This window comes from Bacillus sp. PPSBB_2 (genome assembly GCF_045291115.1).
Classification (GTDB): domain Bacteria; phylum Bacillota; class Bacilli; order Bacillales; family Bacillaceae_G; genus Bacillus_A; species Bacillus_A cereus.
The window spans coordinates 2,659,974-2,775,316 of sequence record NZ_CP147983.1; the positions used below are offsets into that span (position 1 = coordinate 2,659,974).

Sequence of the window (115,343 nt, forward strand, 5' to 3'; positions counted from 1 at the left end):
ACCAAAGCCGGCTCCGAAGAAATCAGGTCAAAATCGTCAAAGGGATAGCCGCGAAGGTTCAAGAAGTGAATCAAGACGTGATTCGAGAAATAGCTCGAGAAGTGATTCAAGAAATAGTTCTAGAAATGAAAATAACCGATCATTTAATAAACCAAGTAATAAAAAAGGTAGTACAAAGCAAGGTCAGCAAAGACGTGGTCGTTAAATAGTTATAATTGTAAAAGAGTCGCAAAATATTGTGGCTCTTTTTTTGTTTGTATACAACAAGGATGATGGCAAGAAAAAACAAAAATTTCATTCACCGTATTTGAAATTTATAAAGAAAATTTTATAGTCCAAAACCAGTAGAGCAAGGGTATTACTACCATGTCGTCATTCAAGAACAAGTGCAACTTATGCATGAAAAATATTTAAGCGGAAAAATCGAGAGAAAGCAATTTGTAACATATTCAAACGGTACGGGAATGTTATGCAGTAGCAAAAGAGAAAGGAACTTATTATGTCTACTATTTCGGCAGAACACTTTGGTTGAAAGAAAAGGTATTAAAGTGAGCGAGTATTTTCATTACACGTTCCGCAATTATCGAAAGAGAACAAGAGAAGTTTATGAAGGATTAAACTCGTATTGGTTTACGATCGTTGGAAACTGGAAAACTAATTTGTTAGTTTTGATCAATGAGGAACTCGAGAAGCACCACTGCCATCCTTATAGGGAAATTGCTTATGACGATGAAGGTAATGTAGTGATAATATGCGAAATAAGAAAAAAGGACTAGCAGTCGTACCTGCCGTCCTTTAATAGGAGAAAAAGTAATCTTGTTTAGAACTACGGATAAACAGAAAATCTGCTTGTAATTAGTTTTACCCTAAATATACGTGTCTATACAAAAAAGGGATAAGTAAAAAATACTTATCCCCGGAAGGGAAATCCCAAGCACCAAAATGGCTCGTATTGGTCTGCAGGTTCAAAAGTAGTATATGTAAAACGAAAAATCTCATACAAAAAGCAGACAACGATTTTGGTTGTCTGCCAGTGAGTTCAATGAGTTAGCTAATTGTGATAATTTGCATCCCCATTGCGAGAAGAGTGAAGCTGCTAGTTCAAACAGCTTGTTGGTATTATTTTCGATTTCTTAAAAAATATACATCAAAAGAAAGAGGTATTAGCCATGGACACGGCAGCTTGAAAGTAGTATGTATTTTTATTTGAAAAATATTCAAGGGGTGAAGAAACATGGAATGTTTAATAAAGGTGTTTGTTTTATTAATCAGTTAATTAATAAAACAAAATAGTTATTTGGGAGAAAGGGAAAATGAATATGAGATGAATTGAAGCTGTTGAAAAATTACTTGAAGTGATGAAAGAATGCTTTTGGAACGGAACATCTTTAAAGGGTGAAGCTAATGATTTTAATATTGTATCTTGGCTGATTGAAGAAGCGACGCGTAAAACAAAATAAAAATTTCATTTTGTAGCAAAGGGGAATAGATATGTGTACTTATTGGGGAAAAGTAGATAAAGAGTTCTTTAAGAGGCAAGAACCGGAACAAAATAAAAGAGCAGCTAGCAAAAGCTAACTGCTCAATACAAGGAGATACAGAGAAGACTACTTTAAATGAATGTTGGCATACAGCCCACATTCAGTATTGACCGAATATTTATTTTAAATTCAATTTATTTAAAGTAAACATCCTAACAGATAAAATGGTTGCGCCTGCTACAGAACCTAGCCAGTCTCTCCAGCCTAATGTATTTAAAGATGCATCTGTTAAATCCGTAATTAAGAAGATAGCAAACATTAATACACCAAATGCTAAGCATCCCCAAAATGTTTGCAAATATTTAATCATCTTCTTTCGGAACTTGCTCATATAAATCACCCTTATTAATAATTTATATTTTTATAAATAAATTATCGCATGTGCGAAAATTAAAAGTGCGAAATATGCAATATTACATATTGGAACTCAACAAAATACTCCATTGATAAATACATAGATTGAACGGAGGGGGAACCGTATCGTATGAATCAAATGTCATTTTTTGAAGTCATCGATGTAAAGGAGATGCGCTGACTTGTGGTGAAGGAGCTGAAAAACTACAAAGTATTGTGCGTCTGGATGAAGAATCGAGAAAAATAGGATCAAGCGGAGGGCATCGTTCTTTTAAGTGAAATTGCAATTCAAGAATTAGGTGAGTTTTGCGATAGATTCGGTAATGAATTAGTTATTCACGCTGTTAATAAAGCAATTGATGAAAATGTACCAAAGTGGAGATATATTCGCAGTATTTTAAGTAGTTGGGAAAAGGAAAAAGTAAAAACATTAAATGATGTCGCTGCTTTAGATACTCGATTTGAAATGAGTAAGAAAAATAACAAACGTACTGGTAAAGGTTATTCCAAACGAACGGAAGTTGTACCGGATTGGTTACGCAAACAAGAAGAACAAGAGCCAATACAGCAGCCACAGCAAACTCAAAGCGATGATCTTGAAGATAATAAGAGGGTGTTGCAAAACTCATAAATATCCAAAAATGAATGCATAAAAAAATCCGTTTTCCTGGAAAAATGATAGTAACCGAAACTATCTCCAGAAAGGACGGATTTACTAGTATGATAACCAAATTTGATGAAAATCAATCCATTTTACAGATTTTATTTGCATACGTAGACAGTTTAACTATTGAAGGCGTTCCGCCTGTGACAGGTCGCCCACCAATCTGTAGAAAAGCCTTACTGAAATGCTTTTTCTTGAAAACTGTATTTCAAATTGACTCTTTACGCAAATTAACACGTTTTTTGCANAACGTATTTATGAAATTGCACGAACATGTAACATCTTTGCCATGAATCCAATCAATCCTAGGAATGGTGAACAAAATAAGAGTACACATCGTCGTGTATTATCTCATTTTATACAAACTATCTTTGGTAAACAATTGATGAAAGAACGTAGGAAAATTGAACAACAGTTTAGTAAACTCAAAGATAAAGGGTTGGAACAGCCACGTTGGTATGGTCAAAATCGCTATCTATTGCATGTTCAGCTAGTTTTTTTGATTCATAACATTGCATGTTTATTTTAGTTTTGCAACACCCTCGATAATAAGAAACGTTTGGATGAGATTCTAAATAAATATAAAAATACTAAAGGAGAGTAAGGTATGAAAAACACAGGCGTTGCAAGAAAAGTGGACGAGCTAGGTGTGTAGTAATTCCAGTAGAGTTACGCAGAACTTTAGGGATTGTCGAAGGAACGACAATAGATTTTCATGTCGAGGGTGAAAACATTGTTCTAAGAAAATATGAAAACTCATGCTTTGTGACGGGTGAAGTTTCTGAAACCAACATAGAGTTGCTAGGTGGCCGAATGTTTTTAAGCAAGGAAGGGGCAATTGAATTACTGGATCTTATTCAGAAGAGTGGGATGGCACATGCCTAAGCAACTAAATATTTTCGATGTAGAGCCAGCAATTTGTGAATTCGATGTAATGAAAGCCAATATTAAGAAAGGAACTGGGCGCAATACATACGCTGATGTACGAGTCCAAGTCCCAAAGAATGCAAAGAGTACGGATGAGTTACCACGCACAACTAAGCAAGATGATCGTTATGACATCTTTGAACAATATGTAATGGCAATTTGGAGATTTCAACGGGCTGTAGATAAGTTTTTTAATTGGGATACAGCTGAAGAATTGTGTAAGGAAGCAAGGGATAAAAAAGAAATAATTCCGATAAGGGTTTATTTAGGAAGTGGCTTTAAACCTGATGTTGTTGAGTACATGAGGTAGTAAAAGTCTAGTGGTAATAAGTCAAGAGTAAAACAAGACTGATTTTTTCTAGGTGCGATTTTTTCAGCATACGGAAATAGACCCGACCAAAAATGAAATTTTTTCGGGCCGTTTCCAAGATTGCGTCAATAACAAAGTGTTATTTTTCTATCACGCTCCTTGGTGGCGTGTAGAGTTGATGGTTACGTAGTAGCGTATCCACCAGACGCACAAATTTTCTTGCGGTTAAGACGATGGCTCTTTTGTGTTGATGTTTGGGTGTTTCTTTGTATTTCTTTTGATAAAATGCTTGATATTCAGGCAAATATCTTCTTACTGAATTGGCAGCCTCAACTAAGTAATAGCGAAGATAACGATTGCCTTGTTTGGTTAAGGGCGTATTTTCAGACTGNAACAAGAATGATTCAGAGTATGCATCTATGTTTAAAACATTGAACGCTTCTGTACCATCTTATACTGGACATACAGCGACTTGGGACGCAACGACAAACAGTATTGCAAAATATAATTTCCCTGATAGTCCTGCTGAGTATTTAGATTATATTATTGCAAGTAAAGACCATGCGAACCCATCATATATAGAGAATAAGGTGTTACAGCCGAAATCTCCACAATGGACTGTTACATCATGGTTCCAAAAATATACGTATAATGATTACTCTGATCATTGTGAAGTGCACGTTATCAACTCTTTAAAGAGATTAGGTCACAAATTGGTAACGAAAATGATAAATCTTGTTCCATAAATGCAACCACTTCCGCTTGTTTTGACGGGTATAAATGACTATATGTATTTAACGTTGTTGAAACATCCGAATGTCCTAGGCGTTGGGCTACCACCAGTGGACTTACCCCTTTATTTATTAAATATGATGCATGGGAATGTCGAAATTCATGAAGTAGAATTTTGGGTATTCCAGAAGCAACAATATATTTGGCAAAACGTTTATGAAGGGTAGCTGTCGCTATACTTGTGTAAAATTCACCAAATACAATATAATCATTTTTTATCGGTGCCCTTAATGTAGCATGTTCTTTTAATGTTTTCAATAAGTCTATGACAAGAGACGGTAGCATAATAATGCGATTTGATGCTTTGGTTTTGGGTTTTGTAATTTGTCTGTTATAGTTGGTTTTATTAATATCAATCGATTTTTCTTCAAAATCAATATCTGCCCATGTTAAGGCTAGCAATTCGCCAGTTCTTGCCCCGCTATAATAAAGAGTCGTAAAAAAAGCTTGATACAGTAAATCATCTACTACATGAATGAATTGTTTAAATTCATCAAATTCCCAAAAGTTTAATCGTTTATTCAATTCTTTTTCAAAGTTGCCAGCAATTCTCGCAGGATTACTTGTGAGACCATAAAATTTTATTGCGAAATTAAAAATTGAGGACAGCACGGTATGAATCTTTTTTAAATAAACAGCTGAATACTTATGAATAATTTCATTTTGGTAGACCATGATATGTTTAGCAGTTATACTGTTAATTTTTGATTTCCCGAATTTTTCTAGTAAATGATTTTCAAGGATGGCTTTAATGGTGTTAATTGAAGACTGTTTCCTCCTCTGACAATACCAATCAAAATAACTATCCGCAACTTGAGCAAAAGTTAAACTAGAGTTCGTTTCTTTTTCAACTAACATTTTAGCTTCCGCTTCACGTGCTTCCTTTTTTGTTTTAAACCCACGACGCTTTACTTGCTTTTGAGTACCATCAAACTGACGGACTCTGACAACGAAAAAATATGTTCCACGTTCTTTATCTTTGTAGATCACCATAGGAATCCCTCCTGTATGTATAAAGATTAATGATTCAATTATTGAGTAGATTATAACTTGTTTGTTACCAAAAGAAAAGGCTCCCAAAATAAATTGAGAGCCTCTCTTTGACTTTAACCACTTTAATTTTAATAACATATTACCTACATGAAAATAAAATTGCCGTTTAAAACAGTATAGCATATTTAAATCCGAAAATACTCAAAAAATAAAATTCCCCACTAGGATTAGTGGGGAGATTGGTGAGGGACACCAATCAGGATGATACAAGTAAGGATAAAATCATAATACCATAAAAATAGGTTGACACATATTGAGAAAAATACGAATTTGTTCATTGCGATATTGTAATTATAATCGAAATTGGTTGGGTACAATCATCAGAAATTGGCTGGCTTCTGGATTTAATTTCGGTAGAATATAATAAAAATGAACCAATATTCATTAAAAATGGAAAATGTTCCAAGATATTTTTATAGAAATAGAACAAATTTCTCGAGACATATATTTATCAAGTTGTAAGGGGTTGGAAGGGAATATAGGTTCGTGATAACATTAATTTTGTATACAGTATAGGGGTTTCTGTTAGTCGATTAGACAGAATAATCATAAAAAAACAAAATAAATTCAAACATAAAAACTCGCAGAGCGTGTGTAAGAGGTGCATCCTACAAAACTTCTCACACCGTTCATCCTAGCTACCTTAGGACAAACATTTGCATCATACGAGTTCCTCGTCAGTGTAACACACACCTAGTAAATTTAGAATGTGTCCTGTATTGAGAAAATTAAAGCTGAGGGCTTTTATGTTATACTGGATGGAGGAAAGATTACTTTGAAGTCGTTACATGTTGAAGTTTGTGAATTAATTGACAGTAGACCTGAGTTAACATATGCGAGTGTTGCTGAGGCTATTGGAGTAAGTCCTCAATATATGTCTAAGTTCAAAAAAAGTGGGACCATTAGTTTTTGCGGTCTCTTGAAATTGTCGCAAGTATTAACGTTGCCTGATGAAAACTACAAAACTACCATGCGTGATTTTTGCTTGAAAGTTGATACCACTGAATTAATCAAACAAAGCTTCGAGTATGCTTCGATTATCAGGGATATGGAATTGTTAAAGCGTTTGATAGGAAAATATCGAAAAGATAAAGGGAGTATTCAGGAATTTGTGGACGTTTATGAAATACTGTATCGATATATGTTAAGAGAGATTGATGGGGAATCACTGATTAAAGAAATAAATAGCCTACGCCAACCTACGGATTGTTGTTTGAGAATATTAATTAGTATTATGAAATGTTATGGTTACTATTTTTCTAAAGAGTTCTCAATGATGATTGGACTTGGTAAAGAAGTAGAGCAGGGGCTGAAACAGTTAAGCGGTGGGCGCAAAGATTTTATCCAACATTGCTATTTTTATAAGGTATATGAGGTTTTAGCGCCTGTACATCTGCGCTCAAATAATAGGGATATGGCGAGAAAATATGCTTATATTATTAAAAATGCAAACGTTGGCCTCAAGGCTAGTTCAGATGCATCATATATAATTGGCATGTCTTATTTACTTGAAGATAAGCAGAAATGTTTATCGATGCTAAAGGAAGGTTATGATTTATCTAAAGGGATTGGTGATCAAGGCTACGAGAATGAAGCATTTTATAATATGAAAATGGTAGAAATGTATTATGCTGCGGAAACAGAAGGAATGGCTAGTGTATTGGCTGACGTTGATAAATATGCTCAAGTTTTTTATCAGAAAGACAATGAAGATTTCATTGTTTTATTTAGGGCAATGAAAGATGGATCAAATGAAAGCTTACATAAATGTCTTCAGCAATTCTTTACTCAAGGTAATTACCTTTTTTCCAGTTTAAGCGCAAGAGAATTATATAAGCGTGGGGAAGATTCTGCTATAATTAAGTGGATGATGGATTATAAACAAGAGGTTGGAGGGAATGAGTTTGAAGAAGCAAATATTGATATTTTCAGCGATGTTGACTTTAATACTGATACCATTTGTCTCTAATAAGGGATTAGAAGAAAGAAATTCATGTAAATCTGTTAATTATATGGATGTTAGGCCAGGCGGTTGAATTATAGGGAACCACTTAATGTATCTCATTAAGTGGTTTTTAATTTGTCAATATATTTTGCTGAAAAAAAACAATTTGTTTTTTGGTTAATCTGAAGATTTTTATCGGAACTAGTAATAAAATTATAGAAAAGGGGCTAATTTACAGTAGGTGTTGAGATAATCGTTTATAGAGGAGATTAGATAATATGAATAAAGTAAACGGGGAAAAAATTCAACAGGAATGGCAAAACGTAGAAGAAAAAATTAAAACGATGTTAGTACTGGAACAAATTTTTAGTGAGGATGAAGAGTTTATACATATGGTCAATAAAATTAAAACCATGATTAATACTCAATAATCATGGTTTATTTTTCGTGTATTTTAAGTAAGTCATCAATTAAATTTATAATCGTTTGCTTTGTTTCGGATGGCATATTATCAAGACGCTTCATAAGTTGGGCAGTTTCAGAATTAATCTTTTCAGTTTGAAAAGAAGGCTCGGTTTGTAAACCTAATAAATAATCTATCGATACACCTAATACGGTAGCTATTTTATAGGTATTTTCTCTCGAAGGGCTTTTTCTATTAGTTTCGTATAAGGATATTGCAGAACGATTAACATGTAAAGCGTCTGCTAACTCTTGTTGTGAGATATTTTTTTTAGTACGAATCGCTTTGATACGGTCTCCTAATGTTACCATTACTAACACCCTCCGGTTAACTGAATTAAACATTTCTATGATTATAATAACTAAAATAAGTAAATGAAGCAATGCTTTTTTAGTAAAACCATTAAAGTACATAAAAAAGGTTTGCAGAAGAAAGTATTTTGTTATATTCTGTTAACAGAAGTAACTTAGGGGGATGAAGATGAAAAAATTTAATGGTAAGAAGCTTTATTTATTAAGGAAAAATAAAGGTTTTTCACAGAGAGAATTAGGAGAGTTATTAGATTGTAGTCATTCTTTAGTTAACCTGATGGAAAATGGTAAATTGCAACCCACAACTGCGAAGTTATTGGGGATTTCAAGTATCTTTAAGGTTTCTATAGATGAGTTGTTTATTGATTTTTTTTAATTTTATAGTTAACAGAGGTAACTTAAACTATAGAATCTAGAAATTATTTTTAAAAGGAGCGATCCCCATGCATAAAAACCTATACATCGCTAGAAAAGAACAACGCATGACACAAGAGAAAGCAGCAAATTTGATTCACATTGCACCGAGAACCTATTTTGCTAAAGAACACGGTAAAAGTGATTTCACCCTAAAAGAGGCTCAAAAACTAGCAAAATACTTCAAAACAACAGTGGACGAGCTGTTTGAGAAATAGAGGGAGAGGAAACAAGTGAAAAACGGTAAACGACCAACGAAGCGAGAGAAGATACATATTAACTCGTATAAGTTAAATCCAGAAAATTGGTTGATCTATAAGAAAGCAGATGGACGGCTACATTTGGTGCATCGTCATACGAACTCAAGACGAGTTATTCCAAGTGCGTAGGGTTTGTGAAAAAGAAAAAGGACTCTAGAGGAATGCTAGAGCCGTCAACATGGAATGTGAGTATTCTACACGAATGTATTATAGCATAACTTTTCTAAACCTATATAGATAAATAATATGCAATTATGCATGAATCATAAGAAAAAGCCCTATAAAGGGCTTTCCGATAGCATCTAATGGGCGGTTAATGAAAATATGGTATCTATGCAATAGAATACAAGTTAAATGAGTGTCAAAGTATTCTATTTATTTTTAAATTATCATGAATTTTTTTAAAAAGACACTGGTAAAAGTGCCCAATTAATGTGTGCTATTGCATGTGAAGAAGAGGAGAAACCAACATGACCAAATCAGTTCTAACAAAAGACTTACAAAAGAAACAAATACTCGATGAATTCTTACAACATTGTGAAAAGAAGCAAGTTGAAGCGCTGCAAAAGAATGATCCCTATCAGTTTTGCATCTGGATCAAAGAAGCTCGATTAGCTCGAAGGGAATTGGCGGCACTCTATCGTGCAAAAGAAAAGTATGATGAGGAACGTACGCATATAAAAGGAATTGTAGCACATTTAAGAAGTAGAGGGATTGATGCTTCAGTTGTGGAGAGAACACATTTTAGTACGCTTTGTAGGAAATCAGTTACATGTGAAAAAGTCCTATAAAATAGGACTCTTTCTGTACATAAGTCATACTACTTGAATTGCATTGACCTTCATCACAGTTAGTATATCAGATATATTCTGAATTATCTTCATGTAAATGCTTCCAGAATGACGAAAAGACCTAGAATTAGGTCTGCTCATCGGCAATATCAGTCTAGAACAGTATACCTAACAGGAGTGAGTTAAGTAACCGGAATGCTCTTATAGTATAGCAAACTATGATAACTAAAAACAAGAAAGGATGGTAAAAGGAAATGACGGCACAAGAATTATTTGAAGAAAAACAACATTTAGTAATTGCAGCAATAAAGCAACAATTTGGAAGTATCTCAAGAGCTAGGCAGATTGCAAAAATGAATAATATGGAGTTGGATGATTTAATGCAAGTTGGCCATATGTATTTATGGGAGCATTGTGTGAAGTCTGATCCAGAGAGAGTAGATACATTCAATGCATACGTGATGAGAGGCATGAAATGGGCAATGAGTGATGAAATTCACTTGAAAGGAACGCCTTTTAAAATCAGCAGACGAGTGAGTTATGAGGACAGGAATAAAATGAATATTCATTCGATTGATTTGTATCGAGAGGAGGAAGCGGAAAATGGATTTTATGCCGTATCACCAATTAATGTGGAAAAAGAAGTAATGGTATCAGTAGGAATTCAGGAAGTCACACGTATATTGGAAGAAGAGGAAAAAACAATTATTATGCATGTTGGGTATGGTTTTACCGAACAGGAGATTGCTGTGAAATTAGAGATGAAAAAATCTACTGTTCATACGAAAAAGACACGTGCATTTTTAAAAATGAATCCAAATTATAAGCCAATGAAACAAAAATCCTTTTTTTCAGGTAAAAGGATGATAAAGAGAAACCACCAGTTGGGGCTGGTGATCTAATAAAAACATATGTGTTGTTCATCATAACACATGTTGCATAAGAGATGCAAAAAAGACCTGTTTTCACAGATCAAGAGAAAGGGTAATTCGTGAAAGAATACGATTTAATCATGATTGTAACAGAAAGAAATAAAAGGTTAAAAAGAAAGAATATTCAATCTATAAGGTCCAGAAATATGAAATAACTAGAGAATAAAAATATCTAGAAAGATTGTTGGTTAGAGAAGGGTGACGGGGATGAATATCAATGTGCTGAAAGTCGCAAGAATAAACCTCCAAGGAAACACCTTAGATCAGGGGTGGTTTAAGTATCTTACTTTAGAAAATGGTAAGCCCTATATGGTTGCAATTACAATACTTAGCGAGATTTTTTATTGGTATAAACCAACTGAAATAAAGGATGAAAGAACGAATGAAATCCAGTATAAACAAAAATTTAAAGCAGATAAACTGCAAAAAAGTTATCAACAATTAGCTGATTCATTTGGTTTTACCAAAAGACAAGTATTAGAGGCGTGCAAATACTTAGTGAAAAGAGAATTAATCGCCATTGAATTTCGTACGATCATAGTTAACGGAATGAGGCATAACAACGTGATGTATGTAGAACCAATCGTGGAGAGTATTGAAAAAATATCTATTTTATATCAAGACCCTATCACATCAAAAAGTGACACCCTCCCACATTATAACGAGAGAGGCTCCTGCATTAAAACGGAGGAGGCTCCCACATTGAAACGTGGGACAAATACAAAGAATACTACAGAGATTACTACAAATAAAAAGAAGTATTGTCACAAGTTTGAAACTTGCGACGTCAATGCAGCAAAATATTTGTTTGAAAAAATTAAAAGTAATAATCCGAAGCAAAAAGAACCTAATTTTGATTCTTGGTCTAATGATTTTAGATTAATGCGTGAAAAGGATCAACGTGAATTACAAGAGATAAAAGATGTGATTGATTGGTGCCAAGTAGATTTTTTTTGGCAAGGAAACATCTTATCTCCTAAAAAGCTACGTGAAAAGTTTGATCAACTAACAATCCAAATGAATGCTAGAAAAGGGGCAAAAAATCATGGAAGCGGTAGGAAGAGCGATGACGAGGATTTTGAATACATCGGCTTGTAAAGAGGGCGACGAAGGTTATACTTGTGAACACTGTAGCGCTTTTGTTAAAGCAATCGTAGTAGAAGTACCAGCATTACGAATAAAAAATAAAGTATTTCCCACGTGCGAATGTGTAGTAGAGCGTGCAGAAGCGAAAATAAGAGAGTATCAAAATTTCTCGAAGAAAAGGGAAATTGAAAAGATATTTAGCATTCATAACGTGGGAAATCGTTTTGATAAAAGTACATTCTCAGCATTTCTAGAGCGAAATGGTTCAGAGACGGCGTGCCAGTTAGCGACACAATATGTACAAGTTTTTCCAGGATGGCAAGGAGAATCACTTTGGTTATGGGGAGAACCTGGCAATGGGAAAACACATTTAGCAGCCGCCATTACAAAAACATTGACAGAGCAAGGATATATCGTCGTATTTCAAAGTGTTCCAGAATTGCTTCAACGTATCCGTAGTACGTTTAACAGTGAAAACAAGGAGAATGAAGCGCAAATCATGAGAGCACTATTAGAATGCGATTTACTTATTCTTGATGATATCGGAGCTGAGAAAGCGACGGAATGGGTGGAAGAAAAGATTTTTAATATCATCGATGGACGTTATCGAAAAGAGATGCCTACTTTGTATACAAGTAATTTAAAGCCGAAAGAAATGTTACAACAAGTGGGGAAGCGATCTTATGATCGTATGGTGGAAACGAGTTTGACAATTGAAAATAAAGCAACAAGCTATCGAAGAGAGATTGCTAAACAAAGATTACAGCGTTTCGGAGAGAGTTCTTAATATATGCCAATAGAAGAGGAGTGTAGGCTTATGACGGATTTACAGTTAGAAAACTATACAATTTCAGCTCAGCAACGAAAGTACATGAAGAATGAGCGACGTAACTTGTACATTGCTTTAGAAGAACTAGACATGCTGTGGGATGAAGATGAAGTAGTGCAAGTGAAAGAAGCATGGAACAACAATGAAAGTGTGTTCGCAATTGGCGAAAAAATGCAACGTGATCCAGATGAAGTTGCGCTACTGATTATGGATTTAGCAAGAAAAGGTGCGATTGGAAAAAGGGCGTTGGGGTTAGGGGCATGAAACAGCTAACCTTTGAAGATGTTGTAGGAAACCTGGATTATGCCGCATGCAGCACGTCTGAACAACTCCTTTCTAGTCATTTGGTTACACCAACTTACGCAGTAGAATTTTTTGACCAAGATGAAAAGCAGAAGTTACATTGGTTTGAAGTAAATACAGAGGCTGAAGCAAAAGAAGAAGCGGAAAAAACGTACGGGAGAATTCAAATCATTCAAGTATATGTGTCCAATCGAACATTGAAAGAAATTATGGAGCTAGATTAAGGTTTTTTTTCATCAAGAGAGCTCTTGTATTTCGTGTAATAGACAAACATATGCAAAGGAGAACGGATATAAATGAAAAGTGAAATAGACATGAAAACAAATGGTATCTACATTGTGGAAGATGGGAAAATCATTTTTTTTAAACCGCCAGAAAGCAGATATGGACAACAAGTTGTTCATTGGGTAGATGGAAAAGTGTCTCATACACAAACCACATCTACTGTTAAGTTTAAGCGATAAAATTTGAATTTTATATAAAAAAAGATGAATCAGCAATTGTTCTAGCTAATTCACTAGTTCTATCAATGTAAGTAATTTTTATATGTGGTTATATCAAAGTTCTAAGAGACGAGTTAAAAAGACCTCAACAAGACTACAAAGAAAAATTAATATAGAAAGAATAAGGTTTTATTAGGTTAATGCTACAACAGCAAGAGTTAAACCCCAAGTATTTAATGAATCAGAATAAGGTCCTACATGAACAGTAAGTGTACTTGTTATACCTGAAGGTGTAGTAAAAATGGCGGGTGCTGATACAGAGGTATATCCTGCAGTGTATCCTAAAGAAGTGCCTGAGCCAATGAGGGCATTATTATTCAGATACATAGTGATACCTGCGAAATTGCCTCCGGGTTGAATAATTACTTGTACTTCATAGATTGCCAAATAGGTTCTTCCACCTTCTAGCAAAACGGTTGTTGGTGGTGTGAATGAGATTGCCGTGCCATTAGAATGTACCACGGTATCTAGTGGAATTGCAGAATTTACAGAAACGATTGTTGGGGTAGTCTGAACAACGTTTAAACTGTTAGCTGTGGGAGATGGACAAGAGCAAGGACAAGGTTTGTGAATTTTTGAGTTTTTATTATGTTGATCATTCACAAAGAATCAAACTCCTTTTTGTGTATCTATTTTATTTTTAATGCATTTGTAAAGATAAACTGAATTGTGTTGGTGAGTCAGTTCTTAAAAATATTTGATATATGAGGGATCTCAAATTGCATTCAATACATATATATGAATGTTTTTTGAGAGCAGTACTGTAAATTAAAAACACAATAAAAGAGTTATTTTATACAGAAAAATAAAAGAACCCGCTGATGCTAAACGGATTCTTTTGTAACAGGAACACAAGGAACACCAGGAAGCTGGTCCAGAGCAACCCAGGTATTCACTTGGATGATATTACTATATGTAAATTGGATAAAATGGTTCATGGAAATGAAATTAAACAAAATTCTTATTTGGCATAAAAAATAGGAGTGCGTGACCAGAGCACTCCATGACGCTAACAACTATACCTATAAGAGTATATGAGTGCTGTAATTAAATATTCTTAATTCTTATTCAAACAAGAAAGAGCGCACGGAAAAGCGCTCTTTGATCAATATCTATATGAAAAAGTATCGGCAATTAAATCTTATGTATGCTTTCAGTTTATGTGCAAGTTTAAAGAAAATTTTTATTTCATAACAAGCGAAAAGGGCACGCATATAAGCATGCTCTTTGACAAGAAAGGTAGATTTCTATGAGTGGAGAGTCTCCATATAATAACTTATGCTCGTCCAGTTAAAGTGTGAAAAATTCAAATAAAATAGTTATTATATACAGAAAAAATAAAAGAACCCGTCTTTTATAAACGGATTCTTCCCTTAAGGTGTGCAAGGAATTCAAGGTAACCAGGCCAGAAAAACCTGTGAAGTTCCTTGTAATAATTAATGTATGCAGAGTAGTTAAGAAGAATGATGAAATTCTTCTTTAGCAAAAGGAAATCGTGTACAAAAAATGTACACGATTATATAGAAACTATGTCTTGTGTGCTCATTGCATTCTATGTTTATTGTATGCAACACATGACAAGTTTTTAATGAAAACATAAATGTTTGTTTGTAAAAAGTGTGACCGAAATAATATCAAAAATTTATTTTATACAACAAAGCAAGCTAGCCGAAATAGCTAACTGCCCTGTTGTACAATTTTAGAGGTTTCAATCAATACAGATATATGTTGTAACAAAAAGTTACATCTATAGTATAAACACATGTCAAAGTAATATGCATGAAAGAAAACGAAACAAAAATTTCATTTTGTTTTATTTTAAAACCAAAAAAGAGCACTTAATAAAGTGCTCTCGTGACGAGTCTCATTTTATAACGACTATTTTATAAAGAAAGGAGCTCAGAATATTATATGTTAGTCCAGTTAATTGAGTGCTTCTTACAAATAAAGAGCAGCTAGCAAAAGCTAACTACTCGTTTCTCCAAGGGGGAACAAGGAGAAAGTAACTCAATGGGTTGTCTACAGTATTGACGAAATATTGAGTTTTATTCAAGGGGGTGAGGTGGTACAGTAAAACTGGAACACAGTATAGAGATAAATTATTCTATATAAGAGGTGTTTCAGATGAAAAAACAGTATGATGAAATGTTTAAAAAACAATGTGTTGAATTGGTAATCAAAGAAGGGCGTACAATTTTCAGCATTCAAAGAGAATTTGATCTAGGACATGGGACCCTTAATTCATGGATAAAAAAATATTCTTTTCCCCTTTTAGATAATGAGGGAACCGATTTGCAAGAACTACGTTCTTTACGAAGAGAAATCCAGGCGTTAAAAAAGGAAAATGAATTTCTAAAAAAGGCGGCAACCTTCTTTGCCAGCAACCAAAATTAACACGTTTTCAGTTTATAAAACAATATAATCAAGTATTTGGAGTGCGCTGGCTTTGCCATCGATTACAAGTGTCTGTGAGTGGTTTTTATGACTATCTTCATCGTAAACCCACTGAAATTCAGAAAAAACGTAAAAAGACGGCGGCTTATATTGTCATGCAATTTAAACGTTTAAAAGGTAGAATGGGATATCGAAAACTGTACCGTTATCTTATAAATAAATGCTCTAGGGTTACCTTATCTCAAGTAAGGCAAACTTTATGTCAAGCTGGATTAAAGTCAAAAGTTATTACTTATTATAAGAAACGAAAGCAAGAACATCATACATTTCCGAATGTGTTGAAGCGATCCTTTAAACCTGGTAAGAAAGACGTTCCAACTGTTGTATGTGATATAACGGAGTTTCGTTTAATGAATGGGATGAAAGTATATTTTTGTGCCGCATTAGATATTAGCACCCGACGGGTGCTTGGCTATTCGCTGGATACTCACCAAGATACTCAATTAGTAAAAGATACAATACAACAAGTTAGAAATGTTTATGGAGGTCAAAAAAGTATCTTATTTCATAGTGATCAAGGATCACAATTTACCAGTTGTACAGTTACTGATTTTTGTAAGCAACAAAAGATTCAACAAAGCATGTCCCGCAAAGGAAACTGCTGGGATAACGCTGTGATGGAATCGTTTTTTAGCATCTTTAAACGTGAATGCTTACATGGAGAAAAACTGATTTCTCTCTCTCAAGTCAATCAGTTAGTGGCCGAATTTATTTATATGTACTATCATTCCGTTCGTCCTCACTCATCATTAAATAGAATGACCCCGTATCAATATTCAAAATCAATTGCGTAATCTATTTCATGTTCCAGTTTTTCTTGACCAGGTCAGGGAGAGAAGTAGGCCATTAACATGAAGCTGTGCCAATTCATATCCTGTAAGTACTAATTTAATGACGGAGTAGATTGAGAATGGATGATCCGATTAAGGAGATAGTTGGCGCTTGGTTTGTTGCAGTAGGGACAATTATTGCTGCGATTGGGAGTACACCTTTAAAAAAATTGAACAGCGGATTAAGAAAAGACTTGAACGTATGGGGGAATGTATTACAGGCAACGGGGAATGGTCTGGAAGCTGATGGACAAGGAGAAATATCCCTTGAATTGATTGGGAACGAAATCCAATCAATTGGTAATGTAACGGTTCTAACAGGACTCATTATAGAATTTGAAGATGAAACACAAAAAAAATTAGTGATTGCAGGAAATTGGATACAAGCATTAGGTGGTGTTACATCAATAGGTGGAGAAATAGAGGATAGTTCCAATATAGATGAATCGTATAACATTATCGGGAATTTGTTACAAGTGACTGGGAATTCATTACAGGCAATAGGTGGAATAGATGAATTGAAAGCTAGTCGGGATAAAGTAGAGGAAATTTCGGAAGGCGATGAGGAGGGTGGCCAGCTTATAGTGATTACGGGGAGTTGGGTCCAAGCGGTCGGTTCAGTAGTTTCATTAATCGGTCAAATAAGAGAAGAAATCCAAGAGATAGAGGAAAATAATTCATAGAAAACCTAATAAAATAATCCTTTTGTGAGGGAAAAGAATTTATAAAATAGGTACAATTCACATTTTAATTATTTTTGAATGTAATGGTATCAAATTAGTTAAAACGCCCGAAAATGGACAGTAAGGGTGTTTAAAGAGAAGGAGTGAAGGGTTTGAATAAGATGAAGAAAAAGAAATTAAAAAAAGCAATCGCTCGTCGTACAAAGGCTGTACAAAAAGAAGAGCAAGAAAGACTAGATAAAGCTTGGAGAAATCTTTTTATACAGCCTAGCATCATGAAATAAATATAGTCCGGCTAGAAAACTAGAGGACACCAATTTTTAGAGCAGCAATGAAGCTGTTTTAAAAAATGGTGTCCTCTTTATTTTTGAAAGGGGATGTGAGGAATGAAGGCATTAAAAGATCAACTACGCGAATGGAAAAAACAATCTAAGCAAGTGGAAAACAAACAGAAGAGAAAACGAAAAGAAAACTTAAGCACTCGTGATATTGAAGATTTAATGGGGATTCATGGGCCACGTTATGAGCGTAGACGTGGAGTTATAAGACAAAAGTAGTGTAAAAATAAAAAGGAGTGATTTTACATGACGAAACAATTATCTTTCTTACCGAAAATAGATAGAGCAGCAACACAAGAGAAAGTAGAGGGTATTCTGGAAAGTGTACGTATATATAAGCAATTTGGAATGATGCGTAAGGAAATGAAAGTCACTCCTTCTTATGAAAAGAGAGAGCATGGTCCTACACATGCAGTTGGCAAACCGTTAGAAGATGTAGCAATTTCTAATATGCAACAAAGCAAGCGTGAAGAATGGTTAGAGAAAATGGCATTTCGAGTGGAACAAGCATTAAGTCGATTCGGAAACAGTACAGCTGGAAAAAATCAGAGGGACATTATAGTTAAACGGTATTTAGAAGACGAAGATGTATGCGATTATATGGTGTATAACGAAATTGGTATGAGTGAACGTACGTATCGACGTGTAAAAGCTAGAGCGTTTTACAAACTGGCTTTTGCTCTTAGATTAGAAGTATATGAAGCTGAAGAAACTGGAGGGAATGAATCATGAATTTTGTCCAGCCCATACGTGATCCAGAGTAAATACAACAAATCAAAGAATATTTAAAAGAAAAGAATGCACGTAACTATATTTTATTTGTAATGGGAATTAATACAGGGTTACGTATCAGTGATATTTTAAAACTAAAGGTTGGAGATTTAAGAGGTAGTCATATCTCAATGCGAGAAATGAAGACAGGTAAGCAGAAACGCATACAAATAACAGCAGCACTAAAGAGAGAGCTTCGATGGTTTAATGAAAATAGAGAAGATGATGAGTACCTATTAAAAAGTAGGCAGGGAAAAAATCGTCCAATCGGCCGTAGTATGGCATATAAGATACTAAGTGGAGCGGCAGCAGAGTTCGGATTAGATGAAATAGGAACACATACGTTGAGAAAGACGTACGGGTATCATATGTACATGCAAACGAAAAACATAGCATTACTTATGGAGATATTCAATCATTCGTCAGAGAAGGTCACGTTACGTTATATAGGTGTAAACCAAGATGCAATGGATAAAGCAATGACTAGGTTTAAAATCTAATCATTGCTTTTTTCTTTATAAATCTATACAGTTACTCATAAATTTCGTACTGTGTAACTCAAAAGGGGAAGTATTATAAATTCAATGATAGCAAGGGCTGTAGCGTTTGGCTCAGTTACACACAATTAAACATATGGGTAATTGACAAGCATAAAATGATAAAATTCTGTATATTAATTAAATATATTGAACACGAGGTGATGATGGATTGGTATGCGAAGAGCTACTGTGTGAATTGGTTGAGTATAAAATGTTACAAGGCGAAAAGCCAGATCTATTAAGGATAAATCCAAATTATTATAGAATGATATTAGAGGACTTGGCTTATCCAGAGTGGTTGATTAGAAAGAAGGAAAAGATGAAAGAGCATGAGTTATTAGGGATTAGAATAGAACTTACAAATCAAATTGAAAAATTTGAAATGAGAATAGTGAAAAAAGTGGCAGAGTCGTGACCGCTTTTTGGCAGGAAATGTGCCGGTTATTTTGGGATTTTCGTGTTATATTTGTATTGTGAGAAGTGGCGGAAAAACACAACTCACTATGTTGTTTCTAAATTTCTAAACGGTTCATAATGACGGCACATAAAATCCGAAACCAGCAGATGGTACTGATTGAATGTTACCGTTGAAAAGAAAGAGCATCCTTAGGGATGTTCTTTTGTTTTTATGTAGCAAAGAGTATGCAGTATACTCTTTGCTAGTTTTCTTTCGTTAGTAACCATACCAATTACGGTGGCTTTCAAGTAAAGCATCGTGTGAAGCATCCCAATACTTCACAGAGTAAGCATAGTCGTAATTCATCATGCATTGAATACCGCTACCAGAAGCATCGTGAGGTAATCCATAATTATGGGAAATTTCATGTTGAATGGCATACGGAGTGTATAAGGTACCGAGATCGAATATGACGCTAATGCCACTTGGGGGAGCGGAAGGATACATATAAGCAATGCCACCAGCGGTAAAGCGAGTATCTTTCGTAAAACCAATTACGAAATCATAAGAGGATGTGTTTCCCCATTCAGTATTTAAATCATACAAGATAGAAGCACTATCATATCCATCGGACTTCCATGTTGTATAATTTACAACAGAAAATTGAATATTATGTTCAGTTAAAAAACTTTGGCCGGCTTTTTCAACGAGTTGTTTCGTCAGAGATTTCCAGTCTGGATGCGCAGCACGGTATTCTTCATCTGCAGCGATCAAAATTGTAACGGTGCGAGTAGGAGCTAAAGTATGAAAAAAAGAATTTGAATTTTTGATGTTTGAGGGTGAGAAGGGATGTAGAGGAGTTGTAACTTTATCTTGGTTCACCTTTGGTAAAGGATCACCAATAACCGGTAGATTGCTAGGGATGGATTGTTGATGGATATCTATTTCTTGTGCGTGTGTAGAAATAGAAGTAAAAGGTACCAGTAAAAGTGCACTACATGCTAAAGCTATAATCATGCGTTTCAGATTCAAATGTTTGTCCTCCTAATAAAATAATGTTGTTCTAAAACATTATATAGAGATTTATTTATAATGGTGATAGGACAAGCACCTTATTTAGAAAAGGATGTATAAAATGTTGAGAAGGTGAAGGGAAATGTTTTTTTTACATGAAAAGAAGCATATAGAGATGTGAAGTGTACTTGTTGAGAAATAAATTAGCACCTTACTACAGAAATGCGCCTATTGTACAATACATTTGTAAGTCAATTTATATCATGGGAGTGATGAATTTGAAACGTATGATGGGTGTAATGTCTACAGTTGTATTAATCGGAACAATGGTATTTGGTGGATCAAATGGGGTGGCACATGCAGATACTACTTCAAAACCATATTAGGTTGTAACGCCAGGCGAACATAACGAGAAGCCTGTGACAATTGGTTTTGATACGCAAAACGAGTTTGAATCTTATGTAAAGAAACATCCAGTGATACCAAACTTATCAAAAACATTCCAGTCATCAAGGATTTATTCCACTTTATATCATGATATTCATTTAAAAGGAGCACAGTTTTCAATAGATGCAAGCCGTAATCCTGTTATTATTACTAATTTTAATAGTAGCAATAATGATAAGGTTTCCTCAATACTTACACATCCGTTTGGAAATTACACAATGATTTATGAACATAATAATGCACAAGGTTATGCATTGGCTATTGTAAATAATGGGAAATATCTAAATTTGACAGATGTTAGTATGGGTGATGGAGAAAGAACATGGAATGATCAAGTATCTTCTGCTACTGTAAAAGCGAATTAATTGCATCAAAAGATGTATAAGAGCATCTGAAAGGAAAAAGCCGGACAATTTTGTTCGGTTTTTCGTATAGGAGAGAAAACAATTTAATTTTGAGGATAAGGATAAAAGTGAATGTAGTTTTGATATCAAAGAGTGATAATACATACTGGACTGTAATACTAGTAAAGAAAGGAGAGTGATCAGATGGAAAAAATATTTGCTACANAAAAAATCATTGGACAAAGTGACAAATATACTTTGTGATGGTAGATATACGGGCCCATCATTTGCACAATCGATAAAAGAAACGATTCATTGTTCAGTTGAAATTATCAAACGCTCGGAACTTCACAAGTTTGTTGTGTTACCCAAACGCTGGATCGTAGAGCGAACTTTTGCTTGGTTGGAAAATTACCGCAGACTGTGGAAAAACTGTGAACGAACACTTGAAAACAGTAGACAAAGTTGCTTATTGGCCGGTGTGGCAATTTTATTAAAAAGATTCTAGACAGGTTCTAAGGGGCACCGGAGGAGGGGGTTAACTGTCAGGTTTTTTTGCTAAATTTACGCACGTAAGGGGGGTGGTGACTGTGAAGAACAAAGCGAAAGTAAAAAGAGAACTATTAAATCGAATAGATGAAGAAAATAGCATTCAAGTTGAGAAGGTTGAGAGGTATTTAAACCTCTTAGAATTGTACTATCAATTGGATGAAGCTATTGAAGAGTTTGGAACAATGATTACTACAATTAACGGATCGCAAAAGTTCACCAAACCAAACCCAGCGATTGCGGAGAAAAATAAAATTAACAGTTCATTAATTGCATTAGGAAAGGATTTAGGATTAGATTTTAATCCTCCTAAGATTGATAATTCTAATACTGGATATAGCAAAAGTGATTTAACATGATTAAGCAAAAGTATGTGGAAGAATACATTGAGTTTTATCGATCCGGAAAGGTAAAGTTCAACAAAGAAAGAGAACTGTTAATTAATTATCTAGAAAAATACGTTTTAAACAGAGACGATTTGTATTTTGATGATGAAATGATCCAGGACTGTATCAACTTCGGTGAGAAGTGGTATTTTCCTTTGCAGCCATTTCAAAAATTCTTAATAGCATTCGTTTTTTTACTTTATAAGAAGAATGGTCGTGTATTTTATCGCAAGTTCTTGTGGATGTTAGGACGCGGTGGTGGTAAAAACGGTTTAATATCAGTTATCGCTCATTTTTTAATTAGTGAATTGCATGGGATACCTGAATATAACATATCTGTTGTTGCAAATAGTGAAGAACAAGCGAAGACAAGTCCTGATGAAGTAAAGAAAACGGTTCGCAGACATGAAACTTTAAAAAAGGCTTTTAAAGCAACTGAAACACAAACTACTTCAAGAGCTACTGCAAGTGTATTGAAGTTTAGAACATCAAACGGAGATACAAAAGATGGTTTGCGAGACGGTGCTGTTGTTTTCGATGAAATACATCGATATGAAAGCAATAAAGATGTCCGCGTCCACATCAGCGGTTTGGGGAAAAGAAAGAATCCACGCGAGTTTTATATTGGTACAGATGGGTATGTACGAGACGGTTTCTTAGATAAATTAAAAGAAAAAGCAATGAAAATTTTAAAAGGCGAAGCACGTCCAAACGCTGTCTTTCCTTTTATTTGTAAGCTTAATGATGAAAAGGAAGTTGATGATATTGATAATTGGGAATTAGCTAATCCTATGTTATCGCAGCCACTAAGCGAGTATGCTGAGGGATTACTTGAAACGATAAAGGAAGAATATGAAGATTTAGAGGATGATCCAAGTAACCGAGAAGAATTTATGACAAAGCGTATGAACTTACCAGTTACAAATCTAGAACGATCTGTTGCAAAATGGTCAGAGATTCTTGCTACAAACCGTCCGTTCCCTGATTTACATGCTCAAGAATGCATAGGAGCGTTAGACTTTGCGAGTATTCGAGATTTCGCAGCATGTGGTCTTTTATTTAGACAAAATGGTGAATATATCTTTAAAACTCATTCCTTCGTACGAAAAGAATTTGTTGATATCTATTACGGGTATTCTAAAAAAGCAGGCGAGTTCAAGAAACAAAAATTCGCTCCAATCAAAGAGTGGGAAGAGCAAGGTTTGTTAACAGTTGTGGACGAGCCTACTATTAATCCTCAACATATTGTTGATTGGTTTGTAGCAATGCGCGAGCAATATGGAATCAAAAAAATTATAGCTGATAACTTCCGTATGGAAGCAATAAGACCGCTATTAGTAGCAGAAGGGTTTGAAATAGAAGTTATACGAAACCCAAAAGCTATTCATAGTTTATTAGCTCCACGTATTGAAATGGCATTTGCAAATAAACAAATTATTTTTGAAGATAATCCGCTAATGCGTTGGTATACGCAAAATGTGTTGGTTGTTATCAAAGCTGATGGAAATAAAATATACGAAAAGAAAGAGCCCGTTCGTCGAAAAACAGATGGGTTTCAGTGTTTTGTTCATGCTCTTTATCGGGCGGATGAGATACAAGAAGCTACTGACTTTGTTATAGGCAATATTAAATTCTAATAAAGGGGGTGATAACCATTGGATGGTTAGGTACAGTATTTAAAAGAAATAAAGAATTAGAATTTATGTTGGATCTGGACATAATAACTGATACAGCAAACAGGCTTCATATGAAACGCTTGGCGATTGATACATGCGTATCATTTTTAGGAAGGACGATTAGTCAATCTGAATTTAGAGTAAGGAATGGTAAATCATTTAAGAAGGATGAGCTTTATTATCGATTAAACATAAGACCAAACAAGAATATGACCGCAAGTACCTTTTGGGAACGGTTTATTCGCAAACTTATTTATGATAATGAGTGTTTAGTTATACAAGCAGATGATGGTGATTTACTTATTGCAGATGGATTTCAACATAATGAGTACGCTGTTTTTGAAGATACTTTTACTGATGTAAGGGTTAAAGATTATACGTTTAAGAGAAGTTTTAAGCAAAGCGAAGTTATTCATTTGAAGTATCGGAATGATAAATTATCTCCACTTATTGATGGATTATTTGCAGACTACGGAGATTTATTCGGCAGGATATTAAACTCTCAAAAACGTAAAAATCAAGTTCGTGGTACGGTTGATATGGATATGATTGGTGCCAAAACTGAAGAACAAATAGCAAAGTTACAAGAGTTTATAGACAACATGTATAAGTCAATTGGTTCGAAAGATATAGCTATTGTTCCACAGCAAAAAGGTATAAATTATAACGAGATATACAATGGTGTTGCGAATGGTCCAAGTGTGGAAGAAATTAATAAAGTAACAAATGGTTTCTTAAATCAAGTAGCTATGGTAATTGGTATTCCTATAGCTTTGATATATGGAGAAATGGCTGATGTAGAAAAGCAAACGAAAAATTATATGCTTTTCACAGTACGACCATTATTAAAAAAACTATCTGATGAAGCGAATGTTAAATTCTTCGAAATGAGTGAATATCTTTTGGGACAAAAAATTGAGGTTAAGGCGGTTTCCTATCAAAGTATATTTGAGCTGGCGACAAGTATTGATAAACTCATTTCTTCAAGTGCATTTACGGGGAATGAAATTCGTTCGGAAGTAGATTATGAAGAGTCGGATGATCCAAACCTAAATATCCATCATATTACGAAGAACTATACAAAATTAAATGACTCTGAAGGGGGTGAGAATACAAATGACGGTGAAAATTGACGTGAAAGGACCAATTATTTCGAATGATGAAGCGTGGATTTATGATTGGTTTGAAATGGATGCTGTAAGCCCAGGTAAAATTGCAAAAGAACTAACTAATGCCAATGGTGATGATTTAATTGTATCGATTAACAGTCCTGGTGGTTATGTACACGAAGGGTCAGAAATTTATACAGCATTAAAAAATTATCCTGGTAACGTGGAAGTTCAAATTGTTGGTTTGGCTGCAAGTGCGGCTTCTGTTATTGCGATGGCTGGTGATAAAGTCCGAATATCACCTACAGCACAAATTATGATTCATAATGCTTCAATGTGGAATGGTGGAGATCATCGTGACATGGAAAAGGCAGCTGAAATGTTGAAAACGACAGATAGTGCAATTGTAAATGCTTATGTCATTAAAAGCGGTAAATCAGAAGAGGAACTACTTAATATGATGGCTGAAGAGACTTGGATGGGTCCGCAACAAGCATTAGAAAATAAATTTGCGGATGAAATCATGTTTATGGAGAATACAGTTAAAATGACAGCTTCAAGCGCCAGTTCTTCCATGATTCCGCAAAAAGTAATCGATGGTTTTAGAAACGGAACACTGAGAAAGGAAAGATCACAAGGAATTACAAAAGAAGATTTAAGCGCAGCTTTATCAGGATTAAAAAATGAGATTCTGAATGATTTACAACTGAATACAAATCCCAAAGGGCCTATTCAAGTTCCTGTTAAACCGAAACAGAATTTGAGTACGCTCTTTTTAAATTTAGGAGGAAAATAAAATATGGTTATTAAGTTTAATAATTTCGAAGATAAAAAACTAGCTTTTGCAAAAGCGACACAGGAAGGTACAGCAGAAGAACAAACAGCAGCGTTAAATTCCATGATTGAAGCACTTGCTACAGATGTTCGTTCAGATATTTTAAATCAAGTGAATGAATCAATGGTAGATCGTTCTATTATGCAATCTCGTGGTGCTAATGTATTAACAAGTGAAGAAATGAAGTTCTTTAATGCCGTTGTTGAAGAGGGTGGCTTTAAATCTACTGAAACTTTACCTAAAACAACACAAGAGAGAATTTTTGATGATTTAGTTCAAGGTCATCCGTTACTAGAGCATATCGGTTTAGAGAATTTAGGAGCCGTGACAGAATTTATATATGGAGATCCAGATGGTGCAGCTGTATGGGGACCGTTATTTGGTGATATTAAAGGGCAATTAAATGCTGCATTCCGAAAAGAATCAATTACTCAACTGAAATTAACAGCATTTATTCCATTAGCAAATGATATGTTGAAGCTTGGTCCAGTATGGGTGGAACGATATGTTCGTACTATGATTACAGAAGCAATGTCAGTAGGTTTAGAACGTGGTTTTGTAGCTGGTACGGGTAAAAATGAACCTATTGGATTATTAAAAGACCCTAGCGGAAGTGTCACGAATGGAGTATATCCAGATAAAAAAGTTGCTGGAACTTTAACTTTTGAGCCTGGTCGTAAAACAATTAATGAATTAAAAGGCGTGGTCAAATTATTGGCTAAAAAATTAAATCCTGATGGTAAAACCGATGCAGATCGTCCGAAAAATATTGCTGGTAAAGTAGTTATGGTAACAAACCCATTCGATACTTTTGATATTCAAGCAAATGCTACGATTCAAAATGCGGCAGGTGTATATGTAACGAGCTTACCTTTTAATCCAATCCCAACAGAATCTGTATTTGTACCTCAAGGACAAGTGGTTTTCTTTGTTAAAGGGGAATACATTGCAGCGATGGGTGGAACAGAGCCAATCAAGAAGTATGAAGAAACATTAGCTTTAGAAGATGCAACTGTTTATATTGCTAAACAATATGCTACAGGTAAACCGAAGGATAAATACACTTCACAAGTTTATACATTAAAGCTTGAAGAAGTAACCCCACCAACACAAGGGTGATGTGAATGAATACAGTAATTTCGAATGAAATATTACAGCAATTTAAAGAAAGGATGCACTTAGGGGATGAGGAAGATGATAACCTAAAGCGCATCCTTTCTACGTCTAACAAGGCATTACTTAGGGTTTGTGGGAATTATGATTTAAATAAAGATGAGGAGTTCAAAGAATTAGTCTTTGAACGTTCTCGTTATGTTTATAACGATGCATTAGAGTATTTTGACAAGAATTTTTTAAGTCAGATTAATAGTTTAGGTATCGAGAAAGCATTAGAAGAAATTAAATTGGACGGTGATTAATATGCGTCCTTTTCAGTATAAAAAACCACTGAATACAGGTGATTGTAGAAATCGAATTATCATTGAGCAACCTGAAGTAATAAAAGATGATTTGAATCAAGAAGTTGAAACAGGTAATTGGCAAGAAGTAAAAAAAGCATGGGCAATGATAAAAACGGTAAAAGGTTCGGAGTATATTGAAGCTTCGGCATCACAATCTACACGAATTTATCGGTTTGTGATGCCTTATACAGCAGGTATTACAGAATTAATGCGAATCAATATGAAAGGTCGTATCTTTGATATTATCGAACCGCCAATGAATGATGATGAAATGTATCAAACATTGACTATTATCGCAAAGGAGCATATTTGATATGAATGATTTTGCGAGCGAACTTGCTAGAGAATTACAAAGATATGCCCATGTTGTGGAAGAAGAATTGTTGACAGCGCAAGAAGAAGTTGCTGATGTTGCTGTGAATAAATTAAAACAAAACAGTCCTAAAAAAACAGGTGCTTATCGTAAAGGGTGGCGTAAGAAAAAAGAAGATAATGGTGTTGTTATTCATAATACTCAAGGGCAATTAACACATCTTTTAGAAAAAGGACATGCGAAAGTTGGCGGTGGACGTGTTCCAGGTCAAGTTCATATTCGTCCAGTTGAAGAGTATGTAATTAATGAATTACCAAGACAGATTGAAAGGGCGCTTGGATAATGACATTAGGTGAATTAACAAAAATTCTTGAAGCTACAGGATATCCTGTGGCTTATTCGCATTTCACAGCAACACCAACGAAGCCGGTCCCAGCGCCACCTTATATTTGTTTCCTTGTGGATGGATCAGCAAACCTAATGGCAGATAACAAGGTTTATCACAAAATAAATGATTTAAATATAGAGCTTTATACAACTAAAAAAGATTTAGTCGCAGAAGCAAAGCTTGAAAAGGTCCTAGACGATCACGAGATTCCTTATGACTCGTACGGGACTTTTATTGAATCTGAAAAAATGTATCAAAAAATATACGGAACGAGGTTGATATAAATGAATGAAAATAAAGTAGCTTTCGGTCTGAAAAATGTCCATTATGCACTCTATGAAATTAAAGATGGTGCAATTACATTCAGTACACCGATTCGATTACCAGGTGCGGTTGAATTAACCTTTGATCCACGAGGGGATCTAATTGAGTTCTACGCTGATGACATGCTTTATTACGCAGCAAGCAATAACCAAGGTTACGATGGAACATTGAGCATTGCTACTATCCCAGAACAATTTGCTATTGATGCGTTAGGCGAACAATTAGATGAGACAGATGGTGTATTAAATGAAGTAGCTGATGCTAAAGGGAAACCATTTGCATTACTATTTGAATTCGATGGCGATATAAACGCTACTCGACATGTTATGTATAACTGTGCAGCGAGTCGTCCAACAATTGCATCTAAAACAAAAACAAATTCAGCTGAACCAAATACAAATGAACTGAAGTTTGTTTCTAGTCCAATCGTTTTAGCTCCTGGTGGAAGACCAATGGTTAAAACAAAAACAACATCTAAAACAACTCAAGCAATTTATGGTAATTGGTACAAAGAAGTATACGTTAAAAAACCAGCAGCACCAAAAGGAGCGTAATAGTAAATGGAAAAGACAATTACAGTAGATGGCCAAGACATTCGTTTAAAAAGTACAGGAGGGACACCAGTCCGATTTAAAGCGCAATTTGGAAAGGATTATTTCGCACAACTTCTCAAGTTAGCACCACTTGGAAAAATCGATATGGAAAATCTAGACCCAAGTAAGTTAGATAGTGTGGATTTCGAAGTATTCTATAATCTTGTTTGGACTATGGCAAAAACGGCCGATCCAAAGATACCAGAGCCAATGGTCTGGCTAGATTCATTTGATGAGTTTCCAATCATCGAAATTTTAGAAGATATTCAAGATATGATAGCTTCCACAATTCAATCTAAAAAAAAGTTGTAGATAGCAATAATAATAGTCAACAAGGAGCGAATCAGGGTGATGTGTTCACCACTGAGACGTTCCTTGTTTTGTGTTATAAATGCAAACTTACAAAAGCAGATTTAGAAGATATGACAATTGGTATGTGCCTTGATTATATCGATGGATATTTAGAAATGCAGAAGCCACCGCAAGAAAAAACGCGTAAAGCAACGCAAGCAGACTTTAATAGTTTCTAAAGAAGAGAGGTGAGAAAATGGCAGGGAAAATTAAAGGAATTACGATAGAAATTGGCGGGAATACAGAGCCGTTACAAAATGCTTTAAAAGATGTAAATAAACGAAGTAATGATTTAACCAAAGAATTAAAAGATGTTGAGCGTCTTTTAAAATTCAACCCTGGTAATATCGAAGCGTTGGCTCAAAAGCAACAATTACTTACACAAGCAATTGAAAATACAACCCAAAAGCTAGATAAATTGAAAGCAGCAGAACAACAAGTGCAAGCTCAGTTTCAAAATGGAAAGATTTCTGAGGAACAATATCGTGCGTTTAGGCGTGAAATTGAATTTACAGAAGGGTCACTTAATGGTCTGAAAAATAAGCTTGGAAATATGAAAGCTGAACAAGACAACGTAGCGAGTTCAACAAGGCAATTAGAAACATTATTTAGAGCTACAGGGAAAAGTGTTGATGATTTTGCAGGAGTGTTAGGAAATCGTCTTGTGAATGCAATTAAAAGTGGTACGGCTACCAGTAGACAGTTAGATCAAGCAATTGGTCTTATTGGTCGTGAAGCATTGGGAGCAGAAGCTGATATTGAAAAGTTACAACGTGCGCTTCGTTCTGTTGATGATGGTAATTCAATACAACAAGTTCGAAATGATTTAAGGGACCTTTCACGAGAAGCTGAAAGAGCAGGTAAAAGCTTCAAAGAGTTAGATATCGGTTTAGAAAATATGTTAGGTGGAGCAATGGCGGCAGGTGGCATCTCAGGTGTAATTGAAAAAGCACTTGATGCCTCAAAATTAAAAACGAAAATTGATGTAACTTTTGAAGTCCCGGCATCATCTAAGAAATCAGTTGAACAAGCTGTTCGAGGAATCGAAGCGTATGGTGTAGATGTGGAGGAAGCTCTTGAAGGAACGCGTAGACAATGGGCTTTAAATAAAACCGTAAGCGATACAGCTAATACATCAATTGTAAAAGGTGCAGCAGCCATTACTACAGCTTATGCTGGTATTGATTTTACTGAGTTAATTCAAGAATCGAATGAAATCGGGAATGAATTAGGGATAACTAATGAAAGTGCTCTAGCATTAACAAATTCTCTTTTTAAAATGGGATTCCCACCTGAGCAATTAGATATTATCGCTGAATATGGTGGGCAATTAACACGAGCTGGTTATACAGCTGAAGAAGTACAAGCAATTATGGCAGCGGGTGTTGATACAGGAACATGGAATATTGATAATCTCTTAGATGGTTTGAAAGAGGGACGTATCAAAGCAGCCGAATTTGGGCAGGGTGTTGATAAATCAATGAAAGAAGCCTTGGAAGGTACAAAGATTTCAGTTGATCAGTTAGAAAAATGGGGGCAATCTGTAGCAAAAGGCGGTAAAGAAGGCTCAACCGCTATGACAAGTATCGCTAAAGCTTTAAATGAGGTTGAAAATGAAACAAAGCGAAATGAGATTGGTGTAAAACTTTTCGGTAGATGATAAATTGTGCCGAAGTAAAATCGCGGTATGAAGCAAGAAGGGTGAGATTCCTGACTTGAACCGAAGGTTATACGAAGTATAGTCAGGGGCAGAGCATAGAGGGTGAAAAGATATAATCCCTCCACGAGACCGCGACACTTATTAGTGAAAACGTATGCCGAACTTACAGGAAATGAACTGTAAGAAGTAGAAGGATAAAAAGCCTTTACGATAACAAAATGACAATGTTTGAAGATCAAGGACAAAATATTATAGATACATTGTTAAATGCTCAAGGTAAAGTTATAGATTTAAATGTGAGTCAAGAAGAGTTAAATGCAATGATTAAGAAAATGGATGCAAGTCCAGCTGTGAAGTTCCAAAAAGCAATGGGTGACTTAAAAATGGCACTTGAGCCACTTTTGGGTATTGTAGCTAATATTATTGGAGCTTTTGCGAGTTGGGTTTCAGCACATCCAGCATTAGCCGCAGCATTAACAACTGTTGCTGTAGCATTAGGAATATTAATTGGAGCTTGCATGGCCTTAGCCCCGGTATTTGTCACCTTATCCAGTATAGCTGGAATTGCAGGTGTAAGTATTGGGGCTGTTGCTGGTCCAGTTGCATTAGTGGTAGGTGGATTTATAGCCGCCACCGCAGCGATAGTTGGATTGGTAATCGGAATTAAAAAGTTGTGGCAAACAAATGAAGGTTTTAAAAATAGTATCACTGGCGTAATAAGTGGAATACAAAGTTTTATCGATATCTTAGTAGCGTTAGGTAAATATCTATTTTGGACAGCGGCAGATGGTGATCACTTAAATGATTGGATCACACACTTACCGAAAGGATTCCAGGATGCGGCTGAAATAATAGGACTGGCAGTAAGTAAAATACGTGAAGCATGTCTTCATCTTTTTGATGCTGTGAAAGCTGTTTTTTCAGGAGATTTTAGCCAATTAGGAGAGATTTTTAAGACAATTGGCCCTTCTATAGCGGGAGCGATTATTGGTGGGCTTCCTGGTGTTCTCATCTCGGTATCTCGTTATTTGCCAGCGATAGCAGAGTATTTGAATGCAAACTCCGGAATTATTCTTGAAACCATAACAAATATTTTTACCAATATAGCTAACTTTGTAACAACAGCATTACCGCAATTTCTTGAAGTCGGATCTCAAATGATTTCAAGTTTTGTGAATGGTTTGGTTGTAGCGGCTCCAATTATCCTTGAAGCCATTGTTGGAATCATTAATACAATTTCACAAATGATTGCAACTTATCTTCCTATGATTGTTCAAACGGGAATCCAAATTATTCAAACCTTAATTTCCGGAATTGTACAGGTTTTACCTACTCTTATCGAGACGGGACTTCAATTAATTATGACTTTAATTAATGGAATTATGCAGATGATTCCGCAATTAATACCAATAGCTGTAACGATTATAGAAACCATTATTAATGGAATTATGTCATTTTTACCACAGTTAATTGAAATAGGAATAAATTTATTAGTTTCGCTAATCACAGGTATTACACAAGCTTTACCTATGATCGGTTTAGCAATTATTACAGTCATTACAACTTTGATTGAAGCAATTACGTCAAATTTACCAATGATTATTGAAGCTGGTGTTAAAGTTTTAATTAGCTTAATAGATGGAATCATTAAAATGCTACCGCAATTAATAGATTTAGCGATAAATCTTATAACGAAAATAGCAGATACATTACTAGCAAACTTACCTAAAATAATTGAATCCGGTATAAAAATTCTAATGGCTATTATCGATGGGATTGTAAAAGTCTTACCACAGCTTATTAACGCAGCCTTAGATTTAATTGTTAAAATAGCATCCACATTAATTGCGAATTTACCAAAGATACTTGAAGCAGGTATCAAAATTTTGCTTATGTTAATTGCAGGGATTGTTCAAGTCTTACCACAGTTAATCGGGGCAGCGCTTAATCTTATTATCACTTTAGCAGGGGAATTAATTAGAAACTTACCAAAGATACTTGAAGCTGGTGTTCAATTAATTTGGGCATTAATAAAAGGTATTGTAAGCATGGTGGGACAGTTAGGTTCTACAATTGTGACTGATATTATACCGAAGATTGTTGATACTTTAAGAAAGATCGACTTATTTAAGATAGGTAAAGATATAATAAGTGGATTGATAGACGGTTTAGGAAGTATGGCTGGAAAAGTGTTAGATAAGGTAAAATCCATCGGTAGCAGTATTTTAGATGGTTTTACTGGATTCTTTGACATTCACAGTCCATCAAGATTAATGAGAGATCAAGTTGGTAAGCATATTGGAGCTGGTCTTGCGATTGGTATGGAAAACTCAATCGGCATAATAAACCGCGCATCTCAAGCAATGAGCGAAGCAGCAGTACCGACAGTTAATGTTGGCAATATAGGATTACAAGCTAACGGATTATATCAAGGTCAAGGGGTAAATGGTGAATTTGCAGTCCCAGGTGGTGGACTAGCAATTGAAGTGCCTGTAATTTTAGAAGGAAGAGAAGTTGCGCGGGGTACTTATCGATATACAACCGAGTATCAAGATAGAGAAGTAAAAAGAAACTCAGACTTTTAGGTTTGGGTTTATTTTATAAAGAAACGGGGTGTCAAAATGAGCTCTTTTACATTCAACAATCAACGAAAAGAATATATCCAAATAGAAAAAGGATGGAGTCCACCAACATGGGCACCTCTAAAACGTAATTTCTTAAAAACACCTGGATATCCAGGCGCAAGATTATTAGGAACGGATACAGATCCTCGTCCGCTTCCTGTCCCTGTAGGAATTATCGTTCCAGATGGAACGGATTTAGAAACGTTAAAAGAAGAAATAGCAGCATGGTTAATTACAGAAGAAGCAGTTGAGCTAGTATTTGATGCAACTCCTGATCGAACATATTTAGCTATAATTGATGAAGATTTTAATCCTGATGATTTCGTTACGTTAGGTAAAGGTACTTTGAAATTTATTTGTCCAATGCCTTATAAATTAGGACCTACTCGAACAGTAGATTTTCAAACAGGTGCGCTTGGGTTAACAGCAAATGTTCAAAACAAAGGAACTGTTCATTCTAATCCTATTATCGAGGTTAACATTACGAAACCAAACACTTTTTTAGATGTATGGTTCGGCGGAGTATCCTTAAGTGATCGAGATTATTTTCGTATCGGTATACCACTAAAAACTGTTGAAAAGCCTGTAGAAAGGAATCAACGTATTGTATGGGATGAAATGGCTACTACGGTCGGATGGAGTAAAGTCAGCTCAATGGAAGATGGTGAGCCAGTTGGCGAAATGAAATCAGATAAATATCAATTTTATTGTTCTGATTTTGGTACTGGAACAGGTAAAGGGTGGCATGGTGCAGCTGTTAAAAAGAGTATACCTGGTGGCCCAGTTCAAGATTTTATTATGCAAGCCTACGTTACTTGTAAGAGTAAGAAAATCAATGAAATGGGAAGAGTCGAGATAGCAATACTCGATGAAAATAGTAAGGTACTTTCAAAAATTGCTATGAACGATCTCTATTGGCAAGCCGAACAAAATTTTGGAACGATGGTTATTGGATACGATAATAAGCCAGGGAAAACAGGATTGATTTATGAAAGCGGTGATTATCCGAATACATGGAATCAATATTTTGGTCGATTGTGGATAGCTAGAACAGGAAACGTATGGGAAGCGTATATTTCAAAATTCCTTCCTGGGACAGAAAAAGATGATTCAGAACGTTTCGCAAGGTGGACTGATGAAAATAACTATCACATGGAAAAAGCAGCTCAAATACAGATTAGCATTATGCAATGGCAAGATGTACCGCCAGTAGAAGCGATGTCAGTTAGTGATTTAAAGTTTTGGAAAGTAAATTTAAATACGAAAAACACACCACCTTATATAGTAGATGTTGGTGATAAAGTCGTAATTGATACAGAAAACAGTCATGTAACGATTGAGGGAAAGGATGCAATTAATATGAAGGATATTTTTAGTAATTTCCCTGTCATTAATAAAGGTATGAATACACTAGAAATTATGCCTTCTGATATCGGAACAGCAAAGGTTAAATATAGGGAGCGATTTAGATGAGAACACCAAGTGGAGTCTTGCATGTTATTGATTTTAAAACGAGTCAAATCGTTTCAGCTATACAACCAAAAGATTATTGGGATGATAAACGTCATTGGGAAATCAAGAATAATATCGATACTTTAGAGTTTAAAGTATTTGATAACACGACATATGCAGCAACACTTATGCAACAAAATTTAGTATTAAAAGAAGTAAGGGATGGGCGTATTGTTCCGTATATAATCACTGAAGTAGAAAAAGACCCTAACGATAGATCCGCAATTACTTATGCATCAGGTGCATGGATTAATCTTGCTAAAGATGACTATATTCGTCCACAGAAAATTGAAGGTAAGACAGTAAATGAATTTATGGATATTGCTCTTATAGGGACAAAATGGAAGCGCGGTAAAACGGAGTATGCTGGATTTCATTCTATGACTATTGATGAATTTATAGATCCATTGAGTTTCTTAAAAAAGATTGCTTCCCTATTTGAACTAGAAATGATATACCGTGTTGAGGTGGTAGGTGCTCAAATTGCAGGTTGGTATGTAGACATGGTGAAAAAAAGAGGAAGAGAAACAGGAAAAGAAGTCACGTTAGGTAAAGATTTAGTTGGAATCAAACGTATTGAGAACTCACAAAACATTTGTACAGCTTTAATCGGCTTTATCAAAAAAGAAGGTGGAGAAGTTCTCACTATTGCAGATATAAACAAAGGTATGCCCTATATTGTAGATAATGATGCTTTTCAACGTTGGAACGAAAAAGGGAAACATAAATTTGGATTTTACACACCAGAAACAGAACAAGATATAACACCAGAACGTTTATTGACTCTTATGAAAACAGAGTTAGCAAAACGTGTGAATACTTCTATTTCTTATGATGTTCAAGCACAAAGTATAGGCCGTGTATTTGGACTAGCTCACGAGTTAATCAATGAAGGAGATACAATCCGAATTAAAGATGTTGGATTTACACCTAAGCTTTATTTAGAAGCAAGGGCAATCGCTGGTGATGAATCACATACGAATCCTTTGCAAGATAAATACTCATTTGGTGATTACCGCGAAATTACTGATCCAAATGAAGAACTACGAAAGATTTATAAGCGTATTCTTAGTTCACTAGGAAGTAAGCAAGAACTGATAGATCAGTTAGATAAATTAGTGAAAGATGCAAATGAAACAGCTAATAATGCTAAGAAAGAATCCGAAGCAGCGAAAACATTGGCTGAAAAGGTTCAAGAGAATCTTAAAAATAACACGGTAGACATCATTGAAGCTAAGAATCCACCGACAACGGGACTTAAACCTTATAAAACACTTTGGCGTGATATTAGTAATGGAAAGCCTGGTATTTTGAAAATATGGACAGGCGCAGCTTGGGAATCGGTTGTACCTGATGTTGAATCTGTTAAGAAAGAAACACTTGAGCAGGTAAATAAAGATATTGAGTCCGCCAAAACGGAGTTAAATCAAAAGGTTCAAAGTGTGGAAGGTAAAGCGCAAGAAATAGCTGGACAAATAGTAGATGTTCAAAAGCAAGTCAATGGAAAAGTGGATCAAACATGGATTCATACACAGTTAAAAGATAAAGCCGATAAATCTGGAGTGTTTACAAAAGAAGAAATTAACAATGGTTTTATAGGGAAACAGATCTATGAAACTGATAAACAAGGGAACGTACAGAAATTCAAGGATATTAATACATCGATTGGTCAAACGAATGAAGCTCTTACACAGAAAGCGGAGAAGTCTGAATTAAAGAGAACGAATGAAGGTTTATCACAGCTAGAGCAGAAGACGAACGAAATTAAGACAACAGCTGAGGGGACGAAACAAACCCTTACTGAACTTAAAACTAAAGTTGATAATACTGAAATTGGTGTTCGTAATATATTACTAAATAGTCAATTGCCAGTAATTTATTCTAATAATGCACCTATCTATCCAATAGATGTATCTGAACAAACGGAAGGTACAGTTAAGTTTTTAAGGGTTAAGAACTCTAAAAAAGGTACAGATACTGTTACGCTTAGTTTGTATAATGGATTTTTACTATCAAACGTATCGGATAATATTGCTGGTAGGCAGGTTACTTTCTCTCACAAAGTTAGGGCATCAAAAGCAATGAGTATGACATTGATGGCACTGTTATATGGCAGCTCAGAATTTCCATTTCCTGATAGAAATAAAACATTTGAAGTTAATGGTAGTTGGGCTACTATATCGACCACTCTTACAATGCCAAATGACCTGTCTAAATATACTGGAATTAGATTTATCCTTTCAACTCCAAAGGTCCAACAAGCGGATATTTATGTGGATTTTAGGGAGTGGAAAATTGAGCTTGGAAACAAGCCTACAGACTGGATACCAGCACCAGAAGATCAAGTAACAACAACTGACTTTACCAAAAAGACAGTAGAAATTGAGACTACTATTAAAGGGATTAACACTACTGTTTCTAATGTTCAAAATGAACAAGGAAAGCTTACTGAACGTGTAACGAAATCAGAGCAAACCGCAGATGGATTTAAAACTTCTATTGAATCGTTAACAAAAACAGATACTGAAATCAGTAATAAATTAAATACGGTTGAATCGACTGTGGAAGGTACGAAAAAGACGATTTCTGATGTACAACAAACAACAAGTGAGCTTAAGAAAACAACAACTGAAATTAAAGAAGAAGCAGGAAAGGTCACCGAGAAGTTGAGTAGTGTGGAGAAAAAGTTTGATGATATGAAGATTGGTGGACGTAACATTCTGTTAAGTACAGGTGGCACACTTAAATCTGACACAGGAACAACAGTGTCTAATATAGTAAATAAGTCATTTAAAATTGTGCCGGATGGTTTATCGATGTTACAAGGGCAGCAGTTTACTGTTAGCTTTAAAGCTAGAACTATTGGATATGAAAAGGGAACACCGAATCCATGGGCTGGGGTAGAAGTGTGGATTAAGTATAAAGATGGTGAACAATTATGGCCTGGTGTTCGTTGCGAAAGTGATGTTAACGCAAACCAAGAATGGAAAACATATTCCTTTACTTATAATCTTAAAGATAAGGCAATTGAGGTTTTCAATCCGCAAACGCTATTACGTAATGTTAAAGGCATGATCGAATTAAAAGAATGGCAAATTGAAATTGGAAATAAAGCAACAGACTATAAACCAGCAGTAGAAGACCAAGTATCAACCGATGAATTCACGAAAAAAACAACCGAAATTGAAAAAAGTGTGGATGGTGTAAAAAATACTGTATCTAAGGTGCAGAATAGTCAAGATGGATTCGAAAAACGCATGACTACAGTGGAACAAACAGCAACTGGATTATCTTCCACAGTGAGCAATTTAAATAATGTAGTATCAGATCAAGGGAAAAAGCTTACTGATGCAAATACAAAACTCGAACAACAGGCAACAGCAATTGGAGCGAAAGTTGAGCTTAAACAAGTAGAGAATTATGTTGCTGGATTTAAGATACCTGAGTTGAAGCAAACCGTTGATAAAAATAAACAAGATTTGTTGGGCGAATTAGCTAACAAACTTGCAACTGAGCAATTTAATCAAAAAATGACTTTGATTGATAACCGCTTTATTATCAATGAACAGGGGATCAATGCTTCAGCCAAAAAGACAGAGGTATATACAAAAGATCAAGCAAATGGGCAATTTGCCACATCATCTTATGTAAGAGATATGGAAACCCGTCTTCAGTTAACTGAAAAGGGCGTTCGTATATCTGTAAAAGAAAATGATGTAATCGCAGCATTCAATATGAGTAAAGAAAACATTACTTTGAATGCGAATAGGATTAACTTAAGAGGTTTTATTACAGCGGATCATATCAAAGGGCAAGTTTTAGAAGGAGTAACACTTAAAACGAGTGGAAGTAGATTTGTTGAAATAAATAAGCAAAACATGAAGATTTTCGATGCAGATAGGCCGCGTGGTTATATAGGATTTATGGAAGCAAATGATGGAAGTATTCAACCTTCATTAGTCCTTGGTTCTGATAATAGAAAATACGCCGGCACAGGATCGTTTTATATTTATCAAGTCATGCCGCGAATTAATGGAGTTGATCAACCTTCTAAAGCGTATGCAAAGTTTGGGATTTCTAAAGGAGAAAATGCAGAAGGCACTAATATATGGTCATCATATATTCAAATGCAGAATGACGGTGGACATCTTTATGCATATGCAGCCGGAAGATTATACTTTGACAATTTGAATGACATTGTTTTTAACTCAGTGGGATGGGCTCCAGGATACGGAAAGTTTATAGTGACAACCACAGAGCCGCATTATTTTAAAAATAACTATGGTGAGTTTCATTTTGATAGAAAAGGTACTGGGAACAGTATATACTTTGCCAATGGCGTTAATGATCATGATTTAAACATGGGAAGATTAATGCTAAGAGCAAGTCTTGTATCAGGCTATGATATGAATTTACAAATTAAAGATGTGTATGGTAATGGATGGCGAGATATAGAATTAAGAACGCTGCGAGCGCAAGAAAATGTAAATGCCAATGGTCAAATGTGGGCGAAAGCATTTAATCCTACATCAGCTAGGAATATGAAAGAAAACATAAAAGATATTCCTTTCTCAGCTCTTGATAAAATCATGAGTTTAGCTATCAAACAGTACAACTTCAAGGACGACATGTATGATCTGTATCAAATGCGTGTGAACAAGCCGGAAGAACAAACAGAACCATATACAACAAAAGAAATTGAAACGTATTTCGGTATGATTGCAGATGATACGGATGCTATATTTACAGATAAAGAGAAACGGGCCATTAATTTATATAATACTGTTTCTATTCTTATTGCAGCTTTCCAACAACAGTATCATGAATGTAACGAAGGGTTAACTACTGTTAAAGGTGAGAATAAACAACTAAAAGAACAGGTTGCGACACTAACAAACGATGTGTCTACATTAACAGAATTAGTACAAAAATTAATAAACGGGAAACCAGAGCAGCCATAAGCTGGTCTTTTTTTATGTGTGCCAGGCATGGCAACTATCTAGGTGGTGAAAGTCCACTGTGGGGGTACACATCGGCCAACCACTAAGGAAGCGCAAGGTACTTACCGTGAGGTAAGGGCTGGAGGAAGCGTGAAATAAAATCTTGGCTCGACGAACAGAAATCTGATACGAAGGCTTTATAAAGGGATGAGACTCCATGACAAGTTAAAGTCCAAAAAGATGTGCGTAACTTTGTAGAGTAAATCAGGCGAGTAAAAGAGGAAAGATAGTTGTCTTACCCTGGGAGGTCTTGCGGATGTACTAACGGTACAGTCGAAAATGGTTAGCCGCGAGAAGTCAGCCGAAGCCATAGTAGTGAAATAAATTCATGAAGGGCCGAACAGTTTATAGGGTTTCAACGCCACGAATGCGTAAGTGACGTACTCTGAATGTGCTAATGGTGAAAGTATGAGCGTATCTCAAAGGATAATCAGAACAGAGGTATCACTTATTACGTAAGGGGAAGGAGAAACGAGTGTGGAACTTTTAGAAACAATATTAAGTAATCAAAATATGAATGAAGCCTACTTACGCGTTTATAAAAATAAAGGTGCAAGTGGAGTTGATGGCGTAACAGTCGACGAACTTAAACGATATCTGAAAGAAAACAAGGACGAGCTACGTCAGCGCATTAGAACAAGAAAATACCAACCACAAGCTGCCTTAAGAGTGGAAATCCCAAAAGAGAATGGCAAGATGCGCAAGCTGGGAATACCAACAGTAGTGGATAGAGTAGTTCAACAAGCCATTCATCAAATACTCAGTCCTATATTTGAGAAGCAGTTCAGTGAATTCAGTTATGGTTTTAGACCAAAAAGAAGCTGTGAGATGGCAATCGTTAAAAGCTTGGAATTTCTAAATGATGGATATGATTGGATAGTGGATATTGATTTGGAAAGATTCTTTGATACAGTCCATCACGATAAATTGATGCGAATTATTTCCAACACAATACATGATGGGGATGTCATTTCTCTCATAAGAAAGTACTTAGTTAGTGGGGTCATGGTGTGTGGGAAATATGAAGAAACACCAGTTGGGACTCCGCAAGGAGGTAATCTCAGCCCTCTATTGAGTAATATTATGTTGAACGAACTCGATAAGGAACTCGAAAGTAGAGGACTTCAATTTGTGAGATACGCTGATGACGCTCTTATCTTTGTGAAGAGCAAGAAGGCAGCGGGCAGAGTGATGAAATCAATCGTGAAATTCATAGAAGAGAAATTAGGTTTGATAGTCAATACAGAAAAGAGTAAAATCTCTCGGCCAGAAGATTTAAAATTTTTAGGGTTTGGATATTATCACAACCCTAAGGATCAGAGATACCAAACAAAACCACACCCAATCTCAGTACAGAAATTTCAAAGAAAGCTGCGCCAATTGACAAAACGAAACTGGAGCGTTCCGTTGGACTATCGAATATTGAAACTAAAACAAGTTATATTCGGATGGGTAAATTACTTCAGGAGTGCAAATATGAAAGGCGTTATGAAACAAGTAGATGCGAAGCTCCGCTCCAGAATTAGGGTGATTATCTGGAAGCAATGGAAAGTACCGAAGAAACAAATCCAATCACTTATTCAACTAGGGATTCCGAAGGAAGAGGCGAAAGGATTAACCTTCTGTCGAAAGGGCTACCGATATATAGGATTATCGAAAGTTGTTCAAAGAGCAATTTCAAACCAAAGATTAAAGAAAAGAGGAGTCCCTTCTTCTTTAGAACGATATCTAAAAGTTCACACTGTAATATAAACTGAACCGCCGTATACGGAACCGTACGTACGGTGGTGTGAGAGGGGCGGATATCAGAAGATGTCCCCTCTACTCGATTATCTAAAAAAGGAGAGGAAAAGATGGATCGTATTGATGTATTATTAAAAACCTTTATTGCCACTTTTGGTGGATTCTGTGGGTATTTCTTGGGGGGATGGGATGCAACATTGAAAATCTTAGTGACGATGGCAGTTATTGATTATTTAACTGGCATGATTGCAGCAGGGTATAACGGAGAATTAAAAAGTAAAGTTGGTTTCAAAGGCATCGCCAAAAAGGTGGTGCTTTTTCTTTTGGTAGGAGCGGCAGCTCAACTAGATTCAGCACTTGGAAGTAACAGTGCAATTCGTGAAGCAACTATCTTCTTCTTCATGGGTAATGAGCTACTTTCACTTTTAGAAAATGCTGGTCGGATGGGTATTCCGTTGCCAGAAGCTTTGACAAATACTATCGATATTTTGGTAATAAGAACCCAAAAAACAAACTCTGAATATGATAATAAAAAAGGAGATGTTCAATAATGGAAATCAAAAAAATGTTAGTACCAGAAAGTCGTTATTCAGTTTTATGCCCAAATCCAATGATTCCAACGGAAATTACATTCCACAATACTTACAATGATGCTACAGCATTAAACGAACGTAATAATGTCGCTAACAATAGTACAGGTACTTCGTTCCATGTTGTAGTAGATGACAAAGAAGCGATTCAATTAATTCCGTTTAATAGAAATGCTTGGCATGCAGGTGATGGTAATGGACAAGGTAACCGTCATAGTATCGGCGTAGAGATTTGTTATTCTATGTCAGGTGGAGAAAGATACCGCCAGGCTGAATTGAATGCAATTCAAGTGATCCGTCAGTTAATGGCCATGTTCAATATCCCAATTTCGAAAGTTAAAACACATCAAGAAAGAAGCGGGAAGTACTGTCCTCATAGAATGATTAATGAAGGGCGTGTGCAGTGGTTTAAACAACAATTAGTTGATGGTGAAACAGTTCAAGTTCCGGAAACACCACAGATTCCACAACCGTCAATCACAAGTGGGACAGGTATTGTTTATATTACTGGTAAAAACGTAAACTTACGAAAAGGACCAGGTACTCAATACGATTCAATTAGAAAGCTAAATGCACCTGAAAATTACCTAGTATGGGGACGTTCTGGCGGATGGCTTAATTTAGGTGGCGATCAGTGGGTTTATGAAAATACAGAATGGTTACGTTTCGAAGCAGATGGACAATCATCCGCAACTTCAGTAGTAAACAAGCGAGTTGTTTCTAAGGTAAATGGCCTACGATTCTATTCTAGACCTTCTTGGGGCGATTCTGATGTTGCTGGTACTGTAGGTGTAGGCTTAGGATTTACTATCATTGATAAAATAGATGTAAATGGTTCTCCGCAATATAAAGTGAAAAACTCAAAAGGTAACATCTTCTGCATTACAGCCAGTCCTACTTATGTAGAAATTAAATAAAGACAAACCAGCGCACTCTTGACCAGGGAGTGCGCTGGTTGCGGATGGATGAATCTATGTCAAAGACAATATATGGTGCAATTCGGGTCTACTGAACCAAAATGAAAAAATAAATTGAAGTGACCCCTAAAAGTTAGACACGGTTATTTCATTAGGCAGCTTGATAAAAGTGAGTCCGGTATTGTACCGGGCTCATTTTTAATTTTGCCTTAATCCGTTTCGTATTATAATAATCTATATATTTTTCTAATTCTATTTTAAAGTGCTCTACATTTTCAAATTCTTTTATGTAGAGGAACTCCGACTTCATAATCCCAAAGAAATTTTCTATTACTGCGTTGTCGTAACAGTTGCCTTTTCGAGACATACTCTGGACGATAGCTCTTGATTCAAGTGTACGGACGTACTGTCTCATTTGATAATGCCATCCTTGATCCGAATGCATCAGTAGCTGGTGGGTTTCAGGTAAACGTTCCAATGCTTTCTCTAACATGTCTGAAACAAGCGAATACGTCGGTCTAGAACCAATTGTATAGGTAATAATTTCACCATTATACAAATCTAATACAGGTGATACATACAGTTTTTCTCCAAACAATTTAAACTCTGTGATGTCTGTTACCCACTTTTGATTCGGTGCATCTGTATGAAAATTACGCTCTAAAATATTAGGTGCAATTCTACCGACTTTTCCTTTATAGGATTTATATTTCTTCATACGCACAACACACTTTAACCCAAGCTCTTTCATAATGCGCTGAACCTTCTTGTGGTTCACTTTCTGGCCACGATTCGTTAATTCATCACGAATGCGACGATAACCATAACGACCTTCATTTTCCTCATAAATCGCTTTAATCTCGGCTTTCAAATCGGCATCTACATCTGGACGATTCATTTTCTTTACTAAATCATAATACGTGCTTCGAGGAATAGTAGCTAGCTCCACGAGTGCCTTCACCGAATATTTATGCCTTAATTCATAGACTACTTGCGCTTTGTCTTGTTTTGTGATTTTTCCTTGTTTTGAACTAAGGCATTTAACTTTTTTAAGTACTCATTTTCCATCTCAAGCTGTTTAATGCGTGCTTCAAGTGCTTCGACTGATCCTTCAGCTAAAGGTTGTTTTACTTGTTTATTTGAATCTTTTTTCATGGATGGACGCCCCTTTTTCTTAGATTGAAGGGCATCAATTCCTTGTGTTTCGAGCTGTTTTTTCCAAACAGAAATCGTTGAAGGGGCAGGAATATTAAAGATAGCTGCCGTCTCAAATAAGGACATACCGTTTTCAATCATAAAGTTTAGTACGTCTAGTTTAAATTGTTGTGTGTAATTTGTACATCGTTTTAGAAAAGCTTCCAGACCATTCTGTTTATATTGGTTTACCCAATTCAAAATGATTGTGTCACTTATACCGAGCGATCTACCCATTTCTCGATAACTTTCATTTCCGTTCAAATAACGTAGAACGATTTGTATTTTTTCATCAGCTGTAAATTTAGCCATAGAAAAACTGCACCCCAATTGTTAGACTGTGTCTAACAATTGGGGTGCAGTTCAATGCATGGTGCTCTTTTTTATTTTATTTTTTTCATCTCTGCATAACATTTTCAACCCTGTTCATACTATTTTTGTAACTTAAAGTTACAAACTATTTCTGTAAGCGGAGCGTTTCTTTTGTACAACAAGCAGTTAGTTTTATTAACTAGCTGCTTTGTTGTGCAAAAGAAAGATCTGCACATGTATTAAGAACATACATAAAATATCATGTGGTATTCTTTTTCAATTTTAGTTTTGGTCATGGAGCGCCTTAAAAAGCGCTCTTTATATTTGCAAATAACCATTTCGTTCAAACATACACACGATTTATATAAACTAAGCATATATTTACATAGACAAGACATAGCTTTTACTATACATGCACAATTTTTGTGCATGTTTTTTTGTTCAACACAATAACTATTTTGTACATTCCTTGCACCTTTAAATGAGGCAATCATATGTTGTAGTATTATGTTTCATCGCTTATAGGAGCCTCCTTTTTTCAAGAGTACATATTTGATATGTGCTCTTTTTTCATTCTCCTATACGAATAATCTTTTTTACATTACACAAACTATCCTCAAGTCAACTTCCCATGACTACACTCTTTAAAAATGGAGCTTTACCCCTCCGGACTTTTTAGGCACACGGCAGGTAACTTAGTCAATTACCTGCCATTTTCTATTCAAATAACGCATTTGTTTAATGAAAATCAATTAACTATAATTTGAAAAATCGGAAACATTTACTCAATGATTTTTCTGAATACTCATACTATTATTTATGTGCTGATGTTCACCATCCCAAGAACTCAGTAATATCATCCACAGACTCCACTCTCACCCTTTTGAGAGTGGAGCCTTTATTTATAAGGATTATCCTCAATATTTATTTTTATAAAATTCAAATTTGGTCTTAATATCCGTTATCTTGGCGCTGGTGGTTCACTTCATTCTTTTTGTAATAACCTTGCTCAATCTCTTCAAATGTGATTCCTAATTTCTTACCTAAACCTAAGAACGAGTACAATAATTCCTCATAAAGCTCAATGTCTTGAGTTGCACGAAATTCCGATACAAGCTTCATATACATTGTTAAATTGATTTACTAGCGTACTTGCGGTATAGACGTTTGCATTATGTTCTAATAACTTCAGGCTATATTCATTAGGATTAAATCCGATGCCATTCCCTAATGAAGATATAAAATGAAATCCATCTACATACTCCATTAAAATAACTTCTTTTTCACTAGGTCCTTTATTGTTCCAATGCTTAAAGCATCTTGTTTCATTTGCAAGTTCTCCAATTTCAACCTGTAATGCAAGAATCATATTGTAAAATAAATTTTGCCCTTCTAATCCATGCTCCTCAATGATTCTTGTATCTAACACCTTTTGCATTCTGAATATTTTAGTTAAATTCATTTTGCTTTCCCCTTCCTATTTAGCAAATCCCTAATCCTATCGGACGATTTTTAATTAAATACTTATCAGCCTGATCTATTACAAGGATAGCAACCTCAGCTTGATGTCTCCTTAACGCTTTTGCCATCTTTGGTAAACTCATGCCTTGACTCCACATTTCACGAAAACGAATTACATCTCTTTCATCCCAAATGAAGTTAGCTTCTTCTAAAGCGATGTATACCTTCAACCGTGATTCCTTCATCGCTTCATGATTTCTCGCTACACTCATAAGCGAACCTACTTTCTTAAAATGATTATTTTATCTTTTCAGTAAACTTAGTATCTACACGATCAACTTTACCGTTTATCCAAACAGCAACTTGCTCACCAAAACCACTCTCCGGTGGATTGAATGCTGTAACATTTCCATCCTTTACTATTAAAAGCTTGTTATTACTAACATCAATTTCTACTTTTTTCATATGTCCATCTCCCTCGTAGAATATAGTTTAGATCAGTATTTCTGCTTTCTAATTACCCTGATTTTAAAAAAAATANAGCAATGACTAGATTTAAAATCTAATCATTGTTTTTTTCTTATGGTTTTATCATTAAATATCTGTCTAGTTTGGGCATTGCTTCCTTCTAGCTAATGATTTTATTACAACCGTGTAAGGTTAATGTAATGTTAATCGATAGTAAAATAAGTTGCTTAAGTGTATTTTAAATAAGATTAAAAAGTACTGTTTATCTACAAAATAATAGGGTAAATACTATGTAATTAGGAAGTGTATGAATATGGTTGAACTAAAATCTATTTTCCATTCGTATAAACTAAAGAGAAAAATAGCTAAAGATTTATACGGAAAAAGAGATGAATTATCACTGTTATTAAATGAATTTAATAATATGAAATGTACAGTAACATCTGAAAAGAAGAAAAATAATATATTATCTCGTTTGCAACTAATTTATCAAAATATGAAATCGGATAAGCAGTACCCTCTAGCAGTTGCTTTTGATAGTAAATTATTGGAGCGATTAGAAAAAGAATCTCTACATACTATTGAGGAGGGTGTAACATGTCTACATTTAATGTTAGATATGAATTATGAGAAGATAAAACAATATGGTTCGGGTACAAGTAGGTCATTCGTTCCATTATCGCAGTCTTCTATTTGTCTTGCTGATTGTATTTGTTTAACAGGAGTTGTAGTAGGTTTACTAGGAGCAATTTCATTTGGAGGATTACTGTTATCTATATGTTCAATTACATAAAGGTTGATATTTGTAAAAAGGGCACCGAATTAAGGTGTTCTTTTTTGGTTTTTTGTAAAGTTATTGTAAATGATAAGTACAATGCATTAGGTGTAATGTATAATTCGAATGTATTGAAATACAAATATTATAGAGGTGTTATACATGATAATTACTTTGAATTTTTAAAAGAGTCGGTTTGATAATAGTTTATGTAGATAAACAGTTTTTACGTTTCTTTTAAATACTTGGTTTAAATGGATTAGATTAAGTAACTATTGTTCTAGCTTTTTGATAATCAAGACAACTGAAGAAAGGAAGGAATCATTTTATGAAAAAATTAAGGCTGCTAACATTTGAAAATATAGTAGAACCCCTTTTAAATGAAAAGGTATCATTTATATACTTTCCTATTGAATGGCTGGACATCGTAGAGATACATTATAAGACATTTTTATTAACGAGTAAGTTGAAACGTTTGAATGAAAGATTGTATGATATGTTTTCGGATATATTGTTTATTCAGCATAACCCGTACGTATTAAATGAAAATACACCATGGATTGTATCGAAAGAGCCTATTAGACAAGAGCAGCTCGATTATATTTTTCAAAGTTGGTATGAGATTATTCATGATTGGAAACCAAATAGATTAGTAGAACCACCAAAATATGAATGGCAATCCGATTTGATTTCTAATTTGCCAGTACTACATGATAATGAAACGTATTCTAAGTGGGTGCCCGCTTTAATCTCACATATTTTTTGTGAGCGTCCTATATATTTAGAAAATACAAATGAAGAAGAAATCTATTTTTCCCCTCTTAGATCACAAAATATTTGTGAGGCGATGTCTGGGCCGATAAAAGATGAAAAAACACAAGATTTTTTCTCCTATGTATATCGATTCGAATGCATAACCCGCGGTGGTGAGAACGCTCCATTATTAAATATTTCAATAGGAATTCGGAGATTTTATCAAGAATATAATCATCCAGATATTCCTTTACTTTTAAGACGAAAACGAGGCATGATATTGATTTCTACCTCAGAGTTTGCGTCAAATAATAAAAAAATACGGTTTGTAAAACTAAAAATACAACAAGCTACAACCGGCATGAAATGGATTAAGATATTTAGAAATTTAAAAGATGATTTTCAAATAGGGGGAGAGGTGGATTTAGACCATATTCTCCAATATCCGAAAGATTATATTGTAGGGGAAAATAAAAGGGTGTTATTTCCATACAATGAGAGAATTTATAAAGTTCGAGGTACTAAAATAGAACCGGGTATAACAGTAAAGGAAAGAGAGTATTTATTTAAAGAATTTCAGCGTAACTTCTCTTATTTCACAATACTTCCAGAATGTAAAAAGGTAGCAACAAATAACAAAAATGAATTATTTCCTTTATTTGCACCAAAAGGATTAGAGACATTAACATTAGAAGTTTGGTCTGAAAATATAGCGCTGGAAATAGAACAAGCATTACTTGATAGCAAAATTGTTTTGACTAAAGTTGGTGAAAATTCTTATGTATTGAATACAGATTTTCCGGTGTTATTAAAGATTGTGAGATACAATATTGAAAAGGTGTTACAAAATCCATATAAAATGCAATATTGCCAAAAATATAAAACAAATCTTGTAGATGATGTTAAGAAAGCTGTCTATGCTACCGCGGGTGAGCGCAGTGATGCGACATTAGCATTAATCGCAATGAAAAATTGTGATGGACGCGAAAAAATTGATCCAAAACAAATCATTAGAGAGGGATTTGCAAGAACAAACCGTATTTCAACATTTATTAATTTATTTATAGGACAAAATGTATCTCGTAAAACAATTGTAAATAGTGTTTTTAGTCTATTAGAACAAAAAGGATTTTTGAAGCGTAGTTGGAATAAGATAAATTTACCTTGTACATATGTTAGTTTATCAATTGAACGAATATCGAAATTCGATTTCTTACCTATTTTTTCAAAAATAAAAGGAAAAGAAATTTTATATAAATTATATGGGAGTACAGAGTGGCAAACGATTGATTACGTATTATTAAATATAAATAAACATAATGCATTTTTACCACAACCATCAAAGAGAAATGATATGGGGGCTCTTTTTAAACAATATGTTTTCGAAACATTAATGGAAATTGTACAATATGCAAAAGAACAAAATGAACAAGTTTACTTCATTGTAGATGCAAATTTGAGAAAATATTGGATAAAAGAGTTACAAAATAAAGAAATTAATATAGATATTTTACCTGATATTGTTCCAGAGGTCTTAAAGGTTCCAAATTTAAATATTATTAGAATAAATACAGGTTTTGATGTACCAAGTTACGGTGTAATAGAGCGGGATGATGCTCTAGATAGCATTGGCTTATATGCAGATCAAAAAGGGATGTATTATAGCACTGGTGAATATTCACTTAATTGTAGTGGGATTTTTCAGCGATATATACTTGAAATTTTACCATTGGGTGTAAAACCTGTAGAAAGGGATTATATCGCTAAAATGATACATTACATGTGCTGTAATTCTAGTATGCTTTCGAAAAAGAATGTACACATGACATATTCCGTACATATGGAAAAAGTAATGAAGACTTATATTACTGACATAGATGCAAGAGAGTTTAAAGAATTTGATGATGAATTGGATGTAGATGTAGTAAAGGTAGAAAAGAAAGATTCAATTACTCTACTTTAAATACTAGTAAACAAATCCTGCTCGTTATATCGATCAGGATTTGTCATTTTTTTATGTAAATAAGGATATCCTTTGTCAAGTATCTTTTCGTTTACATATTTACTTTATGTGCAGACAGGATTAATATGTTTTTTAGAAATACAAAAACTATATCATATGGAAAAAGATTTTTATTAATTGAAAAAATTTGAAAGGAATGGGGAATTGTGAAGAAATTAGATGTGCTCTTAATGCTATTGAGCGGCCTCTTTCCAATTGCAGGACTTACAAAGCAAATCCCTCTAGAACAATCTATATATATTGGAGGGCTTTTATTTTTTACTAGTTTCGGTAGTTATTTTGCTAAAAAGATGTATTCACGTATATGCAGCTGGATAGCGTATGCGCCATTTATAACATTACTGTTAGTTATTTGGCATCAGGATATTTCAACAAGTTCAATCATAACAAATGCAAAAATTGCTGCATGTGTCGCGTTAATTCCATGTTTATTCCGTTTTCGTACATATGGACTTACTTTGGGCTTATTCTCATTATGGGCCGCTTTACTATGGGATATAAAAGAAGTACAGTCGTTAGTCATACTTGAACGCATAACGAGTTTAATGACAAGCCATTATGTATATATATTACTATTAATTGGAGGACTTGTATTAGGAGGATTACTTGCGATGTTCATTCACCGCAAAGAGAAAGATAATAATAAAGAAAATATAAATCTACTTGGACCAAAAAAGAAACGCAAAAGATTATCAATTAAGATTAGACTTCCAAGATTGCCGAAATTAAAGATGAAACTATTTAAGTTTGGTGGGAAAGAATCTAAAAGTAAAATGGCAGAAAAGAACCATGAGTATAAGTACGAAGAACCAGTTGCAACATATGAAATGACAGAGCAAATAGATCCATACAAAGAAAATGCAGTTCAAGGTCAAACAAGGATGGAACGCCGAAGAAATAGGTATAATGCATAATGAAGTTTAATAACCCCGTAATGACTTATCTTAATATTGATAAATCATTACGGTTTTTTTATGTAATGAAATGAAGGTTGCTATTGCGGAGGGGAACAGCATATTTTATAGGTAGGAACCAAAATGAAATAAGGGGAGGATAAAATGCTTATCATTACATATATATCTGCTTGTATATTATTCTTAGTTAGCTTTTTACATGTATATTGGGCTTTCGGAGGTAATTGGGGGACAAATAGTGTTATTCCAACTAAATCAGGGGAAAAGGCGTTTACACCTCGCGCCGGAATGACATTGTTCATTGCATTATTATTAAGTATGGCAGCAATAATTTTGTTGCAACAAGCAAATATTGTTCATTTTGCAGTTCCTAATGTTATTATTCAAGTCGGTTCCTGGATTTGTATGATCGTCTTTTCTATTAGAGTAATTGGTGAATTTAACTATTTTGGTATCTTTAAACGCCAAAAAGATACGCACTTTGCAAGAATGGATACCGGTTTATATATTCCACTTTGTGCATTTTTATCTTTATCTTTTTTATTAGCAATAATTTTGTGAGTGAATAATAGTAGTTTCCGTTCTCAAAATATATGTAAACGTGAGAAATCTAAGAGTAAATAAAAAGGATGTAAGCGCCTTCTTGTCGAAAGGTAAATTATTATGAAAGGCGGTGACACTATGAAGTATGTAAAAGTTAGTATGAATGGTGGAAGTGAACATAAATTCTCAATGACTTTAGATCGGTTTGAAGAACTTATTACTACAGAGAATGGGATATTAGAAAATAAATTAGTATGTATTGAAAATGTAATGATTAATCCTACTAATATATCTTCTGTAGTTGAAAAAATTGGTGTACCGGCTAAGTTTATGGAAGCTTAAAATCGTTAGATAAAAAACATCCATTGAGGATGTTTTTTAATTTATAAATATGAAATTGTACAGTGAATATTTGAGTAGATTTTTTAGCAATGACTATGCATATATTAAGTACCTGAACATGGTGCTTAATACATGCACGAAATAATAAGTACAAGCATATATTATGTAGTAGGACAAGATCTTCGTGTCCTACTTAATACTCAGAAAAAACCTCTAATCACATAAGAGCAGCCAATTGCAGGGTGCTCTTATTTTTTATGAAAATCTACTATGAGCCTTATTTTATAGTAGGATGCAATAATAAAGGGCTATTTTGAAATAGTGTTTTTTAGCCTTTAATTTTAAATTTATCTTTAACGTTAATAAATATTAAAAATAATATGATAGCAGAAATTAAGTTAGATAAGTAGAAATTTTGATGAAACAGTAGTTCAAAGATGACATCGAAAGTAACGAATAAGGCAATAGCAGGTAGTATGCAAATAAATATAAATCTCCAATTTTTTAAGTAATGTTTATAATTTGTAAGTACTTTATCCATAAATATAGCTCCTATATTTTTGTTTTTATATAATTATACATTTAGATACAAGGATTTTCAAAGTAAAAATATTTAGCAATTCAAAAATATAAGGAGAGCTTTTGTTGAAAATCCAGATTGCTGTAGTAATCTGAATTTGACTTTAAAGAACTATACTAAAATGATACACTATAATCTACGTTATTTTTGAAATGAATAGAGGGATTTGTGTGATAGATAAAATTAAAAATGCTGTAGAGGATATGTACGAAGATGAGGCTAAAGGTTTACTTCAAAGTATTCTCATACAGTTAAACTTATTAAAAGAAAACTATAGTGAAGATACAATTAAAAATTTGATGGATATTCCGAAACAATTAACAAGTAATCCTACTTATAAAAGGAATGTAAAAGAAAGTACGCACGTACATATTGCTTTTGATGATTCAACGGCTGGTTGCTTGAAATATATGTTAAGTCAAGAAGAATTATTTGAAGAGAGTGTTGTTGCTTTTTCGGAATTCTTTTCAATTGGACCGATATATAAGTTGCATACGAATGAGGGGCAACTAGCAAGACAGAAGTGGTTAATAAATAACTTAACTGCATATGATAGTTATTTTGAAGAAGAATATTTATTAAGATTTATAGCAACTATAGAAGAACTACATACTATTCCTGTTGAAACGCCTATTACAATTTGGAGGGCTGATAATGCACATGAACATGTAGGTCTAAGTTTTGTAATAGCACAATTAAAGGATAAGAAAAACATTCGAATAATTAATACGTCTGAAGCAAGCAGAGAAATATTAAAACAAGAGTATGATATTCGTGGAACGGGAGAATTACCACCTGAAAGTTTAGCTCTATTCCAAAAAAGTTTTATAAAGTTACCTTATTTAACTGAAGAGAAGCGCATGAAGTTTGAACATGAGTGGAATAGATTATCGGAAAGCATAGAATGTTTAAGAGTGTGGAAAGAAAATGAAGTGCATTCTGTACAGGAAGATTATTTTGATCAATTTATAATTGAATGCGCGAAAAGTGTGGGTGCTGATCGAGAGTTCCTCAAAGCTCCTAGAGTAATTGGTGAAGCACTTGGTCTTGTTGAACAATTGGTTGGAGATACTTACTTAGAATATCGCTTGAAACAATTAATTAAACAAGAAGTATTTGAATTTGAAGGTTCGTTAGATGAAATGCGTTTTTATAGTGTGAAGTTAAGGAGATGATAAAAATATTCTATTTTTAAAAAACTCGTATTTTTAATAATACGAGTTTTTTAAGTTGAATTTGGGCTATACATAAGCTTCCCAGAGAGGGCATATCACATATGAATGATAAAGGTAATGAATGAAAAGAAGGTGATTTGTTAATATGTATAACCAACAAAATTATCCATATGATCAAGCGATGTATTATAATCCACATGACTACGGGTATGAACCTACAAATGAAGTGAGAGATATTGAACAAGAAGATTACAGACCAGATGATGCGGAGGATGCTCCAACGTCACCACCACCGTCACAAGCGCCATCGTTACCGTCTACATTTGCTTCTCCAGCACAACCAGGCAATATGAAATCATGGATGTGTAACTGTTTAGGAAGATGGGGCTATTTACGTTTACATCGTCCTGGACCTTTTGGAAGGGATTTATGGTTCTTTCCGACTGAAGTGAGAAGAAACGGAGTATCAGGTTACACTTGGCAAGGTGGTCGTCGTCGTAAAGTAAGTTATCGCTATCAACAAATTAGTAATTTTATGTGCTTCGCATAAAGAGAGGTGGGAGAGTAAAACGATTGTACTCTCTCAATTTTTTATTTTTCAATATACGAAGTAAGATTTTGATTAAAAATTTACAATTTTCACGTTTTTATTAGAGTATAATGCATATGTTGGTTGGTTTTCAAAAACAAATGAGAGTGAGGGAATACAATGTCAATGAAAAACAAAGTTGGGTTAAGCATAGAGGATGGCATTAATTTAGCTTCAGCTCAGTTTAAAGAAGATGCGTATGAAATTTATAAAGAATCGCGAAAAAAACAACCTATATTATTTGTAAACCAAGTTGAAATCGGTAAAGAATGGCTCATTACTAGATATGAAGATGCTCTGCCACTTTTAAAAGATAATCGTTTAAAAAAAGATTGGACAAATGTGTTTTCTCAAGATATAAAGAACATGTATCTTTCCGTTGATAATAGTGACCACTTAACAACACATATGCTAAATTCAGATCCACCTAACCACAGTCGTTTACGATCTTTAGTTCAAAAAGCTTTTACACCGAAGATGATTGCACAATTAGACGGAAGAATTCAGAGAATAGCAGATGATTTGATAAGTAATATAGAGCGAAAAGGTACATTAAATCTTGTGGATGATTATTCGTTTCCGTTACCAATTATTGTAATAAGTGAGATGCTCGGTATTCCAAAAGAAGATCAAGCGAAATTTAGAATTTGGTCTCATGCTGTTATTGCATCACCAGAAACACCTGAAGAAATAAAAGAGACCGAAAAACAACTATCTGAGTTTATTACATATCTTCAATATTTAGTTGATATTAAAAGAAAAGAGCCAAAAGAAGACTTGGTGAGTGCTTTAATACTTGCAGAGAGTGAAGGGCATAAACTTAGCGCTCGGGAACTATATTCAATGATAATGCTATTAATTGTCGCAGGACATGAGACGACAGTGAATTTAATTACAAATACGGTATTAGCACTTCTTGAAAATCCAAATCAATTACAGTTATTAAAAGATAATCCAAAACTAATTGATTCGGCTATTGAGGAAGGATTGCGTTATTATTCTCCAGTTGAGGTTACAACTGCAAGATGGGCAGCGGAACCTTTTCAAATTCACCATCAAACAATACAGAAAGGAGATATGGTTATTATTGCATTGGCTTCAGCGAACCGTGATGAAACAGTATTTGAAAATCCAGAAATATTTGATATTACACGGGAGAACAACCGTCACATTGCCTTTGGTCATGGTAGTCATTTCTGCTTAGGAGCTCCACTTGCGAGGTTAGAAGCAAAGATTGCTATTACTACTTTGTTTAATCGAATGCCTGAACTACAAATAAAAGGGAATCGTGAAGAAATTAAATGGCAAGGTAACTATTTAATGCGTTCTTTAGAGGAATTACCTTTAACTTTCTAGAATAGTTAAAAGGAGACATGCATACATCGAAAATGATTTACATAGAGTATGTATGTGTTATTTAAATTCGAAACGGAAGGGTGAAAACATCCCAATGATCAACTAATTCTATTTGTAAGAGATCTTCGTTAAAAAACGAAATATTCTTCTGAATAGGGTTAGTCTGTACATTTATAGAAAAGGGATGTATTTCGCTCTGCGAATATATAGTCTTTTTATATGATTTGTGCTGCCTCCTGTTCAGAACATGAAATAGGAGGCTTTTTTATGTCGACAAATGTAGTAACGAAACAAAACAATGGGGTATCACAAGTATTAAAAAATCGGTTTGTTCAAGGGATTTTAGCATCAGCATTATTTTTACAAATAGGAATATGGGTTCGAAACTTTGCGGTATTACTATATGTAATGGAAATGACAAAAGGTGATGCTTTTGCTATTTCGATGATTTCAGTTGCTGAATTCGCTCCAATTTTTATTTTTTCATTTATTGGCGGTACTTTTGCTGATAGGTGGAAGCCAAAGAAGACAATGATATGGTGTGAAACGTTAAGTTCCATTTCAGTATTCGCTGTATTAATTACGCTTATGTTTGGAACGTGGAAAATTGTGTTTTTTGTGACACTCATCTCTGCAATCCTTTCACAGTTTTCACAACCATCTGGAATGAAATTGTTTAAACAACATTTATCAACGGAACAAATTCAATTAGCAATGTCTATATATCAAACGATATTTGCAATATTTATGGTATTAGGACCAATACTAGGGACATTTATCTTTCATAGTTTTGGAATTTATATTTCAATCATCATAACAGGTATCTCGTTTTTACTTGCGGCAGTTGTATTGTTATTTCTTCCGAAAGATCTTGAAAACGACGTAGAAAAGAAGGATATCACTCTGTTGCAAGAGATGAAGGATGGTATTAAGTATGTCAAAAAGAAAAAAGCATTAACTTTGCTAGGGCTTTGTTTTATGGCTGCAGGACTAGGTATAGGATTAATTCAGCCATTAGGTATATTTATTGTGACTGAGCAGTTAGGATTATCAAAAGAGAGTTTACAGTGGCTACTAACAGTAAATGGTGCGGGAATGATTGTTGGCGGAGCATTAGCAATGGTATTTGCGAAAAATGTTGCTCCGCAAAAGATGTTAATTATCGGTATGCTTGGTCAAGCAATTGGTATTGGCATTATAGGATATTCTACAAATTTATGGGTGACACTTACAGCGCAGCTTTTTAGTGGTTTAGCTCTTCCTTGTATCCAAATTGGTATAAATACACTTATTATTCAAAATAGCGATACCGATTTTATAGGTCGTGTAAATGGTATTTTAAGTCCGCTTTTTACCGGTTCAATGGTAGTAACGATGAGTATAGCTGGCTCATTAAAAGAGATGTTTTCATTAAGTATGATGTATGAAGGGACGGCTTTACTTTTTATAATTGGATTATTGTTTATTTTACCTATATACAATTTAAAGCCAGTAATAGCGGTAGAAAGTGAAATAAGTGGTAAAGGAAGTGCCGTACAAAATGAATCCTAATCCAAATGTTAAATACCCTATTGAAGGAAATCAAAACGTTCAATTTATAAAAAATATAATAACAAAACCTAATATACTTGTTGGTGACTATTCTTATTATGATGCGAAAGATGGAGAAACATTTGAAGATCGAGTATTACATCATTATGAATTTCTTGGAGATCGCCTTATTATTGGAAAGTTTTGTTGTATTGCATCTGGAGTTAACTTTATTATGAACGGAGCCAATCATCGGATGGATGGATTTTCGGCATATCCATTTAATATATTTGGAAATGGGTGGGAGAAGTATACACCTAGTTTGTCTGATTTACCTTATAAAGGTGATACAGTTATAGGAAATGACGTTTGGATTGGTATGGATACAACAATTATGCCCGGAATAAAAATAGGGGATGGTGCAATCATTGCAGCTAAATCTGTTGTGACTAGAGACGTCGCACCATATACAATTGTTGGTGGAAACCCTGCAAATAAAATAAAAGAGAGATTTTCAAATGAAATAATTCAAGAATTATTGCAAATTCAATGGTGGCATTTTGATATTGAAAAAATAACTGGAAATATTGATGCTATTGTACGCGGAGATATTGAACCATTAAGAAAGCTAAAAAGGGAATGAAAAATGGATGACAAATAGTATCATACCTCCGAATTTTGTTAATGATAATAGAACAAGGAGGTGTGATACTATGGCACAAGACGTTTTATGTGAAGTAAACAACTGTAAATTTTGGGCGAACGGTAATAAATGTAGTGCAGAGGCAATTTACGTAGTAAGTCATAAAGGTAAACATGCATCTACAACGGAAGAAACAGATTGCAAAACATTCGATCCAGAAGTGTAAATTTTTTAAGGGTAGCCAAATCGTGGTTGCCCTTTTATTAATGATAGTATTGATAATAAATATCATTTTCATTCATTGTTTTTAACTTTTCTTGTTATTTTTTCATATTTTCTTCATAAGTGATGTAATCCAACTCAATTCATGTTCAATTCGTGATTTACTAAATTCAATGACTTCAGTAATAAAGGGTGAGGTAACCTCTAGAGACTGAATAGCGGTAAGTTGATTATGTAGTACGTTTTGACGTACAGTCAAAATCTCTTTTCTAGCTTCATATTCAAGTTTTTCAAATAGCGCGATACGAACAAGAAATTCTGCATTATTTGTCGCAAGTTTTTCGGGAAACTCTCGTAACATTTCAGAAAAAATTTCTTCTCCTGTTTCTGTTATATCGTACATATTTCGGTTTGGTTTTCCAACTTGTTTATGTATTTTTTTCGTTATAGCACCCATATTTTCAAAGCGCCGAAGGGCAGGGTAAAGCATGTTGTGATTTAACTCAAAATTCTCACCTAAACGATTTTGAACATTTTTTTTGATTTCATATCCATGTTTTGGTCCTGTCGTTAATTCTGCTAGCAGTAAAATGTCAACGTACATAAAAATCCCCCTTATATATTTCTCAAGTTCTCTAATGAAAAATCTCCTTTTGTATATGTTAAAATAACATATGATAGTTTATACAACTTTGAACTGCCGACCTATCACTTTTATTGTAAAAGAAAAGGGAGGAAAGAACTATGGCTTCACCTGAAAATGTTATTTTAGTTCATGAAATTTCAAAGCTGAAAACAAAAGAAGAATTATGGAATCCATATGAATGGTATCGTTTGATGAGGGATAATCACCCAGTTCATTATGATGAAGAGCAGGATGTATGGAATGTTTTTTTATATGATGATGTAAATCGTGTTTTATCAGATTATCGCTTATTTTCAAGTAGAAGGGAGCGCAGACAATTCTCAATCCCTCCTTTAGAAACTAGAATAAATATAAACTCTACAGATCCACCAGAACATCGCAATGTACGTTCCATTGTTTCTAAGGCATTTACTCCAAGAAGTTTAGAACAGTGGAAACCTCGAATACAGGCTATCGCAGATGAACTTGTACAACATATCGAAAAATGTAGTGAAGTTAATATCGTTGAACAGTTTGCTGCACCTTTACCTGTTACCGTTATTTCTGATTTATTAGGAGTCCCAACAACAGATCGTAAAAAAATTAAAGAATGGTCTGATATTTTATTTATGCCGTATAGTAAAGAAAAGTTTAATGATCTGGATGCCGAGAAAGGGATAGCATTAAATGAATTCAAAGCATACCTTTTACCGATTGTTCAGGAAAAGAGATATCATTTAACCGATGATATCATATCTGATTTAATTCGAGCTGAATATGAAGGCGAAAGATTAACCGATGAGGAAATTGTAACCTTTTCATTAGGTTTACTAGCGGCTGGGAATGAAACCACTACAAATTTAATTATTAATAGCTTTTATTGCTTTTTAGTAGATTCACCTGGAATTTATGAAGAGTTAAGAAAAGAACCTAACTTAATTTCAAAAGCGATTGAGGAAGTATTACGCTATCGCTTTCCTGTTACATTGGCCCGGAGGATTACAGAGGATACAAATATATTTGGTCCTTTAATGAAAAAGGATCAGATGATTGTTGCGTGGGTTAGTACAGCGAATTTAGACGAGAAAAAATTTTCACAAGCCTCTCAATTTAATGTACATCGAACAGGAAATGAAAAGCATTTAACCTTTGGGAAAGGTCCTCACTTTTGCTTAGGAGCACCACTTGCACGTTTAGAGGCTGAGATTGCATTAACTACCTTTATAAATACTTTTGAAAAAATAGAGCTATCTCCATCTTTCTGTTTAGAAAAATGTATATTGGAAAATGAACAAACATTAAAATACTTACCTATTCGTTTGAAAGCTAAATAAAAATCTTAACAAGGTGCATACATTTGCATCTTGTTTTTTGTTTCTCAATTGTGAGTTTTCGGTAATTACCTTAATATGGAATTGTATAAAACGTAGAGGAGGATTCTTATGTTGACTTGTAATGGAAGTAAATCATTTCAAAAGTTTATTAAAGGTGTTACAGATCTTATGGAAAACGGTTTATTTGAAGAAGAAATAGTGTGTGGCATTGAAAAGTTACTAGAAGAACTTTTAGAAAAGAAAACATGGCTTCCGTTAGATAAACAGAAGGCCAATTTGACTCAATATGCACGACATTTATTGTATGAAGATCCGCTCAAACGTTTTGAAGTACTAGCTCTCGTATGGAAAGATGGACAATCTACACCTTTACATGATCATGACGGCACATGGGGAGTAGAAGGCGTTTTTTCAGGAAGGATTATGGTGCAGAACTTTATACAAACGAAACAACTTGGAAATTCACTTGTTTATTTAACACATACAGGAAATCTTTATTTGGGAGAAGGAGAAACAGATAAAGTAATTCCGCCAGCGGATTGTCATATTCTTGAAATTAGCAAAAATGAAAGCGTTATTACGATTCATGTCTATGGAAAACGGTTAGAAAAGTTTAAAGTATATATCCCAACTGAAGAAAAAAATGTGCACATGTGTGAGACGAAATACATTAGTTATAATTCATAGTTTAAAATCCAAAGCTTTTTTAAAAAGAAAAGCTTTGGATTTTATTTTTAATTATTTCTTGACCTGAAACGCTTTTCATAAATTATAAATAAGAAGTACCTCACGAGGATTGTATGAAAACGATACCTAATAATTAATTAGAACTCGTGTATTTATAGAAAGTGGTGAAGAAATAATGAAATTAATTGCAATTGATTTAGATGGAACTCTTCTTTCGGGGAATAAAATGATAAGTAAAGAAAATGCAGAAGCAATTCGAACATGTCAAGAAGCTGGCCATGTTGTAGCAATTTGTACAGGACGTTCTATTGTTGACATTGAGCGATTATTGTTAGAAGTTGATTTAGAGTGTCCAATCATTGCGGAAAATGGTGCTCTTATATATAAAGATAAAAAAATGATGAAGAGATATCCAATTCAAAATATGCAGGCACTTGAAATTGTAGAATATCTTGAAGAGAATGGTTTATATTATCAGCTCTATACTGATAAAGGTGTGTATGTACCGGATTATGGAGTAGAGAGTGTACGTAATGAAATTGAGCATGTGAAGAATTCAAAAGAAAATTTCGACTTGAAAGAGTTAGAAACAATCGCAGCATTATATCTTGAGCATACAGCGTTTCATAGTGCGGAAAGTTGTAAACCAATTGTAGAAACAGATATACATGTGCATAAATTATTACCATTTTCTTATGAAATTGAGAAATTAAAAAAACTCAAAGAAACATTTCTTCATAATACAGATTTAGCAATTACATCTTCATATTGGCACAATTTAGAGATTAATCATCGAGATGCTCAAAAAGGGAATGGATTATATACTTTAGCAGAACATCTTAATATTCCGGTTGAAAACACTGTAGCGATAGGTGATGGGCTAAACGATGTTTCTATGATGGAAAAAGCGAACATATCAATTGCAATGGGGAATGCAGTAGAAGAAATAAAAGCAATGTGTAAATACGAAACGTTATCAAATGAAGAACATGGTGTGGCACATGCTTTATATAAATATGTAATGTAATTAAAAAAGAAAAAAGAATCCAAATGGATTCTTTTTTCTTTTTTATTAGGGGTAAGGTATTCTATGAGATTCATAGAAGCCTTATTACATTTTATTATATAGAATATATTGGAATAAATGTTTATATTTTTCATAAAAATTGTGAATATTTTATGAACTTTATACTTATTGCATGTTTATACCGCTATTAGTACCGTGTATGACTCTCAAGTGAAAATTCAGTGAATGTAAGGAGGAATTCAAGTTACTAGACAATAAGTGAGGAATCAACGAAATATATACTAATTAAAGGTATATTCAGTATATATATTCTTTTCTTATTTTAATTGAAAAATAAAATTTGTTCGAATAATTATTCTACAGCTATATACCTACACTAGCTTTCTTCGTATAATGGAGAAGTATGAATTTTAGATTTGTATTAATTTTACATATTGAGGTGAAAAAGGAATGAATTCGCGGCTAATGGAACTTATTGATGTGAGTACAATAGAAACCATGGCAGAACAATTTTATAAATTAACTAATATATCACATCAACTTCTTGATGCTGAAAAAGAATGTGTTTTTTCATTCGGAATGAATGAGATAAAAAAGAGTAAACTTCCAAAGATTGAAATCCCCATTTTCTTATACAATCAACATTTAGGATCTTTTGTTGTATGGTCCAAAAAAAGTGAAATTTTCAGTTGTCAAAAATACTTTGAAATGCTCTCAAGTTTAATTTTAGATAGCGCAATAAAAGTATTTCAAAGTAAAAATACAACGTTGCTTTCTCAGAAAGAGGAGGAACTACATACGATTTTACAAAACATGCCTGTTATGGTCGATGCGCTTGATTATAATGGAGATTTTGTTTTGTGGAATCGAGAATGCGAAATTGTAACAGGTTATACCGCTGAAGAAATAATTGGAAATCCCAATGCACTGCAATTATTGTATCCTGATCATAATTATCGCCATCAAATACAAAAGAAATTTTTAACTTGTGGAAAAAATTTCAGAGATTGGGAAATGCACTTAACATGTAAAAATGGTGAAATCAAAACAATAATGTGGTCGAATATATCAGAACAGTTTCCTGTAACAGGATATAGTTATTGGGCTGTTGGTGTAGATATTACACATTTAAAAGCGATAGAAGAGCAGTTAAAACAACAAACATCTGAACTGGAATTAATTTTTAAAGCTTTACCAGATTTATGTTTTTTAACAGAAGATGATGGCACAATTATAGATTACAAGGCAGGATCTCCTACAAAGTTTTACGTACCCGCAGAAGCTTTTATGGGAAAAAAGTTTTACGAAGTATTACCATCTTCAGTAGCACAGCAGTTTCAGGAAGCCATTAATCAAGTGAAGGAAAAAGGAACGAATGTAATTGTAGAATATCCACTCACACTTAATGGAAGTATTGATTTCTTTGAGGCTAGGTGCTTACCATTATTACATGATAAAATTATGATTATTGTACGCGACATTACAGAGCGAAAAAAGACAGAAGAATTGCTAAATAAATCAGATACGCTTGCAGCAATTGGTCAATTAGCAGCTGGCGTGGCTCATGAAGTAAGAAATCCTTTAACTGTAATTAAAGGTTTTATACAGTTATTTCAAATTAATAAAGAAGATCAAGAAAAATATTTTGATCTTATGCTCTCTGAAATTGAAAGGATAGAAGCAATCCTGCAAGAATTTCTGGCAATTGCTAAAACAGATGAGATAAATACAGAAAAGAAAAATATTTATCAAATTTTTAAAAATGTCGTATCGTTAATGAATACAAAAGCAATTATGACAAATATTCAAGTTGAACTATTTACGGATGACAAAGATATAGTTATTGAATGCTCAGAAAATCAATTGAAACAAGTATTTATTAATATTTTGCAAAATTCAATCGAAGCTATGCCAAATGGTGGGGGAATTTCAATTCACATAAAAGAAATAAATGATGATGGTGTCATCATTCATGTAATAGATGAAGGAATAGGAATACCTGAAGAAAGAATTAAGAGATTAGGTGAACCTTTTTATAGTACGAAAGAAAAAGGGACTGGTATTGGATTAATGTTAAGTTATAAAATTATTGAAAGTCATCAAGGGACAATTAGTATCATGAGCGAGGTTGGTGTCGGGACAACAGTAACTATTTACTTACCGAAAGTACTAAGTAAACAATCTCTTTCTAATTGTGACGACAAATGTATAGCAATACGCACTAGTAGTAATTCTTAAATCAATTAATACCCAATAACAAAGCGATTAGTGAAAACTAAGCTTTTTGTTATTGGGTATTTTTTATATTTAATTTAGTAAACTTTACCTTTTCTTTACCTTTGTTTTAATTTCTATTAAGTTTTAAACATTATATTGATATTTGTACAAAGCAATGTATAGAAATTGTACATTACTTTTAATATAGAAATGTGATTATTATTTGAAATATTGTAAGGAGGAGATTATGACAAGGTGAAAAAGCAAGAGAAGAAAAGTGGTAGAGTAGTACCTCTCCGGTTAAATATTTTATTCCTTTGTGTATTTTTATTATTTTCTGGCATTATTATTCAGTTAGGGAAAGTGCAAATTTTTGATGGAGAAACATATAAAAATGAAGTAGAGAAGAGAGAAAATGCAACCGTTGGTCTTTCTGTACCACGTGGGAAAATATTTGATCGTGAAGGAAATCCAGTAGTTGATAATAAGTCTTTACGTACGATTACATATACAAAGGTGAAAGGTGTAAAGCAAGAAGAAATATTAAAATCAGCAAGACAACTTGCAGACATTATTGAAATGCCGCAAGAAGATATAGACAAGTTAACGGAGACTGATAAGAAAGACTTTTGGATGCAATTAAATCCAGAACTTACTCAAGACTTAGTATCAAAAAAAGAAATAGATAAGTTCCGAGATAAAGATATTACCGGAAAAGAGCTAGACAAAAAAATAGAAGATTTAAAAAGGAAGCGCGTTACAGAAAAAAATCTTCAAGAACTAACGGCTAAAGATATAGAAGTGTTAGCTATTAAAAGTAAAATGACCTCAGGTTTTCAAATGGCACCTCAAATTATTAAAAAGGACGTTAGTGAACAGGAATATGCGGTGATTAGTGAAAATTTAGCGAACCTTCCAGGGGTAGACGCATCAGTTGATTGGGAGAGAATCTATGTAAATGATGGATTATTCCGTTCTGTCCTTGGTAACGTTTCAAATGCTGATGAAGGATTGCCACGTGAACGATTAGATTATTATTTAGTGCGTGATTATAGCCGAAATGATAGAGTTGGCAAAAGTTATATCGAACAGCAATACGAAGATGTACTTCATGGTACAAAAAAAGAAGTAAGAAGCATTGCTGATAAACAAGGAAATACTATTAGAACGGAAACGGTTTCGGAAGGGAAAAGCGGTAAAAATTTAACTTTAACAATAGATATGGAATTGCAAAAAAAAGTAGAGGAGAGCATAGAAAAAATATTAAAACAATATAAAGGATCAGAATCAATGTTAGACCGTGCTTTCGTAGTAATGATGAATCCGAAAAATGGCCAAGTATTATCGATGGCTGGGAAAAGGCTTGTAGAAAAAGACGGGAAAATGGAAGTTGAAGATTATGCTTTAGGCACGCTGACAAGTTCATATGAGCTTGGATCAACGGTTAAAGGTGCGACAGTGTTAACAGGGTTTGAAACAAATGCAATAACTCCTGGAACACATTTTTATGATGCACCTATGAAATTTAAAGGAACTAAGGAAAAGAAGTCTTGGAAAAATTTTGGTGATATAGACGATCTAAGAGCGTTACAAGTTTCTTCAAACGTTTATATGTTTAATATAGCATTAAAAATTGCTGGCGTGGGTTATGTGAAAAATAGTTCACTAGATATTAAACAAGAATATTTTGATAAAATGAGGTATTATTTCAGGCAATTTGGACTAGGTGTACAAACTGGTATTGATTTACCAAATGAAACTGCAGGGCAAATTGGAAGAAAAGATAATCAGCCTGGTTTCTTATTAGATTATTCTATTGGACAATATGATACGTATACACCACTTCAGCTTGCACAATATATTTCTACTATCGCAAATGGAGGGTATCGAATGAAGCCACAAATTGTTCAAGAGATTAGAGAACAAACCGTTCAAAAAGATGAGGTTGGTAAAGTAGTACAATCAATAGAACCCGTTGTTTTAAATAGAATCGATATGAAACAAGAATATATTAATCAAGTAAAAGAAGGATTTAGAAAAGTATTTCAAGAAGGAGATGGAACGGGAGTAAGAGCGTTCCAAAAAGCACCATATAAACCAGCTGGTAAAACAGGGACCGCACAAACTGTATATGGTGGAGAAAATGAAATTGGGCGAAATGCGAAAGGCGATCGTAGAGAATGTTATAACTTAACATTAGCTGGATATGCGCCATATGATGATCCAGAAGTAGCATTTTCTGTTGTAGTACCGTGGGTTGAAAATGATAAATCGGGCATTAACTCCGATATTGGAAAAGAAGTTTTAGATGCTTATTTTGATTTGAAAAATAAGCGATTAACTGGTGAAGCGCCAAAAACAGATGTCTCTAAAGAGAATTAAAATGTACGAAACGTCTCTAGCATTCCTGTAAACTAGAGGCGTTTTTATCTGGGAATAGATTAGAAATGAGGTATATATGAAGCTGTTTATTCTAAAATATTGGAGGAACATATGTAGCTACATATTCATTATAATAGGGGTTATTTTTATTAATAAGTCCTTTTTATTTTGTATGGTAGAAGGAATTTCGATGCAACCTACTTTGAATGAAAAAGATTATATACTTGTTAATAAGGTAAACATCTGTTTATCGTCTTTTCATCATGGAGATGTTGTCATTATAAAAAAAGAAGACGAGCCTACTTACTATGTGAAACGAATTATTGGATTATCGGGGGATAACATACAACTAAAAGAGGATGAGGTATTTATTAACGGTAAAAAGCGTGATGAGTCGTATATACATTTAGATATGTCACAAGTATCCAATCGTTTTTCAAATTTTAGAGAAATAAAAGTTCCTACGCATAAATTATTTGTGTTAGGTGATAATCGTAATCATAGTAAAGATAGTAGGAATACACTTGGACTTATTGATGAATCAAATATAATAGGTAAAGTAGAAATGGTATTTTATCCATTTGATCATATAAAATGGATAAAATAATTCTATTAACGATTCACATTTTATAAAATAAATCATATATTGATAGCATAGGACAAGCAAAAACGCTTGTTCTAACCTCACAGAACACTCCTTATCACGGTTAGGCATCTACATAGGTAGATGCTTTTTTTATGTTGATGACTGAAAATTATTTATCAATATAATGTAGCAAGCATATTAGGACTATTAAGGGAAGATTACTTGTACAAATAACAGTATGCTTAATTAAAACAATGAAATGTAAGGAGTGAGGAATAAGTGCTAAATATTTTAGTGGTTAATTTTCCAGCAGAGGGACATGTAAACCCTACATTAAATTTAGTAAAAGCCTTTACTGAACGAGGGGATAACGTACATTATATTACAACGGCAAACTTTAAGGATAGAATTGAAGATTTAGGAGCTACTGTACATACTCATCCGGATCTATTAAAAGAGATTTCTATTGATGCTGAAACCTCATCTGGGTTAAATGCTTTCTTTCATATGCATGTTCAGACTTCTTTATATATATTAGAAATTACGAAACAATTATGTGAAAGTATAAATTTTGATTTCGTAATGTATGATATATTTGGCGCAGGAGAGTTAGTAAAGGAGTATTTACAAGTTCCAGGTGTAGTGTCCTCACCTATATTTTTAATTCCGCCAGAATTTTTGAAGACATTACCTTTTCATCCAAATGCAGATATGCCATTCCAACCAGAGGAAATCTCTGAAAAATTACTAAATCAGATGGAACATAAATTTGGAGTAAAACCAAAGAATAATCTTCAATTTATGAATAATAAAGGTGATGTTTGTCTCGTATACACAAGTCGTTATTTCCAACCTAATAGCGAATCGTTCGGAGAAAATAACATTTTTATTGGACCGAGTATTTCAAAGCGTAAAACAAATATAAAATTTCCACTGGAATCACTTAAAGAAAAGAAAGTTATTTACATTTCAATGGGAACACTGCTTGAAGGACTCGAACCATTCTTTAATACTTGTATTGATACTTTTTCAGATTTTGATGGGATAGTTGTAATGGCAATTGGTGATAGAAATGATATTTCAAAAATAAAGCAAACGCCAGATAATTTTATAATTGCTCCATACGTACCTCAATCAGAAATATTAAATGAAGCAGATGTTTTTATTACACATGGCGGTATGAATAGCGTACACGATGCCATTCATTATAATGTCCCATTTGTAATAATACCGCATGATAAAGATCAGCCTATGATAGCGCAAAGATTAACTGAACTGGAAGCAGCACATAGACTATTGAAAGAACATGTTAATGTGTACACTTTAAAAGAGGCCGTAACAGATGTACTTTCAAATGAAAAGTATAAACATGGTATAAGAAAACTTAATGATAGCTTTTTAGAATGTGGTGGTTCAAAAGAAGCCATTGCAGTTATTGAATCTCTTTTAAATAAAGTAAAACTTTAATTGGTGGGGCTTTACTGCCTGCAAATAGCGGGATAAATAGTCGTAACTGTATACAAGCATAGAGGTTCTCACCTTTATGCTTGTGTATTCTTATCCAGCAAATTGTACAGCAGTATTTGCATGTAAAAAAGCAGTATCAAAAACGGGAACAGTAAGATCATTTTGGGAGATGAGTAAAGGTATTTCAGTGCAGCCTAATAATATACCTTCAGCGCCGTTTTGAATTAATGATTTTGTAATTTGTAATAACCTTTTTTTAGATGTTTCTGAAATGATCCCTCTACTTAATTCATCTAATATGACATGGTGGATAAAAGTTCTTTCCTCGTCATTTGGGATAATTGTCTCAATGTTATATTTCGCTAATCGTGATTTATAGAAATCTTGCTCCATTGTTTGTTTTGTTCCTAATAGTCCGATACGTTTTATATTCTGTTCTACCATTTCTTTAGCACTTACATCACCAATGTGAAGAAGCGGGATAGATATTGCTTGTTCTACCTCCTCGGCAAATAGATGTACAGTATTTGAACACATTAATAAACATTCAGCCCCAGATTTTTCAACTTTCTTTGCAACTGTAACTAGTTCATTTTTCACTTCTTCATATTGATAGTTTTGTAATAAAGTAGTTACTTCACCAAAGTCCATACTATATAAAATTAGCTTCGCATTTTGATCGTATTGAGAGAGTGTAAGTGTATTAATATGTTTATAGTATAATGATGTAGATTCCCAACTTAATCCTCCAATCAAACCAATAACTTTCATAATGCATTCCTCCCGAAACGATTTTGAATTCATTATTTCACAATTCCGATAAGAATACAATGATTTAAATGCGCTATTTAATAAAAAATAAAAATAGTAAGAAAAGTTTTGAAATTTACATTCTTTAGTGCCATAATACGAATTACAAATTAATACTTATCCAGAGAGGTGGAGGGAACGGCCCTAAGAAACCTCAGCAACCCCTATGCAATTTTATAGGAAGGTGCTAATTCCGCAGAGGACACGATGTGTTTTTTGAAAGATAAGAGGATTCTTGAAAGTGAAAGAAAATGACCTCTTATGTAAGAGGTCATTTTTTTGTTGTATAGAAAGGGAGTGTCGATGCATAATTCATTTTTAAATTAAATATAGAGTAATAAAAGTTGACTAATATGAGAGGGGAATTGTCATGAACAAATTATCAACAAAGTTAGTAGTAGCAATTGGTATTGGAGCAGCATTATACGGGATATTAGGACTTTGGGGGTTTTCTATTGCACCGAATACATTTATTAAACCTGCATTAGCTATATTAACTGTTTTTGGAGCATTATTTGGTCCAGTGGCAGGACTGTTAATCGGACTTATCGGTCATACCGTAACAGATACGATTGCTGGCTGGGGTATTTGGTGGGGCTGTTATCCTACCTTATTAAATTGTCCACTACACTAAGTTAAAAAAGAATTAAAAAACACAGTGATGTGTATTTTTTTTTGCCCTAAAAAATTAACCTATGTTAAAAAATGTCCAGTATGGTAATATGTTAATTAAGGTTATTTCTGGAAGTTATAGGGGAGTTTTAGAGAGGAGGAGAAATATGGATAGAATCACTGAATATAAGGGGTATTGGGGAAATAGTTATAAGAGAATTAGAGGAAATGTATTATATGAAGTAATGGTAGCTGGTATCACCAAAAGACATAATGATTTTTTATACATGATGGTTATGGGTACAAATGGAAAAGTTTATTTTGATACTTATAAATACCTAAATGAAGAACTAGGAAATGAGGGATTTAGCAAAAGAGAATTAGCACTTCGCGCTTTAAAGTTACTTTATTCATACATTGAGCTTTTTAATACAGAAATAAGATATTTAGATGTGGATGACAAGAAAAAATTTATAACTTTTCTGCAAGGTGGTCAATGTATTGGACAATACATATCGTATGATTTTATGACTGTACGGAAGAATGATACTGTTAATTCTTATTTAGGAGTTTATAGAAAATTTTTTCGTTATTTAGGGATAAAAGGCAACGTATTTGAAGAACAAAGTGGGATAAAAAAAATTATAGGTAGTGGTAGTGCTTTTAACTCTAAAGCTAATGCAATAGAAGTACACAAATACTCAATGAACTTAAAGGAAGTTAAAACAACTATAGTCCCTAAATACATAAAATACACCGAATATTCAGAATTGATGAGTTTAATTGAGGATAAATATACACTTCGAGAGAAGATTATAGTCAAATTAATGTATGAATATGGGCTTAGAATTGGTGAGGTTTTAGGTTTAACTTTAGAGGACATTCAAGGAGGACATATAACAAAACAAAAAGGTAGGTGCCGATTAATATTAAGGAATCGTTTTACAGATAAGCCTTGGCAATACGCAAAAGGTTGTTTAAAGATTATATCACGCAATAATTACACTAAAGAGATTTATAATACAGAGGGTGGTGGTTTTCAAATTATTAATATTTCATCTAAAACATTTAATTTAATTCAAGAATATATTGATGAAACTACTTCTCCTTTTTCCCTGAGTGATAAAGCATATAAAAATTACTTGGAAAAAAATATAGCCGATAAAGTTAGTGAAATGGATATTGATAGAAATGCATACGTCTTTCTTAGTAAAAATTACACACCAATAGCTGGCGGAGCTTGGAATAGGATTATGAAAAACATTTTTCAACAAGTTGGGATCCAAATTGATAGAGGAAAGAAAACTGATAATCTTAACCATCGTTTTCGTCATGGTTTTGCAATGTTTAAGGTGTTACATGAAGGGTTTGATGAGATTAAGTTAGCTTATGTTATGCGTCATTCAAATACTAACAGTGTGCGAGCATATTTTAATCCAACAGAAGATGACTTAATTGTTTTCGCTAGTAAGCAAGATAAGCTAACTAAGAGAGGTTTAAGGCTATGACAACAGCAACGAAGTCATTGAAATTTGATAAATTCCCAATTAAATTAAGTAAGACATTTAAACAGTATGTAGAAAATCATCTGAAAAATGAAGAGTTTAAATCTTTGTTTTGGAAATTTTTTGAGGATAGTTATTTAAATCAATGTCTTTCTGTATATGTTCGTAATTCAATTCGTTACAATCTGGATAGATTCTTATACAGTATATTGAAAAATTACACTATCCAGCATTTTTCTTGGAAACAATATTGTGTGAGTATGAAGTGTATTCGAGAATACAAGACTTGGAGTGATCAAACCAAGAGGATAGCAAGAATAATGTTGTCCGATTTATATCTTTACACTATAGAAAATAGACATTTAAATATGGTAGATTTTAATAAACTAAAGGAAAATAAAGAATTTCTGATTCAGGAAGAACGAAGGACCACCTTAGGAAAAAATGAGTATTTCTTAGATCGAATTAGCACTAACTTTCCTCTGGATAGTTCACTAGACCAGCTGCACTTTATTCCGGAAGGTCAAATGATAACGAGAGATAATAAGAGTAGTAAAGCCAACATACTTAACTTAAATATTTCTAACAGTCAAATAAAATCCTTACTTATAGGGTTTTATCAAAGTGAAGAACAACAACCTCTTTTACTAAGGTATTTTTTATACTTGTTTCGTTATAGTTTAATGTCGATGAATAAGGAGCCGTATTCTATTGCTGATTTTACGTTCGAAGTTTTTAAAAAACAATATCGATTTTATCAAAATCGAAGGCTTAATGAGTTAACTCTTTTATTTAATGAACAAAGTTATACACTTTCTCGATACCTTGTTCGATTTTATATGTACCTTTGCAAGGTTATAAAAGAGCAAGGCATTCAACACAATATTTTCGAGGGAACGCTATACAACGAACACGTTTTAGGGAAAAATAGTTTCTCTGTTTACTATGAAAGAGGATATAAGTTAATTCATTATAATCCTTTTGAAGAGGTACCGTTTGAAAATAGATGGCAGCTAATACCTTCTGATGGTTATGCAAATACTTCTAAAAATAGGCCGTGCGGTATTGATTTTTTACAAGTTAAAGATAAGTCTCTTCGTGAAGATTTAAAAGCTTATGCTTGGAAACAAACTAGTATGTCGGTCAGAACGATGGCAAGAAATATTTATACGGTCATTGAATTTTTGAATTTTATCTCTAGCTATAAACAATTAAACAAAGTTGATGAGAATGTCTATGTAAATGCGGATTTGCTGGAACAATGGTGTTTCTATATAGGTGGTAAAGAAACAAATACACATACAGTAAATACTTATGTAAAGGCATGTAGGAGCTTTTTGAAATTTTATAAAAATAAATATCAAATTCCGATCTTGTTAATCGATATGCTTAAGCAAAAACCTCAAGATTATGATGGTGGAAATCCAATGACTAAACATGATATCAATTCATTTTCTAAAAAGTTTCAAGAAAAAAGGTCACAGAGTATTATGGGGGAACTTTGTTATATAATTTTTAATTTGGCCACTACTACTAAAATTCGTTTGGGGGAAATATTCAATTTAGAAAGAGACTGTATTTTAGAGAAATATGAGCAAGCTGGTGTAATTCAATACTATTCAAAGGGAACTGGTAATCAAAAGATTAAATTGACTCTAACAATTGAAAAAATTAATCTTATTGAAAAGGCTATAAGTCTCACAGAAAATGCATATAGTCAAGCTAGTACAGATATTAAAAAATATATATTTGTGAAAGAAGATGACCAAGTAAAAGGGAGGATCATAGATTTTACTTGGCAATTTTGGAATGTTTTTTCGAAGAATCAAAAAGAATTGGAAGGACAGCTTGATGGTAAATATCGTCCTTATGATCTTCGATCTACTTTTATAAATAATATATATACCGAAGGTATAAATGATAAAATACCAACTTCTGTGATCGTTCAAATGTCTGGAAATAGTATTCATACAGCTAAGAAGTATTATCGTAAAGCTACGGAAGTTCAAACATATGCTGAAATTTTTGCAGGAGTTACGGTTTCATCAGTTGATGTATATGGGAACATCTTGGAAGAAAAAGATGTTGAAGATCTTAATCCAGTAGAAGATGGACTTGGTGGATGTAATCAAAGAGGTTGTGTAATTGAAGAGGAACAATACGAATGTCTCATTTGTCCTCATTTTGCTACTACCGCCAATAGAATACCGTTATTTAAGAAACACATAACAACGCTAAAAACAATAAAAGAAAGTACATTAAATAGCCAAGAACGAGGTATGATCGAAGCACAACTTAAATTATATACAGCCTATTATGTAAAACTACTTGAAAAAATTGGGGGTGGACAAGATGGAGCAAAAGCTTAAATCTTTAGAAGAATTACCAACTTATAAAAATGTACGAGCAGAACTTATCAATTTAAATTTTAAAAAAATTGTGGATTTTTCTGTAACTCCTAATATAAATTTTGCAAATGATATATGGGAATTTAATGAATTTAAAAGGTTTTCAAATGAGAATTGGGCATATCATTATGATTTTACCCAATTAGATACAACATATAAAAATTATGCTAAATATATGATTTTAAGAGAGTTATTTAATAGACACCTTCGTTTTACAACTGTAAAGAAAAGATTCTATTATGTTAGAGATTTCATTTATCATTTATCTAATCATTATATGTACTATCCTAATCTTATTGATGCTTCTTTTCTTAAAGGATTTTTAGCTAATGCACCATCTGAACGGAATTTAGCAGATAAAAAACATGCTATTAAGACGTTTTTGTTGGAGATAGAACTTAGAGTACCTGATGTTAATTTTTCGGATTGTTATAAATATCTTAATAAACATGACAGTAGGAAAATTAAAATTGAGAGAGAACAAGGGAAACATAAATTTGTTCCGCTGGATATACACAACAAAATAATTTCTCTTGCTATTCAAGATTTAAGAAATGAAGATTTACTCATTACTCAACGTGCAGCTGCGTGTATGATTGTTTTATTAGCCGACACTGGAATGCGTATCGGTGAATTCAGAATCTTAGAAATAGGTATGCTAGATGAAATAGGAGTTAAAGGTGAGTATGAAGTCTTTTATTATCTTAACTTTAAGACTTACAAAACAGTAAAAGAAAAAAAATATAAATGGACTAGAAGTTTTATAACAGAAAATGCCTTGCTAGCATATAGAACGCTAACGGAAATATACAAAGAAAGAAGGAAAACACAATATTTATTTGTAAACGATAAGGGGAAAGAAGTGTCAAAAACTTTATTACGTATGCGTCTAGTGCAATTTTTTTATCGACATCAAAATCAATTACAGCTCGATAAAATTATCGATTACGATGTAAGTCAATTTTCTGTGACGCGAAAGAGAAACTACAAATCGCTAAAGTTTGTTCCAGATGATGAAATGGATAAAGATATATACTATGTTACTTTTCATCAATATCGAGTTATATTAGCTACAATTTTATACAATAAAGGTTATCATCTAGACTTTATTCGCCAGCATATGAACCATTTAACTGAAGAAATGACTCAACATTATATTAGATTTAACGAGATAAAAAAAATAGAGATAAATGCGATTGAAACGTTGAAAAAGAGGTCCACAAAGGATGGTTTGACACTGAATACAAATATAAATGACATCTCTGATAAATATATAATAGAAGAACTTCGAACTGAAGAATATCAAGAAGTATATAATCAAATAAATAAATTTTTGAAAAAAAACAAACTGAATATTTTCACAGATATAGAAGAAATCGTATCTAAACTTTCAAGAACTGACACCCCGATTGCGGATACAGAATTAGGTATATGTGCGAAGTCCTTTAATAAATTATGTGAACGTAATCAATATATATCAAGTATTAATGATGCTTATTATCTTGGTGTTCAGATTCATTCGTTAGAAGAATTACCATTCTCATTAAAGAGATTCCAAGAAAAAGCGAGTATCGTTGCATATAATGAAAAATTGTACGAGAAAAACAAAAAGTATCGTAATGAACTTGAAAGAGAATTAAAAGGTATCAAAAAGTATATTGAAAGAAAATTGAATCCCGAATTAATGTTACTTAAAGATGAAATAAGGTCTGGAGGGATTTGTGACAAATATCCTGAATTGGAAAGTATTGTAGAGAACATTAATGACATTGAAAAGGAAGTGAAAAAATGGAGCGCGAAAACATTATAGCTGCAACTCAGGAACATTTAAAACAGTTTAATTTAGGTGATTTAAGTCTTTATAAGGAAAGTACTCGAGAACAATTTATCACGATTGAACAATATTTCTTAGAAACCGAAGAACGAATTAACAAAACGCTCAAAGAAATTAAGTCGATAAACTTAAATATTCGTGGGATATGTAAGGCAATAAGTATTTCCAAAAGTACCGTTTATAACAATCCAAATACATTGCGTTTATATATTGAAAAACGTATTGATGATATTGAAAAGCAAGATTTATTATCAAAAAATAAAGAAAGAAAAAATCAGGAACGAATGTCAGAACTTGAAAACTTTATTGATAAAGCCATTATAGACCAAATAGAATTCAATAATTTGAAAGTACATAATGGATACTTGCAAGCTGAGGTTCATCGACTTGCCGAAAAGAATAAATTATTGGACTTGGAACGTGCAGAACTTGTAAAAAAAATAAATGATCTGGAATTAGAACTTAGGCAATTACGAAATAAAAAAGGAACTGTCGTTTCATTTAATTAAGATAAAGGATAATTTATAGACTATGTTCGTAAATATTTTTGCTAAAGGATAAATAAGTAATTATTTTTTCTGAATAATTACTCTCAAGTCGAAATATCTGTCTATTTTTTTCTGAGAAAAATGTAGAAGTAATCTTGAAACAAAGTGCAAAACCTGAAACTTCACTAGCACAATATTTTGATATACTAGCAGGGTACCCTCAGAACAATGCTTAAATATGTGTAGCTTTTATTTAAAACACTTTATTTGATTTTTAGACATATTATGTAAACATTTATTTTAATTATTAACTGTGGTGACATGTTATGATAAATATGTATTATAATAAAAATAGAGTAATAGGTTCAGTCTGTACAACGCATGGAGCTCAAGCAACGATGCATGCTGTGCAACATATGCCACATAATCATAAAATTAGACACCATTATCCTCATGTAGGATATACACAGCAAAGTATATACCCTATGGGCTTTACACCGATATCATTTTATTGATTATTTTTATTATTATATACAATTCCGATATTCTGAGTATGAAAATACATTCTAGAGAACAGGATAATAGGCATATTAAGAGATGTGTTGTTAAATTTGCAGAATTTTTTTATGCTTCATATACGATAAAAGTTATTAAGAGCATTCATACCTATTGAGAAACAAAGGCGAAGTCTTCAAAAAATCTCCGCCTTTTCAACGTACAGTGAACTTCAACAATTACTAGTTACTCCCTAAAAGTAGTTCTTTTTTTACAAAGGTGTTTATGTTTTTTTCAAACTTCGCAAAGAATGTTTGTTTCCGTTGAAGTGATACGTATATCCACTGACCACGAATTTGAAATTTAATAAGTCAATTATTAAACATAATAAAATGATTTTCTAATGGATTTAAATAGGGAATATTCTATACATGTGAAGTAAACATAGCACCTTATTATCGGAATTCAGTATTATGGGGAGTTGTGTGATTAAACCAGAACTAACCAGCTGAATAATGTAAAAACAGCCAATCCATTAGGGAAATTTAAATTTATTTCATTAAATTCCCCTGCATGTACAGGAATTATAGGGTTAGAAATATCATAAATTTCTACATTGTTACCGAAGGCATTTGCTACATAAAGGGTAGTACCTGTAATAGCTAATACAGCAGGAGTATTTAAATTCCTCTCAGTAAACCCTCTTATACGTATAGGATCCATGGGATTAGAAATATTATAAATTTCTATAGTATTATCGCCAGCATTTGCTACATAAAGAATGTTCCCTGTAGTAGCCAAGCCGGCAGGAATATTTAAATTTCCTACATTAAATTCTCCTACACGAAGAGGGAATATAGGATTGGAGATATTATAAATTTCTATCATGTTTTTATCTTGATTTGCTACATAAAGAGTAGTGTTTGTAATAGCCAATCCGGAAGGGAAGCTTAAATCTCCTGTATTAAATTGCCCCACATGTGCAGGAGTTGTAGGATTGATAATATTATAAATTTCTACTGTATTATTAAGAGCACTTGATACATAAAGAAATCTATCTCTCACAATAGGAGGGAAAGAAGCTGGGAAGGCAGGAAAAAGTCTACGGCAGTTTTTCTTCCGTTTTGGAAAATATGAGTTCAAAACAATTCACCTCCTTTTATCTAGCTAATTTGGCTCTAACAAAATAATGTATCAAATTAGTGTGGATTCTATATTTATACGTTGGCTGTACCCCTACTATAATTATTTATATTCGAAATTACTCATTTTGCTAATATGCTTGTCCACATTTTCGAAAAAATTATGATGAATATTGTATACAAGTCCAGTTAATGTGACTTGATTTGTCGGTAGAAAAGAAAATGCACAAACCTTTGATACCATTAAGTTCTTGAATTTTCCCTTTGTATTATAATATGAATGATGTCATACATGTTAAAGATATTGGAGTTTTGGGGCTTATAGATGTTTTGTATTAGTATAAAAATCTCTATAGAATCTCTATTAATGATGTTTATTTTCTATAGTAGGAGCAACTAGTCGTTTAGTCTTTTGAACAGATCGTATGTTATGTAATAGTCTTCATGTTGTTTGTGATATATTTGTATATCTTTTTTCGATGTTTTAAATTCTTCTTAAGTGCGTCGTAGTTCTTCTCTCATGGATTGAATTTTTTGTTATTTCTTCACGTTCCTCATGCACCGGTTTACGTAACAAATTGGTGTTTTTTTCGCTTTCTAATATTTCTTTATCTCTTGTAAATTGATAAAACAAAATACCTCTGAATGTGAAATTTATTTATTAAGGGAGGATGGTTTACACATCTCATTTTTTATGAAAAATGCTGTGATATTTTTTATTGATGCTATTTTGTTTATCTAATGAATTTATTAGTTATGAAAAGAGTTTTTTGGAGGTGAATTATGTTAAATGAAAAAAAATGGAGAGGTCTTATACCAGATAATGTTTTGAGTTCTGCTGCATTAAATCCAAACTTGATTGGTCCTACATTTCCACCTATCCCTTCTTTTACATTTCCAACAGGAAACACGGGACCAACAGGAAACACCGGACCAATGGGAGCCACGGGACCAACAGGAAACACGGGACCAACAGGAAACACCGGNTATGAAATTCATAAGCTACACCGAAAAATAAAGGTATTTACTGAAAATACTACAAAACCGAAGTTTAATATTCATCTATTTCTCGAAGGTACTTTGGCAGAGGTGCATTTTAATGATCATAAAAAATTCATGAATGAAAAACGCTTAACGAAGGATATTTCAAAAGAGATGGAGCAAAGGATTCAAAAATCAATAAAGCTTGTTCAAAAAAAATATAAGGTGGATGTATTAGCGTTAGGAGAAGTATATAAGCGGAATAATTATAAAGAATGGAAGAAAATAAGTAAGAATTGGGATCAAGGTGAGAATTATTTTAGTAATGCCAAAATTAATGTTCATGTTCATCCGGTAATTGAACATTCAGGATCAGCTTTGCCGAAGAGAGTGAAATAACCCCTTACAATTTTGCAATAGCATCTCAATATTATTAATAAATACTTATAATATCTAAAACATAAGGGATATGTTTTGAATTCTGTGTAATTATAAACATCTCATAATTTAATCAAGTACTTAGCGGTACCTAAAAAATTTAAAAATAGAATATCACTTGAAATTCCAATAGTGTATTAAAATAAGGGAAATATTGACAACTGAATCGATGAATTTAAAATATTATGTGGAGGTGAAAATAAGCTTGAATTTTAGAGAAAAAGGGAATTGGATAATGGAGTTAAAGGAGTACGACATTTATAAAGGTGAATCGCTAATATGTAATAGAACTGTACAGGAGTGCGCTCAACATTGGGGCGTACTTCCTAAAACAATACTCTTTTATAAAACACCAGCTCATAGAAAGAGAGTAGATAGCAAAAAGAAAGCTCGTAATTATTTAACTGTTATGCCGTTAGACGAGGATTAATATGGAAATTTCATTTTGTGGAAAATCGCTAAAATAAAACGAGCACTTATGTCAGAGGGCTCGCTTAAAAAACATTCTGTGTATTAGGGTTATGTTTGGGAGTTATGAACCAATGAATGTCTATAAAGTAAGGTTCAAGGTAGTTTATTCATTTTAAAGTAAATAGGTACCTGTACTGCAAAAAAAGAGCAACTAACAAAAGTTAACTGCTCCATTACCAAAAGGTTCCGGGCTGCAAACACTGTTAAGAAAGCAGCTTATGATTAGTATGTACAAAATTGTGAGGATTATTAGGATAAAAAAGAGCGCCTTCGAACAGCGCTCTTCCTCAGAGTATATAGTGCACAATACTTCATGAATGTTTTTAAGAAATAAAATGAATGAGCTCACAACTGAAAAGATGCAGCTACACAATAATATATGAAAATGCTGTAGTAGGAGTGACAATGAAAGCTAAAAAAAGAGCAGCTAGCAAAAGCTAACTGCTCGGTTCTCCAAGGGGGAGCAAGGAGAAAGTAACTTAATGGGTTTTCTGGATTATTGACAGAATGTTGGGTTTATTCAGGGGGGGTAGAGGGAAATGAAGGTGTTAAGAGATCAATTGCGTGAATGGGAAAAATAATCAAAACAAGCAAAGAAGAAAAACAAGAAAAAACAAAAAGAGAAATTAAGTACTCGTGAAATTGAGGATTTAATGAGGAGTAAACTGATTAAAGAGAGAAATCCATTATATGTCTTCATACGGAGTATATTTTTACTATTATTAGGATTTTATTCACCGATATTTACCATATTCAGTGTAATGATAGGGAGCTATACGATTAATAGGATTTCTGTTGAGAATAACATGAATGCATATAGTTCTGATGCATCGTGTCGAGAATTTTCCTTACTTATTCATACAACTTGGCGAGCGTTTTGGAATATATGTTTACAGTTGTTTCTATGTTTTGTAGTGATTGCAATCGGATGTTACTACAATATGAAATGGACACAGCTTTTTAAAGCAATTCTCGGAAAGAACTCGGTTACATTTACACAATTAACAGTGCCGTTATTGATATCTATAATATCTACTTATTTTTGTCATGGCATGATTGTATTAGCTGTTTGGATTCGTAAAAAAACGATTTTAGACGAAGGTTAGGATATGGAAAACCACTAACATTTCAATCTGTTTTAAGGTGCGTTTTTTTGCAAAAAATAGAGCTGATGTTATTACCATGTTCAGAGTAAAGGGGCTTTTTACTTGTTGATATTTCAAAAAAATTAGCGATAGAACCTAAAAAGATGAAGTTATGAATTAAAAAATATAAAAAAGTTATCCTTTTTAAATAGGGTAGACTAAAAAGGGTAACTTTTTTTATTAAATGATATTAAATTTCTTAAGTTCGAAAGTGGATAGGAAGTACTTTACATTTCAGCTGTAGATAAAATGAGAATTTTTCTGATGAGCGAGGAAATCTTTTTAGTGATTTTAGATAATTTTAAACATTTAAGGTTTCAAGTATGTATTTAAGGACTTGCTACAGACATTATTTTATGTTATTACTTTCTACGAACTCAGAGAAGTTATGAATAAACTTTAGTATGAATTGCAATTCATCCATATTTTTTTGATGAATTAGAGAAGTAATGATACTTAGAAATTCCTCTCTTTGAGGGTTTTCGAGTAAATTGATATTACCTAAGTCTAACACTTTTTCAGGTGAAACCTCTAGACCAACAGCAATTTTTTGTAGAGTAAGCATGGAAATATTTCTTTCTCCACGTTCAACTCCCCCAATATAAGCTTGTTGTAAATTGATTCGTTCAGCTAATTCTTCTTGTGTCAATCCTCTTTTTTTTCGTAATAATCGGATGTTTTCTCCTACTAATTTTAAGAAAGCAGACAAATGTATCACCTCTCTATCAGATTAGAGAAGTGTACAAATGAATGTAAGAACACTATAGTACTTAAAAACGATATAAAAGAACTTAAAAGTATTTTTAGGTGTTGATTATTTATTTGAAATGGGAACGAAATTAAAGATTAAAGGATATTATTTGTCAATTGTCTTAGTTGTTAGAGAATATACTATACATAATAGGTTAGGTTTAATAGAGAATGTCTCCAACAATTATTAAATTACCGTATCAAACCGTGCTATACCAAACACCACCGAACCGAACCCAACCGGGATGTACCATACCAATCCTAACCTTATTTAATGACCTATCTCTTCAGCAATAGGGAAGTCAACTCCTATTGAACAGTTTTAACTGTTTCGACACTATCATATTCTTTAGAGATTATTCATATCATATAAAATTAAAACAATTTAGTTTAAATATGAATTTGTTTTAATTTATAACCGTATCAAATCGTACCATACATTTAGTTCAGCTTTTTAAATACACCTCATAAATTTTATTAAACATTGTGTTCGTTTGTTTATTAAGTACTATCAAAAATCTATTCTATTTTCTTAATAGTGAATCTTCTTCCCAAACATGTTTACGCCAATCTGCTGTTATAACTCTGTCTTTTAAAGCTTTTGCAATCATACCTTGATGGAAGTGATCTGCACGTAGAACATGACATTTTCTGCAAAGGGTACGTAAATTTCGGATTTTATTATCCCCACTTAGCCCACTAACTATGTGATCGATATGACATTCATTTAATAAGACTGATTTTTTACAACGTATACATTGTCTATTATCTCTGTTCCATATAATTGGTCTTATGTTTATTCTCCACGTTTCATAAGGAGTTCTTTTCTTAGGCATGTGCTACTTCCTGAACAATATTAAAATCAGTGACATGGAATCGTCCAAATCCTACTTTTCTTGCGTCTCCTAACCCAGCGTAAGCACCTGCATCGTGGCAAATAGCTCTCATTTGTTCACGATTAATTAAGGTTCCTTCCCATATAATACTAAACTCTGTTTCCCAACCAGATGAAATGGCTAGACGATAACGTATATTTTTTACTCCTCTTCTTGAAACCGGCCGTACATCAATATATACATCTTTTTTATCATCCCTTGTTATTTCATTAATAGGGGGAAGAAACCTGTTAATGAATATCTTATTATCTAGTACTTGGAGTGTTGAAGACACTTCTGGTTCTAATGTTCCTCTTCCTTTAGATATAAACTTTCCTCCCGCACGTAAACAAGAGAAAATATAAATAGGATCCAAATAAAGTTGTCCTTGTGGGGTAGCTTGAAAAGTTTTTTTCCATTCTTCAGGGTTGTTTCCTGGAACTCCCCATTTTTCTTGTTTTGTTATTGGGATTGCATCCTCAGTAAATCTGTTAAATAACAGTGGCCTAGTTCCGTAAATTTTAACATTAGCGCAAATTATTGACATTTAAAACACCTCCTAAAATAAATCTTAAAAGTATTTATTTACAATTTTTATTACTTTTAAACATACAAATGAAATTTATGTTCAAAATAATTAGTTGCATAAAACGCAGGTATATGATTCCTTGAAGTTATCCTTATTTAACACTTAATCTTTCCTTGTTTAGTAACTATGATTATTAAGCTTGCATAGGTGAAAACATGCTGGATAATTTTCTGGTTACTATGTCTTATAAAAAAGATAAGATTACTCCATAAAATGTATATTTTAATTAAGCGAATGAAATAGAAAATAAATTCGGCTAGAAGATGTAATTAATATTCCGGTTTTTTATTTAAATAATGAAAAAAGTGTCCAATCAAAATAATTAAGATGGGAAAATTTTATTACCAAAACAAATTACAGCACTTAATTTTAATCATTTTTCATATAGAGAAGTGTCCAATTCAATAACATAGAAAAACTCAACGGTTTACTGTGTTTGTCTGAATGGACATATTTTAAGATAGTATAAGTTGCGGGTTATTAGTTCAGGTATTATTGGTTTTTCAATGGGTCTTATTCAAAAAAGAGTTGGCTTTAGTGTGAAAAACGGGTCGTTTAACAAGGGGGATATATCTTATTTAGCAATTACTGGGCTAGTTGGTATTGTCATTGCTATTATATTTGCTGGGGCATTCGATATTATTGTGATGGGAGAACCATTTGACAAAATTGTTATACAAGTATTAGGAGCAACAATTTCCGATGTTATCGTTTTCTTAGTACTTGGATTGCCACTTACAATTGGCTTGGCCAAATCTAATAAGAAACATACACATTTAAAAATTGAAAAGTAGGGATGTTAACATGCAACCAATTATTTCGTTTGAACAATTTACCTTTCAATATGGGCATGCTGCGCAGCCTACTTTAAGTGATATTACCTTTCATATATACCCTGGGGAAAAAGTACTAATTGCTGGACGAAGTGGTTCAGGAAAGTCGACATTAGCTCATTGTATAAATGGGCTAATCCCATTTTCTTACGAAGGGACTAGTACAGGTAACGTTTTAATTGCCGGTAAAGATCCGAGGGAAGGAAGTATTTTTGAACAAAGTAAACAGGTAGGAACAATTTTACAAGATCAAGATGCTCAATTTATTGGTCTGACAGTAGAAGAAGATGTAGCTTTTTATTTAGAAAATGAATGTGTAAAGCAAGATAACATGAAAAAGATTGTTTCGGACTCATTAAGAAAGGTGAAGATGCATACGTTTCATAAACAAAGTCCACATGAATTATCAGGAGGTCAAAAGCAAACAGTTTCTCTTGCTGGTTTATTAACAACAAATGCGGATATATTATTGTTCGATGAACCATTAGCGAACTTAGATCCACTAAGCGCCATACATACGATAGAACTTATGAAAGATATACATGAGCAGTATAATAAAACGATTGTTATTATCGAACATAGGATAGAAGAAATTTTAAAACTGGATTTAGACAAAGTTATATTAATTGATGAAGGTAAAGTCATTGCGATGGGAACACCAAAAGAAATCTTAGCGTCAAATATATTACCACGTATTGGCTTAAGAGAGCCTATTTACATCGAAGCATTAAAGAGATTACATTTTGATCGTAATAATGACGTAATATATCCAATGGAAAACCTTCAAAAAGAAAAGGTAAGCAACGTTATAAAAGAGTGGATGGAGAAACAAGTCATATTAGAAAGGAATGCTAAAAACAAGGAATTACTTAAAGTGGAGAATTTATCATTTTCATACCCTAATAAACAAAAAGTATTAGAAAATGTAAACCTTTTAATATATGAAGGAGAAATTGTGGCACTGTTAGGACATAATGGAGCAGGGAAATCAACATTAGCTCATAGTCTTATAGGTATAAACAAAATGAAAAATGGGAAAATTTCGTTAAAAGGTGAAGATATTAGTTCTTGGTCTATTCGTAAACGTGGGGAAATCATATCTTACGTGATGCAAAATCCAAATCATATGATTACACAGTCTACTGTTTTTGAAGAAGTTTCATTTACATTAACATTACATAATTTTTCTAAGGAAGAAATTAAGAATAAAGTAGAAGGGATTTTAAAAATTTGTGGTTTATATCCATTTCGTAATTGGCCAATTCAAGCACTAAGCTATGGGCAAAAAAAGAGACTAACAATCGCATCTGTATTAACAACAAATCCTAAGCTTATCATATTAGATGAACCGACAGCGGGACAAGATTATTATCATTATAAACAATTTATGTCGTTTATTAAAAACCTAGCTAAAAAGGGAATTTCATTTGTTTTTATCACTCACGATATGAATCTCGCGCTAGAATATACAGACCGTGCAGTAGTTCTACATGAAGGGAAAATTATTGCGGATAATACAGTGTTTGATGTATTAGGCAATCAAGAAACGTTACAAAGAGCCAACTTAAGAGAGAGTTCTTTAACCAAGCTTGTTAAATTTAGTGGGATTGCATGTCCAGAAAAATTTATGGAGCTTTATTTAGACAGTAATAGGAGGGAGGAAGGTGCATAGTACATATTTTCATCGTATGGATGGGATAGTGAAATTGTTTTTATTTATTTTTTGTATGACGCTTACTTTTTTGTTTTTTGATTTTCGGGTGTTGCTAATATTATTTATTATTGGGTGTATCGGACTCAGCATTGCTAAAATTCCATTTCGTAAAATTTTAATTGTTTTTAGTGTCATATTTACATTTAGTTTATTAAACTCTGTCATGATTTTATTTATTACACCAACTCATGGATCTGAATTAACTGAATCATATACCGCGTTTTTACATGTTGGATATGCAACGATTACATATGAAACATTATTTTATGCAGCTACACTTTCATTAAAGTATTTTACGTTATTACCATTTACACTTCTTTTTATTTACACGACAGATCCAAGCGAATTTGTAAGTAGCTTAAGTAAACTTGGTATTCATTATAAGATTACATATGCAATAAATATTGCACTACGTTATATTCCTGACATCCAGTCTGAGTATAAAATTATTAAACACGCGCAAGAAGCGAGAGGAGTGGCTTTTGAAAAAGGAGAAGCAAGTTTATGGGTTCGTATGAAGAACCGTGTTTTAATTTTCTGGCCACTAATCATTCATTCTCTAGAAAGAATAGATACAGTTTCAAATGCAATGGATTTAAGAGGATTTGGAAAGAAGGATAAACGTACATGGTTTTATACAAGTAAGGCGAAACGTGAAGATTTCCTTGCTTTATTTGCCGGTATTTTCATATTTATTGTTGCGGTATATTTAAAATTAAACGTATTTCAAAACTTTTGGTATCCATTTTAAAGCACTCTTTAAACGAGTGCTTTTACTTATTTTTATGTAGACATGCTCAAAAAAGGGATATATACATAATGTATAATACGAACCAGTTAAAATGATCAACTACCTATTAGTTTTCAAACCAAAAGGAGGAGAAAATATGAGTTACGGTGGTTCTTGTGGTTTTGGTGGAGGTTTCGCTTTACTAGTTGTGTTATTCATTCTATTAATAATTGTAGGATGCAGCTGCTGGGGCGGAGGATACTAATTTTTAATTAGTCTTCACAAATGTAAACTAAAAAAACATTGAAGATACTTATGTATCGAAACAAATAAAAAAGGAGCAACTATGCTCCTTTTTTATTTGTCTAAATGCGTATTCTTATTATATTTCGGGAACGTAATCGTTAAAGTCGTTCCTTTACTAACGATACTTCGGATTTTTAAACTTCCATGCATCGTCTCAATAATCTTAACAGCAACCATTGTACCTAAACCAGTTCCTTTTGTTTTTGTACTAAAATACGGTTCACCGAATCGATGTATTTGCTCCTGTGACATTCCAACTCCGCTATCTTCAATTCGTATTTCAACTTTACTATTATTGATAGATGAGGAAATATTTAAGGTACCACCATTAGGCATTGCTTCAATACTGTTTTTTATTAAGTTTAAAAAACATTGTTGAAAGTGCTGTTTATTACCAACAATGGTTGCCTCAGAAAAATCCTGTGTAATATGTATCGTATTCATATTACACAATGGCAATATCATATTAATAACTCGATTTAACTCTTGTTTTACTGAAATTTGATCTAATTTTTCTGGAGCAGGTTTGGCAAACGTTAAGTAATCATCGATAATTTCTTGGGCACGATTTAACTCTTCAAGTATATGTTTAATATATTCGTCTCTTGATTCAGGAGTTAAATTTTGTGTTTTTAAAAGCTGTGTAAATCCTTTTACAACCGTTAAGGGATTCCTTACTTCGTGCGATATACTTGCAGCGAGTTGGCTAACAATCTCCATTTTTTCCATTTTAATTAATTTAGAGCGCATTAATACAGCATCTTTTATAACTTCATTTATATAAACAATAAATAACATTAAAGTAGTCGGTAATACCATGAAATAAATAATATACAAATTATTTACTTCAAAATCTGATAAAGTTAATACAATTAAAGTTGTAAATATTGCTAGGAAAAAGGTTAAAAACATGGAAAAAGCTACTTTAAGTTTTCTATTATATGTATTAAATTTTGAAGATGCGAGTGCTGTAACGATGAACATTATTCCGTAAACAACGACTGTTAGCATATTAAAGCCATAAAATATAAATCTTGTAATTAATAAAATTGTAAACAATATGATACCGACAGGGAATCCACCATAAAGCGTACCTATTATGACCGGAATTTGTCTTAAATCATGAATACAACTTTCATCCATATAGATAGGGTATCGCATACATAAAATAAGCGGGATACTAGAACAAAGGGTAATCAGTAATATTTTGTATTTTTTCAAATAATGCCTGCTATCATATATGAAATAAAAAACAAATATACTACATAAAATGTATAGAAGATTATTTAATACGTTTTGATTAATATAAACAAAGTCCATAATATTTGCCTCGTTATTCTGAATTTACTTAACATATGTATTATACATAATAACATATGTTAAGGTGAATAAACCTTGTTAATACAAGATTTGTTTGGCTTTTTGTTATAAAATACAAACATTTTGAAAACGTTAGCTATCCAAAGATACTTTTACTAAAATTTTTTACTCCTTCTTCCTGCATGTTCGGTAAAACATGAGAATAAATCCTAAGAACCTGTCTAGAATCTTTTCAATAAAATTGCCACACCTGCCAATAAGCAACTTTGTCTACTGTTTTCAAGTGTTCGTTCACAGTTTTTCCACAGTCTGCGGTAATTTTCCAACCAAGCAAAAGTTCGCTCTACGATCCAGCGTTTGGGTAACACAACAAACTTGTGAAGTTCCGAGCGTTTGATAATTTCAACTGAACAATGAATCGTTTCTTTTATCGATTGTGCAAATGATGGGCCCGTATATCCACCATCACAAAGTATATTTGTCACTTTGTCCAATGATTTTTTATGCTTTTCACACATTTGGATAGCACCTTCTCGATCTGTTATNTTCACGCAGTTACAGGTACTGTACTTAGCCCGGAGGGCTTAAATAAACGATTTAATGAAAAATCAGTGTTATTTTTAAAACATATCTTCTCTTTGTTGTTACAACAAAAAATTTGTGAGCAAACTCACATTTCTAACCAATTTTATGCTCATTTTAAACGTATTCGCATCATGGATGCCACCGTGTTTCAAGTGCCTAATACTTTAGAGCATATCTATCCTGGTTCAGGTGGTTGTGCGCAAACAGCTGGAATTAAAATTCAATTAGAATATGATTTGCATAGTGGACAATTTCTTAATTTCCAAGTGGGCCCTGGAAAAAGCAATGATAAAACATTCGGAACAGAATGTTTAGATACGTTACGACCAGGCGATTTATGTATTCGTGATTTAGGGTATTTTTCATTAGAAGATTTAGATCAAATGGATCAACGGGGTACATATTTTATTTCACGCCTAAAGTTAAATACAAACGTATATGTAAAAAATCCAGATCCGGAATATTTTAAAAATGGTTCCATTAAAAAACAATCAGAATACATACAAATCAATGTCATACAGATTTTGAATCAACTCCAACCAGGGGAAACGATAGAATATCAGCAAGCTTATATTGGAGATAAACAGCAGTTATTTTCACGTCTTGTTTTTCATCGTTTAACAGCGGCACAATTACAAAAACGCCTAGAGAAAATTGCAGAAAAAGAAAAGTCAAAACACAGAACCTATTCAGAGAAAAGTAAATTAGTAGCGGGATTAAATGTATATGTGACAAATGCACCTTGGGAGTGGGTTCCGATGAAACAAGTCCATGAATTATATTCTTTACGCTGGCAGATAGAAATTGTTTTTAAAACGTGGAAATCATTGTTTGATATAGATCATTGTCGCACTGTCAAACAAGAAAGAATAGAGTGCCATTTATACGGAAAACTGATTGCTATTTTCTTATGTTCTTCTACGATGTTTAAAATGCGTCAACTTTTGTTACAGAAGAAGCAAAAAGAATTAAGTGAATATAAAGCAATTGGAATGATTCAAGACCATCTATTTCTCCTCTATCAAGCCATACAAAACACCCAAGAGATAACAAAGCTTTTAACCCGCCTGTTCCACCTTCTAGAGAAAAACGGACGGAAATCTCATCGATATGAGAAGAAAACAGTCTTTGATATCATGGGTGTTATCTATGAGTATAGTGGATATAGCAAACAAAAGAAAGCTGCATAAGAAAAAAATGAAACCCGTTAGGGTTTATTTCGTGTGCTTATTTTTAATAACATGCCCCCATTTGGGGAGATTTCAGTTCAAATGAACAAAATTTTGTTTTGTATCCATCCTTAAGTTGATGGGCATGGGGTCTTCACACCCTCTAAATTTTTCAATTTCTTTCAAAACAACTGGACGGATCCTCGCGCCATATTTATCTTTAAATCGTTCCCAATGACTATGTTCATCAAAGAAAATACGTTTTAATATATTTGCTTCCATAACTAAAAAATAGCACAATCTAACTCATTATGGAAATTCCAAATATTGTTCGTAATGCCTTATACAGCAAGCTTTCCAAGAGGGCTCTTCGTGCTCAAAAACTTATACTTTCTTATCTTAGTACAAAAAAAAGTTATTCTTTCTTAATAATCTATAAGAAAGAATAACTTTTTTTTGAATCTCTCCATTCAAGAGGAGTTACAACCATTTGCAGAAGAACTACAGCGCTACATCACACCTGGATTTTTAGAAAAACTGGCAAGAGAAATTAAGTTTATAAAGCGAAAACGTAAGTTTTCAGGATCAGATTTAGCTACCATTTGTATTTGGATTAGCCAGCGGGTGGCAAGTGACCCTTTAGTTCGATTGTGTAGCAGACTCCATGCAGCAACTGGTACTCTTCTTAGTCCTGAAGGCTTAAATAAACGGTTTACTGCACAATCAGTATTATTTTTAAAACATATCTTTTCGTTATTGTTACAACAAAAAATCTGTAAACAAACTCGCATTTCTAACCAACTTTTTGCTCATTTTAAACGCATTCGTATCATGGATGCCACCATGTTTCAGGTACCTAATACCTTGGAGCCTATATATCCTGGTTCAGGTGGTTGCGCTCAAACAGCTGGGATCAAAATTCAATTAGAATACGATTTACATAGTGGGCAATTTCTTAATTTTCAAGTTGGTCCTGGAAAAAATAATGATAAAACATTCGGAACAGAATGTTTAGATACGTTACGACCAGACGATTTATGTATTCGTGATTTAGGATATTTTTCATTAGAGGATTTAGATCAAATGGATCAACGTGGGACCTATTATATTTCTCGGTTAAAGTTAAATACGAATGTATATGTGAAAAATCCAGATCCACAATACTTTAAAAATGGTGCGATTAAGAAACAATCGGAATACATACAAATTAATGTTGTAGAGATTTTAAACCAACTCAAACCTGAAGAAACAGTAGAATATCAGCAAGCTTATATTGGCGATAAACAGCAATTATTCTCACGTCTTATGTTTCATCGATTAACAGAGGCACAATTACAAAAACGTCTAGAGAAGATTGCAGAAAAAGAAAAAGCGAAAAACAAAACGTATTCAGAGAGAAGTAAAATAGCAGCGGGATTAAATGTATATGTGACAAATGCTCCTTGGGAATGGGTTCCGATGGAACAAGTACATGAATTGTATACATTACGCTGGCAGATCGAAATTGTTTTTAAAACATGGAAATCATTGTTTGATATAGATTATTGTCGCACTGTCAAACGGGAAAGAATAGAGTGCTATTTATACGAGAAACTGATCGCTATTTTCTTATGTTCTTCTACCATGTTTAAAATGCGCCAGCTTTTGTTACAGAAGAAGCAAAAAGAATTAAGTGAATATAAAGCCATTGGAATGATCCAAGATCATCTGTTTCTCCTCTATCAAGCCATAGGGAAAAGCATCCAAGAGATAACAAAGCTTCTGATTCGCCTGTTCCATCTTTTAGAGAAAAATGGACGAGAATCTCATCGATATGAGAAGAAAACAGTTTTTGATATCATGGGTGTTCATTAGGAGTATAGCTAGAGAGTAAAAGAAAGTTGTATAATTTTAGAAATAAAATTCGTTAGAGTTTATTTCGCATGCATCCTTTTACGAATAATCAATATATTGAACAATTGGTAGCCGTTTTGAAAAGAATTTCATTTTATTTGTTCTTTTAAGTTGATGGGCATGTATGGTGAGGCCTATTAGGATTTGAAAGTAGACTGGAAAGTCTTTTACTTGTGTATTGTCTTATGCTTAATAAGGCTAGGGAGCGATTTGGGAATACCTTGAAATATTCTTTAGGGTGTTTCTAAATCAACTAGCACCACAGGTATTTATATGTATTATCATTCCATTCGCCCACACTCATCAGGGTTCTGATGCAAAACTGAGAAATGATTTAAAAATGGTCTTTCAAACTTGGCTATACTGATATTACTACTTAAAAAGGTGCGTGATCAGTATGGAACAAGAAAATATATTCAAATGGAAGCATTACCAGCCAGATATTATTTTATTAACAGTTCGTTGGTACCTGCGGTACAACTTAAGTCTTCGTGATTTGGTGGAAATGATGGAAGAAAGAGGATTATCCTTAGCTCATACAACTATTATGCGATGGGTTCATCAATATGGACCCGAATTAAATGAGCGGATTCGAAAACATTTAAAATCAACCAATGATTCTTGGCGAGTGGATGAAACATACATCAAAATTAAAGCAAGAAACGAATGCCGAAGGCATCATTCATCATAGCGATAGAGGAAGTCAATATGCTTCTCATGAATATCAAAAAATCTTAAAAAAAGCAACATTCCAAGTAAGCATGAGTCGGAAAGACAATTGTTATGATAACGCAGTGATTGAATCTTTTCATAGTGTATTAAAAAAAGAATGGGTCTATCCGAAAAGATATAGAACACGAGAAGAAGCGAAATCCAGCATTTTTAAATATATTGAAGTATTTTATAATCGAAAACGCAGTCATTCTGCACTGAAGTATGTATCACCAATTCAATTTGAAAAACAGTTTTATGAAAAGCAACAAGCTAACGCTGCTTAACGAATAAAATGTCTCTGTTTGATTTGTCTATTTTCTTGATATAGTACCAATTTTCTAAATCCTCTCGAATGAGTTCAAACTGTTTACGGGTAATATTACTTGTATAATTGTGTATCATAGGAATCATCCTTTTTACATCGATTATACTACAGATTTCAGACAGGTTCTAAGAGTTAATGAATACACGGAGATTTCAAAGAGTTGTAGACAAGTTTTCCAATTGGGATACAGCTGAAGAATTGTGTAAGGCAGCGAGGGATAAAAAAGAAATAATTCCAGTAAGGGTTTATTTGGGAGGTGGTTTTAAAACTGATGTTGTCGAGTACATGCGGTAGTAAAAGGGAGATGGACATATGAAAAAAGTAGAAATTGATGTTAGTAGCAACAAACTTTTAATAGTTTAGGATGGAAATGTAACAGTAGTCAATCCACCAATGAGCGGATTTGGTGAGCAAGTCGCGGTTTAGATAAACGGTAAGGTTGATCGTGTAGATACTAAGTTTACTGAAAAGATAAAATGATTATTTTTAGAAAGATACCCAGACGGATTTAGTCGAGAAGCTAGTCAAAATCGCGTAGATGTGAAGTGAAAATCGTAAAAAAAAGAGTCATGAGCGGAAAGGCTCATAGCTCTTTGTATAAGGGTAATGGTTTTATAGGTAAATATTATTATTAAATTCTAAAAAATTCAATGTTAGTAAATTAATTGGTATGTGATTTGGGTTTTATAGAAAGAGATCAGCTAACAACAGCTAGCTGATCTGAGGTTCTAAGACAAAACAGAAAAGAATATTAACAGAATATAGAGGTTTATCCTGGTTGTTTGAACGTAGTTAAAGAAAGAATATCACATACTATCAATTTTAATAAAAACTATCTGTGGCTTTCACTTCTTTATTTTATTCACAAATAGTTCCAGTAGCTATTCCGGTTGGAGCGACACCTACTGGGACATTAGTGATAACAGTATTCGTAGCAATATCAATAACGGAAACAGTATTACTAGCTTGATTTGTAACATATGCTCGAGTGCCATCAGGTATGATGGTTACTTGATCAGGGGATAAACCAACAGAAATTGTATCGATCACAGTATTTGTCGCCACATTTATTACCGATACATTATTGCTAACTTTATTTACAACGTAAATAAGGTTTCCACCCGGTGTAATATCTATGCCAACAGGTTCAGTACCTACGTTAATTGTATTAATAACTGCATTGGTAGCGGTGTTAATAACAGAAACCGTATTGCTGTTTTGATTCGTGACATACGCACGAGTACCATCTAGTGTAAACACGATTATTCTAGGACGAATACCAACAGGGATGGTAGCAATAACTGTGTTGGTAGCAGTATTAATGACAGAAATTGTGTTGCTTAATTCGTTTGCAACATATGCAAGGGCACCATTTGGGGAAACAGTAATCCCTTGTGGAGCGATGCCAACAGGAATGGTATTAATAACTGTGTTTGTTGCCGCATTAATGACAGAAACCGTATTATTACCATGATTTCCAACATAAACAGTTGTGTTATTTGGAGAAACAGCTACACCTATTGGATTAGTTCCAACAGGAATGGTAGCGATAACAGTATTAGTAGCAGTATCAATAACGGAAACGGTATTAGAAAAAATATTAGTAACATAAGCACGAGCTCCATTTGGTGAAACTGTTACTTCAAGTGGTGCATTACCTACAGTAATTGTATCAACTACTATATTTGTTCCGGTGTTAATTACAGATACTGTATCATTTGTAGGGTCATCTATGAGTCCTGCATTTGTAGCATATACTAGGAAATTACATGCAGGTCCGGTTGGCCCAGTAGGTCCGGTCGGTCCAGTAGGTCCCGGTGGACAATCACAATCTCCAGTAGGTCCCGGTGGTCCTTCCGGCCCTTGGATTCCTTGCACTCCTTGAGGTCCAGTGGCTCCTGGTGGTCCTTCCGGCCCTTGAATACTTGACACACCTTGAGGTCCAGTGGTTCCCGGTGGTCCTTCCGGCCCTTGAATACCTGGCACACCCTGAGGTCCAGTGGATCCTTCCGGCCCTTCCGGTCCTTGAATTCCTTGTACACCTTGAGGTCCAGTGGGTCCCGGTGGTCCTTCCGGCCCCTGAATACCTGGCACGCCTTGAGGTCCAGTGGATCCTTCCGGCCCTTCCGGTCCCTGAATACCTGGCACACCTTGAGGTCCCGGTGGTCCTTCCGGCCCTTCCGGCCCCTGAATACCTGGCACGCCTTGAGTACCCTGAGCTCCTCTAGGTCCAGGAAATCCTCTAGGTCCAGTGGCTCCAGTCGGCCCGGGTGTTCCGATGTTACTTAATAGCGAACTATTCAAGATTCCTTGTAAAATTAAGTTGAAAGTTTGTTGTAATAAGGGGTCCGATATATTTGAACAACTTATAAGTGAAGACAAGCTTTGGAATAGAAATTGGAATAATGCTGAGATTTGAGTGAGAGATGCGGTAGGTAAAGAATTAATTAATTGGTTTATAGTTCTTATAACTAAATTTCTATTTGGTGTATTTGGTTGTATTGTTATTAATAAATCATTTAATGCCTGTAATGCTGATTGGAGTATTTGTATAGTTGTTGGATTTGGTGTTGTGAAAAAAGAAAGGATGGCTTGATTTAATTGATTTATTATTTGCAATAATTCTTGTTGTTGAGAATTCGAGAAAAAAACAGGTGTACAGCAATTACTTTGATCACAAGGGGATATAGAAATAAAGCAGGGTTGCTGAAATTTATCACACGAATTTTGGGAATTTGATTTTCGATTATATCTCATAAATACCTCCTTTTAAAAAATGAATATTAAGTAATTTTTGATAAATTATTAGCAACTGAGTTTGTAGGTATATGTTTAATGTGAAATGTTTTTTCCTTCAAAGTATATGCCAATAAAATGGAGGTGTTCATATGGGATATATAATCAATACTTGGTTGTTAGGAGGATGTTGTAATCATAGGAAAGGAAAGGAAAGGAAAGGAAGGTTACAAAGTTTATAGACAAGCGATTGTATTTTAAAAAGCGTTATTGTAATAAAATTTGAAGTTTATTAAAAAGAAGGAATGAAGGAAGATGTAAAAGATTTTGAAAGATCCATAAAAAAGAATTCAGTAAAACTCTGAATTCTTCTACACGTATTTTTATTTGTTAATCCATTTAGAAATAATAGGATAATGAAAGTCTTTTTCTTGTAGCACATATAAAATTCCTTTTATAGGTCCAAAAATTAACAAGAGAAACAGTATTAGATATAAAGGAGCTACCCCGAAAATAAACAAAGCGTTATTTGAAGCCAAGTCTAAATTAGACCAAAATAGCATTAAGATTCTTATTATGAAAAGATTCCAAATTACTGTGATTATCCAAATGAATAGTTGGTAAAAAACAGCTTCAAGGATATTTTTTTGAATGTTTTGTGATTTGTATACAAAATAGAAAACCAAAGGTATATAAAAAATTGTGACACTAAAGAAAATAAGAATAAAAAAAGATAATAATGTAAGAAAATGCATAATTAATTTTATGTTCTTTTCTTTTCTTGAGTTAGGATTATTAAGGTCCTCCTATATTTATGAGATTTGTTGTGCCTATTAAAATATGTACGGTTGGTAATTATAACATGAAAATGGATTGTAATAGAATAATGCATTAAAAAGAACAAGTAATAAATTAAACAAAAGCTTTATTTTATTATAGATAAATAGGTGACTCAGCAATTGTGCTAGCCGAGTCACCTAGTACTATGGAACCAAATAATGTTCTTTTTCTATATGTAGTTATGTGGAGTTCTTAGAGGCTAGCCCAATAGACAGTTAAGGGATAAATAAAATCATTTTAGAGAGTTTTACATTTTATTATGTTAATGCTACAACAGCAAGAGTTAAGCCCAACGTATTTAATGTATTAGAATATGGTCCTACATTAACAGTAAGGGTACTTGTTATACCTGAAGGTGTAGTGAAAATAGCGGGTGCTGATACAGAAGTGAATCCTGCAGTATATCCCAGAGAAGTACCAGAGCCAATGATTGGATTATTATTAAGATACATAGTGATACCTGCCGAATTACCTCCTGGTTGAATGATAACTTGCACTTCATAGATTACGAAATAGGTTCTTCCACCTTCAAGTAAAACAGTTGTTGGTGGTGTGAATGAGATTGCCGTACCATTAGAATTTACCACGGTATCTAGTGGAATCGCAGAATTTACAGAGACTATTGATGGGGTAGTTTGAACAACATTTAAACTGTTAGCCGTGGGGGATGGACAAGTGCAAGGTTTGTGAATGTTAGAGTTATTATCATTTTGGTAATTCACAAATAATCAAGCCCCTTTGCGTAAGATAATTTTTTATCCTATATAAAACGTAGCTTTTTTGTATCTAAGTGATTTTTAATAAGTTTTTAAAGATAAGTCGAATATTGTTGGTCAGTTAACTTTTAAAAGTATTTGATACTCTGGAATTTAAAAGTGCATCTGATAAATATATATGAATGTTTTTTAAGGACATTACTGTAAGTTAGGAAACATAATAAAATAGTTATTTTGTTAAATAAAAACACATGCACAAAAATTGTGCATGTTTAAAAAAGTTATGTCTTGTCTATGTAAATATATGCTTAACTAATATATACCGTGTGTATGTTTGAACAAAATGGTTATTTATTAACAAATATAAAGAGCGCTTTTTAAGATGCTCCATGACCAAGATGTGTATCGAGAAGGATACTAAAAGATTAATAATGAGATGATCATGATTATTGTATGTACATTTCTAATGAATGTGAAGTCTTTAAATGCAATCAAAAAGAGCACGCATATAAGCATGCTCTTGGACAAGAAAGGTAGATTTCTATGAGTGGATATCTCCATACAATACTATATGCTTGTCCAGTTAAAAGGTGAAAAGTTTTAATGAAATCTTTATTTTATTAATTTGTAGGTTGATACAGTTCCACAAACGAAAAGAACCAAGTAAAAAAGTCTTTGTAGTAGACCTGCAGGTAAGGGGAAAAGAAAAACAAGTGAGATAATGATTGTTATTACTATTAAGTTTAGTAAACAGAAATATGTCCATTTTCTAGTTTTTTTAAGATTCTTTGCAAAAATAAATAGTCCTGGAAATACAGTAAGCATACCTATCCAAACTAGAATAGAATGTCCAATTAGGTTTACATCTGCAGGAATTAATCCTGAGACTATAGTGGAAACTCCTATTATAATTATAAAAAATGTTGCTATTTTATTAATTTTTGTTTTTTCTAGATGTTGTGAAATATATAGTACTCCAATACAAAATGTTATTCCATTAAGAATAAAGAGTAAATTCATCCAAAAGTGATTAGGGGAGCATATTTCATAAGGAGCTATTTCGTAGGTGAATTCTCCACAGGTTGTTACACCTAGATCACTCATTGCATGATGCAAATAGTTATAAGATGCTGTAGAAGTGAAAATAAAGAAAGGTTCAATTAAAAAGTATAGGCAAGTTGCAATCCAACTAAATAAGCCAATCCTATTTGATATATACATTAGATGCCTCCTTTGATTTTGTTCATAAAGATGCTTAAAGAAGAAGTAATATTATTTGTACATTGATGGAAAGGATATTTGAACTAAAAAATGTTATAAAAATTTCATTTTGTAGAAATAAAGAAACTAAAAAAGAGCACCATGCATCAGTGCCCTTTCGGATAGGAGGTAACACTTTGAGTTGGATACTTAAAAAGTATATGGCATAGAAGAGAAATACGACCTAAAATTTATTATCAACTCAATACAAAAGAGCAGTTAACGAAGGTTAACCGCTCAGTCCTCAGAGAAAGGAAAAAGAACATTACAGATGTCAATGTGAATTCAAGCTGTATCAGCCCATTTATAGTATCGGACATAATTAAAAATTTTATTCGGATAAACTAAAAAAAGACAGCTAGCAAAAGCTAACTATCCTGATGAATAAGTAGAACGAAATGGTCATTCGTATTCAACCTTGGTGTACTTATATTGTTAACACTTTTTAGAAATTTATTCAATAAAAGAGCAGTTAGCCCAGCCTAACTGCTCCATACAGAGGTAATAATCTAGATGCATAGATATTATATGCCAAATTATTTATTTTATTCGAGACAGATTAAAGAATTTGTCCTTATTAGTGAAATATAGTTAAAGAATCTCTTTAAGAAACAGAAGCAGTAACCAAATAACAGAGCAGCTAGCAAGAGCTAACTGCTCAACCCTCGACCAAGAGAGCTAGAGTGGGAAGAATTTAAAGCTGACTTTTTACAGTCCTATATAGTATCGGTGAAATATAGAATTTTATTCGTGTGAAACATAAAAAGAGCAGCTAGTAAAAACTAGCTACTCAGCCTTCGGGTATGAAGGGAAATCAGAAACTGTATATACATTATTAACGGAATATTGGGTTTTATTCAGGAGTTAGAGGAAAATGAATAAATTTAGACTGTTCCAACTTGGTTTTGGTCTGCAACATCAGAATCAAATGTGTTTGTTGCACTAACACCGTTAAATGTATTGAGAACAAAAGCAACGTTAGATGAACCTGAACCATTATAAGCTTTTGTATTTTCTTTTGGAGAAACGTTATAAAAATCACCTAAGTTGAAAGAACCGTTACTATTTTGCACAACCATATTTCCGACAATAGATGGCATAGCTTTCACCTTCTTTCCTAGGAAGCATTTAAATTAGTATATGGTGTATGCGTCTAGTAGTTCATTTGAAACTGAGAATTTTGAAATGAAGTTTGATTGAAAACCTAATAAAATAATCCTTTTGAAATTATATAGGTACAATTCACATCTGAGCGGCTTTTTGAATGTAAGAAGGTATTAAATTAATGAGAATGTATAAAAATGGAAAAACTGTTTCGTAAGAAGGAGTGAGAGGATTGGATAATTTATAGAAAAAGAAACTAAAAAAAGCAATTGCTCGTCGGACAAAGGTTATACAAAAATATGAGAAAGACAGAATAGATAAAGCTCGGAGGAATCTTTTTATACAGACAAGTATAATGAAATAAATATAGTCCGGATAGAAAACTAGAGGACACCAATTCATTAAAGCAGCAATTCAAGTTGTTTTAATGAATTGGTGTCCTTTTTATTTTGGAAGGGGGAGATAGGAAAATATGAGGGCACTACAAGACTAATTACGTGAGTGGAAAAAGCAATTGAATCAAACAAGAAAGAAAAAAAGATATAGAGTTCAAGTAGTTGTGAGATAAATTGAAAATAGAAATTGATAAGTAAAAAGATAAATAATTAAACATGCGGATGTATTGAATGCAAATGAAATAAAAATTAAATAGGTATATTTTTAATTTTTAAGTTAAGTATAGAGAAGAAATGAATTATCTAGATATTAAGAAAGGATGGATTTTTACAATGAGTTCAAATGAATCAAATTTCAGTTTTACCAGTAACAAAGATATTGTAAAGTACCTTAATGTAAGAAAAGACCCTGTTGATTTAAGAGACAAAATGTTTCGGAGTTACTTGTTTAGTAATGAGGCGGATTTGCCAACGCAAGTCGATCTTCGTCCTAAAATGTCAGGTATAGTAAATCAATGGAATATAGGTTCTTGTACGGCAAATGCAATTGTTTCAGGGTTACGAGAATATCTATTATTACAATCAGGTCGTCCATTTACTTGCTTATCTCGTTTGTTTTTATATTATCATGAACGAGAAATAGAAGGACATATTCAGGAAGATAGTGGAGCGAATGTTCGTGATGGTATGGGGGTTCTTAAAAATATTGGGGTATGCCCTGAAGAGGATTTTCCTTATACCGAGAATTTTAGAGATAAGCCATCACCAAAGGCTGAATCAGATGCTGCACTTTATAAAATTGGAACCTACCATCGTATTCAAGATTTATCGGGATTAAAGGCTGCACTTGCTCATGGATTAGTTGCTGTACTTGGATTTGCTGTACCAAAATCTTTTATGTCAGAAGAAGTGAAAAAGACTGGTATAGTTCCAGTATCAGGAACAGATGATGTAATTGTTGAAGATGGTCAACCAGCGGGACATGCTGTTTGTGCTGTTGGATATGACGATGATAAGCAAACGGTTATTATTCGCAACAGCTGGGGAGAAGACTGGGGAGATAAAGGATATTGTTATTTCCCATATGAATTATTTAAAAATGGAATTGTGCAAGATATGTGGACAGGTCGTTAATTAGAAAAGCGATGGAAGTATGGAAACTACAAAACATGTTATGCATGCAAGTGGTGTAGAGGTATCAATGATTCCAGATGAGCTATTCTGTGCTATTCGTTATTGAGATAACGATGGTTTTGGAGAGCCAATTAGTGGTCTAGAATCAGGTAATCCAATTGAATTAGAGGGAGTCTACATTGATAAAAATCATGTATATCCTTCAATTGGAAATCCTGATGATCCAGTTTTGTATTTTACCCATCATCCAGTAGGTTTTGTTATCTACAACGGAAAAGGGTATGAGTAATATTTTTGTACAAGCTGGAATTTTAAAGTGAACGAAAAACAAATATAGTCCGGCTAGAAAACTAGAGGACACCAGTTCATTAAAGCAGTCATTTAAGCTGTTTTAGGAATAGGTGTCCTTTTTATTTTGAAAAGGGAGATGGGGGGAATAAAGGTGCTAAAGGATTAATTACACGAGTGGAAAAAGCAATCAAAACAAGCAAAGAAGAAAAATAAGAAAAAGGGAAAAGAGAAATTTAGCGCTCGTGAAATTGAAGAGTTAATGGGAGTTCATGGACCACGTTATGAAAGAAGACGTGGAACAATAAGACAAAAATAAATTAAAAATAAAAAGAAGTGATCTTACATGACTAAACAGTTATCTTTTTTAACAAAAATCGATAGAACAGCAACACAATTGGTGAGAGTACGGTTTCCTCCCTTTTCCTTGCTACCGACAATGATGTGTTATGTTAACTTCATATGAATTGGTTATACATCGTTATTCCTTCGTTTCTCGCTCTATTCTATATATTTGCATACCAAGTATGTGTATATCATATATTAATACAAGTAATCATATATACCCAATCTGTATGATATATATAGATCAATACTTTAAGTAGTACAGCACTCTATTATAGTGAGAAAGGAACATCAGATTTATGAATAACCTCAACGTTCTTTGTGAACAATTTGCTAAAATACTTAATGGAAAAAGCAATATAAATCAAGGTGTTTGTTCTGTCTCCTTGCACCGTAATATCAAAGTGTTTGTTCAAGGACGACCAAGCACCTCAGTGATACCGGTCGGGATATCTTTTGAATCGTTAGATCAAAATGGTAACGCATTGAACTTTGGAGAAATTGCTATTTTACAAGAAGAAATTCCTTTATTTATGCAATCAATTGTTCAACAGGGGATTATTGTTAGTGCTTTACATAATCATTGGTTATATATGAAACCATTGATTATGTATATTCATATCCAATCTGTTGAACCACCATTAAGTTTTGCGAAAAAATTGGCAAATTCTTTTTCATTTTTAAGTAGTTATCCAATTACTGATAATGAGAGTTAATGTTAAATAAATCATATTTAGTCACTTCTTATCTTGATAATTATGTAAGTAAGCTGTCCATATGGACAGCTTATTTTATTTTTCCGCATAGCGTAGGTTATTTTACAAAATGTTGGTGGTATCCCATGCCCATCAACCTAATATTATATAGGTTTAATTTCAAGTGAAATTATTTCATTCTTCTAAAGATCCAGTGTAAGTTCTTTAAAGATTTGCATCTCAAATAAACCAAGAGACCTTATAAATCATAATTATTTTTAACACAAAACAATTCTTTAAAATTATCAATTTTTAAATTTCGAATGGGAATTTTTCATTCTAATACCTCTTTTATTTATATAATTAAACTTTTAACGTTACTCTACAATTTTTAAAAACATGTAAATAATCTAATCCATCTTGTATCAATTACCAAAATCATCAAAAACCTACCGTTCCATCTAAAACCAGTTACAGACCTTTGTCCTACAAAAATCGGATAATACCAAAACTGCTTACCATTATTAAGCCATATATAGGTGTTTCGAAATAAACAGAATGAAATTGCTCCTGGATCAACAGCAAATGGTGAAGCTACTGATTGTTGAAGAATAAATGATGGGGGAGGGGATGTTGGGGCTTGTGAACTTTGACCTGGTCTACCTGGAGAACTAGGGATTTGAAGACCAGGGAATTGACGATCGAAGTATTGATCATAATTTATATAAGGATAATAAATTGAATCATTATATATTAAAAGTCACCTCTTTATTTTATAATTTCCTAAATTATTAATATGTAATAGAAGGCGTATTGCGAAATGAAAGACAATTGCCAAACGGTTATGTAAGAGATGCCGTTGTATATAGTATTATCGCAAGCGAATGGCCGGTTATAAAAGAACAACTATTACAAAAACTAGCAGTATATAAATAAGGAATTATGGTCAAACATATATAACCGAGATACTCTCATTTATTCGATTTGGGGGTATCTCAATTTTGTTAGCTTGATAGCGATGGGGTAGAGCCCCATCGCTATCAAGCTAAGAGAAGACAACTACCCTAAAAATGAAATTTTGTGCTAACTTGAAATAAAAAAGCTCATTTTTCTTTTTGGGTAAATCTGTTTTCTTAACATGTATGGGGACCCATATATGTTGTTATAGAATCTATATTTGTATATTCCGGAAGAAATATAAAGGAAAACGTATTAGTGTTTTTGTATTCAGGGATATATTTCTAATCAAACGAGTTTAGGAATTGGATGTGTCATTTTGTATTATGAATAACTATAGAATAGTATGGTAAAGAGACATGTAATTTCAGATCATTCAATAATTATAATGATAAGGAGCATATTAGTGAAAAAACTTACTTTTAAGGATTTGAATTCACCGGAAACCATGCGTAATCCCATTATGTTCTATAAAAACCTCATCAAGCAACAAGAGCGTTTTTTTCAAATTGATGACTTTTATGGCATGGGAGGGACATGGGTCGCATTACACTATGATGATGTGATTACTATTCTGAAAGATGCTCGTTTTATCAAAGATTTACGGAAATTCACATCACCCCATGATAAGCAACACCCAAATTCGGAAAATACAGCTGCGAGTAAACTGTTTGACTGGTTGATGAATATGCCAAATATGCTTACGGTAGATCCACCTGATCATACTCGCCTACGTCGTCTAGTCTCTAAAGCCTTTACACCACGTATGATAGAGGATCTTCGTCCCCGTATTCAGCAAATTGCCGACGAATTGTTGGTTGCTGTACAGGAAAAAGGAAAGATGGAAATTATTTCAGATTTTGCTTACCCACTACCCATTATTATTATTTCAGAGATGCTCGGGATTCCCGTCACTGATCGAAACCAGTTCCGTGAATGGACACAAATACTCATGAACGCCTCTGTGAATCCTAGTCAAGGAACTGCAGTTACAACAACACTTGAAAAGTTTATTCAATACATCGAGGTATTGCTTAACGAAAAGCGTCTAAATCCTGATGCTGATTTGATAAGCAAGCTCGTTCAAACAAAAGAGCAAGAAGACAAGTTGAGTAATAACGAGCTTCTCTCGACAATTTGGCTGCTTATTATCGCTGGACATGAAACTACAGTTAATCTAATCAGTAATGGTGTACTGGCATTACTTCAACATCCCGAACAAATGAATTTACTAAGGGAAAATCCTTCCCTGATTTCTTCCACTGTTGACGAACTATTACGCTATTCCGGCCCGGTTATGTTTATTAGCCGTCTTGCTAGTGAAGATATGACAATACATGGAAAAAGGATTCGCAAAGGTGATTTAGTTCTACTCTCTCTAACCGCTGCAAATATTAATCCACAGAAATTTACTTATCCGGAAACATTGAATATTTCACGAGAAGAGAATAATCATTTAGCCTTTGGGGCTGGTATACATCACTGTTTGGGGGCTCCATTAGCACGTTTAGAAGGACAAATTGCATTAGGTACTTTGCTACAGCGGCTTCCTAACCTTCGCCTAGCAATCAAACCGGATCAATTAAATTATAATCATAGTAAAATTCGTTCTCTTGTTAATCTGCCAGTTGTTTTCTGACCTATAATTACAATGGGCTTAAGCTGTTGTCTTTATTGGATAAAATTGTTATTTTAAAATTTTATAGTACTTCCAGAATGAAGTTTTTGCTAACTTGCAACAAAATTTTATTCTAGAGTAATTCTAAATTCTTAAGTTGATGGATGTAGGGTCCCACCACATCGCCATCAAGCTAAGATTAAGTAAAATTCCGTTCAACTAGATTTGTCGGTTTTCTAAAAGATTGATATCAGTTATCTAAAAATCTGCATACAAAATTAACCTTTATAAGGTGAATTTTGTGCAAGTTATTGAAGAATATGTGGAGATAGATATTGCTGTAGTTCTTCAGCGAACAAATGAAACTTATCTTGAATCGATAGATTTATACAAAACGCCATACTTTCTGTATTTTTTACAAAAGAATAATGCTTTCTATAAGTTATAGGTATAAATTCATCAAAGGTTTATAGTAATGTAAATTGACCCCTATAGTGTGTTGCAATTTAATAAGTTCAGATAAGTTTTTTTTAGTTGTGACTGCATTGTATAATGAAAAAGTGTGGCTTTTTGACTTTTGGTGCACGGAGAATTGTTATTATTTTCTAACGATAAAAGTTTATGTCAGAGCTACCAAGGAGAGATCATACGATGTCCGAGAAGATGCATGCTGACGAATTGAAAATTGAAGAGCGACTTGTGCGTCGTTTGCTTGTCGATCAGTTCCCCCGCTGGGCAGAGTTACCCCTTCGTAAGGTGGAGCCAGTTGGAACGGTAAATGCCGTTTTCCGACTTGGCGACGAATATTCCATTCGGCTAGCGAGAAGGGAAGGACCGACGACACCAGGAGGAAGCGAGTTCTTATGGCTACCCAAAATCGCGCCATTAGTCCCACTTGAAATCCCTGTACCTATCGCTCAGGGGCGCCCAAATAACGAATACCCATGGTTTTGGGAGATACATTCGTGGCTGAAGGGTGAAACGGTGCCGATAGAGGCGCTTGAAGAGATTCAGGCAGCACGCGATCTCGCAGAGTTTGTCCTAGCGTTGCAACAAGTCGATCCAACGGGAGGGCCGTTAGGACGCGGCATTCCTTTGGCCCAACGGGACAAGGACTTCCGATATTGGCTAGCACGATTTAATGGCGATCCCGCGGTGTCTGCTGTATGGGAGTCGGCTCTTTCTGCCCCTCCATGGAACGGTCCTCCTGTTTGGCATCACGGCGATCTAGATGTACGTAACTGGCTCGTACGTGATAAGCGTATTAGTGGTGTGATTGATTGGGGGACAATGGGAATAGGTGACCCTGCGTGTGATGTAATGGTCGCGTGGAAGTTGCACTCGCCAGAGGCGCGCGATGTGTTCCTTGATGCTACTCGTACGGACGGTGCTACATTGGCAAGGGCCCGCGGATGGGTCGTATCACAGGCAGTTGCAATCCTTACCTACTACACGCCGCAAAACAATCCAACTTTGTACAATGAGGCGAAATCCTGGCTAGACCTAGTGCTAGCTCAAAAGTAATTCAGTAATTTTAGGAAAGAAACATATCTCAGTTATTCAACGGGCTTATTCAGAAAGCGAGAGAACCATAAAAATCGTTATCCTTTCAAGTATTTTACTGAAAGAATAACGATTTTTTCATTTTGGGGGAATTTTGTCTCCTTAACTTGATGGGCAAGTGGTTCTACCCTATATTGTAACAAAATGATATTAGGAAGTTTATCTAATTAAAAATCCCACTTGTAGTGGATTTTTGATGAGGTTGCTTAAATTTCTTCTAATAGTTGCTCGATTTTTTCAGCATTAATAGACCAGTTTAAATCTTTTTTAATCAAACCATCTTTTTTAAGCTGACTCAGAATAGCACTGGTCGTTTCTCGTGTAGAACCAATCATGTTTGCAATGTCAGCATGTGTCAATTTCATATTGATGGTTTGCCATTCGTTTATTCTTCTGCCAGTTTTTTCACTTAACTTCAATAATAAGTATATTAGACGGTATTTAACATCACTAAGAGCAATTTTCTCGCTTAAGCTATAAACTTCTTTTAAACGGTTTGAAAGTATATTTATAAATTTCAATGCAATTTTGGGGTTCCTTTCAATAAATCCCTCAAAATCATTCCTTGCAATTATACATAAATAAGTATCTGTCATTGCTTCAGCATAAACCTGGTCATTTGTTAAAGATAAGGTAGATGTTTCTCCAAAAATATTACCACTTGTTAAAATATCAACAGTAAACTGTTTTCCATGATGATTCATACGAAATAAGCGTACTTGACCTTTCTTTAAAAAAAATAATGCTTCAATTGGCTTATCTGGAGATAATATAATCGTTCCTTTTTTAACAGGTTTCATCTCACTTAATTCTTCAACGGTCTTAAGATCGTCCATTGGTAATTCTTCTAATAGACTAATTTGTGAAAGAAGTAATAAGTTATCCACTTGAAATCATTCCTTTCACTATTTTTATTTTCATTATACCGTTCTTTGTAATTTTTACTGTAATCTAAATTACTGCATAAAAGTAATTAATTAGTATAGTACCAGGTAGGGGTGGTTTTGTGGAGCCAGTTTTATATACAATGGATGGGTGCTTAAGCTGTTTTAAAGCAAAACAACATCTAATTCAAAGTAATATTTATTTTATAGAAAAAAACTATTTAATGATCTAAATGCTGCATTAGAAATAAGGGGTTTACTAGGAGAAGTTAATGCCAACGTATTTGTAGATGGAACCTTCATTTTAAAGGGACGTGAAATTTTAAGAGTAAAAAAATAGGGATAATCCAAATAAATGAAAAACATACATATTTTTGAGGGATAATTAATTACTATAAAAAATAAATCGAGTTATAGCGAAATTTTCGTTTATATATGGTTTGGCATAATGGGAAAAGAATCGCTAATCGTCCGTTAATTAATCTCACGTTCAACAACAAGCTATCTAATAAGATACTTCAATTTTTAAATTAGCACAGTAATAAGAACTAGCATGTGTATTTTCGTTGCAAAATATTGAATAGTTACCTTTTAAGATGTTTGTTTTTTGAACAGATTTTAAACGCAATTGCAACTATTATAGAGAAAAACAAATGAGTTCCTAAGGTCATTAATTGCTGAGGAGCAAAAGCATTTAAAAGGTTTGTTCCCATCCCCATCATTATAGGCATGATTACAAGAGGACCCACTATCCAAATTCCAACCCCAAAAACAATTGTGAGAAGTGAGAACAAGACGATTTTTAATAACGGATGTTAACAATCCGAATGTAATGCCAAAAATAATACTTATCATCATATGAATAATCCAGCCACTAAGTAAGCTGCTGCTTCCCATTATCCCTGCAATCATGGCTATCTTACCTATCATTTGCATGATTATTCCGAAAATAATCCCACCAATGATGCCACCTATAATTCCAATTTTAATTGTTTTATTAACCGAAATTTGCACGTATATCACTCCTTTTTTGTTTGCATTGTTATCGTAACAGAGTGAAAAAAACAATTCTGTAATGCTAATTACAAAAATCAGAATTAGGCAATTTCCTATCCTCTATTGAATTCAAACTAGTTGTTAGTTAAGCTTAAAAATTAACTGGTTATTAAAAAATCATTAAAAAGAGCAAGCATACAGCTTGCTCTTTTCTTATAAATAGATTTATTTAGACTTTAGATTTTTACCTATATATTGAACAATCTTTCTAAGCTCTGTCGATGTTGGACGACCAAATGGACTGGTTTGCCTCTGCTGATATAGTAGTTGTCCATTTTCATCCACAAGAAAGTACGCAGGTTCTCCATGAGTACCGTGGTCTTCATAAGGTGCATCATCACCATGATAGAAAACATCGTAAGCTTTTAAAGCAACCAGGGATTCATCTGATAAAATTGGGAACGATAAGTTGTTCTCCAATGCCATCTTCTTTAAATTTTCTAACTTGTCAGTAGACACAGTAATAAGATGTACATTTTTCCCTTCAAAGAAACCTTTACTCTCTTCAAGATCCTTCAGATCATGGACGCAAACTGGGCACCAAGCTCCTCTAAAAAAAATAATTAATTTCCAACCCTTAGATTCTTTAAGATAGGTTTCTAAAGAAAATTCCTGTCCAGTTATTTCAGGGAGTGTAAAGTTTGGAACCTTTTTACCTAATGTAAAAATAGTCATTTTGTCTCCTCCTTTTCATAAATGAATGATTCCTAAATCTTCTAATGCTAAATTACACACATTATATTATCTTAATTAGCACTTAAAATATGTAAGCATCATTACATTGCTTGAGAATATCAAAAATCACACAAATTCCAGCTGTTCATAATAATTAATGGGGGCAATCCCCCTTCTATAAAGATAACCAGAATTTAGAAATCATATTTCTAGTAGAAAATAGCTATTCTAAGTAGGAAATTCATAATTATAAGGAGGGATTTGATTATGACAGTAATTACTAAGCTTAAGCAAACTATTTCTGGATTAAAAAGTGCTCAAGCATGTTTAGAAGGATTTGCTCTTGATACTGACAATCAGCAAGCAAAACAACTGTATCAAAATGCTGCTCAGCAAGCGCAGACAATTATTGATTCTTTAGAACCACGTGTTCAGGAGGTTCAACAAGATGAGCCTCAATATAAGCAATAAAAAGCTGTCATCTTCAGATTTTTTCCAGAGGTCTTATTATAGTTAGATTTATATATCTGATGGGGTTCGCTGTATGCCCATCAAGTTAAGAAATTTGTTGTTCCTCAAAACGAAAAAATCGATCTAACTCCTCATATATAGCTGTAAAACAATAAAATTTTCGTTTTGGGGGCATTTACTTTTTTTAAGTTGATAACGATGTGGTGCTACCCCATCGCCATCAACTTAAAAAATTGATTTTCCTCCAAAACGAAAAAATGAGTTGAATTCTCATAAATAACTGTAAAAAGGTAAATTTCTCGTAATGGAGATGTCTCAAAATCTTAGCTTGATAGGTATGTGGTGGTATCCCTATACAGTTACTCATAAATTTCGTACTGTGTAACTCAAAGGAAAAAGTTAAATGAAATTACTGATAGCAAGGGATTCAGTGATAGACTCAGTTACACACAATATAAGATATGGGTAAGTGGTGTGATATAGCAAATGAAAATATATCAATATAAAATGAGTTGCAAGTGATGTGATATAAACTTAAAGAATAGGAAGATCGTTATCAGCAGTACGGGTTTTACAAATAAACCTATTAAACGAAAAGCTTTAAATATAGAGCGCACAACTTTCATGAAGATGCCCCCTAAATCAAATAATATATCAAGTATGTATCGTTATAAGTTACTCTATCACTTTGCATGTTCTTCCATTTTCTTATCAAGTGCTTTAGCATAAGCATCTTTAGTTTCCTGATTTAATTCATAAATTGCCTTATCCCACTGTTCACCTTCTACACCTGACATATGTGGAGTGCTTTTAAGTATAGCTAATTCAATCTCTTTTCCATCTTCTTTATTAGCGTCTAGTATTATCTTTGTTCCTTTTCTTGCATCTGTTACGCCTTCTAACACAAGTTTGTTAATGTCCTTGTACTTATCAGGTACTTTTATATTCTCCATACGGTCTAAAGCTTCATCCATAGCGTCTGCTGTTTTGAATACCTCTTTATATCCTTAACATTGAATTCATTTATAAACAGTATATTAAGAAGGAATGTGTGAATCATCTAAACAAAAAAGTGCTAACAAGTTTGCAAACGAACTTGCTAACACTCATACAAAATAGACATAAATTATCGCTGATATGTCTTCCTTAATAATAGCCATAATCAATTAGAACATACTAATATGAAATGCCCATACAATCATTCTTGATATACATGCTAATAGTATAAACTCTATATTTCTTTTAATAATTTAGGGTTATATCTTTTCTGCATTAGACGCTTTTAACCACGCTTCATAGAATTCTATAACTGATGCATACCGTTCTGCTCGATTGGCATTTACAGCGCGATACGCTACCTCATATAATTCCTTACTTGCTTCCCATTTTATAAAAGAACGATCTTTTTCGCCGCCTAAAAGTGAGAAAGCCATTGCTCCCATATTAAATACATTTGTTCTTTCATCGATTGTTGCGTTTAGTTCAAATTCCTCTGGTGACATAAAACGGGAGGAACCCCATAGCCGGCCCATTTTATTTATGTAAGGTTTCTTACTGTATAAATCTATATCACAAATTTTTGTTTCGTTTGTATTAAAATTATATAAAATACTACCGTCATAAAAATCTATTGCTACATAGTTTTTCTTTTCTACATAAGTATGGAAAGAAAAAATGGAATGTAAGGAATGAATTCGTTCTATAGCAGATAAATGTCTAAATTTATAAAATGGAGAGTTTGGATTTTTATATTTCTCAGTAGGTGGGAAACTCCAATGCGAATGAAGACATTCACCATCAAACCAATCGAAAATTAATACATATCCAGATTGAACTGGAAAATGATCAATTAGTCTTATGAGCGATTCATGCTTTAAATCTTCATAGATAGTAACTGAATTTTTTAGCCTTTTAATAGCATCACCCGTTGTTCCTTCATATGCAATTGTTTGTGCTCCTGCGTATTTGATAAATTTCTTATGTCCATCTTTTTCTACACCAAAACTTATATTCCCTGAATCTTGCTGGTCAAAAACTGCAAATACGGTCCCTAATTTAATAAGCCAATTAAAATTATGATATTCTTTTAATTGGAATGTTACGTTATTTAACTGAATTTCGACGGAATTATCTTTCATAGATTACCTCACATTTAATATAATTATGTTGTACATTCCACTATTCGACATATTTCACGGAAATCCTATGCTAATAATATAAAATTTTATAAATATAATGATAAACACTTATAAAGAGGTGAATACAATGGATCAACAAATTGTTATTAAAGCATATCAAAAAGACTGGGTTGAAGAGTATATAAAAGAAAAAGAGAAATTCTGTTCCTTGTTAGGACAAGAAATAATTGCTGTTGAACATATAGGAAGCACAGCAGTAGAAGGATTAGGAGCTAAACCTCTTATTGATATGATGATTGGCGTAACAGACTTACAAATTACTGAAAACTGGATTGAAGTTCTATCGGAAATTGGATATGAGTATGTTCCAAAAGATGCAACGAATTGGCGTTTTTTTAGAAAGGGAAAATGGAGAGCGGGTACTCATCATTTGCATATTTATAATAGTGAAGAGTGGAGAAACAATATTTTATTTCGTGACTTTCTAATAAGCCATGAATGGGTACGTAAAGAATATAGAGAATTAAAAGAGAGGCTTGCTATTACATATGCTTTTGATCGTGTTTCATATACAAAGGCAAAAGCGCCGTTTATTCAAAACATAATAAAGTTAGCTGAAAAAAATCAATAATAGTTGCCAGTGATATTGAAATTCTCATTTTATTTTAATCTTTCTCTCATTTTATTTTCTTTTTTATTTGATAGACTGCTTGTTACAAAGCCTTTATTAGTAAGGAGATTAAATAAAATGGAGAAGATATTAAGAAATAAATATTTCCATGTGTGTGTTAAAATTATAGGTATTACTATTATTATTTGTAGTGTAGAGATGCTATTCATTAATGTTATGTACGGCAATGTTCTGAATGTAAAATGGTTAAATAAAAAATTAGGCTCTTTTGGTGAATATGGGGCTATTATGGCTGCTTCATTATGGTTTTTACGCCATATATGGGTGTTTTTAAAGAAGAAAAATATACAAGGATTTAAAAAAGTTAAAGAAGTGTATCTATTTGCAAAAAAGTTTCATGTATTAATTGGATACGCTATAATAGCTGTTGCAATTACTCATGGTGTTTACTTTTTTATAAAAGGGAGTCGTCATATTTTACTCATATACAGTGGCATATTTTCTCTATTAGCCTTAATTGTACTAGGGATTGTTGGGTTTTATTTACAACAAATAAATAAGAAAGAAAAATTTATGATGTATAGAAAAGTGCATCAAATCATTGCAATTATATTTGGAATAGGATTATTTATTCATTTAATTGTCTAGGAGGAACTACCGTTGCAACACATTTTAATTATTGAGGATGAGGAAAGTTTAGCAGATTTTCTAGAATTAGAACTAAAATATGAAGGGTATAAAGTAGATATACAACTAGATGGAAGAAAAGGGTTAAGCGCAGCACTTGAAAAGAATTACGATCTCATTTTGCTTGATTTAATGCTGCCTGGATTAAATGGACTAGAGGTATGTCGTCGACTAAGAGCGACTAAAAATACACCCATTATTATGCTGACTGCTCGTGATAGTATTATGGACCGTGTGACAGGTTTAGATAGTGGAGCGGATGATTATCTTCCGAAACCATTTGCAATTGAAGAACTGTTAGCACGTATGAGAGTGATATTTAGAAGAGAAGAACATATTGAAAACAAGCAGGTTTCATTTCTTACATTCAAAGATTTGCAGCTTCAGATTGAATCTCGAACTATAACTAAAGGAAATGAAGAAATTGAACTTACAAATAAAGAATTCGAGTTATTGCTTATGTTTATGAAAAATATTAATCGCGTACTTACTCGTGATGTTTTACTGGATCAAGTATGGGGATATGATGCAATTGTTGAGACAAATATTGTTGATGTATATGTTCGTTATTTGCGAAATAAGTTACATAGTGTAGATAAGGAGGAGTATATCCAAACAGTGCGTGGTGCGGGATATATAATGAAATGATAAAAAATATAATGTTTCGAATTCGAAATCTACCTATAAAGTGGAAACTAACACTTTGGTCCACTACACTAGTATTTATTTTATTCATCTTATATAGTGCTTTGCAGTTTATTGTAATTAATAAGTGGACTATAGATTATGAACAGAAACAAATAAATAGGCAAGTGACGGAAATAGCGGCATATTTCCAAGATAAAAATGATACCCTTTCGAGTAAAACATTTAAAAACAGTAAAGATTTTCTAAACAATATGATTGATAAGCATCAAATGATTCGTATTATTGACATGGATGGGGAGCCGATTATTACTGTTTCACGAGATTTTAATGAAACGTGGATAAAGCCGAAACAGGTTATAAAAGATGAGGCATTTATAAAAAGGCATTTAGAAGATCGAATATTAGTTAAGCGCATACCAATTAAAACGAAAGAGTTTACTGGAACTATTGAACTTACGAAAAACCTAGAGACATTTGATTATTTATTAAAAGTTATTTTAGTGGTAATGCTTATTGCTGGAATATTTGGATTGATATTTAGTTTTTTAGGTGGGATTCTTATAACGAAGAAACTATTATCAAGTGTTCAAAATATAACAGATACGATGAAACGTATTAAAAAGAATGGACTAAATGAACGGGTTCCAGTACGAGAAAATAATGATGAGCTTGCAAAATTATCATTTCTCTTTAACGAGATGATGGATGAAGTAGAAACTTCTTTTACACAACAGAAACAGTTTGTCGAAGACGCATCTCATGAACTAAGAACACCGTTAACAATTATTCATGGTCACTTAGCGATGTTAAACCGATGGGGGAAAAATGATCCAGCAGTATTAGATAAATCTCTTCAATCTAGTTTAAAGGAAGTAGATCGTTTAAATAAATTAGTTTCAGAATTGCTAGAACTATCAAGAGCTGAATCTGAACAATTGCATCCAATAGCAGCTGAGCCAGTCCATGTAAATAGCGTATTAAAACATGTTACACAAAACTTTGTAGTACTCCAAAGTGATTTTCAATTTGATATGAAATTCGGGTATGACGAGGCTTATGTGTCAATGCCATCATCTTACTTAGAACAAATTATTATTATCATAATGGATAATGCAGTTAAGTATACAAAAGAGGTTAATAAATATATTTGCATAGAATCCAGTTTACAATCAGGGAAAGTTAAAATTCGTGTAATAGATCATGGAGCGGGAATACCTGAATCCGATTTACCATTTGTTCTTAATCGGTTTTACCGAGTTGACAAAGCGAGAAGTCGAAAACAAGGTGGAAACGGACTAGGTTTGTCTATTGCAAAACGACTTGTAGAAAAATATAACGGAGCTATTAAAATAGAGAGTAAAGAAAATGAAGGAACAATCGTTACGATTACATTACCATGTATAATAAAATAAGCCTTCAAAGAAGGGGTGCTTCTTGCATTCCTTCTTTTTTTACGATCAAATCATTTTGTTTATTTCGAAATTTCTAGTACATTAAAATTATTAAGGGGGAATAATAATGAAAGCTATCGTACATCAATATAAAACTGGATTTGACGGTGTAGAATATAAAATATCACCTGAGAGAGCACTTAATGATGGGGAAGTTAAAGTGAAGTTAAAATCAGCAGGCTTAAATCATCGGGATTTATTTATTATGAATAATAGAAAAGAAATGCAATTACCTTTAATCTTAGGATCAGATGGTGCAGGTATTGTTACGGAAATTGGAAACGGTGTTTCTGATAACATATTACATACAGAAGTTATTATTAATCCTAGTATTGGATGGGAACATGCTACTGAAGTACCGGAGTTACCGGAAGTGCTAGGTGGACCGA

109 protein-coding genes, 20 pseudogenes and 1 riboswitch (1 of these 130 only partly in view) are annotated in these 115,343 nt (G+C 33.4%); of the genes and pseudogenes, 97 read left to right on the forward strand and 32 right to left on the reverse strand.

The window, feature by feature from the left end; translation table 11 throughout:
- Positions 1 to 205 (forward strand): annotated as a pseudogene (locus V6946_RS13255) (RNA helicase); the annotation flags it as partial.
- Between the two features lie 1,454 nt (positions 206 to 1,659).
- Here the strand turns inward: V6946_RS13255 and V6946_RS13260 are convergent.
- Positions 1,660 to 1,872: a hypothetical protein gene (locus V6946_RS13260; RefSeq protein ID WP_006921688.1), complete on the reverse strand. Its 213-nt coding sequence runs from the start codon at positions 1,870 to 1,872 to the stop codon at positions 1,660 to 1,662.
- Between the two features lie 294 nt (positions 1,873 to 2,166).
- Between V6946_RS13260 and V6946_RS13265 the strand changes: the two are divergent.
- The 4 genes and pseudogenes from V6946_RS13265 to V6946_RS13280 all read left to right on the forward strand — a co-directional run.
- Positions 2,167 to 2,526 (forward strand): annotated as a pseudogene (locus V6946_RS13265) (DnaD domain-containing protein); the annotation flags it as partial.
- An 89-nt stretch (positions 2,527 to 2,615) separates the two neighbouring features.
- Positions 2,616 to 3,088 (forward strand): annotated as a pseudogene (locus V6946_RS13270) (transposase).
- A 78-nt stretch (positions 3,089 to 3,166) separates the two neighbouring features.
- Positions 3,167 to 3,444: pseudogene (locus V6946_RS13275) on the forward strand (AbrB/MazE/SpoVT family DNA-binding domain-containing protein).
- A complete protein-coding gene (locus V6946_RS13280) occupies positions 3,437 to 3,796 on the forward strand; it encodes a hypothetical protein (RefSeq protein ID WP_016122507.1) in 360 nt (119 codons plus the stop codon). The pseudogene V6946_RS13275 and the gene V6946_RS13280 overlap by 8 nt, the downstream one beginning before the upstream one ends.
- 139 nt (positions 3,797 to 3,935) lie before the next feature.
- Here the strand turns inward: V6946_RS13280 and V6946_RS13285 are convergent.
- Positions 3,936 to 4,184 (reverse strand): annotated as a pseudogene (locus V6946_RS13285) (transposase); the annotation flags it as partial.
- A gap of 4 nt (positions 4,185 to 4,188) precedes the next feature.
- Here V6946_RS13285 and V6946_RS13290 point away from each other — a divergent pair.
- Positions 4,189 to 4,542 (forward strand): annotated as a pseudogene (locus V6946_RS13290) (sphingomyelin phosphodiesterase); the annotation flags it as partial.
- Here the strand turns inward: V6946_RS13290 and V6946_RS13295 are convergent.
- Complete coding sequence (locus V6946_RS13295; protein WP_406622328.1) at positions 4,481 to 5,581, reverse strand: tyrosine-type recombinase/integrase; 1,101 nt, start codon at positions 5,579 to 5,581, stop codon at positions 4,481 to 4,483. The pseudogene V6946_RS13290 and the gene V6946_RS13295 sit on opposite strands and share 62 nt — an antisense overlap.
- Before the next feature lie 835 nt (positions 5,582 to 6,416).
- On the opposite strand from V6946_RS13295, the gene V6946_RS13300 reads away from it, so the two are divergent.
- Positions 6,417 to 7,610: an AimR family lysis-lysogeny pheromone receptor gene (locus V6946_RS13300; RefSeq protein ID WP_065485281.1), complete on the forward strand. Its 1,194-nt coding sequence runs from the start codon at positions 6,417 to 6,419 to the stop codon at positions 7,608 to 7,610.
- A gap of 254 nt (positions 7,611 to 7,864) precedes the next feature.
- Positions 7,865 to 8,017 carry a hypothetical protein gene (locus V6946_RS13305; protein ID WP_023523059.1) on the forward strand — a complete coding sequence of 51 codons (153 nt, stop codon included), beginning with the start codon at positions 7,865 to 7,867 and terminating at the stop codon, positions 8,015 to 8,017.
- 7 nt (positions 8,018 to 8,024) lie between these two features.
- Here V6946_RS13305 and V6946_RS13310 read toward each other — a convergent pair whose 3' ends face one another.
- Complete coding sequence (locus V6946_RS13310; protein WP_065485279.1) at positions 8,025 to 8,360, reverse strand: helix-turn-helix domain-containing protein; 336 nt, start codon at positions 8,358 to 8,360, stop codon at positions 8,025 to 8,027.
- 169 nt (positions 8,361 to 8,529) lie between these two features.
- On the opposite strand from V6946_RS13310, the gene V6946_RS13315 reads away from it, so the two are divergent.
- The 10 genes from V6946_RS13315 (at position 8,530) to V6946_RS13360 (ending at position 13,439) form a co-directional block, all read left to right on the forward strand.
- Positions 8,530 to 8,736, forward strand: a complete 207-nt coding sequence (locus tag V6946_RS13315) for a helix-turn-helix domain-containing protein (RefSeq protein ID WP_098679599.1) — start codon at positions 8,530 to 8,532, stop codon at positions 8,734 to 8,736.
- A 67-nt stretch (positions 8,737 to 8,803) separates the two neighbouring features.
- A complete protein-coding gene (locus V6946_RS13320) occupies positions 8,804 to 8,992 on the forward strand; it encodes a helix-turn-helix transcriptional regulator (protein WP_023523419.1) in 189 nt (62 codons plus the stop codon).
- A 15-nt stretch (positions 8,993 to 9,007) separates the two neighbouring features.
- Complete coding sequence (locus tag V6946_RS13325) at positions 9,008 to 9,163, forward strand: DUF6906 family protein (protein ID WP_197235195.1); 156 nt, start codon at positions 9,008 to 9,010, stop codon at positions 9,161 to 9,163.
- A 341-nt stretch (positions 9,164 to 9,504) separates the two neighbouring features.
- Positions 9,505 to 9,825, forward strand: coding sequence for a hypothetical protein (locus V6946_RS13330; protein ID WP_406622329.1), 321 nt, complete (start codon positions 9,505 to 9,507; stop codon positions 9,823 to 9,825).
- 254 nt (positions 9,826 to 10,079) lie between these two features.
- Positions 10,080 to 10,727, forward strand: coding sequence for a sigma-70 family RNA polymerase sigma factor (locus V6946_RS13335; RefSeq protein WP_406622330.1), 648 nt, complete (start codon positions 10,080 to 10,082; stop codon positions 10,725 to 10,727).
- A gap of 237 nt (positions 10,728 to 10,964) precedes the next feature.
- Entirely contained in the window at positions 10,965 to 11,855 is an 891-nt protein-coding gene (locus V6946_RS13340; RefSeq protein WP_406622331.1) for a DNA replication protein DnaD, read from the forward strand.
- Positions 11,803 to 12,630, forward strand: coding sequence for an ATP-binding protein (locus V6946_RS13345; protein WP_406622332.1), 828 nt, complete (start codon positions 11,803 to 11,805; stop codon positions 12,628 to 12,630). The genes V6946_RS13340 and V6946_RS13345 overlap by 53 nt, the downstream gene beginning before the upstream one ends.
- Positions 12,631 to 12,660: 30 nt before the next feature.
- A complete protein-coding gene (locus V6946_RS13350; protein WP_260869778.1) occupies positions 12,661 to 12,936 on the forward strand; it encodes a helix-turn-helix domain-containing protein in 276 nt (91 codons plus the stop codon).
- Positions 12,933 to 13,199 carry a hypothetical protein gene (locus V6946_RS13355; protein ID WP_065484912.1) on the forward strand — a complete coding sequence of 89 codons (267 nt, stop codon included), beginning with the start codon at positions 12,933 to 12,935 and terminating at the stop codon, positions 13,197 to 13,199. Before V6946_RS13350 ends, V6946_RS13355 begins: the two co-directional genes overlap by 4 nt.
- A gap of 72 nt (positions 13,200 to 13,271) precedes the next feature.
- Positions 13,272 to 13,439, forward strand: a complete 168-nt coding sequence (locus tag V6946_RS13360; protein ID WP_065484910.1) for a DUF3954 domain-containing protein — start codon at positions 13,272 to 13,274, stop codon at positions 13,437 to 13,439.
- A 171-nt stretch (positions 13,440 to 13,610) separates the two neighbouring features.
- On the opposite strand, the gene V6946_RS13365 is transcribed toward V6946_RS13360, so the two are convergent.
- Entirely contained in the window at positions 13,611 to 14,081 is a 471-nt protein-coding gene (locus tag V6946_RS13365) for a hypothetical protein (RefSeq protein ID WP_098424729.1), read from the reverse strand.
- A gap of 1,521 nt (positions 14,082 to 15,602) precedes the next feature.
- Here V6946_RS13365 and V6946_RS13370 point away from each other — a divergent pair.
- The 8 genes from V6946_RS13370 (at position 15,603) to V6946_RS13405 (ending at position 19,508) form a co-directional block, all read left to right on the forward strand.
- Positions 15,603 to 15,872 carry a transposase gene (locus tag V6946_RS13370; RefSeq protein WP_406622333.1) on the forward strand — a complete coding sequence of 90 codons (270 nt, stop codon included), beginning with the start codon at positions 15,603 to 15,605 and terminating at the stop codon, positions 15,870 to 15,872.
- The gene (locus V6946_RS13375) at positions 15,827 to 16,726 is read left to right on the forward strand and encodes an IS3 family transposase (protein ID WP_406622350.1); all 900 of its coding nucleotides are present in this window, start codon (positions 15,827 to 15,829) and stop codon (positions 16,724 to 16,726) included. Before V6946_RS13370 ends, V6946_RS13375 begins: the two co-directional genes overlap by 46 nt.
- A gap of 116 nt (positions 16,727 to 16,842) precedes the next feature.
- Positions 16,843 to 17,445, forward strand: a complete 603-nt coding sequence (locus V6946_RS13380) for a DUF6944 family repetitive protein (protein ID WP_406622334.1) — start codon at positions 16,843 to 16,845, stop codon at positions 17,443 to 17,445.
- A gap of 152 nt (positions 17,446 to 17,597) precedes the next feature.
- Entirely contained in the window at positions 17,598 to 17,729 is a 132-nt protein-coding gene (locus tag V6946_RS13385) for a DUF3983 domain-containing protein (protein WP_142326415.1), read from the forward strand.
- Between the two features lie 102 nt (positions 17,730 to 17,831).
- Positions 17,832 to 18,002 carry a hypothetical protein gene (locus V6946_RS13390; protein ID WP_098424769.1) on the forward strand — a complete coding sequence of 57 codons (171 nt, stop codon included), beginning with the start codon at positions 17,832 to 17,834 and terminating at the stop codon, positions 18,000 to 18,002.
- A 27-nt stretch (positions 18,003 to 18,029) separates the two neighbouring features.
- Positions 18,030 to 18,515 carry an ArpU family phage packaging/lysis transcriptional regulator gene (locus V6946_RS13395; protein WP_406622335.1) on the forward strand — a complete coding sequence of 162 codons (486 nt, stop codon included), beginning with the start codon at positions 18,030 to 18,032 and terminating at the stop codon, positions 18,513 to 18,515.
- A 32-nt stretch (positions 18,516 to 18,547) separates the two neighbouring features.
- A complete protein-coding gene (locus tag V6946_RS13400) occupies positions 18,548 to 19,054 on the forward strand; it encodes a site-specific integrase (protein WP_406622351.1) in 507 nt (168 codons plus the stop codon).
- 208 nt (positions 19,055 to 19,262) lie between these two features.
- Entirely contained in the window at positions 19,263 to 19,508 is a 246-nt protein-coding gene (locus V6946_RS13405; protein WP_098125869.1) for a hypothetical protein, read from the forward strand.
- A 258-nt stretch (positions 19,509 to 19,766) separates the two neighbouring features.
- Here the strand turns inward: V6946_RS13405 and V6946_RS13410 are convergent, their stop codons facing one another.
- Positions 19,767 to 20,522 (reverse strand): zinc-dependent metalloprotease, encoded by a 756-nt coding sequence (locus V6946_RS13410; protein WP_006920692.1) that lies wholly within the window; start codon positions 20,520 to 20,522, stop codon positions 19,767 to 19,769.
- Positions 20,523 to 20,923: 401 nt separating this feature from the next.
- On the opposite strand from V6946_RS13410, the gene V6946_RS13415 reads away from it, so the two are divergent.
- The 15 genes from V6946_RS13415 (at position 20,924) to V6946_RS13485 (ending at position 30,939) form a co-directional block, all read left to right on the forward strand.
- Positions 20,924 to 21,316, forward strand: coding sequence for a hypothetical protein (locus V6946_RS13415; protein ID WP_406622215.1), 393 nt, complete (start codon positions 20,924 to 20,926; stop codon positions 21,314 to 21,316).
- Between the two features lie 196 nt (positions 21,317 to 21,512).
- Positions 21,513 to 21,803, forward strand: coding sequence for a transposase (locus tag V6946_RS13420; protein ID WP_406622336.1), 291 nt, complete (start codon positions 21,513 to 21,515; stop codon positions 21,801 to 21,803).
- Between the two features lie 82 nt (positions 21,804 to 21,885).
- Positions 21,886 to 22,203, forward strand: coding sequence for a P27 family phage terminase small subunit (locus V6946_RS13425; RefSeq protein WP_006914586.1), 318 nt, complete (start codon positions 21,886 to 21,888; stop codon positions 22,201 to 22,203).
- On the forward strand, positions 22,200 to 23,867 hold the full coding sequence (locus V6946_RS13430) for a terminase TerL endonuclease subunit (RefSeq protein WP_098487494.1): 1,668 nt from the start codon (positions 22,200 to 22,202) through the stop codon (positions 23,865 to 23,867). Before V6946_RS13425 ends, V6946_RS13430 begins: the two co-directional genes overlap by 4 nt.
- A gap of 8 nt (positions 23,868 to 23,875) precedes the next feature.
- Positions 23,876 to 25,039: a phage portal protein gene (locus V6946_RS13435; protein ID WP_366982242.1), complete on the forward strand. Its 1,164-nt coding sequence runs from the start codon at positions 23,876 to 23,878 to the stop codon at positions 25,037 to 25,039.
- A complete protein-coding gene (locus tag V6946_RS13440) occupies positions 25,023 to 25,811 on the forward strand; it encodes a head maturation protease, ClpP-related (RefSeq protein WP_366982241.1) in 789 nt (262 codons plus the stop codon). The genes V6946_RS13435 and V6946_RS13440 overlap by 17 nt, the downstream gene beginning before the upstream one ends.
- 3 nt (positions 25,812 to 25,814) lie before the next feature.
- Positions 25,815 to 26,969, forward strand: coding sequence for a phage major capsid protein (locus V6946_RS13445; RefSeq protein ID WP_006914594.1), 1,155 nt, complete (start codon positions 25,815 to 25,817; stop codon positions 26,967 to 26,969).
- A gap of 5 nt (positions 26,970 to 26,974) precedes the next feature.
- Positions 26,975 to 27,268 (forward strand): hypothetical protein, encoded by a 294-nt coding sequence (locus V6946_RS13450; protein ID WP_340135139.1) that lies wholly within the window; start codon positions 26,975 to 26,977, stop codon positions 27,266 to 27,268.
- A 1-nt stretch (position 27,269) separates the two neighbouring features.
- On the forward strand, positions 27,270 to 27,623 hold the full coding sequence (locus tag V6946_RS13455; protein WP_089148395.1) for a phage head closure protein: 354 nt from the start codon (positions 27,270 to 27,272) through the stop codon (positions 27,621 to 27,623).
- Between the two features lies 1 nt (position 27,624).
- On the forward strand, positions 27,625 to 27,966 hold the full coding sequence (locus V6946_RS13460) for an HK97 gp10 family phage protein (RefSeq protein WP_098214535.1): 342 nt from the start codon (positions 27,625 to 27,627) through the stop codon (positions 27,964 to 27,966).
- Positions 27,966 to 28,295, forward strand: coding sequence for a hypothetical protein (locus V6946_RS13465; RefSeq protein WP_098214536.1), 330 nt, complete (start codon positions 27,966 to 27,968; stop codon positions 28,293 to 28,295). The genes V6946_RS13460 and V6946_RS13465 overlap by 1 nt, the downstream gene beginning before the upstream one ends.
- A complete protein-coding gene (locus V6946_RS13470; protein WP_006914605.1) occupies positions 28,296 to 28,889 on the forward strand; it encodes a major tail protein in 594 nt (197 codons plus the stop codon).
- 6 nt (positions 28,890 to 28,895) lie between these two features.
- Positions 28,896 to 29,240 (forward strand): hypothetical protein, encoded by a 345-nt coding sequence (locus tag V6946_RS13475; RefSeq protein ID WP_000415940.1) that lies wholly within the window; start codon positions 28,896 to 28,898, stop codon positions 29,238 to 29,240.
- Between the two features lie 68 nt (positions 29,241 to 29,308).
- Positions 29,309 to 29,458, forward strand: coding sequence for a hypothetical protein (locus tag V6946_RS13480; RefSeq protein ID WP_006914606.1), 150 nt, complete (start codon positions 29,309 to 29,311; stop codon positions 29,456 to 29,458).
- Between the two features lie 17 nt (positions 29,459 to 29,475).
- Positions 29,476 to 30,939, forward strand: a complete 1,464-nt coding sequence (locus V6946_RS13485) for a hypothetical protein (RefSeq protein ID WP_366982240.1) — start codon at positions 29,476 to 29,478, stop codon at positions 30,937 to 30,939.
- Between the two features lie 301 nt (positions 30,940 to 31,240).
- Here V6946_RS13485 and V6946_RS13490 read toward each other — a convergent pair whose 3' ends face one another.
- Positions 31,241 to 31,459, reverse strand: coding sequence for a hypothetical protein (locus tag V6946_RS13490; RefSeq protein ID WP_325826090.1), 219 nt, complete (start codon positions 31,457 to 31,459; stop codon positions 31,241 to 31,243).
- Between V6946_RS13490 and V6946_RS13495 the strand changes: the two genes are divergently transcribed.
- The 6 genes from V6946_RS13495 to V6946_RS13520 all read left to right on the forward strand — a co-directional run bounded on the left by V6946_RS13495 (position 31,458) and on the right by V6946_RS13520 (position 43,325).
- Positions 31,458 to 33,524 (forward strand): phage tail tape measure protein, encoded by a 2,067-nt coding sequence (locus V6946_RS13495; protein ID WP_325826091.1) that lies wholly within the window; start codon positions 31,458 to 31,460, stop codon positions 33,522 to 33,524. The two genes, V6946_RS13490 and V6946_RS13495, sit on opposite strands and share 2 nt — an antisense overlap.
- Before the next feature lie 36 nt (positions 33,525 to 33,560).
- The gene (locus tag V6946_RS13500; protein ID WP_098214540.1) at positions 33,561 to 35,036 is read left to right on the forward strand and encodes a distal tail protein Dit; all 1,476 of its coding nucleotides are present in this window, start codon (positions 33,561 to 33,563) and stop codon (positions 35,034 to 35,036) included.
- The gene (locus V6946_RS13505) at positions 35,033 to 40,036 is read left to right on the forward strand and encodes a phage tail spike protein (protein ID WP_406622337.1); all 5,004 of its coding nucleotides are present in this window, start codon (positions 35,033 to 35,035) and stop codon (positions 40,034 to 40,036) included. Before V6946_RS13500 ends, V6946_RS13505 begins: the two co-directional genes overlap by 4 nt.
- A 516-nt stretch (positions 40,037 to 40,552) precedes the next feature.
- On the forward strand, positions 40,553 to 41,827 hold the full coding sequence (ltrA, locus tag V6946_RS13510; RefSeq protein WP_406622338.1) for a group II intron reverse transcriptase/maturase: 1,275 nt from the start codon (positions 40,553 to 40,555) through the stop codon (positions 41,825 to 41,827).
- 101 nt (positions 41,828 to 41,928) lie between these two features.
- Positions 41,929 to 42,369, forward strand: coding sequence for a holin family protein (locus V6946_RS13515; protein WP_006925945.1), 441 nt, complete (start codon positions 41,929 to 41,931; stop codon positions 42,367 to 42,369).
- Positions 42,369 to 43,325: an N-acetylmuramoyl-L-alanine amidase gene (locus V6946_RS13520; RefSeq protein WP_197228430.1), complete on the forward strand. Its 957-nt coding sequence runs from the start codon at positions 42,369 to 42,371 to the stop codon at positions 43,323 to 43,325. Before V6946_RS13515 ends, V6946_RS13520 begins: the two co-directional genes overlap by 1 nt.
- A gap of 151 nt (positions 43,326 to 43,476) precedes the next feature.
- On the opposite strand, the gene V6946_RS13525 is transcribed toward V6946_RS13520, so the two are convergent.
- From V6946_RS13525 to V6946_RS13540, 4 genes and pseudogenes are all read right to left on the reverse strand, one after another.
- A protein-coding gene (locus V6946_RS13525) for an IS3 family transposase (RefSeq protein WP_085961003.1) occupies positions 43,477 to 44,831 on the reverse strand; the annotation gives its coding sequence in 2 pieces (ribosomal slippage) (positions 43,477 to 44,378 and positions 44,378 to 44,831; 1,356 coding nt in all).
- Positions 44,832 to 45,782: 951 nt separating this feature from the next.
- Positions 45,783 to 46,293, reverse strand: a pseudogene (locus V6946_RS13530) (dUTP diphosphatase).
- Between the two features lie 19 nt (positions 46,294 to 46,312).
- Positions 46,313 to 46,564, reverse strand: a complete 252-nt coding sequence (locus V6946_RS13535) for a hypothetical protein (RefSeq protein ID WP_006923989.1) — start codon at positions 46,562 to 46,564, stop codon at positions 46,313 to 46,315.
- Between the two features lie 25 nt (positions 46,565 to 46,589).
- On the reverse strand, positions 46,590 to 46,757 hold the full coding sequence (locus V6946_RS13540) for a DUF3954 domain-containing protein (protein ID WP_006923988.1): 168 nt from the start codon (positions 46,755 to 46,757) through the stop codon (positions 46,590 to 46,592).
- A gap of 310 nt (positions 46,758 to 47,067) precedes the next feature.
- On the opposite strand from V6946_RS13540, the gene V6946_RS13545 reads away from it, so the two are divergent.
- From V6946_RS13545 to V6946_RS13565, 5 genes are all read left to right on the forward strand, one after another.
- Positions 47,068 to 47,553 (forward strand): hypothetical protein, encoded by a 486-nt coding sequence (locus V6946_RS13545; protein ID WP_002024190.1) that lies wholly within the window; start codon positions 47,068 to 47,070, stop codon positions 47,551 to 47,553.
- 310 nt (positions 47,554 to 47,863) lie between these two features.
- The gene (locus V6946_RS13550) at positions 47,864 to 50,251 is read left to right on the forward strand and encodes an RNaseH domain-containing protein (protein WP_006926093.1); all 2,388 of its coding nucleotides are present in this window, start codon (positions 47,864 to 47,866) and stop codon (positions 50,249 to 50,251) included.
- A 206-nt stretch (positions 50,252 to 50,457) separates the two neighbouring features.
- Positions 50,458 to 51,225, forward strand: a complete 768-nt coding sequence (locus tag V6946_RS13555) for a DUF3959 family protein (protein WP_006926091.1) — start codon at positions 50,458 to 50,460, stop codon at positions 51,223 to 51,225.
- Between the two features lie 144 nt (positions 51,226 to 51,369).
- Positions 51,370 to 51,786: a DUF3995 domain-containing protein gene (locus tag V6946_RS13560; protein ID WP_000905571.1), complete on the forward strand. Its 417-nt coding sequence runs from the start codon at positions 51,370 to 51,372 to the stop codon at positions 51,784 to 51,786.
- Between the two features lie 120 nt (positions 51,787 to 51,906).
- Positions 51,907 to 52,110: a hypothetical protein gene (locus V6946_RS13565; protein ID WP_000878369.1), complete on the forward strand. Its 204-nt coding sequence runs from the start codon at positions 51,907 to 51,909 to the stop codon at positions 52,108 to 52,110.
- A 328-nt stretch (positions 52,111 to 52,438) separates the two neighbouring features.
- On the opposite strand, the gene V6946_RS13570 is transcribed toward V6946_RS13565, so the two are convergent.
- Positions 52,439 to 52,651: a hypothetical protein gene (locus V6946_RS13570; protein WP_000362067.1), complete on the reverse strand. Its 213-nt coding sequence runs from the start codon at positions 52,649 to 52,651 to the stop codon at positions 52,439 to 52,441.
- A gap of 209 nt (positions 52,652 to 52,860) precedes the next feature.
- On the opposite strand from V6946_RS13570, the gene V6946_RS13575 reads away from it, so the two are divergent.
- The 6 genes from V6946_RS13575 (at position 52,861) to V6946_RS13600 (ending at position 58,209) form a co-directional block, all read left to right on the forward strand.
- On the forward strand, positions 52,861 to 53,865 hold the full coding sequence (locus V6946_RS13575; protein WP_006926088.1) for a DUF1835 domain-containing protein: 1,005 nt from the start codon (positions 52,861 to 52,863) through the stop codon (positions 53,863 to 53,865).
- A gap of 145 nt (positions 53,866 to 54,010) precedes the next feature.
- Positions 54,011 to 54,415: a hypothetical protein gene (locus V6946_RS13580; protein ID WP_000282680.1), complete on the forward strand. Its 405-nt coding sequence runs from the start codon at positions 54,011 to 54,013 to the stop codon at positions 54,413 to 54,415.
- 159 nt (positions 54,416 to 54,574) lie between these two features.
- Positions 54,575 to 55,810, forward strand: coding sequence for a cytochrome P450 (locus V6946_RS13585; protein ID WP_000062124.1), 1,236 nt, complete (start codon positions 54,575 to 54,577; stop codon positions 55,808 to 55,810).
- Positions 55,811 to 56,077: 267 nt separating this feature from the next.
- Entirely contained in the window at positions 56,078 to 57,361 is a 1,284-nt protein-coding gene (locus V6946_RS13590) for an MFS transporter (RefSeq protein ID WP_000106396.1), read from the forward strand.
- Positions 57,351 to 57,983 carry a Vat family streptogramin A O-acetyltransferase gene (locus V6946_RS13595; protein WP_001069247.1) on the forward strand — a complete coding sequence of 211 codons (633 nt, stop codon included), beginning with the start codon at positions 57,351 to 57,353 and terminating at the stop codon, positions 57,981 to 57,983. The genes V6946_RS13590 and V6946_RS13595 overlap by 11 nt, the downstream gene beginning before the upstream one ends.
- A 70-nt stretch (positions 57,984 to 58,053) precedes the next feature.
- Positions 58,054 to 58,209, forward strand: a complete 156-nt coding sequence (locus V6946_RS13600) for a DUF1540 domain-containing protein (RefSeq protein WP_000046095.1) — start codon at positions 58,054 to 58,056, stop codon at positions 58,207 to 58,209.
- Between the two features lie 102 nt (positions 58,210 to 58,311).
- Here the strand turns inward: V6946_RS13600 and V6946_RS13605 are convergent, their stop codons facing one another.
- Positions 58,312 to 58,809 carry a PadR family transcriptional regulator gene (locus V6946_RS13605; RefSeq protein WP_000289121.1) on the reverse strand — a complete coding sequence of 166 codons (498 nt, stop codon included), beginning with the start codon at positions 58,807 to 58,809 and terminating at the stop codon, positions 58,312 to 58,314.
- A 140-nt stretch (positions 58,810 to 58,949) separates the two neighbouring features.
- Here V6946_RS13605 and V6946_RS13610 point away from each other — a divergent pair, with 140 nt between their 5' ends.
- The 7 genes from V6946_RS13610 to V6946_RS13640 all read left to right on the forward strand — a co-directional run bounded on the left by V6946_RS13610 (position 58,950) and on the right by V6946_RS13640 (position 68,530).
- Positions 58,950 to 60,164 carry a cytochrome P450 gene (locus V6946_RS13610; protein WP_006915243.1) on the forward strand — a complete coding sequence of 405 codons (1,215 nt, stop codon included), beginning with the start codon at positions 58,950 to 58,952 and terminating at the stop codon, positions 60,162 to 60,164.
- Positions 60,165 to 60,272: 108 nt separating this feature from the next.
- A complete protein-coding gene (locus tag V6946_RS13615; protein WP_366981569.1) occupies positions 60,273 to 60,851 on the forward strand; it encodes a cysteine dioxygenase family protein in 579 nt (192 codons plus the stop codon).
- A 175-nt stretch (positions 60,852 to 61,026) separates the two neighbouring features.
- Positions 61,027 to 61,878, forward strand: a complete 852-nt coding sequence (locus V6946_RS13620; RefSeq protein WP_000766385.1) for a Cof-type HAD-IIB family hydrolase — start codon at positions 61,027 to 61,029, stop codon at positions 61,876 to 61,878.
- 450 nt (positions 61,879 to 62,328) lie between these two features.
- Positions 62,329 to 64,116: a PAS domain-containing sensor histidine kinase gene (locus tag V6946_RS13625; protein ID WP_016122581.1), complete on the forward strand. Its 1,788-nt coding sequence runs from the start codon at positions 62,329 to 62,331 to the stop codon at positions 64,114 to 64,116.
- 234 nt (positions 64,117 to 64,350) lie between these two features.
- A complete protein-coding gene (locus V6946_RS13630; RefSeq protein WP_006915250.1) occupies positions 64,351 to 66,477 on the forward strand; it encodes a penicillin-binding protein 2 in 2,127 nt (708 codons plus the stop codon).
- Between the two features lie 76 nt (positions 66,478 to 66,553).
- A complete protein-coding gene (lepB, locus tag V6946_RS13635; RefSeq protein ID WP_033691641.1) occupies positions 66,554 to 67,084 on the forward strand; it encodes a signal peptidase I in 531 nt (176 codons plus the stop codon).
- Positions 67,085 to 67,342: 258 nt separating this feature from the next.
- A complete protein-coding gene (locus V6946_RS13640; RefSeq protein WP_006915255.1) occupies positions 67,343 to 68,530 on the forward strand; it encodes a macrolide family glycosyltransferase in 1,188 nt (395 codons plus the stop codon).
- Positions 68,531 to 68,620: 90 nt separating this feature from the next.
- Here the strand turns inward: V6946_RS13640 and V6946_RS13645 are convergent, their stop codons facing one another.
- Positions 68,621 to 69,301 (reverse strand): aspartate/glutamate racemase family protein, encoded by a 681-nt coding sequence (locus tag V6946_RS13645; RefSeq protein WP_000864374.1) that lies wholly within the window; start codon positions 69,299 to 69,301, stop codon positions 68,621 to 68,623.
- 153 nt (positions 69,302 to 69,454) lie between these two features.
- Positions 69,455 to 69,570, forward strand: a riboswitch (SAM riboswitch).
- Between the two features lie 140 nt (positions 69,571 to 69,710).
- Here V6946_RS13645 and V6946_RS13650 point away from each other — a divergent pair.
- From V6946_RS13650 to V6946_RS13680, 7 genes and pseudogenes are all read left to right on the forward strand, one after another.
- A pseudogene (locus V6946_RS13650) lies at positions 69,711 to 69,938 on the forward strand (ECF-type riboflavin transporter substrate-binding protein); the annotation flags it as partial.
- A gap of 181 nt (positions 69,939 to 70,119) precedes the next feature.
- Entirely contained in the window at positions 70,120 to 71,460 is a 1,341-nt protein-coding gene (locus tag V6946_RS13655) for a tyrosine-type recombinase/integrase (RefSeq protein ID WP_366981567.1), read from the forward strand.
- Positions 71,457 to 73,826 carry a tyrosine-type recombinase/integrase gene (locus V6946_RS13660; RefSeq protein WP_366981566.1) on the forward strand — a complete coding sequence of 790 codons (2,370 nt, stop codon included), beginning with the start codon at positions 71,457 to 71,459 and terminating at the stop codon, positions 73,824 to 73,826. Before V6946_RS13655 ends, V6946_RS13660 begins: the two co-directional genes overlap by 4 nt.
- Positions 73,810 to 75,675, forward strand: a complete 1,866-nt coding sequence (locus V6946_RS13665) for a tyrosine-type recombinase/integrase (protein WP_366981565.1) — start codon at positions 73,810 to 73,812, stop codon at positions 75,673 to 75,675. Before V6946_RS13660 ends, V6946_RS13665 begins: the two co-directional genes overlap by 17 nt.
- Positions 75,654 to 76,208 (forward strand): hypothetical protein, encoded by a 555-nt coding sequence (locus tag V6946_RS13670; RefSeq protein ID WP_366981564.1) that lies wholly within the window; start codon positions 75,654 to 75,656, stop codon positions 76,206 to 76,208. Before V6946_RS13665 ends, V6946_RS13670 begins: the two co-directional genes overlap by 22 nt.
- 89 nt (positions 76,209 to 76,297) lie before the next feature.
- A pseudogene (locus V6946_RS13675) lies at positions 76,298 to 76,420 on the forward strand (Ger(x)C family spore germination protein); the annotation flags it as partial.
- A gap of 338 nt (positions 76,421 to 76,758) precedes the next feature.
- A pseudogene (locus V6946_RS13680) lies at positions 76,759 to 76,939 on the forward strand (IS6 family transposase); the annotation flags it as partial.
- 232 nt (positions 76,940 to 77,171) lie between these two features.
- On the opposite strand, the gene V6946_RS13685 reads toward V6946_RS13680, so the two are convergent.
- Complete coding sequence (locus tag V6946_RS13685; protein ID WP_366981561.1) at positions 77,172 to 77,825, reverse strand: hypothetical protein; 654 nt, start codon at positions 77,823 to 77,825, stop codon at positions 77,172 to 77,174.
- 782 nt (positions 77,826 to 78,607) lie between these two features.
- Between V6946_RS13685 and V6946_RS13690 the strand changes: the two genes are divergently transcribed.
- From V6946_RS13690 to V6946_RS13700, 3 genes are all read left to right on the forward strand, one after another.
- Positions 78,608 to 79,204 carry a Ger(x)C family spore germination C-terminal domain-containing protein gene (locus V6946_RS13690; RefSeq protein WP_406622339.1) on the forward strand — a complete coding sequence of 199 codons (597 nt, stop codon included), beginning with the start codon at positions 78,608 to 78,610 and terminating at the stop codon, positions 79,202 to 79,204.
- Between the two features lie 274 nt (positions 79,205 to 79,478).
- Positions 79,479 to 79,673 carry a hypothetical protein gene (locus V6946_RS13695; RefSeq protein WP_366982221.1) on the forward strand — a complete coding sequence of 65 codons (195 nt, stop codon included), beginning with the start codon at positions 79,479 to 79,481 and terminating at the stop codon, positions 79,671 to 79,673.
- Positions 79,674 to 80,520: 847 nt separating this feature from the next.
- Positions 80,521 to 80,820: a hypothetical protein gene (locus V6946_RS13700; RefSeq protein ID WP_366982222.1), complete on the forward strand. Its 300-nt coding sequence runs from the start codon at positions 80,521 to 80,523 to the stop codon at positions 80,818 to 80,820.
- A 388-nt stretch (positions 80,821 to 81,208) separates the two neighbouring features.
- On the opposite strand, the gene V6946_RS13705 is transcribed toward V6946_RS13700, so the two are convergent.
- The 3 genes from V6946_RS13705 to V6946_RS13715 form a co-directional block, all read right to left on the reverse strand.
- The gene (locus V6946_RS13705) at positions 81,209 to 81,568 is read right to left on the reverse strand and encodes a helix-turn-helix transcriptional regulator (RefSeq protein WP_366982215.1); all 360 of its coding nucleotides are present in this window, start codon (positions 81,566 to 81,568) and stop codon (positions 81,209 to 81,211) included.
- A 565-nt stretch (positions 81,569 to 82,133) separates the two neighbouring features.
- The gene (locus tag V6946_RS13710; protein ID WP_033691661.1) at positions 82,134 to 82,445 is read right to left on the reverse strand and encodes an HNH endonuclease; all 312 of its coding nucleotides are present in this window, start codon (positions 82,443 to 82,445) and stop codon (positions 82,134 to 82,136) included.
- A complete protein-coding gene (locus V6946_RS13715) occupies positions 82,438 to 83,031 on the reverse strand; it encodes a hypothetical protein (protein WP_366982214.1) in 594 nt (197 codons plus the stop codon). Before V6946_RS13715 ends, V6946_RS13710 begins: the two co-directional genes overlap by 8 nt.
- A gap of 518 nt (positions 83,032 to 83,549) precedes the next feature.
- On the opposite strand from V6946_RS13715, the pseudogene V6946_RS13720 reads away from it, so the two are divergent.
- The 4 genes and pseudogenes from V6946_RS13720 to V6946_RS13735 form a co-directional block, all read left to right on the forward strand.
- Positions 83,550 to 83,867 (forward strand): annotated as a pseudogene (locus V6946_RS13720) (ECF transporter S component); the annotation flags it as partial.
- Positions 83,868 to 83,877: 10 nt separating this feature from the next.
- The gene (locus tag V6946_RS13725) at positions 83,878 to 85,578 is read left to right on the forward strand and encodes an ABC transporter ATP-binding protein (RefSeq protein ID WP_325826022.1); all 1,701 of its coding nucleotides are present in this window, start codon (positions 83,878 to 83,880) and stop codon (positions 85,576 to 85,578) included.
- Entirely contained in the window at positions 85,571 to 86,371 is an 801-nt protein-coding gene (locus tag V6946_RS13730; RefSeq protein WP_006915341.1) for an energy-coupling factor transporter transmembrane protein EcfT, read from the forward strand. The genes V6946_RS13725 and V6946_RS13730 overlap by 8 nt, the downstream gene beginning before the upstream one ends.
- Positions 86,372 to 86,507: 136 nt before the next feature.
- Positions 86,508 to 86,615 (forward strand): YjcZ family sporulation protein, encoded by a 108-nt coding sequence (locus V6946_RS13735; protein ID WP_000120182.1) that lies wholly within the window; start codon positions 86,508 to 86,510, stop codon positions 86,613 to 86,615.
- A gap of 92 nt (positions 86,616 to 86,707) precedes the next feature.
- Here the strand turns inward: V6946_RS13735 and V6946_RS13740 are convergent, their stop codons facing one another.
- The 3 genes and pseudogenes from V6946_RS13740 to V6946_RS13750 all read right to left on the reverse strand — a co-directional run bounded on the left by V6946_RS13740 (position 86,708) and on the right by V6946_RS13750 (position 88,494).
- Positions 86,708 to 87,976: a LytS/YhcK type 5TM receptor domain-containing protein gene (locus V6946_RS13740; RefSeq protein ID WP_006915378.1), complete on the reverse strand. Its 1,269-nt coding sequence runs from the start codon at positions 87,974 to 87,976 to the stop codon at positions 86,708 to 86,710.
- Positions 87,977 to 88,112: 136 nt separating this feature from the next.
- Positions 88,113 to 88,190 (reverse strand): annotated as a pseudogene (locus V6946_RS13745) (integrase); the annotation flags it as partial.
- A gap of 7 nt (positions 88,191 to 88,197) precedes the next feature.
- Positions 88,198 to 88,494 (reverse strand): transposase, encoded by a 297-nt coding sequence (locus tag V6946_RS13750; RefSeq protein ID WP_406622340.1) that lies wholly within the window; start codon positions 88,492 to 88,494, stop codon positions 88,198 to 88,200.
- Positions 88,495 to 88,524: 30 nt separating this feature from the next.
- Here V6946_RS13750 and V6946_RS13755 point away from each other — a divergent pair.
- From V6946_RS13755 to V6946_RS13780, 6 genes and pseudogenes are all read left to right on the forward strand, one after another.
- Positions 88,525 to 89,751 (forward strand): annotated as a pseudogene (locus V6946_RS13755) (IS4 family transposase); the annotation flags it as partial.
- Between the two features lie 435 nt (positions 89,752 to 90,186).
- Positions 90,187 to 91,584, forward strand: coding sequence for an IS4 family transposase (locus V6946_RS13760; RefSeq protein ID WP_406622341.1), 1,398 nt, complete (start codon positions 90,187 to 90,189; stop codon positions 91,582 to 91,584).
- A gap of 173 nt (positions 91,585 to 91,757) precedes the next feature.
- Positions 91,758 to 91,871, forward strand: a pseudogene (locus tag V6946_RS13765) (IS982 family transposase); the annotation flags it as partial.
- Positions 91,872 to 92,020: 149 nt separating this feature from the next.
- Positions 92,021 to 92,284: pseudogene (locus V6946_RS13770) on the forward strand (IS6 family transposase); the annotation flags it as partial.
- A 7-nt stretch (positions 92,285 to 92,291) separates the two neighbouring features.
- Positions 92,292 to 92,621: pseudogene (locus V6946_RS13775) on the forward strand (transposase); the annotation flags it as partial.
- 353 nt (positions 92,622 to 92,974) lie between these two features.
- Positions 92,975 to 93,088 (forward strand): annotated as a pseudogene (locus V6946_RS13780) (DUF3954 domain-containing protein).
- A 432-nt stretch (positions 93,089 to 93,520) separates the two neighbouring features.
- Here the strand turns inward: V6946_RS13780 and V6946_RS13785 are convergent.
- The 5 genes from V6946_RS13785 to V6946_RS13805 all read right to left on the reverse strand — a co-directional run bounded on the left by V6946_RS13785 (position 93,521) and on the right by V6946_RS13805 (position 99,314).
- Positions 93,521 to 95,419 carry a beta-propeller fold lactonase family protein gene (locus tag V6946_RS13785; RefSeq protein WP_366982071.1) on the reverse strand — a complete coding sequence of 633 codons (1,899 nt, stop codon included), beginning with the start codon at positions 95,417 to 95,419 and terminating at the stop codon, positions 93,521 to 93,523.
- 362 nt (positions 95,420 to 95,781) lie between these two features.
- Complete coding sequence (locus V6946_RS13790) at positions 95,782 to 96,153, reverse strand: DUF4870 domain-containing protein (protein ID WP_050566480.1); 372 nt, start codon at positions 96,151 to 96,153, stop codon at positions 95,782 to 95,784.
- Between the two features lie 342 nt (positions 96,154 to 96,495).
- Positions 96,496 to 96,960, reverse strand: a complete 465-nt coding sequence (locus tag V6946_RS13795) for a hypothetical protein (RefSeq protein ID WP_033691663.1) — start codon at positions 96,958 to 96,960, stop codon at positions 96,496 to 96,498.
- A gap of 606 nt (positions 96,961 to 97,566) precedes the next feature.
- Complete coding sequence (locus V6946_RS13800) at positions 97,567 to 98,175, reverse strand: DUF998 domain-containing protein (RefSeq protein WP_006915381.1); 609 nt, start codon at positions 98,173 to 98,175, stop codon at positions 97,567 to 97,569.
- A gap of 923 nt (positions 98,176 to 99,098) precedes the next feature.
- Positions 99,099 to 99,314 carry a spore germination protein gene (locus V6946_RS13805; protein WP_001139345.1) on the reverse strand — a complete coding sequence of 72 codons (216 nt, stop codon included), beginning with the start codon at positions 99,312 to 99,314 and terminating at the stop codon, positions 99,099 to 99,101.
- 227 nt (positions 99,315 to 99,541) lie between these two features.
- Between V6946_RS13805 and V6946_RS13810 the strand changes: the two are divergent.
- From V6946_RS13810 to V6946_RS13820, 3 genes and pseudogenes are all read left to right on the forward strand, one after another.
- Positions 99,542 to 99,682, forward strand: a pseudogene (locus V6946_RS13810) (DUF3983 domain-containing protein).
- A 364-nt stretch (positions 99,683 to 100,046) separates the two neighbouring features.
- Entirely contained in the window at positions 100,047 to 100,847 is an 801-nt protein-coding gene (locus tag V6946_RS13815; RefSeq protein WP_000097509.1) for a C1 family peptidase, read from the forward strand.
- Positions 100,848 to 101,779: 932 nt separating this feature from the next.
- Positions 101,780 to 102,196: a DUF1259 domain-containing protein gene (locus tag V6946_RS13820; protein WP_033692076.1), complete on the forward strand. Its 417-nt coding sequence runs from the start codon at positions 101,780 to 101,782 to the stop codon at positions 102,194 to 102,196.
- Positions 102,197 to 102,566: 370 nt separating this feature from the next.
- Here the strand turns inward: V6946_RS13820 and V6946_RS13825 are convergent, their stop codons facing one another.
- Positions 102,567 to 102,929, reverse strand: coding sequence for a transporter (locus V6946_RS13825; protein WP_081631309.1), 363 nt, complete (start codon positions 102,927 to 102,929; stop codon positions 102,567 to 102,569).
- A gap of 44 nt (positions 102,930 to 102,973) precedes the next feature.
- Between V6946_RS13825 and V6946_RS13830 the strand changes: the two are divergent.
- The 3 genes and pseudogenes from V6946_RS13830 to V6946_RS13840 all read left to right on the forward strand — a co-directional run.
- Positions 102,974 to 103,111, forward strand: a pseudogene (locus tag V6946_RS13830) (N-acetyltransferase); the annotation flags it as partial.
- A gap of 427 nt (positions 103,112 to 103,538) precedes the next feature.
- Positions 103,539 to 104,771: a cytochrome P450 gene (locus V6946_RS13835; protein ID WP_366982070.1), complete on the forward strand. Its 1,233-nt coding sequence runs from the start codon at positions 103,539 to 103,541 to the stop codon at positions 104,769 to 104,771.
- Between the two features lie 642 nt (positions 104,772 to 105,413).
- Positions 105,414 to 106,274, forward strand: coding sequence for an aminoglycoside phosphotransferase family protein (locus tag V6946_RS13840; protein WP_406622352.1), 861 nt, complete (start codon positions 105,414 to 105,416; stop codon positions 106,272 to 106,274).
- A gap of 245 nt (positions 106,275 to 106,519) precedes the next feature.
- Here the strand turns inward: V6946_RS13840 and V6946_RS13845 are convergent, their stop codons facing one another.
- The 3 genes from V6946_RS13845 to V6946_RS13855 all read right to left on the reverse strand — a co-directional run bounded on the left by V6946_RS13845 (position 106,520) and on the right by V6946_RS13855 (position 108,928).
- Positions 106,520 to 107,200, reverse strand: coding sequence for a Crp/Fnr family transcriptional regulator (locus V6946_RS13845; RefSeq protein ID WP_006919362.1), 681 nt, complete (start codon positions 107,198 to 107,200; stop codon positions 106,520 to 106,522).
- A gap of 615 nt (positions 107,201 to 107,815) precedes the next feature.
- Positions 107,816 to 108,211: a hypothetical protein gene (locus V6946_RS13850; protein WP_050566492.1), complete on the reverse strand. Its 396-nt coding sequence runs from the start codon at positions 108,209 to 108,211 to the stop codon at positions 107,816 to 107,818.
- 207 nt (positions 108,212 to 108,418) lie between these two features.
- Entirely contained in the window at positions 108,419 to 108,928 is a 510-nt protein-coding gene (locus V6946_RS13855; protein ID WP_006919912.1) for a peroxiredoxin, read from the reverse strand.
- A 267-nt stretch (positions 108,929 to 109,195) separates the two neighbouring features.
- On the opposite strand from V6946_RS13855, the gene V6946_RS13860 reads away from it, so the two are divergent.
- A complete protein-coding gene (locus tag V6946_RS13860) occupies positions 109,196 to 109,399 on the forward strand; it encodes a DUF1657 domain-containing protein (protein ID WP_006919911.1) in 204 nt (67 codons plus the stop codon).
- Between the two features lie 683 nt (positions 109,400 to 110,082).
- On the opposite strand, the pseudogene V6946_RS13865 reads toward V6946_RS13860, so the two are convergent.
- A pseudogene (locus V6946_RS13865) lies at positions 110,083 to 110,403 on the reverse strand (hypothetical protein); the annotation flags it as partial.
- A 252-nt stretch (positions 110,404 to 110,655) separates the two neighbouring features.
- Positions 110,656 to 111,537: a protein kinase domain-containing protein gene (locus V6946_RS13870; protein WP_366982067.1), complete on the reverse strand. Its 882-nt coding sequence runs from the start codon at positions 111,535 to 111,537 to the stop codon at positions 110,656 to 110,658.
- Between the two features lie 127 nt (positions 111,538 to 111,664).
- Between V6946_RS13870 and V6946_RS13875 the strand changes: the two genes are divergently transcribed.
- The 5 genes from V6946_RS13875 to V6946_RS13895 all read left to right on the forward strand — a co-directional run.
- A complete protein-coding gene (locus tag V6946_RS13875; protein ID WP_406622342.1) occupies positions 111,665 to 112,168 on the forward strand; it encodes a GrpB family protein in 504 nt (167 codons plus the stop codon).
- Positions 112,169 to 112,285: 117 nt separating this feature from the next.
- On the forward strand, positions 112,286 to 112,816 hold the full coding sequence (locus tag V6946_RS13880) for a hypothetical protein (protein WP_006916278.1): 531 nt from the start codon (positions 112,286 to 112,288) through the stop codon (positions 112,814 to 112,816).
- 12 nt (positions 112,817 to 112,828) lie between these two features.
- Positions 112,829 to 113,503 (forward strand): response regulator transcription factor, encoded by a 675-nt coding sequence (locus V6946_RS13885; RefSeq protein WP_001163828.1) that lies wholly within the window; start codon positions 112,829 to 112,831, stop codon positions 113,501 to 113,503.
- Entirely contained in the window at positions 113,500 to 114,915 is a 1,416-nt protein-coding gene (locus V6946_RS13890) for a HAMP domain-containing histidine kinase (protein WP_366982064.1), read from the forward strand. The genes V6946_RS13885 and V6946_RS13890 overlap by 4 nt, the downstream gene beginning before the upstream one ends.
- Positions 114,916 to 115,021: 106 nt before the next feature.
- Positions 115,022 to 115,343 carry the beginning of a zinc-binding dehydrogenase gene (locus tag V6946_RS13895; protein WP_006916270.1) on the forward strand. It continues 668 nt past the right edge of the window, so only the first 322 of its 990 coding nucleotides appear in the window; the start codon lies at positions 115,022 to 115,024; the stop codon falls past the right edge of the window.

Coding starts and splice junctions, on each gene's coding strand:
- V6946_RS13260 (WP_006921688.1), bottom strand. CDS start 1,872: ATGAGCAAGTTCCGAAAGAAGATGATTAAATATTTGCAAACATTTTGG.
- V6946_RS13280 (WP_016122507.1), top strand. CDS start 3,437: ATGCCTAAGCAACTAAATATTTTCGATGTAGAGCCAGCAATTTGTGAA.
- V6946_RS13295 (WP_406622328.1), bottom strand. CDS start 5,581: ATGGTGATCTACAAAGATAAAGAACGTGGAACATATTTTTTCGTTGTC.
- V6946_RS13305 (WP_023523059.1), top strand. CDS start 7,865: ATGAATAAAGTAAACGGGGAAAAAATTCAACAGGAATGGCAAAACGTA.
- V6946_RS13310 (WP_065485279.1), bottom strand. CDS start 8,360: ATGGTAACATTAGGAGACCGTATCAAAGCGATTCGTACTAAAAAAAAT.
- V6946_RS13315 (WP_098679599.1), top strand. CDS start 8,530: ATGAAAAAATTTAATGGTAAGAAGCTTTATTTATTAAGGAAAAATAAA.
- V6946_RS13320 (WP_023523419.1), top strand. CDS start 8,804: ATGCATAAAAACCTATACATCGCTAGAAAAGAACAACGCATGACACAA.
- V6946_RS13330 (WP_406622329.1), top strand. CDS start 9,505: ATGACCAAATCAGTTCTAACAAAAGACTTACAAAAGAAACAAATACTC.
- V6946_RS13335 (WP_406622330.1), top strand. CDS start 10,080: ATGACGGCACAAGAATTATTTGAAGAAAAACAACATTTAGTAATTGCA.
- V6946_RS13340 (WP_406622331.1), top strand. CDS start 10,965: ATGAATATCAATGTGCTGAAAGTCGCAAGAATAAACCTCCAAGGAAAC.
- V6946_RS13345 (WP_406622332.1), top strand. CDS start 11,803: ATGGAAGCGGTAGGAAGAGCGATGACGAGGATTTTGAATACATCGGCT.
- V6946_RS13350 (WP_260869778.1), top strand. CDS start 12,661: ATGACGGATTTACAGTTAGAAAACTATACAATTTCAGCTCAGCAACGA.
- V6946_RS13355 (WP_065484912.1), top strand. CDS start 12,933: ATGAAACAGCTAACCTTTGAAGATGTTGTAGGAAACCTGGATTATGCC.
- V6946_RS13360 (WP_065484910.1), top strand. CDS start 13,272: ATGAAAAGTGAAATAGACATGAAAACAAATGGTATCTACATTGTGGAA.
- V6946_RS13370 (WP_406622333.1), top strand. CDS start 15,603: ATGAAAAAACAGTATGATGAAATGTTTAAAAAACAATGTGTTGAATTG.
- V6946_RS13380 (WP_406622334.1), top strand. CDS start 16,843: ATGGATGATCCGATTAAGGAGATAGTTGGCGCTTGGTTTGTTGCAGTA.
- V6946_RS13390 (WP_098424769.1), top strand. CDS start 17,832: ATGAAGGCATTAAAAGATCAACTACGCGAATGGAAAAAACAATCTAAG.
- V6946_RS13395 (WP_406622335.1), top strand. CDS start 18,030: ATGACGAAACAATTATCTTTCTTACCGAAAATAGATAGAGCAGCAACA.
- V6946_RS13430 (WP_098487494.1), top strand. CDS start 22,200: ATGATTAAGCAAAAGTATGTGGAAGAATACATTGAGTTTTATCGATCC.
- V6946_RS13440 (WP_366982241.1), top strand. CDS start 25,023: ATGACGGTGAAAATTGACGTGAAAGGACCAATTATTTCGAATGATGAA.
- V6946_RS13445 (WP_006914594.1), top strand. CDS start 25,815: ATGGTTATTAAGTTTAATAATTTCGAAGATAAAAAACTAGCTTTTGCA.
- V6946_RS13450 (WP_340135139.1), top strand. CDS start 26,975: ATGAATACAGTAATTTCGAATGAAATATTACAGCAATTTAAAGAAAGG.
- V6946_RS13455 (WP_089148395.1), top strand. CDS start 27,270: ATGCGTCCTTTTCAGTATAAAAAACCACTGAATACAGGTGATTGTAGA.
- V6946_RS13460 (WP_098214535.1), top strand. CDS start 27,625: ATGAATGATTTTGCGAGCGAACTTGCTAGAGAATTACAAAGATATGCC.
- V6946_RS13465 (WP_098214536.1), top strand. CDS start 27,966: ATGACATTAGGTGAATTAACAAAAATTCTTGAAGCTACAGGATATCCT.
- V6946_RS13470 (WP_006914605.1), top strand. CDS start 28,296: ATGAATGAAAATAAAGTAGCTTTCGGTCTGAAAAATGTCCATTATGCA.
- V6946_RS13475 (WP_000415940.1), top strand. CDS start 28,896: ATGGAAAAGACAATTACAGTAGATGGCCAAGACATTCGTTTAAAAAGT.
- V6946_RS13485 (WP_366982240.1), top strand. CDS start 29,476: ATGGCAGGGAAAATTAAAGGAATTACGATAGAAATTGGCGGGAATACA.
- V6946_RS13495 (WP_325826091.1), top strand. CDS start 31,458: ATGGCCTTAGCCCCGGTATTTGTCACCTTATCCAGTATAGCTGGAATT.
- V6946_RS13490 (WP_325826090.1), bottom strand. CDS start 31,459: ATGCAAGCTCCAATTAATATTCCTAATGCTACAGCAACAGTTGTTAAT.
- V6946_RS13500 (WP_098214540.1), top strand. CDS start 33,561: ATGAGCTCTTTTACATTCAACAATCAACGAAAAGAATATATCCAAATA.
- V6946_RS13505 (WP_406622337.1), top strand. CDS start 35,033: ATGAGAACACCAAGTGGAGTCTTGCATGTTATTGATTTTAAAACGAGT.
- V6946_RS13515 (WP_006925945.1), top strand. CDS start 41,929: ATGGATCGTATTGATGTATTATTAAAAACCTTTATTGCCACTTTTGGT.
- V6946_RS13520 (WP_197228430.1), top strand. CDS start 42,369: ATGGAAATCAAAAAAATGTTAGTACCAGAAAGTCGTTATTCAGTTTTA.
- V6946_RS13535 (WP_006923989.1), bottom strand. CDS start 46,564: ATGAGTGTAGCGAGAAATCATGAAGCGATGAAGGAATCACGGTTGAAG.
- V6946_RS13540 (WP_006923988.1), bottom strand. CDS start 46,757: ATGAAAAAAGTAGAAATTGATGTTAGTAATAACAAGCTTTTAATAGTA.
- V6946_RS13545 (WP_002024190.1), top strand. CDS start 47,068: ATGAATATGGTTGAACTAAAATCTATTTTCCATTCGTATAAACTAAAG.
- V6946_RS13550 (WP_006926093.1), top strand. CDS start 47,864: ATGAAAAAATTAAGGCTGCTAACATTTGAAAATATAGTAGAACCCCTT.
- V6946_RS13560 (WP_000905571.1), top strand. CDS start 51,370: ATGCTTATCATTACATATATATCTGCTTGTATATTATTCTTAGTTAGC.
- V6946_RS13565 (WP_000878369.1), top strand. CDS start 51,907: ATGAAGTATGTAAAAGTTAGTATGAATGGTGGAAGTGAACATAAATTC.
- V6946_RS13570 (WP_000362067.1), bottom strand. CDS start 52,651: ATGGATAAAGTACTTACAAATTATAAACATTACTTAAAAAATTGGAGA.
- V6946_RS13580 (WP_000282680.1), top strand. CDS start 54,011: ATGTATAACCAACAAAATTATCCATATGATCAAGCGATGTATTATAAT.
- V6946_RS13585 (WP_000062124.1), top strand. CDS start 54,575: ATGTCAATGAAAAACAAAGTTGGGTTAAGCATAGAGGATGGCATTAAT.
- V6946_RS13590 (WP_000106396.1), top strand. CDS start 56,078: ATGTCGACAAATGTAGTAACGAAACAAAACAATGGGGTATCACAAGTA.
- V6946_RS13595 (WP_001069247.1), top strand. CDS start 57,351: ATGAATCCTAATCCAAATGTTAAATACCCTATTGAAGGAAATCAAAAC.
- V6946_RS13600 (WP_000046095.1), top strand. CDS start 58,054: ATGGCACAAGACGTTTTATGTGAAGTAAACAACTGTAAATTTTGGGCG.
- V6946_RS13605 (WP_000289121.1), bottom strand. CDS start 58,809: ATGTACGTTGACATTTTACTGCTAGCAGAATTAACGACAGGACCAAAA.
- V6946_RS13610 (WP_006915243.1), top strand. CDS start 58,950: ATGGCTTCACCTGAAAATGTTATTTTAGTTCATGAAATTTCAAAGCTG.
- V6946_RS13615 (WP_366981569.1), top strand. CDS start 60,273: ATGTTGACTTGTAATGGAAGTAAATCATTTCAAAAGTTTATTAAAGGT.
- V6946_RS13620 (WP_000766385.1), top strand. CDS start 61,027: ATGAAATTAATTGCAATTGATTTAGATGGAACTCTTCTTTCGGGGAAT.
- V6946_RS13625 (WP_016122581.1), top strand. CDS start 62,329: ATGAATTCGCGGCTAATGGAACTTATTGATGTGAGTACAATAGAAACC.
- lepB (WP_033691641.1), top strand. CDS start 66,554: ATGAAGCTGTTTATTCTAAAATATTGGAGGAACATATGTAGCTACATA.
- V6946_RS13645 (WP_000864374.1), bottom strand. CDS start 69,301: ATGAAAGTTATTGGTTTGATTGGAGGATTAAGTTGGGAATCTACATCA.
- V6946_RS13655 (WP_366981567.1), top strand. CDS start 70,120: ATGGATAGAATCACTGAATATAAGGGGTATTGGGGAAATAGTTATAAG.
- V6946_RS13660 (WP_366981566.1), top strand. CDS start 71,457: ATGACAACAGCAACGAAGTCATTGAAATTTGATAAATTCCCAATTAAA.
- V6946_RS13665 (WP_366981565.1), top strand. CDS start 73,810: ATGGAGCAAAAGCTTAAATCTTTAGAAGAATTACCAACTTATAAAAAT.
- V6946_RS13670 (WP_366981564.1), top strand. CDS start 75,654: ATGGAGCGCGAAAACATTATAGCTGCAACTCAGGAACATTTAAAACAG.
- V6946_RS13695 (WP_366982221.1), top strand. CDS start 79,479: ATGGAGTTAAAGGAGTACGACATTTATAAAGGTGAATCGCTAATATGT.
- V6946_RS13700 (WP_366982222.1), top strand. CDS start 80,521: ATGAATGCATATAGTTCTGATGCATCGTGTCGAGAATTTTCCTTACTT.
- V6946_RS13710 (WP_033691661.1), bottom strand. CDS start 82,445: ATGCCTAAGAAAAGAACTCCTTATGAAACGTGGAGAATAAACATAAGA.
- V6946_RS13715 (WP_366982214.1), bottom strand. CDS start 83,031: ATGTCAATAATTTGCGCTAATGTTAAAATTTACGGAACTAGGCCACTG.
- V6946_RS13725 (WP_325826022.1), top strand. CDS start 83,878: ATGCAACCAATTATTTCGTTTGAACAATTTACCTTTCAATATGGGCAT.
- V6946_RS13735 (WP_000120182.1), top strand. CDS start 86,508: ATGAGTTACGGTGGTTCTTGTGGTTTTGGTGGAGGTTTCGCTTTACTA.
- V6946_RS13740 (WP_006915378.1), bottom strand. CDS start 87,976: ATGGACTTTGTTTATATTAATCAAAACGTATTAAATAATCTTCTATAC.
- V6946_RS13750 (WP_406622340.1), bottom strand. CDS start 88,494: ATGTGTGAAAAGCATAAAAAATCATTGGACAAAGTGACAAATATACTT.
- V6946_RS13785 (WP_366982071.1), bottom strand. CDS start 95,419: ATGAGATATAATCGAAAATCAAATTCCCAAAATTCGTGTGATAAATTT.
- V6946_RS13790 (WP_050566480.1), bottom strand. CDS start 96,153: ATGCATTTTCTTACATTATTATCTTTTTTTATTCTTATTTTCTTTAGT.
- V6946_RS13800 (WP_006915381.1), bottom strand. CDS start 98,175: ATGTATATATCAAATAGGATTGGCTTATTTAGTTGGATTGCAACTTGC.
- V6946_RS13805 (WP_001139345.1), bottom strand. CDS start 99,314: ATGCCATCTATTGTCGGAAATATGGTTGTGCAAAATAGTAACGGTTCT.
- V6946_RS13815 (WP_000097509.1), top strand. CDS start 100,047: ATGAGTTCAAATGAATCAAATTTCAGTTTTACCAGTAACAAAGATATT.
- V6946_RS13820 (WP_033692076.1), top strand. CDS start 101,780: ATGAATAACCTCAACGTTCTTTGTGAACAATTTGCTAAAATACTTAAT.
- V6946_RS13840 (WP_406622352.1), top strand. CDS start 105,414: ATGCATGCTGACGAATTGAAAATTGAAGAGCGACTTGTGCGTCGTTTG.
- V6946_RS13855 (WP_006919912.1), bottom strand. CDS start 108,928: ATGACTATTTTTACATTAGGTAAAAAGGTTCCAAACTTTACACTCCCT.
- V6946_RS13860 (WP_006919911.1), top strand. CDS start 109,196: ATGACAGTAATTACTAAGCTTAAGCAAACTATTTCTGGATTAAAAAGT.
- V6946_RS13870 (WP_366982067.1), bottom strand. CDS start 111,537: ATGAAAGATAATTCCGTCGAAATTCAGTTAAATAACGTAACATTCCAA.
- V6946_RS13875 (WP_406622342.1), top strand. CDS start 111,665: ATGGATCAACAAATTGTTATTAAAGCATATCAAAAAGACTGGGTTGAA.
- V6946_RS13880 (WP_006916278.1), top strand. CDS start 112,286: ATGGAGAAGATATTAAGAAATAAATATTTCCATGTGTGTGTTAAAATT.
- V6946_RS13890 (WP_366982064.1), top strand. CDS start 113,500: ATGATAAAAAATATAATGTTTCGAATTCGAAATCTACCTATAAAGTGG.